This is a genomic window from Candidatus Nitrosopumilus sediminis (assembly GCF_000299395.1).
In the GTDB taxonomy this organism is placed as follows: Archaea; Thermoproteota; Nitrososphaeria; order Nitrososphaerales; family Nitrosopumilaceae; genus Nitrosopumilus; species Nitrosopumilus sediminis.
Genome location: NC_018656.1, coordinates 724,932 through 838,579 on the forward strand (window position 1 = coordinate 724,932; position 113,648 = coordinate 838,579).

Annotated in this window: 141 protein-coding genes and 1 tRNA gene (2 of these 142 cut by a window edge); 58 read left to right on the plus strand and 84 right to left on the minus strand. The window is 33.7% G+C overall.

The genetic code is table 11. The features are described 5' to 3' along the window. The 8 genes from NSED_RS04520 to psmA all read right to left on the minus strand — a co-directional run. Positions 1-674 carry the 5' portion of a 30S ribosomal protein S3 gene (locus NSED_RS04520; RefSeq protein ID WP_014965069.1) on the minus strand. The gene continues 115 nt to the left of window position 1, outside the view, so 674 of the gene's 789 nt are visible here — the first part of the coding sequence; the start codon lies at positions 672-674; its stop codon lies beyond the left edge, outside the window. Positions 675-676: 2 nt separating this feature from the next. Beyond that, on the minus strand, positions 677-1,135 hold the full coding sequence (locus NSED_RS04525) for a 50S ribosomal protein L22 (protein WP_026090131.1): 459 nt from the start codon (positions 1,133-1,135) through the stop codon (positions 677-679). A gap of 5 nt (positions 1,136-1,140) precedes the next feature. Beyond that, positions 1,141-1,536: a 30S ribosomal protein S19 gene (locus tag NSED_RS04530; protein WP_014965071.1), complete on the minus strand. Its 396-nt coding sequence runs from the start codon at positions 1,534-1,536 to the stop codon at positions 1,141-1,143. Positions 1,537-1,577: 41 nt separating this feature from the next. After that, positions 1,578-1,844: a 50S ribosomal protein L23 gene (locus NSED_RS04535; protein WP_014965072.1), complete on the minus strand. Its 267-nt coding sequence runs from the start codon at positions 1,842-1,844 to the stop codon at positions 1,578-1,580. After that, positions 1,841-2,653 carry a 50S ribosomal protein L4 gene (gene rplD, locus NSED_RS04540; protein ID WP_014965073.1) on the minus strand — a complete coding sequence of 271 codons (813 nt, stop codon included), beginning with the start codon at positions 2,651-2,653 and terminating at the stop codon, positions 1,841-1,843. Before rplD ends, NSED_RS04535 begins: the two co-directional genes overlap by 4 nt. Further along, entirely contained in the window at positions 2,653-3,648 is a 996-nt protein-coding gene (locus NSED_RS04545; RefSeq protein ID WP_014965074.1) for a 50S ribosomal protein L3, read from the minus strand. The genes rplD and NSED_RS04545 overlap by 1 nt, the downstream gene beginning before the upstream one ends. Positions 3,649-3,859: 211 nt before the next feature. Next, entirely contained in the window at positions 3,860-4,666 is an 807-nt protein-coding gene (locus NSED_RS04550) for a putative RNA uridine N3 methyltransferase (RefSeq protein WP_014965075.1), read from the minus strand. A gap of 33 nt (positions 4,667-4,699) precedes the next feature. After that, on the minus strand, positions 4,700-5,437 hold the full coding sequence (gene psmA / locus NSED_RS04555) for an archaeal proteasome endopeptidase complex subunit alpha (protein WP_014965076.1): 738 nt from the start codon (positions 5,435-5,437) through the stop codon (positions 4,700-4,702). A gap of 134 nt (positions 5,438-5,571) precedes the next feature. On the opposite strand from psmA, the gene NSED_RS04560 reads away from it, so the two are divergent. Continuing rightward, positions 5,572-5,988 (plus strand): DUF371 domain-containing protein, encoded by a 417-nt coding sequence (locus NSED_RS04560; RefSeq protein WP_014965077.1) that lies wholly within the window; start codon positions 5,572-5,574, stop codon positions 5,986-5,988. Between the two features lie 173 nt (positions 5,989-6,161). On the opposite strand, the gene NSED_RS04565 is transcribed toward NSED_RS04560, so the two are convergent. Then, positions 6,162-7,418, minus strand: coding sequence for a PQQ-dependent sugar dehydrogenase (locus tag NSED_RS04565; protein WP_014965078.1), 1,257 nt, complete (start codon positions 7,416-7,418; stop codon positions 6,162-6,164). A gap of 120 nt (positions 7,419-7,538) precedes the next feature. Here NSED_RS04565 and NSED_RS04570 point away from each other — a divergent pair, with 120 nt between their 5' ends. Beyond that, entirely contained in the window at positions 7,539-7,880 is a 342-nt protein-coding gene (locus NSED_RS04570) for a hypothetical protein (protein WP_014965079.1), read from the plus strand. 3 nt (positions 7,881-7,883) lie between these two features. Here the strand turns inward: NSED_RS04570 and NSED_RS04575 are convergent, their stop codons facing one another. From NSED_RS04575 to bioA, 6 genes are all read right to left on the minus strand, one after another. Then, the gene (locus NSED_RS04575; protein ID WP_014965080.1) at positions 7,884-8,534 is read right to left on the minus strand and encodes a Snf7 family protein; all 651 of its coding nucleotides are present in this window, start codon (positions 8,532-8,534) and stop codon (positions 7,884-7,886) included. A gap of 91 nt (positions 8,535-8,625) precedes the next feature. After that, positions 8,626-9,735 (minus strand): redoxin family protein, encoded by a 1,110-nt coding sequence (locus NSED_RS04580; RefSeq protein WP_014965081.1) that lies wholly within the window; start codon positions 9,733-9,735, stop codon positions 8,626-8,628. A 4-nt stretch (positions 9,736-9,739) separates the two neighbouring features. Continuing rightward, positions 9,740-10,471, minus strand: coding sequence for a cytochrome c biogenesis CcdA family protein (locus tag NSED_RS04585; protein WP_014965082.1), 732 nt, complete (start codon positions 10,469-10,471; stop codon positions 9,740-9,742). 197 nt (positions 10,472-10,668) lie between these two features. Then, on the minus strand, positions 10,669-11,811 hold the full coding sequence (locus NSED_RS04590; protein ID WP_014965083.1) for an aminotransferase class I/II-fold pyridoxal phosphate-dependent enzyme: 1,143 nt from the start codon (positions 11,809-11,811) through the stop codon (positions 10,669-10,671). After that, the gene (gene bioB / locus NSED_RS04595) at positions 11,786-12,763 is read right to left on the minus strand and encodes a biotin synthase BioB (protein ID WP_014965084.1); all 978 of its coding nucleotides are present in this window, start codon (positions 12,761-12,763) and stop codon (positions 11,786-11,788) included. Before bioB ends, NSED_RS04590 begins: the two co-directional genes overlap by 26 nt. Before the next feature lie 73 nt (positions 12,764-12,836). Then, positions 12,837-14,153, minus strand: a complete 1,317-nt coding sequence (gene bioA, locus NSED_RS04600) for an adenosylmethionine--8-amino-7-oxononanoate transaminase (RefSeq protein ID WP_026090130.1) — start codon at positions 14,151-14,153, stop codon at positions 12,837-12,839. 73 nt (positions 14,154-14,226) lie between these two features. On the opposite strand from bioA, the gene bioD reads away from it, so the two are divergent. Beyond that, the gene (gene bioD, locus NSED_RS04605) at positions 14,227-14,910 is read left to right on the plus strand and encodes a dethiobiotin synthase (protein WP_014965086.1); all 684 of its coding nucleotides are present in this window, start codon (positions 14,227-14,229) and stop codon (positions 14,908-14,910) included. Between the two features lie 283 nt (positions 14,911-15,193). Here the strand turns inward: bioD and NSED_RS04610 are convergent, their stop codons facing one another. The 8 genes from NSED_RS04610 to NSED_RS04635 form a co-directional block, all read right to left on the minus strand. Further along, the gene (locus NSED_RS04610) at positions 15,194-15,742 is read right to left on the minus strand and encodes a hypothetical protein (protein WP_014965087.1); all 549 of its coding nucleotides are present in this window, start codon (positions 15,740-15,742) and stop codon (positions 15,194-15,196) included. Further along, positions 15,742-17,136 (minus strand): hydroxymethylglutaryl-CoA synthase family protein, encoded by a 1,395-nt coding sequence (locus NSED_RS04615; protein WP_014965088.1) that lies wholly within the window; start codon positions 17,134-17,136, stop codon positions 15,742-15,744. The genes NSED_RS04610 and NSED_RS04615 overlap by 1 nt, the downstream gene beginning before the upstream one ends. A gap of 111 nt (positions 17,137-17,247) precedes the next feature. Then, positions 17,248-17,952, minus strand: coding sequence for a DsbA family protein (locus NSED_RS04620; protein WP_014965089.1), 705 nt, complete (start codon positions 17,950-17,952; stop codon positions 17,248-17,250). Positions 17,953-18,121: 169 nt separating this feature from the next. Further along, entirely contained in the window at positions 18,122-18,262 is a 141-nt protein-coding gene (locus NSED_RS10270; RefSeq protein ID WP_202802528.1) for a hypothetical protein, read from the minus strand. Next, positions 18,216-19,322: a hypothetical protein gene (locus NSED_RS04625; RefSeq protein WP_014965090.1), complete on the minus strand. Its 1,107-nt coding sequence runs from the start codon at positions 19,320-19,322 to the stop codon at positions 18,216-18,218. Before NSED_RS04625 ends, NSED_RS10270 begins: the two co-directional genes overlap by 47 nt. Before the next feature lie 364 nt (positions 19,323-19,686). After that, positions 19,687-19,812, minus strand: a complete 126-nt coding sequence (locus NSED_RS10955; RefSeq protein WP_016940358.1) for a hypothetical protein — start codon at positions 19,810-19,812, stop codon at positions 19,687-19,689. A 52-nt stretch (positions 19,813-19,864) separates the two neighbouring features. After that, a complete protein-coding gene (locus NSED_RS04630) occupies positions 19,865-20,176 on the minus strand; it encodes a hypothetical protein (RefSeq protein WP_014965091.1) in 312 nt (103 codons plus the stop codon). Between the two features lie 50 nt (positions 20,177-20,226). Then, positions 20,227-20,415: a hypothetical protein gene (locus NSED_RS04635; RefSeq protein WP_014965092.1), complete on the minus strand. Its 189-nt coding sequence runs from the start codon at positions 20,413-20,415 to the stop codon at positions 20,227-20,229. A gap of 79 nt (positions 20,416-20,494) precedes the next feature. On the opposite strand from NSED_RS04635, the gene NSED_RS10735 reads away from it, so the two are divergent. Together NSED_RS10735 and NSED_RS10740 are read left to right on the plus strand one after the other, a co-directional pair. Beyond that, positions 20,495-21,043: a type II glyceraldehyde-3-phosphate dehydrogenase gene (locus NSED_RS10735; protein ID WP_232212414.1), complete on the plus strand. Its 549-nt coding sequence runs from the start codon at positions 20,495-20,497 to the stop codon at positions 21,041-21,043. 14 nt (positions 21,044-21,057) lie between these two features. Then, on the plus strand, positions 21,058-21,540 hold the full coding sequence (locus tag NSED_RS10740) for a hypothetical protein (protein WP_232212413.1): 483 nt from the start codon (positions 21,058-21,060) through the stop codon (positions 21,538-21,540). A 1-nt stretch (position 21,541) separates the two neighbouring features. On the opposite strand, the gene NSED_RS04645 is transcribed toward NSED_RS10740, so the two are convergent. Together NSED_RS04645 and thrC are read right to left on the minus strand one after the other, a co-directional pair. Continuing rightward, positions 21,542-22,795: a hemolysin family protein gene (locus tag NSED_RS04645; RefSeq protein WP_014965093.1), complete on the minus strand. Its 1,254-nt coding sequence runs from the start codon at positions 22,793-22,795 to the stop codon at positions 21,542-21,544. 135 nt (positions 22,796-22,930) lie between these two features. Beyond that, a complete protein-coding gene (gene thrC, locus NSED_RS04650; RefSeq protein WP_014965094.1) occupies positions 22,931-24,268 on the minus strand; it encodes a threonine synthase in 1,338 nt (445 codons plus the stop codon). Positions 24,269-24,373: 105 nt separating this feature from the next. Between thrC and NSED_RS04655 the strand changes: the two genes are divergently transcribed. Next, a complete protein-coding gene (locus NSED_RS04655; RefSeq protein ID WP_014965095.1) occupies positions 24,374-24,748 on the plus strand; it encodes a hypothetical protein in 375 nt (124 codons plus the stop codon). Positions 24,749-25,047: 299 nt separating this feature from the next. Here NSED_RS04655 and NSED_RS04660 read toward each other — a convergent pair whose 3' ends face one another. The 3 genes from NSED_RS04660 to NSED_RS04670 form a co-directional block, all read right to left on the minus strand. Beyond that, positions 25,048-25,359, minus strand: a complete 312-nt coding sequence (locus tag NSED_RS04660; RefSeq protein WP_014965096.1) for a hypothetical protein — start codon at positions 25,357-25,359, stop codon at positions 25,048-25,050. A 71-nt stretch (positions 25,360-25,430) separates the two neighbouring features. Continuing rightward, complete coding sequence (locus NSED_RS04665; protein WP_016940357.1) at positions 25,431-25,880, minus strand: hypothetical protein; 450 nt, start codon at positions 25,878-25,880, stop codon at positions 25,431-25,433. Between the two features lie 50 nt (positions 25,881-25,930). Further along, a complete protein-coding gene (locus tag NSED_RS04670) occupies positions 25,931-26,500 on the minus strand; it encodes a PDDEXK family nuclease (RefSeq protein ID WP_014965098.1) in 570 nt (189 codons plus the stop codon). Between the two features lie 358 nt (positions 26,501-26,858). Between NSED_RS04670 and NSED_RS04675 the strand changes: the two genes are divergently transcribed. Beyond that, positions 26,859-27,686 carry a hypothetical protein gene (locus NSED_RS04675; RefSeq protein ID WP_026090128.1) on the plus strand — a complete coding sequence of 276 codons (828 nt, stop codon included), beginning with the start codon at positions 26,859-26,861 and terminating at the stop codon, positions 27,684-27,686. Here the strand turns inward: NSED_RS04675 and NSED_RS04680 are convergent. The 3 genes from NSED_RS04680 to NSED_RS04690 are packed head-to-tail and all read right to left on the minus strand — an operon-like array spanning position 27,679 to position 30,060. Next, the gene (locus NSED_RS04680; protein WP_014965100.1) at positions 27,679-27,987 is read right to left on the minus strand and encodes a PhlB family protein; all 309 of its coding nucleotides are present in this window, start codon (positions 27,985-27,987) and stop codon (positions 27,679-27,681) included. The two genes, NSED_RS04675 and NSED_RS04680, sit on opposite strands and share 8 nt — an antisense overlap. Then, entirely contained in the window at positions 27,984-29,093 is a 1,110-nt protein-coding gene (locus NSED_RS04685) for a thiolase family protein (protein ID WP_016940355.1), read from the minus strand. The genes NSED_RS04680 and NSED_RS04685 overlap by 4 nt, the downstream gene beginning before the upstream one ends. A 1-nt stretch (position 29,094) precedes the next feature. Then, positions 29,095-30,060, minus strand: coding sequence for an LLM class flavin-dependent oxidoreductase (locus NSED_RS04690; protein ID WP_014965102.1), 966 nt, complete (start codon positions 30,058-30,060; stop codon positions 29,095-29,097). Between the two features lie 333 nt (positions 30,061-30,393). On the opposite strand from NSED_RS04690, the gene NSED_RS04695 reads away from it, so the two are divergent. Both NSED_RS04695 and NSED_RS10275 read left to right on the plus strand, forming a co-directional pair. Next, positions 30,394-30,612, plus strand: a complete 219-nt coding sequence (locus NSED_RS04695; protein ID WP_014965103.1) for a hypothetical protein — start codon at positions 30,394-30,396, stop codon at positions 30,610-30,612. A gap of 130 nt (positions 30,613-30,742) precedes the next feature. Next, positions 30,743-30,910, plus strand: coding sequence for a hypothetical protein (locus NSED_RS10275; protein ID WP_016940353.1), 168 nt, complete (start codon positions 30,743-30,745; stop codon positions 30,908-30,910). Positions 30,911-30,921: 11 nt separating this feature from the next. On the opposite strand, the gene NSED_RS04700 is transcribed toward NSED_RS10275, so the two are convergent. From NSED_RS04700 to NSED_RS04715, 4 genes are all read right to left on the minus strand, one after another. After that, the gene (locus NSED_RS04700) at positions 30,922-31,590 is read right to left on the minus strand and encodes a nucleotidyltransferase family protein (RefSeq protein WP_014965105.1); all 669 of its coding nucleotides are present in this window, start codon (positions 31,588-31,590) and stop codon (positions 30,922-30,924) included. Beyond that, positions 31,591-31,839, minus strand: coding sequence for a hypothetical protein (locus NSED_RS04705; RefSeq protein ID WP_014965106.1), 249 nt, complete (start codon positions 31,837-31,839; stop codon positions 31,591-31,593). Between the two features lie 140 nt (positions 31,840-31,979). Next, positions 31,980-32,369 carry a hypothetical protein gene (locus NSED_RS04710; RefSeq protein WP_014965107.1) on the minus strand — a complete coding sequence of 130 codons (390 nt, stop codon included), beginning with the start codon at positions 32,367-32,369 and terminating at the stop codon, positions 31,980-31,982. A 30-nt stretch (positions 32,370-32,399) separates the two neighbouring features. Further along, positions 32,400-33,545 carry a 5-(carboxyamino)imidazole ribonucleotide synthase gene (locus NSED_RS04715; protein ID WP_014965108.1) on the minus strand — a complete coding sequence of 382 codons (1,146 nt, stop codon included), beginning with the start codon at positions 33,543-33,545 and terminating at the stop codon, positions 32,400-32,402. A gap of 106 nt (positions 33,546-33,651) precedes the next feature. Here NSED_RS04715 and purE point away from each other — a divergent pair, with 106 nt between their 5' ends. After that, positions 33,652-34,224: a 5-(carboxyamino)imidazole ribonucleotide mutase gene (gene purE, locus NSED_RS04720; protein ID WP_014965109.1), complete on the plus strand. Its 573-nt coding sequence runs from the start codon at positions 33,652-33,654 to the stop codon at positions 34,222-34,224. Position 34,225: 1 nt separating this feature from the next. Here the strand turns inward: purE and ilvA are convergent, their stop codons facing one another. Both ilvA and NSED_RS04730 read right to left on the minus strand, forming a co-directional pair. After that, positions 34,226-35,557, minus strand: a complete 1,332-nt coding sequence (gene ilvA, locus NSED_RS04725; RefSeq protein ID WP_014965110.1) for a threonine ammonia-lyase — start codon at positions 35,555-35,557, stop codon at positions 34,226-34,228. Positions 35,558-35,618: 61 nt separating this feature from the next. Beyond that, entirely contained in the window at positions 35,619-36,458 is an 840-nt protein-coding gene (locus tag NSED_RS04730; RefSeq protein ID WP_014965111.1) for a hypothetical protein, read from the minus strand. Positions 36,459-36,663: 205 nt separating this feature from the next. Here NSED_RS04730 and NSED_RS04735 point away from each other — a divergent pair, with 205 nt between their 5' ends. After that, positions 36,664-37,461, plus strand: a complete 798-nt coding sequence (locus NSED_RS04735; protein ID WP_014965112.1) for an adenylate/guanylate cyclase domain-containing protein — start codon at positions 36,664-36,666, stop codon at positions 37,459-37,461. A 13-nt stretch (positions 37,462-37,474) separates the two neighbouring features. On the opposite strand, the gene NSED_RS10475 is transcribed toward NSED_RS04735, so the two are convergent. Continuing rightward, positions 37,475-37,621, minus strand: a complete 147-nt coding sequence (locus NSED_RS10475) for a hypothetical protein (protein WP_016940350.1) — start codon at positions 37,619-37,621, stop codon at positions 37,475-37,477. A 135-nt stretch (positions 37,622-37,756) separates the two neighbouring features. On the opposite strand from NSED_RS10475, the gene NSED_RS04740 reads away from it, so the two are divergent. Continuing rightward, positions 37,757-38,128 (plus strand): hypothetical protein, encoded by a 372-nt coding sequence (locus NSED_RS04740; RefSeq protein WP_014965113.1) that lies wholly within the window; start codon positions 37,757-37,759, stop codon positions 38,126-38,128. Between the two features lie 62 nt (positions 38,129-38,190). Continuing rightward, on the plus strand, positions 38,191-38,577 hold the full coding sequence (locus NSED_RS04745) for a hypothetical protein (protein WP_014965114.1): 387 nt from the start codon (positions 38,191-38,193) through the stop codon (positions 38,575-38,577). Here NSED_RS04745 and NSED_RS04750 read toward each other — a convergent pair. Genes NSED_RS04750 through NSED_RS04765 form a run of 4 tightly spaced genes read right to left on the minus strand, consistent with a single transcriptional unit; the run spans position 38,574 to position 39,779 of the window. Further along, entirely contained in the window at positions 38,574-38,987 is a 414-nt protein-coding gene (locus tag NSED_RS04750) for a VOC family protein (protein ID WP_014965115.1), read from the minus strand. The genes NSED_RS04745 and NSED_RS04750 overlap by 4 nt on opposite strands. 36 nt (positions 38,988-39,023) lie before the next feature. Beyond that, positions 39,024-39,242 (minus strand): Lrp/AsnC ligand binding domain-containing protein, encoded by a 219-nt coding sequence (locus tag NSED_RS04755; RefSeq protein WP_014965116.1) that lies wholly within the window; start codon positions 39,240-39,242, stop codon positions 39,024-39,026. Then, positions 39,236-39,475: a hypothetical protein gene (locus tag NSED_RS04760; RefSeq protein ID WP_014965117.1), complete on the minus strand. Its 240-nt coding sequence runs from the start codon at positions 39,473-39,475 to the stop codon at positions 39,236-39,238. The genes NSED_RS04755 and NSED_RS04760 overlap by 7 nt, the downstream gene beginning before the upstream one ends. Before the next feature lie 34 nt (positions 39,476-39,509). Then, on the minus strand, positions 39,510-39,779 hold the full coding sequence (locus NSED_RS04765; protein WP_014965118.1) for a hypothetical protein: 270 nt from the start codon (positions 39,777-39,779) through the stop codon (positions 39,510-39,512). 214 nt (positions 39,780-39,993) lie between these two features. On the opposite strand from NSED_RS04765, the gene NSED_RS04770 reads away from it, so the two are divergent. After that, complete coding sequence (locus NSED_RS04770; RefSeq protein ID WP_014965119.1) at positions 39,994-40,284, plus strand: hypothetical protein; 291 nt, start codon at positions 39,994-39,996, stop codon at positions 40,282-40,284. Positions 40,285-40,511: 227 nt separating this feature from the next. Here NSED_RS04770 and NSED_RS04775 read toward each other — a convergent pair. Together NSED_RS04775 and NSED_RS04780 are read right to left on the minus strand one after the other, a co-directional pair. Further along, a tRNA-Phe gene (locus tag NSED_RS04775) sits at positions 40,512-40,585 on the minus strand. Between the two features lie 44 nt (positions 40,586-40,629). Then, a complete protein-coding gene (locus tag NSED_RS04780; protein ID WP_014965120.1) occupies positions 40,630-41,166 on the minus strand; it encodes a cob(I)yrinic acid a,c-diamide adenosyltransferase in 537 nt (178 codons plus the stop codon). Between the two features lie 91 nt (positions 41,167-41,257). On the opposite strand from NSED_RS04780, the gene NSED_RS04785 reads away from it, so the two are divergent. Next, positions 41,258-41,791: an HD domain-containing protein gene (locus NSED_RS04785; RefSeq protein WP_014965121.1), complete on the plus strand. Its 534-nt coding sequence runs from the start codon at positions 41,258-41,260 to the stop codon at positions 41,789-41,791. Further along, on the plus strand, positions 41,784-42,014 hold the full coding sequence (locus tag NSED_RS04790; protein ID WP_014965122.1) for a hypothetical protein: 231 nt from the start codon (positions 41,784-41,786) through the stop codon (positions 42,012-42,014). The genes NSED_RS04785 and NSED_RS04790 overlap by 8 nt, the downstream gene beginning before the upstream one ends. Here NSED_RS04790 and NSED_RS04795 read toward each other — a convergent pair. Beyond that, positions 42,011-42,310 (minus strand): hypothetical protein, encoded by a 300-nt coding sequence (locus NSED_RS04795; RefSeq protein ID WP_237737712.1) that lies wholly within the window; start codon positions 42,308-42,310, stop codon positions 42,011-42,013. The two genes, NSED_RS04790 and NSED_RS04795, sit on opposite strands and share 4 nt — an antisense overlap. Positions 42,311-42,384: 74 nt before the next feature. Here NSED_RS04795 and NSED_RS04800 point away from each other — a divergent pair, with 74 nt between their 5' ends. After that, complete coding sequence (locus tag NSED_RS04800; RefSeq protein ID WP_026090126.1) at positions 42,385-42,732, plus strand: hypothetical protein; 348 nt, start codon at positions 42,385-42,387, stop codon at positions 42,730-42,732. A gap of 51 nt (positions 42,733-42,783) precedes the next feature. Beyond that, entirely contained in the window at positions 42,784-44,007 is a 1,224-nt protein-coding gene (locus NSED_RS04805) for an ornithine cyclodeaminase, nickel-pincer nucleotide-dependent (RefSeq protein WP_014965125.1), read from the plus strand. Here the strand turns inward: NSED_RS04805 and NSED_RS04810 are convergent, their stop codons facing one another. From NSED_RS04810 to NSED_RS04825, 4 genes are all read right to left on the minus strand, one after another. Beyond that, a complete protein-coding gene (locus tag NSED_RS04810) occupies positions 44,008-44,745 on the minus strand; it encodes an RAD55 family ATPase (protein WP_014965126.1) in 738 nt (245 codons plus the stop codon). It abuts the gene before it with no gap. Positions 44,746-44,817: 72 nt separating this feature from the next. Further along, positions 44,818-45,669, minus strand: coding sequence for a TrmB family transcriptional regulator (locus NSED_RS04815; RefSeq protein ID WP_014965127.1), 852 nt, complete (start codon positions 45,667-45,669; stop codon positions 44,818-44,820). A 129-nt stretch (positions 45,670-45,798) separates the two neighbouring features. Then, positions 45,799-46,449 carry a hypothetical protein gene (locus NSED_RS04820; RefSeq protein WP_014965128.1) on the minus strand — a complete coding sequence of 217 codons (651 nt, stop codon included), beginning with the start codon at positions 46,447-46,449 and terminating at the stop codon, positions 45,799-45,801. 5 nt (positions 46,450-46,454) lie between these two features. After that, positions 46,455-47,000, minus strand: a complete 546-nt coding sequence (locus tag NSED_RS04825) for a hypothetical protein (protein WP_014965129.1) — start codon at positions 46,998-47,000, stop codon at positions 46,455-46,457. A gap of 274 nt (positions 47,001-47,274) precedes the next feature. Between NSED_RS04825 and NSED_RS04830 the strand changes: the two genes are divergently transcribed. From NSED_RS04830 to NSED_RS04840, 3 genes are all read left to right on the plus strand, one after another. Then, a complete protein-coding gene (locus NSED_RS04830) occupies positions 47,275-47,730 on the plus strand; it encodes a hypothetical protein (protein ID WP_014965130.1) in 456 nt (151 codons plus the stop codon). Beyond that, positions 47,727-49,382 carry a hypothetical protein gene (locus NSED_RS04835; protein WP_014965131.1) on the plus strand — a complete coding sequence of 552 codons (1,656 nt, stop codon included), beginning with the start codon at positions 47,727-47,729 and terminating at the stop codon, positions 49,380-49,382. The genes NSED_RS04830 and NSED_RS04835 overlap by 4 nt, the downstream gene beginning before the upstream one ends. 116 nt (positions 49,383-49,498) lie before the next feature. Continuing rightward, positions 49,499-49,945: a hypothetical protein gene (locus NSED_RS04840; protein WP_014965132.1), complete on the plus strand. Its 447-nt coding sequence runs from the start codon at positions 49,499-49,501 to the stop codon at positions 49,943-49,945. Positions 49,946-50,037: 92 nt separating this feature from the next. Here the strand turns inward: NSED_RS04840 and NSED_RS04845 are convergent, their stop codons facing one another. Then, a complete protein-coding gene (locus NSED_RS04845; RefSeq protein WP_232212411.1) occupies positions 50,038-50,520 on the minus strand; it encodes a hypothetical protein in 483 nt (160 codons plus the stop codon). 99 nt (positions 50,521-50,619) lie between these two features. On the opposite strand from NSED_RS04845, the gene NSED_RS04850 reads away from it, so the two are divergent. The 7 genes from NSED_RS04850 (at position 50,620) to NSED_RS04880 (ending at position 58,300) form a co-directional block, all read left to right on the plus strand. Continuing rightward, entirely contained in the window at positions 50,620-51,642 is a 1,023-nt protein-coding gene (locus NSED_RS04850; protein WP_014965134.1) for an AAA family ATPase, read from the plus strand. 25 nt (positions 51,643-51,667) lie between these two features. Beyond that, positions 51,668-53,218, plus strand: a complete 1,551-nt coding sequence (locus NSED_RS04855) for a vWA domain-containing protein (RefSeq protein ID WP_014965135.1) — start codon at positions 51,668-51,670, stop codon at positions 53,216-53,218. Positions 53,219-53,367: 149 nt separating this feature from the next. Further along, entirely contained in the window at positions 53,368-54,045 is a 678-nt protein-coding gene (locus tag NSED_RS04860) for a hypothetical protein (RefSeq protein WP_014965136.1), read from the plus strand. A 130-nt stretch (positions 54,046-54,175) separates the two neighbouring features. Further along, entirely contained in the window at positions 54,176-55,711 is a 1,536-nt protein-coding gene (locus tag NSED_RS04865; protein ID WP_014965137.1) for a type II/IV secretion system ATPase subunit, read from the plus strand. A gap of 57 nt (positions 55,712-55,768) precedes the next feature. Then, positions 55,769-56,125 carry a response regulator gene (locus NSED_RS04870; protein ID WP_014965138.1) on the plus strand — a complete coding sequence of 119 codons (357 nt, stop codon included), beginning with the start codon at positions 55,769-55,771 and terminating at the stop codon, positions 56,123-56,125. Between the two features lie 106 nt (positions 56,126-56,231). Further along, entirely contained in the window at positions 56,232-57,254 is a 1,023-nt protein-coding gene (locus tag NSED_RS04875; protein WP_232212415.1) for a sensor histidine kinase, read from the plus strand. A gap of 29 nt (positions 57,255-57,283) precedes the next feature. Continuing rightward, positions 57,284-58,300, plus strand: coding sequence for an SHOCT domain-containing protein (locus tag NSED_RS04880; protein ID WP_014965140.1), 1,017 nt, complete (start codon positions 57,284-57,286; stop codon positions 58,298-58,300). Here NSED_RS04880 and NSED_RS04885 read toward each other — a convergent pair whose 3' ends face one another. The 11 genes from NSED_RS04885 to aspS all read right to left on the minus strand — a co-directional run bounded on the left by NSED_RS04885 (position 58,301) and on the right by aspS (position 68,515). Then, positions 58,301-59,653: a pyridoxal phosphate-dependent aminotransferase gene (locus NSED_RS04885; protein ID WP_014965141.1), complete on the minus strand. Its 1,353-nt coding sequence runs from the start codon at positions 59,651-59,653 to the stop codon at positions 58,301-58,303. It lies immediately after the preceding gene. A gap of 70 nt (positions 59,654-59,723) precedes the next feature. Next, positions 59,724-60,047 carry an AMP-binding enzyme gene (locus NSED_RS10745; RefSeq protein ID WP_014965142.1) on the minus strand — a complete coding sequence of 108 codons (324 nt, stop codon included), beginning with the start codon at positions 60,045-60,047 and terminating at the stop codon, positions 59,724-59,726. Beyond that, positions 60,028-61,647, minus strand: coding sequence for an AMP-binding protein (locus NSED_RS04890; protein ID WP_014965143.1), 1,620 nt, complete (start codon positions 61,645-61,647; stop codon positions 60,028-60,030). Before NSED_RS04890 ends, NSED_RS10745 begins: the two co-directional genes overlap by 20 nt. A gap of 43 nt (positions 61,648-61,690) precedes the next feature. Beyond that, on the minus strand, positions 61,691-61,954 hold the full coding sequence (locus NSED_RS04895; protein WP_014965144.1) for a hypothetical protein: 264 nt from the start codon (positions 61,952-61,954) through the stop codon (positions 61,691-61,693). Continuing rightward, positions 61,954-63,174: an Asp-tRNA(Asn)/Glu-tRNA(Gln) amidotransferase subunit GatB gene (gatB, locus tag NSED_RS04900; RefSeq protein ID WP_014965145.1), complete on the minus strand. Its 1,221-nt coding sequence runs from the start codon at positions 63,172-63,174 to the stop codon at positions 61,954-61,956. The genes NSED_RS04895 and gatB overlap by 1 nt, the downstream gene beginning before the upstream one ends. Beyond that, entirely contained in the window at positions 63,131-63,361 is a 231-nt protein-coding gene (locus tag NSED_RS10135) for a hypothetical protein (protein ID WP_081580606.1), read from the minus strand. The genes gatB and NSED_RS10135 overlap by 44 nt, the downstream gene beginning before the upstream one ends. Beyond that, positions 63,358-64,803, minus strand: a complete 1,446-nt coding sequence (gene gatA, locus NSED_RS04905; RefSeq protein ID WP_014965146.1) for an Asp-tRNA(Asn)/Glu-tRNA(Gln) amidotransferase subunit GatA — start codon at positions 64,801-64,803, stop codon at positions 63,358-63,360. The genes NSED_RS10135 and gatA overlap by 4 nt, the downstream gene beginning before the upstream one ends. Continuing rightward, positions 64,800-65,069: a hypothetical protein gene (locus NSED_RS04910; protein WP_014965147.1), complete on the minus strand. Its 270-nt coding sequence runs from the start codon at positions 65,067-65,069 to the stop codon at positions 64,800-64,802. The genes gatA and NSED_RS04910 overlap by 4 nt, the downstream gene beginning before the upstream one ends. 29 nt (positions 65,070-65,098) lie before the next feature. Next, positions 65,099-66,391 carry a hypothetical protein gene (locus NSED_RS04915; protein ID WP_014965148.1) on the minus strand — a complete coding sequence of 431 codons (1,293 nt, stop codon included), beginning with the start codon at positions 66,389-66,391 and terminating at the stop codon, positions 65,099-65,101. Between the two features lie 36 nt (positions 66,392-66,427). Next, a complete protein-coding gene (locus tag NSED_RS04920; RefSeq protein WP_014965149.1) occupies positions 66,428-66,889 on the minus strand; it encodes a hypothetical protein in 462 nt (153 codons plus the stop codon). A gap of 315 nt (positions 66,890-67,204) precedes the next feature. Continuing rightward, on the minus strand, positions 67,205-68,515 hold the full coding sequence (aspS, locus tag NSED_RS04925; RefSeq protein WP_014965150.1) for an aspartate--tRNA(Asn) ligase: 1,311 nt from the start codon (positions 68,513-68,515) through the stop codon (positions 67,205-67,207). Between the two features lie 124 nt (positions 68,516-68,639). Here aspS and NSED_RS04930 point away from each other — a divergent pair, with 124 nt between their 5' ends. From NSED_RS04930 to NSED_RS04940, 3 genes are read left to right on the plus strand one after another with little or no spacing between them, the layout of a single operon-like run. Then, a complete protein-coding gene (locus tag NSED_RS04930) occupies positions 68,640-68,816 on the plus strand; it encodes a hypothetical protein (protein ID WP_016940346.1) in 177 nt (58 codons plus the stop codon). A 48-nt stretch (positions 68,817-68,864) separates the two neighbouring features. After that, complete coding sequence (locus NSED_RS04935) at positions 68,865-69,077, plus strand: hypothetical protein (RefSeq protein ID WP_014965152.1); 213 nt, start codon at positions 68,865-68,867, stop codon at positions 69,075-69,077. Positions 69,078-69,100: 23 nt separating this feature from the next. Next, the gene (locus NSED_RS04940; protein WP_014965153.1) at positions 69,101-70,126 is read left to right on the plus strand and encodes a formate--phosphoribosylaminoimidazolecarboxamide ligase; all 1,026 of its coding nucleotides are present in this window, start codon (positions 69,101-69,103) and stop codon (positions 70,124-70,126) included. A 16-nt stretch (positions 70,127-70,142) separates the two neighbouring features. Here the strand turns inward: NSED_RS04940 and phnE are convergent, their stop codons facing one another. The 7 genes from phnE to NSED_RS04975 all read right to left on the minus strand — a co-directional run bounded on the left by phnE (position 70,143) and on the right by NSED_RS04975 (position 74,676). Continuing rightward, a complete protein-coding gene (phnE, locus tag NSED_RS04945) occupies positions 70,143-70,928 on the minus strand; it encodes a phosphonate ABC transporter, permease protein PhnE (RefSeq protein WP_014965154.1) in 786 nt (261 codons plus the stop codon). Further along, entirely contained in the window at positions 70,912-71,742 is an 831-nt protein-coding gene (locus NSED_RS04950) for a phosphonate ABC transporter ATP-binding protein (RefSeq protein WP_014965155.1), read from the minus strand. The genes phnE and NSED_RS04950 overlap by 17 nt, the downstream gene beginning before the upstream one ends. 17 nt (positions 71,743-71,759) lie before the next feature. After that, entirely contained in the window at positions 71,760-72,854 is a 1,095-nt protein-coding gene (locus NSED_RS04955) for a phosphate/phosphite/phosphonate ABC transporter substrate-binding protein (protein ID WP_193353274.1), read from the minus strand. A gap of 110 nt (positions 72,855-72,964) precedes the next feature. Beyond that, positions 72,965-73,312 (minus strand): helix-turn-helix domain-containing protein, encoded by a 348-nt coding sequence (locus tag NSED_RS04960; protein WP_026090125.1) that lies wholly within the window; start codon positions 73,310-73,312, stop codon positions 72,965-72,967. A 9-nt stretch (positions 73,313-73,321) separates the two neighbouring features. Beyond that, positions 73,322-73,651, minus strand: a complete 330-nt coding sequence (locus tag NSED_RS04965; protein ID WP_026090124.1) for an ArsR/SmtB family transcription factor — start codon at positions 73,649-73,651, stop codon at positions 73,322-73,324. Positions 73,652-73,722: 71 nt separating this feature from the next. Then, entirely contained in the window at positions 73,723-74,451 is a 729-nt protein-coding gene (locus NSED_RS04970) for a CbtA family protein (RefSeq protein ID WP_014965159.1), read from the minus strand. 9 nt (positions 74,452-74,460) lie between these two features. Further along, positions 74,461-74,676: a CbtB domain-containing protein gene (locus NSED_RS04975; protein WP_014965160.1), complete on the minus strand. Its 216-nt coding sequence runs from the start codon at positions 74,674-74,676 to the stop codon at positions 74,461-74,463. Positions 74,677-74,754: 78 nt separating this feature from the next. Between NSED_RS04975 and NSED_RS04980 the strand changes: the two genes are divergently transcribed. Further along, the gene (locus NSED_RS04980) at positions 74,755-75,390 is read left to right on the plus strand and encodes a DUF4443 domain-containing protein (protein WP_026090123.1); all 636 of its coding nucleotides are present in this window, start codon (positions 74,755-74,757) and stop codon (positions 75,388-75,390) included. A 5-nt stretch (positions 75,391-75,395) separates the two neighbouring features. Here NSED_RS04980 and NSED_RS04985 read toward each other — a convergent pair whose 3' ends face one another. Next, complete coding sequence (locus NSED_RS04985) at positions 75,396-75,611, minus strand: CbtB domain-containing protein (protein ID WP_014965162.1); 216 nt, start codon at positions 75,609-75,611, stop codon at positions 75,396-75,398. A 144-nt stretch (positions 75,612-75,755) separates the two neighbouring features. Here NSED_RS04985 and NSED_RS04990 point away from each other — a divergent pair, with 144 nt between their 5' ends. The 3 genes from NSED_RS04990 to prf1 are packed head-to-tail and all read left to right on the plus strand — an operon-like array spanning position 75,756 to position 78,567. Then, entirely contained in the window at positions 75,756-76,529 is a 774-nt protein-coding gene (locus NSED_RS04990) for a response regulator (RefSeq protein ID WP_014965163.1), read from the plus strand. Between the two features lie 60 nt (positions 76,530-76,589). After that, positions 76,590-77,234 carry a DsbA family protein gene (locus NSED_RS04995; protein ID WP_014965164.1) on the plus strand — a complete coding sequence of 215 codons (645 nt, stop codon included), beginning with the start codon at positions 76,590-76,592 and terminating at the stop codon, positions 77,232-77,234. 52 nt (positions 77,235-77,286) lie between these two features. Next, a complete protein-coding gene (gene prf1 / locus NSED_RS05000; RefSeq protein ID WP_014965165.1) occupies positions 77,287-78,567 on the plus strand; it encodes a peptide chain release factor aRF-1 in 1,281 nt (426 codons plus the stop codon). Here prf1 and NSED_RS05005 read toward each other — a convergent pair. After that, the gene (locus NSED_RS05005; protein WP_014965166.1) at positions 78,560-78,964 is read right to left on the minus strand and encodes an HIT domain-containing protein; all 405 of its coding nucleotides are present in this window, start codon (positions 78,962-78,964) and stop codon (positions 78,560-78,562) included. The two genes, prf1 and NSED_RS05005, sit on opposite strands and share 8 nt — an antisense overlap. A 101-nt stretch (positions 78,965-79,065) precedes the next feature. Next, on the minus strand, positions 79,066-79,218 hold the full coding sequence (locus NSED_RS10280) for a hypothetical protein (protein ID WP_016940344.1): 153 nt from the start codon (positions 79,216-79,218) through the stop codon (positions 79,066-79,068). Between the two features lie 119 nt (positions 79,219-79,337). On the opposite strand from NSED_RS10280, the gene NSED_RS05010 reads away from it, so the two are divergent. Beyond that, positions 79,338-79,934: a hypothetical protein gene (locus tag NSED_RS05010; RefSeq protein ID WP_014965167.1), complete on the plus strand. Its 597-nt coding sequence runs from the start codon at positions 79,338-79,340 to the stop codon at positions 79,932-79,934. A 2-nt stretch (positions 79,935-79,936) separates the two neighbouring features. Here the strand turns inward: NSED_RS05010 and NSED_RS05015 are convergent, their stop codons facing one another. Beyond that, a complete protein-coding gene (locus NSED_RS05015) occupies positions 79,937-80,137 on the minus strand; it encodes a hypothetical protein (RefSeq protein ID WP_016940343.1) in 201 nt (66 codons plus the stop codon). Positions 80,138-80,235: 98 nt separating this feature from the next. On the opposite strand from NSED_RS05015, the gene ilvD reads away from it, so the two are divergent. Next, a complete protein-coding gene (gene ilvD / locus NSED_RS05020) occupies positions 80,236-81,909 on the plus strand; it encodes a dihydroxy-acid dehydratase (protein ID WP_014965169.1) in 1,674 nt (557 codons plus the stop codon). Positions 81,910-82,176: 267 nt separating this feature from the next. Here ilvD and NSED_RS05025 read toward each other — a convergent pair whose 3' ends face one another. Both NSED_RS05025 and NSED_RS05030 read right to left on the minus strand, forming a co-directional pair. Continuing rightward, on the minus strand, positions 82,177-83,139 hold the full coding sequence (locus tag NSED_RS05025; RefSeq protein WP_016940341.1) for a ligand-gated ion channel: 963 nt from the start codon (positions 83,137-83,139) through the stop codon (positions 82,177-82,179). A gap of 7 nt (positions 83,140-83,146) precedes the next feature. After that, positions 83,147-91,045: a DUF8189 domain-containing protein gene (locus tag NSED_RS05030; RefSeq protein ID WP_162129647.1), complete on the minus strand. Its 7,899-nt coding sequence runs from the start codon at positions 91,043-91,045 to the stop codon at positions 83,147-83,149. Positions 91,046-91,599: 554 nt separating this feature from the next. On the opposite strand from NSED_RS05030, the gene NSED_RS05035 reads away from it, so the two are divergent. Both NSED_RS05035 and NSED_RS05040 read left to right on the plus strand, forming a co-directional pair. After that, positions 91,600-91,812 carry a hypothetical protein gene (locus NSED_RS05035; protein WP_014965171.1) on the plus strand — a complete coding sequence of 71 codons (213 nt, stop codon included), beginning with the start codon at positions 91,600-91,602 and terminating at the stop codon, positions 91,810-91,812. Between the two features lie 33 nt (positions 91,813-91,845). Next, positions 91,846-92,043 (plus strand): hypothetical protein, encoded by a 198-nt coding sequence (locus NSED_RS05040; RefSeq protein WP_014965172.1) that lies wholly within the window; start codon positions 91,846-91,848, stop codon positions 92,041-92,043. An 11-nt stretch (positions 92,044-92,054) separates the two neighbouring features. On the opposite strand, the gene NSED_RS05045 is transcribed toward NSED_RS05040, so the two are convergent. Then, positions 92,055-93,737 carry a helicase C-terminal domain-containing protein gene (locus NSED_RS05045; RefSeq protein ID WP_076797506.1) on the minus strand — a complete coding sequence of 561 codons (1,683 nt, stop codon included), beginning with the start codon at positions 93,735-93,737 and terminating at the stop codon, positions 92,055-92,057. A 280-nt stretch (positions 93,738-94,017) separates the two neighbouring features. Between NSED_RS05045 and NSED_RS05050 the strand changes: the two genes are divergently transcribed. The 3 genes from NSED_RS05050 to NSED_RS05065 all read left to right on the plus strand — a co-directional run bounded on the left by NSED_RS05050 (position 94,018) and on the right by NSED_RS05065 (position 95,243). After that, on the plus strand, positions 94,018-94,335 hold the full coding sequence (locus NSED_RS05050; protein WP_014965174.1) for a GIY-YIG nuclease family protein: 318 nt from the start codon (positions 94,018-94,020) through the stop codon (positions 94,333-94,335). A 63-nt stretch (positions 94,336-94,398) separates the two neighbouring features. Beyond that, a complete protein-coding gene (locus NSED_RS05055; protein ID WP_014965175.1) occupies positions 94,399-94,638 on the plus strand; it encodes a hypothetical protein in 240 nt (79 codons plus the stop codon). A gap of 338 nt (positions 94,639-94,976) precedes the next feature. Next, positions 94,977-95,243, plus strand: a complete 267-nt coding sequence (locus NSED_RS05065; protein WP_014965176.1) for a hypothetical protein — start codon at positions 94,977-94,979, stop codon at positions 95,241-95,243. Here the strand turns inward: NSED_RS05065 and NSED_RS10480 are convergent. From NSED_RS10480 to NSED_RS05075, 3 genes are all read right to left on the minus strand, one after another. Further along, positions 95,240-95,380: a hypothetical protein gene (locus NSED_RS10480; RefSeq protein ID WP_016940338.1), complete on the minus strand. Its 141-nt coding sequence runs from the start codon at positions 95,378-95,380 to the stop codon at positions 95,240-95,242. The two genes, NSED_RS05065 and NSED_RS10480, sit on opposite strands and share 4 nt — an antisense overlap. A gap of 55 nt (positions 95,381-95,435) precedes the next feature. After that, entirely contained in the window at positions 95,436-95,972 is a 537-nt protein-coding gene (locus tag NSED_RS05070) for a hypothetical protein (RefSeq protein WP_014965177.1), read from the minus strand. A 423-nt stretch (positions 95,973-96,395) separates the two neighbouring features. Continuing rightward, a complete protein-coding gene (locus tag NSED_RS05075) occupies positions 96,396-97,298 on the minus strand; it encodes a matrixin family metalloprotease (protein ID WP_014965178.1) in 903 nt (300 codons plus the stop codon). A gap of 533 nt (positions 97,299-97,831) precedes the next feature. Between NSED_RS05075 and NSED_RS05085 the strand changes: the two genes are divergently transcribed. From NSED_RS05085 to NSED_RS05115, 9 genes are all read left to right on the plus strand, one after another. Next, a complete protein-coding gene (locus NSED_RS05085) occupies positions 97,832-98,038 on the plus strand; it encodes a hypothetical protein (RefSeq protein ID WP_014965180.1) in 207 nt (68 codons plus the stop codon). Between the two features lie 41 nt (positions 98,039-98,079). Then, positions 98,080-98,667: a hypothetical protein gene (locus NSED_RS05090; protein ID WP_014965181.1), complete on the plus strand. Its 588-nt coding sequence runs from the start codon at positions 98,080-98,082 to the stop codon at positions 98,665-98,667. Positions 98,668-98,689: 22 nt separating this feature from the next. After that, positions 98,690-99,046 (plus strand): hypothetical protein, encoded by a 357-nt coding sequence (locus NSED_RS05095; RefSeq protein ID WP_232212408.1) that lies wholly within the window; start codon positions 98,690-98,692, stop codon positions 99,044-99,046. 442 nt (positions 99,047-99,488) lie between these two features. Then, a complete protein-coding gene (locus tag NSED_RS10960) occupies positions 99,489-99,623 on the plus strand; it encodes a hypothetical protein (RefSeq protein WP_272942438.1) in 135 nt (44 codons plus the stop codon). A 128-nt stretch (positions 99,624-99,751) separates the two neighbouring features. Next, positions 99,752-99,985: a hypothetical protein gene (locus NSED_RS05100; RefSeq protein ID WP_026090122.1), complete on the plus strand. Its 234-nt coding sequence runs from the start codon at positions 99,752-99,754 to the stop codon at positions 99,983-99,985. Positions 99,986-100,157: 172 nt separating this feature from the next. Beyond that, positions 100,158-100,625: a hypothetical protein gene (locus NSED_RS05105; RefSeq protein WP_014965184.1), complete on the plus strand. Its 468-nt coding sequence runs from the start codon at positions 100,158-100,160 to the stop codon at positions 100,623-100,625. A gap of 378 nt (positions 100,626-101,003) precedes the next feature. Then, positions 101,004-102,050, plus strand: a complete 1,047-nt coding sequence (locus tag NSED_RS05110; RefSeq protein ID WP_014965185.1) for a hypothetical protein — start codon at positions 101,004-101,006, stop codon at positions 102,048-102,050. Between the two features lie 38 nt (positions 102,051-102,088). Then, positions 102,089-102,247 carry a hypothetical protein gene (locus NSED_RS10485; RefSeq protein WP_016940335.1) on the plus strand — a complete coding sequence of 53 codons (159 nt, stop codon included), beginning with the start codon at positions 102,089-102,091 and terminating at the stop codon, positions 102,245-102,247. A 56-nt stretch (positions 102,248-102,303) separates the two neighbouring features. Beyond that, entirely contained in the window at positions 102,304-102,696 is a 393-nt protein-coding gene (locus tag NSED_RS05115) for a hypothetical protein (protein WP_232212407.1), read from the plus strand. Positions 102,697-102,874: 178 nt separating this feature from the next. Here NSED_RS05115 and NSED_RS05120 read toward each other — a convergent pair whose 3' ends face one another. Next, positions 102,875-103,096 carry a hypothetical protein gene (locus tag NSED_RS05120; protein ID WP_014965187.1) on the minus strand — a complete coding sequence of 74 codons (222 nt, stop codon included), beginning with the start codon at positions 103,094-103,096 and terminating at the stop codon, positions 102,875-102,877. A 70-nt stretch (positions 103,097-103,166) separates the two neighbouring features. Here NSED_RS05120 and NSED_RS05125 point away from each other — a divergent pair, with 70 nt between their 5' ends. Further along, entirely contained in the window at positions 103,167-103,517 is a 351-nt protein-coding gene (locus NSED_RS05125) for a hypothetical protein (protein WP_014965188.1), read from the plus strand. A 10-nt stretch (positions 103,518-103,527) separates the two neighbouring features. Here NSED_RS05125 and NSED_RS05130 read toward each other — a convergent pair whose 3' ends face one another. After that, positions 103,528-103,818, minus strand: a complete 291-nt coding sequence (locus NSED_RS05130; protein WP_016940334.1) for a rhodanese-like domain-containing protein — start codon at positions 103,816-103,818, stop codon at positions 103,528-103,530. A gap of 1,072 nt (positions 103,819-104,890) precedes the next feature. On the opposite strand from NSED_RS05130, the gene NSED_RS05135 reads away from it, so the two are divergent. Together NSED_RS05135 and NSED_RS05145 are read left to right on the plus strand one after the other, a co-directional pair. Next, on the plus strand, positions 104,891-105,124 hold the full coding sequence (locus NSED_RS05135) for a hypothetical protein (protein WP_014965190.1): 234 nt from the start codon (positions 104,891-104,893) through the stop codon (positions 105,122-105,124). A gap of 281 nt (positions 105,125-105,405) precedes the next feature. Continuing rightward, entirely contained in the window at positions 105,406-106,086 is a 681-nt protein-coding gene (locus NSED_RS05145) for a V-type ATP synthase subunit I domain-containing protein (RefSeq protein WP_014965191.1), read from the plus strand. A gap of 2 nt (positions 106,087-106,088) precedes the next feature. Here the strand turns inward: NSED_RS05145 and NSED_RS05150 are convergent, their stop codons facing one another. Together NSED_RS05150 and NSED_RS05155 are read right to left on the minus strand one after the other, a co-directional pair. Further along, a complete protein-coding gene (locus NSED_RS05150; protein ID WP_232212405.1) occupies positions 106,089-106,736 on the minus strand; it encodes a PD-(D/E)XK nuclease family protein in 648 nt (215 codons plus the stop codon). A gap of 72 nt (positions 106,737-106,808) precedes the next feature. Next, on the minus strand, positions 106,809-107,225 hold the full coding sequence (locus NSED_RS05155; RefSeq protein WP_014965193.1) for a hypothetical protein: 417 nt from the start codon (positions 107,223-107,225) through the stop codon (positions 106,809-106,811). Positions 107,226-107,496: 271 nt separating this feature from the next. On the opposite strand from NSED_RS05155, the gene NSED_RS05160 reads away from it, so the two are divergent. Next, on the plus strand, positions 107,497-110,100 hold the full coding sequence (locus NSED_RS05160) for a DEAD/DEAH box helicase (protein ID WP_016940329.1): 2,604 nt from the start codon (positions 107,497-107,499) through the stop codon (positions 110,098-110,100). Between the two features lie 7 nt (positions 110,101-110,107). Here the strand turns inward: NSED_RS05160 and NSED_RS05165 are convergent, their stop codons facing one another. Next, positions 110,108-110,464, minus strand: a complete 357-nt coding sequence (locus tag NSED_RS05165) for a TrmB family transcriptional regulator (RefSeq protein WP_014965195.1) — start codon at positions 110,462-110,464, stop codon at positions 110,108-110,110. 62 nt (positions 110,465-110,526) lie between these two features. Next, positions 110,527-110,757 (minus strand): hypothetical protein, encoded by a 231-nt coding sequence (locus NSED_RS10295; protein WP_232212404.1) that lies wholly within the window; start codon positions 110,755-110,757, stop codon positions 110,527-110,529. A 106-nt stretch (positions 110,758-110,863) separates the two neighbouring features. Here NSED_RS10295 and NSED_RS05170 point away from each other — a divergent pair, with 106 nt between their 5' ends. The 3 genes in view from NSED_RS05170 to trpD are tightly spaced (each overlapping or abutting the next) and all read left to right on the plus strand, a layout consistent with a single transcriptional unit that may run on beyond the window. Continuing rightward, positions 110,864-112,213: an anthranilate synthase component I family protein gene (locus NSED_RS05170; RefSeq protein WP_014965196.1), complete on the plus strand. Its 1,350-nt coding sequence runs from the start codon at positions 110,864-110,866 to the stop codon at positions 112,211-112,213. Further along, entirely contained in the window at positions 112,210-112,806 is a 597-nt protein-coding gene (locus NSED_RS05175) for an anthranilate synthase component II (RefSeq protein ID WP_014965197.1), read from the plus strand. The genes NSED_RS05170 and NSED_RS05175 overlap by 4 nt, the downstream gene beginning before the upstream one ends. Continuing rightward, positions 112,803-113,648 carry the 5' portion of an anthranilate phosphoribosyltransferase gene (gene trpD, locus NSED_RS05180; RefSeq protein WP_014965198.1) on the plus strand. 201 nt of this gene lie beyond the right edge of the window, so only the first 846 of its 1,047 coding nucleotides appear in the window; it begins with the start codon at positions 112,803-112,805; the stop codon falls past the right edge of the window. The genes NSED_RS05175 and trpD overlap by 4 nt, the downstream gene beginning before the upstream one ends.

Sequence of the window (113,648 nt, forward strand, 5' to 3'; positions counted from 1 at the left end):
ATAACTTCAATTTTTGCTCCCTCTACTTCAATTTCTTCAACTTTTATTTTACCAGCTGCTGCTTCTCTTTCTTTTCTGGATTTCTCTGTTCTCATCTCAAATTCTGGAATGAGTCTTTCTTTTCTTGCAATTCTAATTCTAATTCCGATTAACCCCATTGCTGTCTGTACATGTGCAATATCTTCATCCACAACAATTTCTGCATGATGACCTGCTCTTGGTAAAATTCCCTGAGTGTGCTTTTCAAATGCTGAACGGTCACCTCTAAGTTTTCCTGAAATTGTGATTTGAACTCCCATTGCACCCCCTTCCATTATTTGTTTCAAAGTCCACATAGTTGCTCTTCTAAATGCAGTCCCTCTTTCAAGATGTGATGCCATTCTATTACACATTACACTTGGTGCAAGTTCTGGTTTTTCAATTTCAACTACTGAAATTTGTGGGTTCTTTAATCCAAAGTCTGATGCAAGTTTATCCGTTAATGCTCTGATACCTGAACCTTTTCTACCGATTACAATTCCCGGTCTTGTTACATGTAATGCAACTCTAGTTCCTACTGGTGTTTTTGAAATTTCTGCGTGTGAGAAACCTGCATCTTTAATTGCCTCTCTCAGATAGTCTTTGAGTAGCATCATGTTGTAGTTATCTTTGATTACGTTTTTTACTGCTGACATTTCTAAATCTCCTTTGCCACCAATTCTACGTGAGTTAAAACATTGTTCTTTGGAGTTGCTCTTCCCATTGCTCTTGGTATGAATCTTTTTACAATCACTCCTTTGTGAACAGTAGCATTTACAATTCTTAATCTATCTAAATCCATTCCTTTGTATTCTGCGTTGGATTCCAAATTATCTAAAACTTTGATAAACTCTTTTGCTGTTTTTTGTGGATAACGTCCGGACATTACACCAGGGTCTGGTCTATGCCCGACTTGATTTTTATATCTTCTAAATGGAACTGCTCTTTTCTCATCTATTACTGCAATAAGATAATCACGTGCTTTTTCAATTGATAGACCTTTAATTGACACTGCAACTTCACGTGCATGTTTGTGTGAGATGTCTTTCTCTCTCAATGAAGAACGTACATGTCTAGTTGGGTCATAATTTTGGAAAGCGTAATCGAATCTACCCATAATGATCACTTTAGTGGCACGTAGAGACTGGATCTTGATGCGCCAACACCTGGGGCACCGTGTGAAACTCTCTTGTTTGTTATTACATATTCTCCCAAATAATGTCCAATCATTTCTGTTGTCAATGCAACAGGTTGGAATTCCTTTCCTGAAAATACGTTTACTGTAACACCAACCATGTATGGTAGAACAATTAAATCTCTGACATGAGTTTTAATTGGGTTTTTTAATTTTCCTGCTTTTGCAGACTTTATCTCTTCAATTAATTTTCTTTTACCGTCTGTAATTCCTCTAGTAAGTGATCGCCTTTGTCTTGAATTGAATAATAGGAATAATTTTTCTAATGATAGATTCTCTAATTCCTCTTTTGGAATGCCTCTGTATAAAAATTCTTTAACCATTTCTTATCTCCTCTGTTAGTCTTCGAGTTTTATGGTCCATATTATAGCATTCCTATCTTTGTTGCCAGGTCTCTGGCTTTTTCGGTGTTTTCAAACTGAACAAAAGCTTTTTTGCCGTAAATTGTTCTTGCAGTGTTTACTTTTTTGACATTTTCTTTGTAAAGTGTTTTTACTGCTTCTGAAATTTCTGATTTGTTAGCTGAAATCTCTACTATGAAACAAATTTTGCTCTCATTTTCAACCATTGCAAAGGTTTTCTCTGTAATGTATGGTTTGATGATTATTTTCATTGCTTGATCTACATTCATTGTGTTTTCACCATTACTTCTAGATGTGTTGATTTGATTTTCCCAATCTCTTCTATTGCAGATTTGGAATATACTGTTAATCTGATAGGATCAGAGCCTGGTGCTAAATCTAGTACACTTAATTCTTTAACATTTCTTACTTCTACACCTGGTATTGATCCTGTTGCTTTTGACAAATTGGAAGAATCTCCAGTTACAAATAAAACACTTTTTCCTATTTTTTTGGTTCTTCCCCTAAGTCTTGATTGACCAGAACGTGGTTTTCTTGAGTTCAATCTTTTAACATCCTGTGATAATTTCAACGAATCCATAACTTTGATAATTTCACTTGTTTTGGAAATAGATTCTATGTCATCTGAAACTATGATTGGGAATGATTCTATACCTTCAATTTTGTGACCTCTTGATTCTACAAGATTTTTTGATGCAGTAGCTGCAATTGCAGAGCATAGTGCCAGTTTGTTTTCTTTTTTGTTTAATTTTTTGTAAATTGCCTTCTCTACAATTGGTGGATGTGCTTGTCTTCCACCTCTAGTGGATGCTACTTCTGCTCCTTGCCCCTGTCTTCCACCTCCACCACCTTGCATTCTTGCTACACGAGATACGCCTTGTCCTGTAGGAGGATCGTTAGAGTCTGCAACCACATCCATACCTGCCATTGGCTTTCTTCCCTGTCTTTGGAATTTGTGTGATGTTAAGTTGGTGAAAGCTTTGTGAATTAACTCTCTTCTAAATGGAGTTGAGAAAATTATTGGAAGTTCTACTTCGGTGTCTTTTGTTCCAGTAGTTGTATATGCTGTTGTTTTCATTATACTACTACCTCCAAAATGTTTGGTTTGGCCACTTTGACTGGCGCATTTCTAATCTGTGTTCTTAGTTTAATCAATCTCTTGTAAGTTCCTGGAACTGAGCCTTTCAGAATAATGAAATCTCCTTTGACTAGACCAAAGTGTTTGTATCCTCCATCTGGATTAATTTTAATTTTGTCTGATTCTGTATTACCCATTATCATAATTCTTTTATCATATTCTACTCTTTGATGGAATCCTGTTTGACCTGCTCTTGGAACTGTATACATGACACTCTGTGGTGAGATTGGACCTAATGAACCCACTTCTCTGACAGTTTTTCTTGATTTGTGCTGCTTCTTCTTGACATTCCATCTTCGCATAACTCCTTGCCATCCGTGACCTTTTGTAATTGCTGCAACATCTACTGTTGCACCAGTTTCAAAAATTTGTTCAATTTTAATTTCTTTTCCTAGTAATTCTTTAACATGAGCAAATTGTTTTTCAATATCTCCGCCACTTACCATTGCTTCAAAAATATATGGTTTCTTCATTTCTAATCCTGCAGCTCTTGGTGATACTGCAACAATTGCATAAATCTCTTTAATTTTTCTTAATCTTGATTCTGCGTTCTCCACTGATCCTGCGGTATTTTTAATTGTAATTTCTTTTGCAATGCTTTTTGGAATATCTTCTGCATAAACATCAAATTCTGCATGTTTGCCATCATGATCTTTAGAATAACCTCTGATCCCTAAAATTAGAACTGGTGGTGTTACTAACACTGTTCCTAAACTGACTAGTTGTTTTCCTGCATTAGGAACTTTGTCACGATCATCAATGCTGACAATCTGTACACATCCTGCTTTGAATCCACAATGTGCTAAAATTTTTGGTTCATCTGTAGCAGAAAGTCTTGGCCAAGCCCGAATCCTTGCCTCCATGCTTCTTGCACGAACTCTAGGTGAGTATGCAAGACTTCCTCTACGTGGTTGATGTCTTTTTCGAGCTCCCATGATTAAATCGAATCATCGAATTCCCTCTATTAAACCATGTGAGATATCGTTAACCACTAAAAAAAATCTGGTTAACCAACTGTGCCTATTTTGTTAAGGGGAAAATAATTCTGAGACTGAATTCCAAATTGTATATCCTCCAATGATGATCCCTATAACTCCAAACCCAATTGCCAATAATAAGAAATTTTTTCTTTCAGCCATATTATCACTAACTTTGAGCATTAATTATTGCTAAAGTACCGAGAAGTGCTTCTTCTAGACGTACTGTTTCAGTAGCTTGGTTTGGAAAAAAGTTTAATGATTTAGCGTTTTGCACTTTGTTCATTCTCCCTCCTATGATTTCGTGAATGCCTTTTTCAGGAGAACCAAACACGACAAGGGTTGGCTCATCTGATTTTGCATATTTTATTAGTTGTTCAGTTGATATTGGTTTTCCTTTTCTTGATGTCAAAATAATATTTCCTTTCCATTCTGATAACACTGAAAACAAATTTGCTCTTTCTTTTACTGAATATCCCCAATATGTTGGAACTTCACTTTTGTCAATATCCTTGATCGATAGTTTGGGGTATCCTTCTTTGAATCTGACAGTAACTCTTTTCCCAGTAGAAGTGCTTCCATAGTACTGAACTAATTGATTAATTCCAACATCTACAAACTTTTTCCCCTTTATGCTAACTACGATTCCTTCTCTAATGTCGCCAGTCTTGATTTTTTTAGAGTTCACCGGTGTGATGTGGCTAGGAATTTTTAATGGATGTAACACTCCTGCAAATTTTAAATCATTCATCTTAGGGAATAACCTTCTTCTCAAAAACTGTGGTGTTTCTAAATATTTTAGAATCATTGCCATTAATCCTCCATCTGATTTGTTACTTCCTTCTTGATAGATGTAGATTGTATCGACTTTAAAAATTGCACATGCTCTTGCTAGAACTGAAATCTTTCTTGTCTTGTCGATTTTTAATGATTCATCTGATAATGCAGACTGAGGAATTGCAACAGATAATTTCAACGTAATTTAATCTCACAGCTATGTTCGGAATAATTATTTTTGTTCGTGAGGGTATTTCTCTTTTGCATCATTAGCATATTTTGTAATTTGTTCTTCTGGAACCAATTCATACAATCCAGTTTCTTTTTTGATATGTGCCATTCTGATATGGCTTGTTCCCTCTTTGTCTTCACTTGAAAGATAAATTCCTGCAGAAGCTAATACTGCAGCATCATCAAGTGAAAGATCTTCTTTGTATGTTTTTTCTAAAAAGTCTGTTACTTGATCAGAACCGGAACCAATTGCAATTGCATCATAAGAAATGTATGTCCCACTAGGATCAGTTAGATACAATTGTGGTGTGTTGTTGACAACTCCTCCAAGAATTAGTGCAACACCATAAGGTCTTACCCCTGCATATTGTGTATATTGTTGACATTGATCAGCTAAATGCTTAGCAATGGTTTCAACTTCTACTGGTTCATCATAAATCATTTTGTTACTTTGAGAAAAGAATCTTGCATTGTCTACTTGACTTCTTGCATCTGGAATATATCCTGCCGCGGCTACTCCTACATGATCATCTATTTGGAAAATCTTTTGAGCAGTATCTGAAATTTGTAATTTTCTTGGCTTCTCTTCAACTGCAATAATAATTCCATCTTTACATTTTATGCCGACAGCTATTGTTCCTCTTCTTACCGTTTCAATAGCATATTCAACTTGGTATAGTCGACCGTCTGGTGAGAATACTGTAATTGCTCTATCATAACCTTGTTGTGCAGGAAGCATTTGATTGCAATGCTTTGATTATTCAATTTAAACCATGCCCATTATTGAGAGTAATTGTTACTTTGATCGGAGCCTATGTACTTTGAAATTTTATTAATCAAACCTTAATTTGAAACTGAATTTATGATGGATTTATGAAATTTGAAATTGAATTTTCAGGTCATGAAAATATTCGTTCTAATCATCAAAAAACAATAGAGATTACCAAAGAATCTCACTTGACCCCTCAGGGAGATTGTATTGTAGGTGTTAATGCAAAATATAGTTGTGCTGACTTGCCTGAAGAATTAAAAAACAAACTCAAAAACATCGAGTCTAAAGTGACTTTTTCAATCAAAGTAGGTGATAATGACTTTGTTATTGAGGGACAAGGTCATCCTGATCTTATCTTAACCCATACTGAAGATATTGTTATTAGAAAAAGTGATTTTATCTGTCCTAGAACATTGGCAGTAAAATGTGACAAGGCCTCTGATTTGTTACCTAGAAGTATGGTAACACAGTTGCAAGATCCAAAAACTGTTGGAATATTTACTATCACAGTTGAGTAACACTCACAATTTTATAGTTAATGTATTGAACGTTGTTATGGGTCGTAAAACCAATTTTTTTCTCCTAGTTCCATTGGCCGCTTTTGCTGCAATTATAATCGGATTCGGAATGTATATGACAATCTGTAAAAATTCAAACATTCCAATAAACTGCTAATGTTCTCTATTGAAACCTATTTCTTTTCTCTACTCTTTATTTTTTTAATTACGATAAAACCAATTATAATTCCAACCATCCCTACTCCTACAAACGCATAAAGTTCCATCACGTATCCTCTAGGTTCCCCAGAATCAATTGAGTTTGATTCATTCAATGTATAATTTATTGATGGTATCTTGTAATCAATTGGTGTTATTCTTAGAATTTTATCATCGTTTATTTTTGGTGTTCCTCTCCCGTCTTGATTGCTAGTAAGAATATACAAAAATCCATCAGGACCTGTCTGCACATCTCTTATCCGTCCAAATTCATCTTGAAATAATTTTTCATGAGATATAACTGAATTATTTTGTAAATCAAACTCAATCATATGAAGATGACTTCCACGCAATGCTGCAAAAAAATATTTTCCTTCCCATTGTGGAATTTTATTGCTATTGTAGAATTCAGCTCCTGATGGTGCCCATGTATCTTTCCCTGAATGCAAAATTGGATTTAATAGATTTTCTTTTTTTTCATCTCCTATAATATCTGGCCAACCGTAATTCCCTCCTGCAATTATTTTATTAATTTCGTCATGAGCCACACCTCTCCACCCTGATGGACCATGCTCTGTAGCAACCAAATTTCCTGATTTGTCCCAATCAATTCCTTGCGGATTCCTATGTCCCATAGAATAAACAGGAGAATTTTTCCATGGGTTATCATGTGGAATTGTACCATCTGAATTGATTCTTAGAATTTTTCCTCCCAACGAATTCAAATCTTGTGATAAATCCGGAAGTCCTGCTTCTCCTGTTGTAACATATAGTTTTCCATCTGGGCCAAATTGTATTCTTCCTCCGTCATGAAACGGTCCTCCTGGAATCCCATCAATCAATATTTTGTCTTCAATTAAAGATCCGTCTAAAAATTGATAGCGAACTAGTTTATTTTTTGTTGTTAAAAGTTCATTGTAAGTGTAATACAAGTAGATGTAATTGTTTTCTGAATAATCAGGATCAACTGTCATTCCCAACATTCCTCCCTCGACCCCCCCGACATTTAATGATAAAAGTGGTTCTTGCAACAATATTCCATTCTGAATTATTCTAAGATTTCCATTTCTTTCTGTAAATAAGATGGTTCCATCAGGTAACCAGTCTATGCTCCACGGGATGGTTAGGTTATCAGCTATAGTCTCAACTTTTACCTGTAGTTCCGGATATTCTTGAGCAAATGAAATAGGAATCAATGATAAAAATATTAGACTCAAGACTAGTTCTTTCATCGCTATATTAGTTGTAATTTTACATTAAATGTTTGCTACAATAACATTATCAAAAATGATCATGTTTTGTTAAATCTCCTTTAGCAAGATTCTCTTAAAGTATGGTGTAACTAATTCATCATGGTAAAACCTACAATAGAATTATCCATTTCAAAAAAACCTACAGATGTTGAATTAAAAAAACTCAAAGAATATTTCAAAGAAATGCCCATAAAGGAGATTCTATCTGGTCTGAAATTTGCAAAAAATAGATGGTCTGCAAAAGATGCTGGTACACTCAAGGTTGGAAGAAAAAGCATCATTCAGAAAGAGGTTCATTCAGTTACTACCGAACAAGCTCAATGGAGATTAAAAAATTGGAAAATGATGATTGCAAATTACCGTAGACGTGGATACAGTTATCCGACAATATCTCGTATAAAGAAAATTTTAATTCAAAAAAGTAAAAAGAAATCTAAATAATTTCTAGATGAAGACATCTGTTTTTTTCTCAACAATTTGTCGTTTGAGTGAATCTGGAACATCTGGAATCGAGGATTTCGTTTGTCCTGCAATCACACTGTGTGCTTCTTCTAGAATTGCTAATGTATCCGCATTTGATTCAGGTACCGTGCTCATACTGTCTCCTATTCCTACTGATGAACCTGACATTACATCACCGAGAATTTGTGACAAGTCTTGCATTGAAGCATTTGCTTCTGGCATAATTCCGCTCAATGATGGACTCAATCCTTTAATGATTGCCATGCATGGACTGAGTGTAACTACTACATCTCCTAATTCTGAAACTGTGTCTAGTCTAAGTTTAACTTGCTCCATGGATAGTTTTGCTCCGCTTACCATGTTCTTCATTTTTCTAACTTGAGTTAATTCTCCTGCATATGCTTGAGCATAACTTGGTTTGTTGTTTCTTTGTGCATTTACTATTTTTTCAAAAATCATATCATGTTTTTTCTTTAATTTTTCGTTAATTCCTTCCAATTTAGAAATTTGAAATTGTAATTTTTTTTGAGCAAAATCGATCTTGTTTTTTAATGGTTCATCAGGCTTTACTCTGCCCATTACTTTTTGAGATATACTAACCCCGTCAGTTTTATTCCAAGAATTGCTGATCATACTTTAGTTCATAATCTCATTGAATTTTTTGTTTTAAACAGATTTGTCACTCTAGGTGGTGTAACTGGAGTTACAATACTATACAGTTACACTATCCAAAGGTAAATGTGAAAATCTGAAATCCTTTGCCCTTCACATTAATCTCCATTAAATGTGATGCACTGGCATTACTAGAAATAATATTGTACAATCCAGCTTCTGCGACTCTAAGGATATTGTCGTCTGTGATGTCCTTTCCTGAATATTCTATTGATAATGGTTTTCCGTCTAGAAGTATTTCTAGATCTGCATTGTTCTCAGTTACTATGTTCACTTCTTTTGCATTATATAGTAATTTAATAGAACCTGTATCTGAGACTAATTCCATACTGTCCTCATAATTTTTCCAATCTCCAATTGGATAGAACTTGTGTAAATCTATGTTGTTTGGTTCAGAATACGAAACAATTCTTCCCGGTTGAAATCCTTCATCACTTCCTAATTGATTTCTATTTTGTGCAAACTTGTAACCAAAATACAATTCAGGTGTTCTAAACATTGAATGCTGAAATTCTTCAATATCTACAAGTGATGATGTTGAATCTACTGTTATTCCTATCGCTGCAGCTCTTTCTTTTAGTAATTGCTGAATAATCTTTTCAGTTTCTTGATATCCTCCTTCCCCTATGTGATCATATCTTAGAAATCCTTCATGGTCTGCAATGTATTTTCTTGGCCAATATCTGTTTTCAAAAGCTTTCCAAGTTTTCATATCATTGTCCATCACAACAGGATAATCAATTCCATATTTTTCAACAGCCATTCTTACATTGTCGGGGTTTTTTTCAAATTCAAATTCTGGTGAATGAATTCCAACAATTAATAATCCTTGATCAGAATATTTGTCATTCCATGCTGTAATGTATGGTAGTGTTCTAACGCAGTTAATACAACTATATGTCCAAATATCATACAAAACAACTTTTCCTTTTATCTCTTCACTTAATTTTTCTGGTGTTGTGTTTAGATAATTTGCAATTCCAACTAATTTTGGTGCCTTTTTGAATTTTGATTTATCAATATTCGAAAGAGAGCTTACATCTTCAAAGACTGTATTAGACTCTACTTTTTGATCAAGGGATGAAAAAATCATTCCTACCACAACTAATCCTACTACAATAATGACTCCAAAAATTAATCCTGCCTTTATCTCTGAATTCATTGAATCACCCTACTAACACCAATTCGTTAAGAAGTGGAAAATTTGCAATATATGCAAGTTGATTCGTAAACACTAAAACCCCTAAAATAATTATGAATGATCCTAAAACTATGTTGTAATATTTTAGATGTTTGGACATTGAACGAATTACTCTTGTTGCTCTTGAGAAAAAAATACCCATTAGAAGAAATGGGATACCTAATCCCAATGAATATGATAGTAGCAAGCTAAATGAAACAGAAGGAGTTGTTGCCGCCAAAGTCAGAATTGTACCCAATATTGGACCTACACATGGTGTCCATCCTACTGCAAACGCTAAACCAAATACAAACGACATTGGATAACTTGACTTTGAATTTTTTGGAAAGAATTTTTTTTCTACATTTAATGAACGAATTTTTGTAGACAACAACAAAAATACTCCAAATGCTACAATGATGACTCCACCTATCATGTTAAGGGATTCAACAAATTCGCCGGCAGTGTTTGAAAGAACACTGTTGATTATTACACCTAATATTGAAAATATGATTGAAAATCCTAAAACAAAAAATATTGTATTTAGAATTATGTTTGCTCTTTTAATCGAAAGAACTGTGCCGTTTTTTGAACCCAATTCCGTTACAGTTGTTCCGGATATGTATGCAAGAAATGCTGGAATCATTGGTAAAATACATGGAGCAATAAAAGAACTAAGACCTGCAAGTAATGCAATCAAAATTGTGACTTCTGCCATACTGTAGCATTTCTATTTTTCCTTTAAAGGATTCTTCCAAATCTTTTCCTTATGCTAATTCAATCCCTTTTTAACTGGGATATCTCTATTTTGAACATGAATAAGAGATTCATCATTGTTGGAATTGTTTTAGGTGTTATAGTAGCACTTGCTGTGATAATTGGCTCTCCCGCAATTGGTGGCTTTGATGCTATGCGTTAGCTGTGGAATTTACTATATGCCTTTTCAAAAATATTTAGAGTTTTTTCAATTTCCCTGCCTGACAACCATGCAGTAACTGAAATTCTTAATCTGGCCTTGTTCTTTGGAACTGTGGGGAATCGGATTGGCTGTGCATATACCCCATTATCGAACAAAAATTTACCAAAGTCCATAGCTGTTTTTTCGTTTCCAATTATGATGGGAATTATTTGTGAATGAGAGTTTATTTCATATCCTATTTCTTTAAGACCTTTTATGATCTGCTTTGTATTTTTTTCTAGTTTTTTCTTTTGTCTTTCTCTGTCAGATTCAAATCTTTTAAATGAATACTCTACCAAAAAGGAAGGCAATGCTGATGTGTAGATAAACGATTTTGATTTATTGATACACAAATCAACAACATTACTCTGAGATGCAATGTATCCTCCAAATGATCCTAGCCCTTTACTCAAACTGCTAACGTACAAATCTACTTTTTTTGATACATTGAAGTATTCTGGAGTTCCTTTTCCGTCATTACCGATGACAAAATCCCCATGAGCATCATCAACAATTGTTATTGCATCTGATTTCTCTGAAATTTCAGTGATTTGTTTTAATGATGATAAATCTCCATCCATACTGAAAATCCCTTCAGTAATAATGAACTTGTTTCTTCCTTTTTGTTTTAATTTTTTATTCATATCTGTCATATCATTATGTTTGTAAATTGACACTTTGGCATCTGATAATTTACATGACTCAATTATGCTTGCATGATTTAGTTCATCACTGAGAATTAAATCCCCCTTCTTTGCAATAGCTGAAATTGCTCCTAAATTTGCCATGTACCCTGTTGGATAAATTAGACTACTTTGCTGTGATTTGTGCTTTGCAAGTACATCTTCTAATTTCTTATAGGATTCATCGTTTCCTGATACTAATCTTGAACTTGATTGAAGTTGCTTGATTTGAATTTTTGTGACAGGAATCCCTAGATAATCGTTTGAACATAAGTTAAGAAGTTGGCTGTTGTTGATAGTTATTTTTGAGCCTTTGGAAATTCCATATCTCATTTCTCGATAAAGGTTTTTTTCTTTTAGAATTTCTAATTCAGAATCTACAAAATTTAGTTTATGCTTGGAGGCCAATTTTTTCAATCATTTCTCGGTCTTTTGCAGCCTCATTTCCTCCCATGGTCAAGTACCCTGCAGTAATAATTCCGTTTGCCCCACTCTGAAGCAATTCTTCTCCAGAATCATCAAGATTTGTTTCACGACCGCCAGAAATTTTGATAACTGATTCAGGTAATAGGAATCTAATTACCGAAAACATTCTGACGATTTCGGAATTTGGCAAGTCTGCTTGCAATTCCAACGGAGTTCCTGGAACTGGTACTAGAATGTTAATTGTCACTTCCTCTGGATACAGTCTTGCCAGCTCCAATGTTAGCTCTAGTCTCTGTTCTCTTGTTTCCCCAAGACCTATGATTCCGCCAGTACATAACTCCAGGCCTGCATCACGTGCAATTCCTAGAGTCTTTAATCTATCTTCATATGTGTGAGTAGTGCATATTTCAGAAAACTTTGATTTTGCTGTCTCTAAATTATGGTTGTATCTTTTTACTTTGAGTTCTTTTAGTTTTTTTGCTTGATCTTTGGTTAAAAATCCTAAACTGCACTCTACACTAATACCAACTTTGTCATTAATCTCTGTGATAATTTTACAAACCTTTTGAAAATCTCTAGTAGATGGCTCTCTCCATGCTGCTACAAGACAGTATGATTCTGCACCTTCTTCTTTAGCTTTTTTTGCCTTGCTTACTACCTCTTCTGGTGTTGGTAATTGATATGACTCAATTCCTGTATCAAAAAATGCTGACTGTCCACAAAATGTACAATCCTCGCTGCATGCATTTTTTTTAATATTGTTTAATTGTTCAACATCCACTTTGTCCCCATTGAAATCTCTAGTAATCTCATTAGCACATCTTGCCAAATCTTTAAGATTTTCTTCAGGTATGTTTAGTAATTTTTTTGCCTCCTCAGATGATATGTGATTTCCTGAAAATACTTTCTCTTGACATTCTTTAATGAATTCTAAAGCACTCATAATTTTATTGAAATAATTCTATTTTATAACATTAGTGGAATGGTTAACCCTAAACCTGTATGGGGGTTAACAGTCAAGATACCTTTGATTTAGCAGATTTGATGGTAAGAATCGTCCTTTTTAGGAGTAATTCTAACTCAGATTCTGATATTGCCAGCGGAGGAACAAGCATTACTATGTTCCCTAATGTTCTAAGATAGATTCCGTTCTTTTTTCCTTCATCAAAAAATATTTTGTTAATTGATTTTTTTGGTGAAATTGGAGTTTTTCTTTTTTTATCCTTGACTAGTTCAATTCCCATCAGCATTCCTTTGTGTCTGATATCTCCTACGATATCTATTTCTGAAATTTCATCATAGAATTTTTCAAACACTTTAGATATCTTTTGAATTTTTTTAATCAAGTTATTTTTCTTGTACATTTTGAGATTCTCATTTGCTACTGCCGCCGCAATTGGATTTCCAGTGTACGTATGTCCGTGGAATAGATGCTTCCAATCATTAAATTCTCCCAAAAATGAATCATAAATTTTCTTATTTGTTAAAGTTGCAGCCATTGTCAGATATCCGCCAGTTAACATTTTTCCATATGCAACAATATCTGGAATGCTTTTTTGTTCTTCATATTGTACCATTGATCCTAGTCTGCCAAATCCAGTTGCTATCTCGTCCAATACAAATAACACATCATGTTTTTTACATAGTTGACTTATCTTTTTCTGAAATCCTTTAGGATAAATTATGACTCCCCCTGCAACTTGTGCACCACTCTCCATTACAAATGCTGCAATGTTGTCTTTTTTAGAAAACCCTTTTTCAATTTTATCTAAACATTGATTTTGGTAGTCTGCTAAGGTAAATCCATTTGGCATTTTGTATTTGTTTGGAACTGTAAATTGTATCGTTGAAAATAATTGTTTTTTAAATTTACCAAAAAATTCTGGAACATATCCTACAGACATTGCTCCAAATGTATCTCCATGATATCCATTTTCAATTGTAGCAATTTCTGTTTTCTTTTTGTTACCAATATTTTTCCAATACTGTAATGCTATTTTGATTGCAATTTCCATTGCAGATGAACCATTATCTGAATAAAACACCTTGTGCATTCCTGGTGAAATCTTTACAAGACTATCTGCAAGTTCTTCTGCAGGCTCAGTTGTTAGGTTAAACTGTGATGAATGTTGGAGTTTTTTGCTTTGTTGATTAATGGCTTTGATTAGTTGTGGGTTTGAATGTCCCCATACGTTACACCACATGGATGCAACGGCATCCATCATTTTATGACCTTTTGAATCTGTTAACCACACTCCTTTGGCTTTTACAATTTTATCAAAAGAATCCCATTCTTTCATCTGAGTATTTGGATGCCAGACGGAACTTTTCAACGGATTTTGTATAGTTTCAGATCTTAATAATTAACCGATGAATTAATCAATGAATAATTATGAATAGTCTTTGTTGAAATCTCTCTTTATAGCAGGAACGGATACTGATGTTGGAAAAACATACATCACTGCAGGACTTGCAGTTGTACTTCGAAAAATGGATATAGATGTTGGCATAATGAAGCCATTTGCAGCAGGTTCTGCACAAAAAAAAGGCTACAAATCCGAAGACGTTGAAATTCTATCCCGTGCTGCACATGCATGTGATCCTGAAAATTTAGTAAATCCTCAATTCTTTCCAATTCCGGCATCTCCATACACAGCATGGAAAAAACTGAAAACAAAACCCAAAGTTTCTACCATTCTGTCTAGTTTTGAAAAATTAACAAAACTTCATGACATAATTCTAGTGGAGGGAATGGGTGGAATCATGACTCCTATTCTCAAAGACTATTACATTACGAATTTAATTAAAGAAATGAAAATTCCAACAATAATTGTAACTAGAAGTAAAGTTGGAACAGTCAATCATACTATAATGACAGTAAAGATGTGTGAAAAATACAAAATTCCAATCAAAGGAATTATCATTAATGATTTTGATAGTGGTTATCCTATCAAAGACTTGACTAAAGACTTGCAAAATCTTACTGGAGTTAAGGTGTTGGGTTCAATCCCATTTATCAAAGATATGAGTGATCAATCTCTAAATAGAATTTTCAAAAAGAATATTGATTTTAAGACTGTGTTAAAATAATTTTCTACCTTTGGAATCGATACAATCTACTGATATATTCAATATTTTTCTATACTAATATGCCTTTTTCATTTATGATAATACCTAGTTATGAAAATTCGAAGTTGTTAAATATTTAACACACATTATAAAGTCATGTCTCAAGAAAGTAAATGCCCATATTGTGAGTCTGTCTTTGAAGACAAAGAAAAAATGTCTCAACATATTGATAAAATTCACAATAATAATTTGACATAAATTGTCTAATTACTATTGAATGTCCATAGTGCCCTAATCTGGTACTTTATACTCGTAAAATTTTGAATTTATTTGAACCCCCGACATTGCTAAATTTTGCAATCTCAAAGATTATTTTGGAAAATGAATTATTTTCTTTTTTCAGTACAAATGATTTTTTTTGTGTTTGAATATTTTCTGATAACACTAGCCAAATGTTGTCTGTTTCTGGTTGGATTTTTTCCAAATCTATGATTTTTTTATTAATTATTGTAGCATCTGATGATTTCGGTATGCAAATTAACAATGTTTTTTTTGGATCTTTTTCCAATGTTTTGATATCTGGAATTACAATGTCTATCTCATTTTCATTATATTCTATCTTTCTTTGACTATTGATCAAGGCGTTTGTAAGTAGATAATGTAATAGTCCTGTAGCTAAAACTCCTACTGCTTCGTCTTTTTCTCCTATGGAGATTACTTTATCATAACAGTTTGTTGTGATCTCTTGAATGATCTCATCGAATTTTTTTTCAATAATTAATTTGGGAATTGTTTCTGAATTTTCGATATATTCAAACAAATAATCTTTGATTGGGTTTGACTCTTCGTCCATTATTCATTGTAAATGTAACGTCTTTCGCCTCTGGACTCTTTTTCAGTATCTATATGTACTAAAACAAATTCCTTCTTTGAATGAACCATTGATTCTTCTGGGGTTAGTTTGTTTTCGTGTAATTCTTCATATTCGTCCCATGTCAATCGCTTTCTTTCACCTATCTCTGCTTCTAAATTCATATCCTTTACCATTTCTTTGTAAGATGGTTGGATAACACCGCTGAACACCATCGCACTACTACCACTCCCATAAGATCCAAATCCTACTCTTTTTCCTTCCAAATCAATTCCTTTTTGATATTCAAATTCCAAACTGCTTCTAAATCCTAAGTAAAGTGATGCCGTGTACAAATTACCAATCATACTTGATGCAATAAGTGAACTAGATAGTTTGGATTCATAAACTTCTTGGTATGCCTGAGTCTTTGTAAACAATTTTGTAAATTCATGATCTTTTGCCATAAATTCTTCATCTCCTAACACAGATTCAATTGTACCACGTGGATCTTTTGGTCTAGGTTCTTCAATCCCTATTTCTTGTAATATTTTCTTCCAACGTGGAAGCTGTCTCCATTCATGTCTGACTAAATATGCTAAAGCTTTCTTACCCATGTTGCTGTATGGCAAGTGCATGTTGATGTAATCCATATGATCGAGAATTGTTTCACCAGGTTCAATTTTGATTAATCCTGACGAAATTACTTTTTTCTTGTATGCTTCCAGTGCTTTCCTGACTTGAATCATGTATAGTAAATTAGAATATTGCCCATGAACAATGGGTGTTTCTTTTCCAAAAGGTCTGTAAAAGTCATATTCGTCTTTAATTGATGTGGATGTTACTTTAGGATCAAATGCTAATAATCTTGGGTCATCATTCAATAACATGACTACTGCGCCTGCACCTTGAGTCATTTCTCCACTAGACCCCATGTCGTATTTTGCAATATCTGAAACTACCACAAGTGCATGTTTTCCTTCTGCTTCCCCTGCCCTAATCCAATTTGTATTATCATAAAGTGCATAAGAACCACTTACGCAAGCAAATTTAGTTTCCACTCCCCCACAATGTTCAAATGCTCCCTGACCGTAAACTTGTTCTAACATGCCAATAACATATGAGTTCATTGCCTTTGATTCATCAAATGCTGATTCTGTTGAAACATACAACCTGCCGATATCTTCTGGTGAAAGTTTATTTTTTTGCATAATTCGCAAACATGCATTTGCTGCAAGACATGCAGGGTCTTGATTTGCATCTACGATTGCCATTTGAGAAACTCCTAGACCCTTTTGCAATTTTACTGGGTCTAATCCTCTGTTTTTTGCAAAATCAGCTGCATCGATATACAATCTGGGAATGTATATTGCAATATCGTCTATACCTGCTGCCATAAGCTTGGCTCCGAGTTTGTACATTTAAGGATATTGGGTAAATTCTAAATAACTAGGAAGGAAATTTCCATACTTTTTTTGACAATTCATGAATAAATTGATCGCAACAGACTATTTTTTCAATTCGTTTTCAAAAACTTTTTCAAATGTTTCAAAAGGTTGAGCTCCAAACAATCTTGTAGTTTTTCCATCTGGCCCAATCACAAAAAATGCGGGGGTTCCAGTCAATTCTAAACTCCTTGCATCTTCATTACTTGCAAGTATTATCTGGGAATGTGTTCCATTTATCATACATTCAGACCACACATTCATGTCCAACCCTATATCCTGTGCAAATCTTCCAAGATTCTCAGATGATGCCCATCCGTTATTTTCACCAGTCCAATTTGAATACAAAATATCATGGTATTCCCAAAACAACCCTTGATCATTGGCACAATGAGCTCCATGAGATGCATTTACCGAATCTGGACCAATAATGTTGTAATCTTTGAATATCATTTTGACTTTTCCTGTTTCAACATAATTTTTCAAAATATTCTCTTCAGTTGAATGAAAGAAAACATTACAAAAATGGCATTGATAATCACCAAATTCAATTAATGTAACTGGGGCATTTGGATTTCCAAGTATTGGTGAGCCATTGTCTATGAATGTGTTAATTGTAATTTTTGCAGGTCCTGCTTGCTGAATAATAGGTGTGGGTTCTATTACAAGTTCCTTTTGATTAGATATGCTATCAAATCCTAGAAATGCAATGATTATTGCTATGGATGCAATTATAGCTCCTATGGCAAGAGAGGGTCCATGAATCAATATTTCTAAAAGTTTTTTTGATACATTTAGTCTTTTGTTCTAAGGTCCATGATGATCAATTTGTCCACCTGTTTGTATCGTCAGGTTTCCACAAATAAATAAAATAAAAAATATGTTATCGAAATATGGAGATTGGTACCGTGTATTTCAGACGGTTATTAGGGATAAACTAGTTTTTTCCTTTTTTGTCATTACTTGGTTTGTCATTACTTGGTTTGTCATTACTTGGTTTGTCATTACTTGGTTTGTCATTACTTGGTTTGTCATTCGGATTTAGATTTGTCTGAATTATGATTGCTTTTCTTTTCACGAGCATCTTTTCTTTGCTTCTCTCTTTCTTTTTCAAGATCATCATCGTCTTCTTCTGAAATTTCTTCTACGTCTTCAAGAGATTCTGTCAATATTATATCGAATATTGGCTCAATAACATTAATCGGATCTAATTTTTCTATAAACTCTGAACTCTGCTTTGATTCAAATTCCGAAATAACCTCTTCTGTATCCCTTAATGATGAGATGATGTCTTCTTCGCTAATCTGATCAGTAATTTCTCCAAATCCTATTTCATTTGAACTAAATTGAATTGATTCTATATTGACTATATTCCCATTATTTTTCAGTGAAAATATTTGCTCTTGTTTGTTCTGTTTTTCTCTTTTCTCTAGAATTTGTTCTATCTTTGTCTTAATTATTTTTAATTTTTCTTTAGTTCCATCATCATGTGTTTGGGTTATCACTCTGTCAATTGCAGGCATTGCAATTTCCCATTTTTTCGAATCAATAATTTCTTTGATTGCTAACTTATGGTGCATTTTTTCAACTTTATTTCCATTTGCATTTGTTGCAAGTTTTATGCCGATTTTGTTTACTAGTGTTTGATAATCTTTCTTGGCTTTTGTTTCTTTAACTGCGGTTTCAATTAATTTACTTTCTGTCTTTTTGGCATTTTGTTGTGATTCAATAACTTCAAAAATTGATTTATTTTTAAATACTTCTGAAACAAGTTTCTTTTCTTGTATTGTTAACCCATTCTCTTTTTGATATTCTTTAATGTTATTTTGGTATTTTTCAAATACTTTTGCATAGTTTTTTGAAAGATAGACGTACATTTCATTATTAACATCATTTTCATTGTTAATGTCTAATAGTGTATTTTTTACTTCATTAATTTTAAATGAAATTTTACTCATCATTAATTCATTAAATTCTGCATCGATGTTGTTCAAATCAGATAGTTTTTTGTCCACTTGAATCATCTTTTCTATGATTGCACTGTGTTCCATTGCGGATGCATTTTGGGTACCATATGTTGATGCTGCCATAATGGAACCTAATATCAGGGCAAATGCTATAGCTTGTAAATATTTCATTTTACAATACTATTACACACCTGTTTCCCATATTCAAGATGGAAAAACTATGTTTTACCTAGATCCATTCAGGTATAATTTTCCATGTGTTGTTGTTTTTTTGGAATCGAAAATTGGCTAATTTTTTATCCGTAATGGAACCTATCATAATGAAAAAAATTCCAAATAGGATCAATCAAATTTCTCAGCCTGGACTCGCATTGTTTTAAAATTAAGGAAAAGCCTAGCCACAATTACCAAAATTCAATGTTTAAAGGGTGACAAACACTATGATGAATGCGATTGTTACAATAGCAATAGATATTTTCATGAATGAAGACATGTTAATGCACTAACTGTTACAATTATAATGATTTTTGTATGTCTATATCTTTGGCAAGTTACCTGTTTTATCTAAATTAGATTTGCATACTTTACAATAAAGTCTAACTTCTTTTGATGGAAACTCTGAACCACAATTTTTACAAATAAAGAATTTTTCATCATCCATAAATAATTTGAAATTGTGATGAACTTAAGAGTATTGTTTAATTTTAGTATTATTATCTGCCAGGCCTTTTAAATTCTGGTTTTATTATGCAGTTTGAAACAGAGGATTTTTGAAATTTTTTACCAGATGATCTATTTTTTGATTTTTCTGAATCCTGTTTTTTATCAACTTTAAAAATTCTTTTATCTATTTGCTCATCAGTTATTTTATCTGAATATATGATGTTTGTTGGAGAAATCTTTTTTGATTTCTTTTTGTTTTTTGATTTTTCAGGTTCATTAGGGTTTTTTTGTGTCCATTTGATGTTTTTTGTATCTGCTGAGGATGACTTTTCTTTATTATAGTCTCCTAATGATTTTACCATGACTGATTACAGTAGATAATCAACTTAAGGGTGTTGACCAAATTTTGAATTTATTTCCTCTTTTCATCAACTTTGTTTTTGATTGATTGCATACAGTCATGACAAATTATGGATTTGTTGGACATTTTTTGTATTTGTTCATCATTTTGAAATTCTGAATCGTATGTAGCTGCTATTACTGTTTTGTTATGCCATACTTCAAAATCTTTTTTCTTCTTTGAACATACAAAACAATTCATATTTTTTTCTGAAATTGTGCAAAAATAAGCGTGTTTATTCTAAACTAATCTAAATAAATGGGTTCATAATATCAATTTTATGAAGCGTGTATTTGTTAATGGATATGGCTCCATTGGCAGTAGAATAGTTTCTTTTCTAAAAGATGATCCAGAAATCACAGTTGTTGGAGTTGGAAAGTATTCTCCAGATGAAAAAGTTGAAGAGGCAATATCTAAAGGACTTGATGTTTATGTTCCAGAATCAAAATTCGATGCTTTCTCAAATTATAAAATTTCAGGTTCTATTGAATCTGCATTAGATAAATCAGATTTAGTAATAGATGCTGCTCCTGGAGGACAAGGTTATAAAAATAAAAAAAATCTCTATGAACCAAAAAACATACCTGCAATTTATCAAGGAGGTGAGTCCACCATGGGTTCAGAAGCAGTATCAGATTTGTTGTTTAATTCTAGAGCAAATTATGATCAAGCTTTAGGAAAATATCATGTAATGCAGGGAAGTTGTAATGTTACAGGTATGGGAAGAATTCTTGAACCACTTCGTGACAAATTCGATGATCAATTAGTTAGATTTGATGTAACACTTGTCAGACGATGGGCAGATATTGAACAAACAGAAAAAAAATAACTGATACAATTGAGATGACTGAGAAACCTCATCATGGTGATGATGTTAAACTGTATTTTGGAAAAGATGCTCCCCTATACGTCCGTGCAATCAAAGTTCCAACTAGACAAATGCATTTGCATATTATGGACATTAGATTCAATGATGTTGCCCCCAAACCCTCTGAAATTCATGACATATTTACAAATGAATTTGGAGTTGCAACTTTGTGGACTGCAAAGGGAACAAAGGATATCCGAGATTTTGCTCAGAACATGGGCTTCAATTTTACTGATACTAACATGATACACATTCATGCAAACATGACCGCATCTATTGGAGATACTGTACAAATGATGTATTCTGATGACCAAACAGGTATCGTGATTCCTGAAAATCATATGTTAATGCAAGCAATGCTGTTTGGAAAATCCTATTCTGAAGCATTTGCACATACGGAATCTATTTTTCACATGAAAGAGAAAAAAGAAAAATTACAAAAGCATTTTGCAAAATAATTTACTTTTTAATTCGTTCAATTCTTATTTTCACTGGTAGGTTCTTTACGACTTTCTCAACAACTATTCTTAGTTTTTCTAATTCTAATTTATCTCCTTCTTGAGGGATGTCTTGTAATTTTTCATGTAACAACCCATTTAGCGTACTATAATCATCCCCTTCTGGTAATTCTGATTTAAAAATTTCATTAATTTCTTCAATTTCAATATCGCCTGTTGTAATAATCGTATCTTTATCTATTGAATGATACTTGATGGATTGAGGAGAGTCTGTTTCGTCTTCAATGTCTCCAAGAATCTCTTCGATAAGATCTTCTAATGTTACTAATCCCTCAACTCCTCCATGCTCATCTATCACGATTGCCATGTGTGTTTTTCTACCTTTCATTTCTCTTAGTAATGAAGTAACCCTTTTTTCTTGAGATACAAAAACAGGGGTTCTCGAAATTTGCTCTAATGTCTTCATCCGGTTATCTGATTCAAGCTCTCTGAGCACATCTCTTACATGAATAAATCCTACTATGTCGTCATGTGTTTCATCATAAATTGGAATTCTAGAATGTGAGTTTTGATTAATTATTGGAAGTGCCTCAAACAACAACATCTTAGCCGGAAGTGTTTGCATTTTTATTCTTGGAGTCATTACTGCACGAATTACGGTATCATCAAATTCTAATGCTCTGTGTAATAGATCTCGTTCTTGGCTTTCTAATGCTTCATCTCTATGTCCTTGATCAATAATCCCCCTGATTTCATTTTCAGTTAATGCTGGTGGATAATAATCACTTCCAGTTATTTTGATCATTACACGGGTGATCCTCTCCAATATCCACACTATCGGGTAAGTAGCATAACTGAACATTAGTAGAATACCACTTGAACGAAGTGCAACTTTAGTTGCATTAGCATTACAATATGTTTTGGGAGTTACTTCTCCAAAAATTATTATCAAAAAGGTCATAATTCCAATGGCAATTCCAAGCCCATTATCACCAAATAGTTTAATTGCAACTACCGTAGCTAACGCAGATGAACCAATATTCACTAGGTTGTTGCCCAGGTTTACTGCTGACATCATCCAACCTGGATTTGATTTGAGTTTTTGAAGTGCTTTAGCTCCACGTCTTTTCTCTTTTACTAGTTGTTCTACAGTGGCTTGACTTGTACCAACCAATGAAACTTCTAATCCACTAAAAAAACCAGATAGCCCAATTAACGATGCTAATGCAGTAAGCTCTAACCACAATTCTACCAAGCTACTACCCTCACAAACCTCTTAGAAACACATCTACTCATTTAGTTATTTTGCACCATCTTTTGGTTGTATTTGTTTTATAAAACATGGATTTAACTCTTAAGATGTAAAAATTTCCCGAGCTCAAAAACAAGGCTAATTTTTAGGTGGAATTGCAAATCTGTTCTCAGGATTCCTATGATAGTCTACTGGGATCATGGCGTCTTTTTGTCTACCTGTCAGAATCCCTACGACTACATCGTCTTTTTTAATGACGTCTGCTTCGATTAATTTCTTAATTCCTACTACTGATGCTCCTGATGCCATCTCACAATCAAATCCATTTAGACCTACTACTGACATACCGTCTAACATTTCAGAATCTGAAACTGTAGTTACAACACCATTTGTAAATTCCAATGCCCGTAAACCTTTCAAAATATTTGCAGGCCTTCCAATTTGTATTGCGGTTGCCTTAGTTTTTGGTTTTAGTCCTTCTTTATCCAAATGATCATAGTATCTAGTAATTAGTTCAGTATTTGGGTTTCCTTTATTCCATCTTAGTTCTTCCCCTTCAAATTTACCATTATACAAATCAGATAACGTACTTGCACCTTCTGAATTAACTACTGCAATTCTTGGAATTTTTTTAATCCATCCCCATTCATATAATTCCATTAATGCTTTACCGCAACTGGATGTGTTTCCTAATGCCCCTCCTGGATAAACGATCCAATCAGGAACTTCCCAATGTAAATATTCTAATGCTCTAAACGGTATTGTTTTTTGTCCTTCAATTCTAAATGGGTTAATAGAGTTTACAGTATATCCATCATGATTTTGTGCATCCTCTAGAGATTGTTTTAATGCATCATCAAAATTTCCATCAACTTCTACGATTTGTGCTCCAAATTGATATGCTTGACTAAGTTTTCCTGGAGCTATTTGCCCTGCAGGAATATACACATCACAATTCATTCCCTCATTTGCCGCAAACATTCCTGCTGATGCAGATGTATTTCCTGTAGATGCACAAACAATTTTCTTTGCACCAATCATTTTTGCATGAGTTACAGCTGTTGCCATACCATTATCTTTGAACGAACCACTTGGATTGTATCCTTCAGGTTGTAACCATAAATTATTATTTGAAATCCCCACAAATTCTGCAGCTTTTGACATGTGATATGGTTTTGATTGTCTGCCTTCTGCTCCATCAAGAGATACAAGATATTTTGAACATTCTTCCATATCTTCTGTATTTATTTGACAAAAATTTAGCAAGTCTCTAAATCTCCAAACCCCACTTTCATTGAAAATACTACCTTCATAATCCCTTCTTTTGTAAAAAACTTCTTTGAGTGATGATGGGGGTTTGTTTTTGTATTTTACATCTAACATGTGCCCTTTCTCACATTGAACATTTGCGTTTTCAATTGGATACTCTAAACCACACTGTGGATCAATACATTTGAGATAAGCATCACCTTGCATCGTAATTACAGATTATCAGTGATAATTTAAAGGAAATCCTGTAAAAATTGTTCTAGTTAAGCTATTTTTGCTAAACTTTAGATTGGATATATCTTAACTGAAATTATGGTCTCTTATAGTGAACATTTGAAGAAAATCCTTTCACAAACGGTAGAATCATACTATTTTCTCAAGGAACTTCAAGACAAACCCGGGGATCTTGAAAATATCAAGAAAGAAATGCTAAAAATTAATGGATTCATAAAAGTAGCCACAAATAATATTGATGAATACAAGATCCCATTATCTGATTTCAAAAAATTAAAATCCAAATTAAATCACTATTTGGAAAATTATTTCTTTGAAAAAGAGATTGAAACTATGGCTCCTTTATACTCTGATGATGTTTATCGAATAAAAAATATGAGATTTATAATAATTGAAGCACTAGAAGACAACAAGATGATTGAAAGCATGGAGGCTTTAATAGAGCAATTATGACTGATGGAAAAAAATGTATTATTTGTGGATGTCGTGATCATAAAATTTTTGGATGTAATAGACATATGACAAAAAAATGCAGTTGTTATGATGATAATTAGGTTTTAAAATAATTATTTTCGTTTAGGACCAGATCTTTCATGAAAATTTAAACAGCATTTGCATTCTTTTTGCAAGCATTCTGATTCATTATGATGGCCACAAATTCCACATTCACAGCTTTTTGACATGATATGGGTTGTTTGATTTAGAATATAATTTATCCACCAATTTTTTATGAGTTTAAGGTCAAAATGAGATTATTTTTTAGATTTTGACTTTTTTGCAGGTTTACCCTCTAGTTCTTTTTTGATTTCTTCTGCTTTATTATCCACTGCTTTAATTATTTCTTGGATGAGTCCATCCAAATCGCTGTCTTCAGGCTCTGGTTCAACAGTACTTGCAATTTCATTAATTGTGGTTGAAATTTCAGAACTAACATCTTCAAAACTTTCAGGATCTTCGTATGCTGCATTGTATAGATTTTTCAAGTTGTTTACGTGGCCAATTACCTGTTCAGTTATTACAATTTTGTAATCCGTTCCGTTGACATCAAATTCTTTTGAACTCATGATATTTTTCAATATCTTTTGTTTATAATGTTTTCAGGTAAAAATTAATCATGTTGGATGTAATTTATGATCTAAAATACGATATAGTCAAGTGCTGAAGCGTCACTGATTAATCTGGTATGTTTTGAACCTACCACATAACCATTTTTGATATCATCTGCTGGGATCCACCTGTTGGTGGAGGAGTAATGACGCTTTTCAGCTAATTCTCTTTCAATGGATTCAATATCAAATTCTGCTTCTTCCACCTGTTGAGTTGTAAGGTGTTTTATTGTAACCAAAATTTTTGTTACTTTAACACGATCTCCGAACTTCCATTTTAATACTGGATTTTCATCAGAAACTTCTAAGACTTTGATCTTCATTTGTTTTTTCCCAAATGCATCATGACTGATCAAAATTCTCTCATCTGTAAACTCTTCAAAACTTATTCTTGAATTTACTTCCGCATCAGAGACTGTCTCTAACAGAGATTCTGTAATTTTTTCAGTAGATTCAATATTAGTTCTGTCTTCAGACATACTGTTACATGACATCTTATCCTTAAAAACGATTTGAAGATGCTTTCAAGTTAGGCACTAGTTCGTTGTTTTGTTTTAAATGGCATTTTGCATTCTTTGAGGAAAATTTCCTTTCGAACCCCTTCAATTTTTGTAAAAAATTTGCCTTCATATGTACAAACACAGTCTGTTATGGCTAGGGATTCATCCCATATTTTGAAATATTCTCGTAATTCCCTATTTTCATATTCTCCAACACCAATTCGTTTTTTTGATAAAAATTTGAATGCCAACAGAACTTTTCTTTTTTTGTAAATGTCAAAAGTCTTAATCCATTCTAAGCAACGCTCAATTTGATCTGCAGGCACAGGCAATGATGTACTAGTTCCAGATTTTGCCTCAATTGTAAATATGGTGCTATTTTCTGTATTTACAGCTAGAACATCAGGTAAGGCAATACTGGGTGAACCTAATCTGAATGCTTTCCAATTTTCTGCACTGTTGAATCTTTTCACTATTGTGTCCTCCCATTGATACCCTCTCTGTCTACGTGTTCTCGCTACTTTTTGATTTAGTATTGATTTTTCATAATTCTTTTGTTTTGTAAGGGTTAATGATTGTAATTTCCTTCTCAATGGCATTTTGTTCTTCTATTACATATAGTAAAGTAGGTAATTATACAATAACTCAACAAAATAACATGTACAAGTCATTTTCATCTTAACATTTTAAAATCTAAAAACGATGTATTTTTTGATGTCTTCAAATGAATTAATCCTTGAAAATCTTCTGGAACGACGAGATTTGAATTTGACTATGTTGAAACATTTGGATTTTGAATTGATGATGGATCCTACTGAAAAAGAAATACTGGATATCAAAATCCTTCAAACTGACACAGTTAACCAATTAAAAAAAATAGAGCAAGAAATTGCTTTTTTGACCTCAAAAAAATCCCAAAATAAACGAGTTTATCAAACCCCATTCATAGAAAATACCATGCAAGATGAACTTGGAAAGAATTTAATTCATGTTAAACAGATATTTGCAAAATCATATGAGGGAAATTCCCATATTCAAGAGGTAATACCAACAGAAATTTCAAAAAAATTTCAAATTGATCTTAAAGATTTAAAACATCTTCATGATTTTGCACTTAAAAATCCAATTTATCATAACCATTACGAGCAAGAAATTGATGGAATTTTATGCACAGTCTATGAGGGGGACATTAATGATTACTGGTTAAACAGCATAAAACACGGTTCAAGCTGTCAACCATTTTACCCAACATGGATTATGTCTGCATTTATCATGACTTTGTTAGCTAAAAAATTAGGTTATTCTGAATTAGTTGATATTGGCTCAGGAGATGGACGTATAGCATATTGTGGAAATATTGTTGGACTAAACTCCCACAGTATTGAAATTGATGATGTGTTAGTTGAATTACAAAATATTATTTGCACGTCTACAAAACAAAATTTTAATCCTATATGTTATGATGCCCTGGAATTTGATTACTCTTCTTTGAATCTCAAAAACCCAATATTTTTTATCGGAGGACTAGCACAAATGGGGGGAGATGTTTTAGCTACAAGCATTATTGATAAGATTAATTCAATTGAAAATCTGAAAAAAGATACGGGAATTGTATTTGCAGGAACCAATACAAAACGTCAGCTATCTGAGAATTTAGAAAATGGTGGATGGAGTTCATTAATTGAAAAACATGATCTAAAAGTAATTGACACTGTATCATTACCTACAATCTGGACATTTGATCAAGATGTTGAAACACCCTACATCTATACAGAATTCAAATAACATGAAAAAAGTAATTTCCATTACTAATGCCGCATTTTGATATTTCCACTGATTGTCCTATGTTGGGAATTTTAGGGATTTTTGCCATGATCCTAATTGCATCTTCAAATTCCACCAAACAGAAGTACTCTTCATTTTGTCGTGAAAATTCTATAATTTTACCCACAAAAGGTCCTTTTTTTAACAAAACTTTTCCAAAACAATGGTTACAAAGTTCTGATGGAGGCCATACAATTTTTTTACATTCTGCACATTCTGGAATGCAAAATAGTCCTTCATTTAATTTTGATTCAAAATTCATGTCTCTAAAACCAATACTGTCGAAGATGTCGCCGCAGCAGACATGTTGTGAACTAATCCTGTTTTAGGCTTATCAACTTGTCTTTTACCTGCATTTCCTTGGAGTTGTTGTGTGATTTCTATTGTTTGTGCTATTCCAGTTGCTCCTAATGGATGACCTGAACCAATCAATCCTCCTCGGGGATTTATTTTAAAATTATTTGTATTGTGTAATTCTTCAATCATTTTCATCCCATATCCTTCTGCTGAAAATCCTAATGACTCTAATGCCATAGGTTCGCAAACAGAAAATGCGTCATGAATTTCTGCAACATCTACATCTATGGGGTTTTTATTTGACATTTTCAGTGCTGTTTGACCTGCAAGTTTAGTTGACTCCATTGAACTAAATGAACTATTCTTAGTAAAACCTGCAGAAGTAGTTTTTTGACCAATCCCCGTAATCCATATTGGTTTGTCTGTTACTTGTATTGCTTTTTCTTCTGATGCTAAAATTATGGATGCACTTCCCGTACAGGGTCTTGAACAATCTAATAATCTGAGATCTTCTGTAAGTTTTCTGGAATTTACTACCTCTTCAATTGTGTATGTCTTTTTTGATAAAGCATTTGGATTTTCTTTTGCTTGTTTGTGATTTTTTACAGAAACAATTGCTAACTGTTCATCAGAAATTGAAAATTTTCGCTTGTATGATTTTGAAAATATTGATGCCCAAAAAACAGGATGCTTGTATTCTCCACGAGAATTATCCCATTCTAATATCTGTCCAGGACTGTCGTACCTTTCAGCCCCTGTAACGAGTATCATGTCTGCCAAACCTGACGCAATGTAAGAATATGCTGATACTATGGAATTTGTGCCTGAATTACATAGACTCTCAATTGTATGGGCTATTTTGGGTTGAATGCCTGCCATTTCAGAGAGAATAGGGGACAGGTATTTTGAATTGTTATTTGTTGATACTAATACTGCATCTATCTCATCCCGATTAATTTCAGAATTGTTTCTAAAAAGTTCTTTTGCAGAATCTAACAAAACTGACTCAATTTTTTGATCTTCTTTAGAAAAAGGTGTAATGCCATGTCCTACTATTCCTACTTTGTTCATATTACTCATCCAAAAATGTTTTTTTAAATAATTTGAAAGAATCCATTGTATCTCCTATGGGATTAAATTGCAAGATGGGCTGGTTAATTCCGGCATTTACAAAATCTGTCAATTGATTTTTGCATTCATCAGATGTTCCAGATATTGCCAGAGATCGAAGCATAGAATCTGTCACTAATTCATGGTTTGATTTGAATCCTGACTTTTTGAATTCACCATAAATATCAGACGTTTCATTTTGAAATCCATTTTTTGCTAAAAATTCTCTATAGATGTCTCCTACTGAAATATAAAATGCAATTGTCTTTTTAGCACGTTCAATTGCTTTTTCTGAATCTTCAGAAACGCAAGTGATCAATTGGCATGTGACATCAATTTTTTTCTTTGATTGCATTTTGGAAATTGTTTGTTTCATTTCATTTAATGGTCTTAGATAAAAAATCACACCATCTCCAACACCCCATGCCAAATCTACCATTTTTTGATTTATTGCAGCAAGATAAATTGGGATTTTATCTCTTTGTGGTTTTATCAGTAATGTAAAATTATTTAACTTGAAAATTTTTCCATCATAATTTACTTGTTTTCCAGACAGTATTAGCCGAATTATTTCCACATATTCTTTCATTCTCTGTAAAGGTCTTTCAAATTTGTAACCATGAAAGAATTCTACAATAGGTATGCTGCTAGTTCCGAGTCCTATGATCAATCTTCCATTAGATAATGAATCCACAGTTGCTGCACCCATGGCAATAGTGGATGGACTTCTGGAAAAGATGTTGATGATTGATGAGCCTATTTTTTGTTTGGTCGTCTTTGCCGAAACTGCTCCTAATATTGAAAAATTCTCCATCCCCCAGGTTTCAGGTACCCAAATGGTGTCTGTATTTGTTTTTGAGATAATTTCTGAGCATTGTAATACCTCATTTATTGAAAGTAAAGAGCCTAAACTACATGCTATACGCATGAAAATAGTATGTCTTTTGGATATTCTAGTGTATCTGTTTGATATATCATGGCAATATGCTTAAGTTAACACAGAATTTAGAAAGACATGATTCCAAAAGGAGACATACCTGGCGTGTGTATAGATTGTGGAGAACATATCACGTATTCTAAAAAATCTATTCAAACTCATACGGAATTATTAAAAAAACATAGATGTCCAAAGTGTGGAAATTTTGCATTGAAAACATTAAGTACAGATTTATAATTGTAAGTAGAAATTCTAAACTTTTTGGAGAATAAACAATACTCTTAAGTTCAATATTCTAATTTAAACAACAGTAGTTGAATATCTATGAATTTTATCACAAAAAAGGTCTTGGAATTTCAATACAAAAAATTAGATGATTCTAAAAAGAGATTAAATCAACATTTAGAAAAAAGAGAGTCTTTGATTAACACTAATTCTGATTCTAAAGAGCTTGAAAAAATAGAAAAATATATTGGAATTTGGAACAAGAATATCCAAAAAATAGAAAAAGAAATCAAAAAAATTGAAGAAAAGGAATCTTAGATTCTAAAATCAAATATCATGCCAAAAACTATAACATGAATGAGCCTAGGAATGGGCATTTAGCGACTAGTATTGTTGGTATAACTGTTTTAGTAATAGGTTAATTTTGATTGAGGCGGAAGATTATCAGATGATATGGGAATCAAAATCATTGAGCCAACATACATTCTCAGAAAAACAAGAGGAAAAGACAACCTTTTGGAATGATGCAACAAAATATGCTTCTATCAGCAAGGATGAATCTTTTGTAGAAGAATTGGCGTATTGTATGGTCACCTTACATAGAACTGGTGCATAAAAATCTAAACTTCATTTGATTATTTTATCTACTTCTAAAGCACATTCTTCCATATCTTTAAAAGAATCCACAGAATACCATTTTACATCTTTAAATTTTACAATGTGTAGTTTTCCTTTTTTTGCATAATCTGGGAAAACAGTTTTTTCAATATCTCCTTTAGCAGGTAAATCCAAAAGTATGTTTTTTTGTAGATGGTAAATTCCGGCATTCATCCATAGATTAGAAATTTCTTTTTTCTCTTTAAATTTTATAATTTTATCGTCTTTTGTTTCTAAAACACCAAAGTTTGTTCTTAATTCTACTGATGCAATTGAATTCAATTGAGTAGATAATTTTCTCAAATCAATGTTAGTTATTGTATCTCCATTAATCACAAAAAATGATTTGTCTTTGATCAGTTTACCAGCTTTTTTGATTGCACCTCCTGTCCCCAATGGCGTATTTTCAATGGAATATTTTATTTTGATTCCAATTTTTTTTGCATTCAAATGACTTTCAATCATTTCTTGTTTGTATCCTGTGCAGATAATTACTTCATCAATTCCAAATTTTTTAAGATATTTTAATTGCCATTCAATTATAGGTATATTTTTTATTGGAATAAGGGGTTTTGGAACATAATCTGTAATTGGTCTTAATCTTTTACCTCGTCCTCCTGCTAAAATAATTGCTTTCATCTAACTTGTTGAAGGTTTTTCAGGTTTTATGTTTTCAGAATTTACGAGATCTTCCATCTTTTTTGCAAATTCATTATAGATCTTTTCTAGCTCTTTTAATGGCATCTCAATGCCTAATAGTTTCATTGTTTTGTTCCAGGATTCAATATATTTTTCGTCATCTAGCCCCTTTCCCAGCGTTTCAGCTATGGAATGAACCCCTTCAGTTTTTCCTAAAGCGTAAATTGCAATATCTTTATCAGTCAACATGAGATTATTCACTCTCCGTCAAGTAATAATGTAATTCTGTATAACATTCTACACAGTATTCTTCAAAATCTGTGTGATCACAATCATAAACTTTGTTCACATCATTTTCACATTTTGCACAAGTTGGCATGTTTAATCTTTTAGGATTTTTTGATTTTAAGTATGCCTAATCCAATTTGAACTAGACCTGCTATGATTAATGGTATTGTTTCAGAGAGTATGCTTCGACCAGATGTTTCTTCCATTGCGTCTGCGTTTCCAATTACAACTGCCCCTCCTATTAGTATCAAAATACCTGCAATAATTATCATAATTCCAAGAGATTTTGATGATTCCTTTCTTGAAATGAAATATGCAATAATTGGTAAAATTAATGCAGGAAGCCCAAGTCCCATGCCTCTTACTTTATGATCAAATGGAATGAATCCTTCACCGGTATCTGTACTATATCCTACAATGACATCCATTCCATAGATTACCAGTAATGCAATAGCAATTCCTGTAATTATCAATGCAGGTGTTAAAGCCATAAACAGTTTCTTTCTCCTCAATTAATAAATCTAATTGGATGGCTTAACAATCATTTTGGGTTTTAGCGATTGTAATTTCTCTAATAACTCGTCAATAGTTTCACCATTAATCCCTACAATATTGACATGCCCCAATTTGCGCAAAGGTTTTGAGATCTTTTTACCATACATTTTCAAATATACTCCTGAATCAGTAATGTTTGGAGGCAAATATTCTCCCGTAAAACTTTCATCACCCAAAATATTGTACATCACTGAATTATGAATTAGTTTTGTACTTCCTAATTCTAATCCTAAAATTGCTCTTAAATGCTGTTCAAATTGAGATGTGTCACTAGATTGTAAGGTATGATGGCCCGAATTATGAACTCTTGGGGCTATTTCATTAATTACAACATCCTCATTTTTAGTAACAAACATCTCTATTCCAAAAATCCCTGCACCTTTTAGTACAGACATTGTCTTTTCTGCTATCTGTTCAGCTTTGTTTGATATATTTTTAGAAACTCTAGCCGGGGCAATTGTTTCTCTCAAAATACTTTCATGATGAATATTTTCTACTAGGGGATATGTTTTGATTTGACCCTTTGTGTTCCTTGAAGCAATCACTGAGACTTCCTTGATGAATGGAACAAATTTTTCTAAAAGAAGCGGTTGCCCTTTGAAATATTCATATGCTATATTGACTTCCTCTTCAGAATTAATTTTAAAATTTCCTCTACCGTCATATGCATCACGACGTGCTTTTAGCATTGCAGGGATGCCAAATTTTCCTAACCCCTTTCTAACATCCTCAATATTTTGTATTTCAATAAATTCTGGAACAGGGATATTATGTTTTGACAAGAATGATTTTTGTAATAATTTATCTTGAATAATTTTTAATGTCTCAGGTGAAGGATTAATTTCAGCTTTATCTTCAACAGATTTTAAAACATCACTATCTCCTGATTCGATTTCATATGTTATGATATCAGATTTGTTTGCGAGTTCGATTATTGCATTCTTGTCCTTAAAATCTGCAAGAATTTGTGTTGCCCCAACCTGTGCTGCAGGACAATTTTCAGTAGGATCTAATACAATTATTTCAGATATATCATTTGGCATATTTTTTGCAGCTTCGGCAATCATCATTCCTAACTGACCGCCGCCAATAATTCCAAGAATCCTTGACATTACAAGAACGCTAATTTTTGGATTAAAAATATCTAATGATAATCCAAATTACTTATCTGATTTTTGTAATAGAATTGTTAATTACTCGCTAGTTTTTTCTAATATCATGGCATATTCCAAAAAACCTCTGGTTGGGATCATCATGGGATCTAGTTCAGATAGCAGGATTATGCAAGGTGCAGCTGAAATTTTAGATGAGTATAAAATTAAACATGAAGATCAAATTGTCTCTGCACATAGAACTCCTGCAAGATTGGCAGAATATGCAAAACATGCAGAAAAAATGGGATTTAAAATAATTATAGCCGGCGCAGGAGGAGCTGCACATCTACCCGGAATGATTGCATCTCATACAACAATACCTGTAATTGGAGTTCCGATACTTGTTTACAATGATAAACATCCAAAAAAATCTGATACAAAATTTTCTGCATTTGGAGGATTAGATTCGTTACTATCCATTACTGAAATGCCATCTGGTTCACCTGTTGTGGCTGTTGGCATAAACAAGGCAGGTAATGCAGGAATTTATGCAATGAAGATGCTTGCAAATGAATTCCCTGATTTAAAAAATAAACTTCAACAACACAAATCTAATCAACATGATTCAGTAGTGAAAGAATCTGATCAGTTGAAAAAACAAGGTCTTTCAAAATTTACAAAAAACAAATTCAAGTAATTTAAGTTAGTAAAGTAAACTGGATGTTTTTTTCCTTTAAAGCATCAATCAATGATTGAGCTTGCTCCCTTCCTTGTGTTTCTAAACTTAATGTTACTCCTGCAGAACCTGCATTAATTGCAGAACTCAGTCTGTCATGAACCACTTCTACGATATTTGCATTAGCCAAAGTAATTTCATCAACTATTTCTTTAAATGCCCCTGGTCTATCAGGCAGCATAATTGATAATTTGAGCAAGCGACCCATGGCTGCAAGACCCTTGTCTACAATTTGTCCTAATAGATACATGTCTACATTTCCTCCTGCCAATACTGCAACAACTTTTTTTCCGATAGATGGTTTTTTAGAAATCAGATATGCCAAGCTTGCAGCCCCTGCTGGCTCTACTACAAATTTCATTCGTTCCATCAACAGAAACATTGCTTTTGTTATTTCTACATCATCAACTAGGACTATTTCATCAATGAGTTCTTTGATAATTGAAAATGTCAATTGCCCTGGCACTTTCACTGAAATGCCGTCTGCTATTGTTCTCTCTCCACCACTGGCAGTAATTGATCCTTGTTTTACTGAATCATACATTGCTGGAAATGACTTTGACTGAACCCCTATTACTTTGATTTGGGGATTTTTTTCTTTAATTGCAATTAACGCTCCGGCTGCCAACCCTCCTCCCCCTATAGGTAGATAAATTTCATCTACATCTTTCAAATCTTCTAAAATCTCAAGACCAATAACACCCTGTGCTGCTATAACTTGAGGATCATCAAATGCATGTATCATAGTAGCACCAGTTTCTTTTGCAATTTCTTTTGCTTTGGATGAGGACTCGTCATAATTCACCCCTTCAAGTATTACTTTGGCACCATATCCTCGTGTTGCAGCCACTTTAGCTGGTGAAGCGTTTTTTGGCATTACAATGGTACACGGAATTTTCTCTAATGCAGAAGCAAATGCAACTCCTTGTGCATGATTACCTGCAGATGCTGCAACAACCCCGTGTTTTTTTTCTTCATTAGATAACGATTTAATTTTAAAATATGCTCCTCGAATTTTAAATGAACCTGTTTTTTGTTGAAATTCTGCTTTTAGATAAATGTCAGAACCTGTCATCTCGCTGAATGTTGGAGAATGTATGAGAGGTGTTTTTCTTATTTCATGCCCTCGTAATGAATTTGCTGCAAGTATATCATCATATGATGGGTCCATTGGAAATGATGCTATTGATTTACTGTATTTGACTTCTTCTATACAAAATTTGCATCTTTGGTCAAATTTTATGCGTAAATTATCAGGAATGGCTAAATAGTCAAATATTATCGTTAAAAACATATCCAGGAACCGGATCTCCCCTTTGAGATAATATCTCATTATCCGGTTTCTTGGTTTATCATTAAGATTGAATAACGGTTTCTAATTCGGATAATCGTTTCAAAATATTTTCTTTTACAGAATCAGACATCTTTCTTGGATCAAACACCCCCTCACGGTTACCGTTTTTGATAAATTCTAAATCGAGTGTCAGCAAACATCCTTCTTCCCCTGCAACTAATCTAGGATCATCTATTAACACATTTGATGTTTGATATGTTTCAACTAACAGTGAATCTAGTTCAGAAAAAAGTTTGGATTTTTTTTCTGACATTTCTTGAAAATCAACACCTGCATCTTTTTGAATTTCTTCAAAAACTTTTTCTCTAAATTCATCATTTTCATAGAACACCTCAAATAATTTCTGGTGATCAAAATCTTTGTAACCCATCTCTTTTAATTTGTCTAAAACAATTTGATCACTATTATCTGAAAATTGTTCTTGTTTATTTTTTGCCACATCTACAATTTCAGACAGTTCTTTTTGACAATCAATTACTCTCTGAACTGGTTTGTAGTATAATAAAACATGGAACTGTAATGACAAATGCCCTGACAGCAAGTAACTTCCTTCTTTAATCTCAAATTTTGTGAAAATTCTTCGGACATCTTGATTGTTGGTAATTGATACATCTTGTACAGACCATTCTTTAAGAGAATCATTAATTTTTTGAAAATAATTTGAAACCAATTTTGGATCAAATGTTTTCTGCTCAATGATCGTAGAATCCCCCATCATGACTTTGACATTGATCATTTTTGTAAAATCAATCATTTTTGGAAGGTATGCTTTTTGAATTGATTCATTTTTTTTATTTAATAGTTGAATGAATTCATTAGATGATCTTGAACCTAATCTCACAATGAATAGAAAATAATCACACTCCTTAAACCTTCATCATTATATCTAAATAGATTGGATGGGAATCATAGGTATGAATACATCAGATATTGTCTGTGATAATTGTGATGAGATCATCATAGAATATTATCATGATGGCTACAGAGGAAGAAGGGGCAAATGTTCTAAATGTAATACAGATTTTCCCCTAGAATGAGATGAAAATATGACTGAAAAAGAGATTGAAGGTAAACAAGAATCAAAAAATGCAGATCCAGGAATTAATGTTGTAGATATGCTACTTAGCAAAAATCAGACTCAAACATTGGATTCTGAAACTATGATTTTAGAAACTCAGAAACGGGTTTGGGCTGCTCTCAAAAAAGGCTATGAGTATAGTGGATTAATTGATGAGTCTGATGCATTTTTGAGAAAGAATGTTTTTTCAAAATTAGATATGGTGGTACTCTATGTGGATTTGGTAGGTTCCACCACCATGACATTAGAAATGCCTGCCGAAAAAATTGCAATTATTGTAAGTTCATTTTCTCAAGAAATGGCAGCAGTTATCCGACAGCATCACGGCTATGTTTTAAAATTTGTAGGTGATGCAGTAATTGGGTATTTTGTTGGGGAGGGAATGCTTGCATCAGACAATGCTGTAAACTGTGCAAAGTCCATGATATCTGTCATTCAAAAAGGAATCAATCCTATTTTAGATCAATATGATTATCCTGATTTGATGGTGAAAATAGGAATGGATTTTGGCAAAAACATTGTTGTACGATATGGTTCTGATGTGGAAAATTCTCATGTTGATTTGATGGGACCAGCTATGAACATTGCAGCAAAAATTCAAAACATGGCAAGACCCAACCAAATCTTAATTGGAAATGATGTTTATCAAAGGTTACATCCAAAAACACAAAAAAAATTTTCATTAATAGTGTGGAAAAAAGAAGAATGGAAATATCGTTCTAGAATAACGGGTGAAATTTACAACGTCTATGAATTTAAAGGATGATTTAATTTTTTAATTATACTGTGAATTTGTCAGGGCATTCTACATGTTCATAATGATGTTCAGTGAATTTTTCTTGAACTACGTAAATTACAATTTTATGCAAATCTTGTTCTTTGATATCTTTTTTACATTTTAGACATGCTTTCTTTGATTTATCCATTTATCAGCGATCCAAACTGGGAATCTATAAGGATCTGCGATCAACTCAATTTGAGCTAAAACGCCTGAAGTTTAACTAAAGAGTATATCAAATGACTAAAGTAAGCCACAAATATAGCAAATATTGATGTTCATTATGGATAGTTTGGCAATTAATCACCTTCGTGACCTTTATGGATTAAATCCAAACATTCCTCATTTAGCATTTCAATTTCCAAGATTGCCACCAGGTCTATCAAATCCTATCTTCAAAATTCATGGGAATCCTATGAAAGAACAATTTTTACAAAATGCTGATACGATGGCTCAAAAACTACAAGGATTCCAGCATATGTATCAACAATATGCATCAGGGTTGCTTAGTATGAATTCAACAGTGATTCCACCAGGACATCCAGCATATACTAGACAGAATTCTATTGAAACACTCCAAACTGAAAACGACAAACTCTTAAAAGAAAATTTGGAATTAAAGAAAAAGCTAGAAAAAGAGACTAATTCAAAATAAATCCTAGTTCCAAAATTTGTAACTAGTCAATAGGCTTATTAATTTCAAAAATTAGTTTGATCATGGTTAAAACCCCTGCAGAAAAATGGAAAGATGCAGTTGTAAAATACAGAAAACAATGTCAAAAAATTTTAGAAATATCAGATAGTGTAAGATATGCAGGTATTGTCAATACATATGGTAGAACTTTAACTGGTATGATAAAACCAAATCTTAAACCTCTTTTACAGTCAGAAGATTTCAAAAATGAATTATTTGTTATATCCACATTGATTTCATTGAGAAAAAATTCTGTCAGTTCTATTGGAAAATTAGAATATGTTGTGTTACAACATCAAAAAATTACGATTTTGGTTTTACAAAAAAATGATGTTACATTCTATGTCTCAATTAATAGAAAAGAAAAAGGCTTAGAGAAGATTATCTCTTCAATTAAAAAGACAATCTAAGCTGGTGTAAATCCTCGATATCCGCCTGTTTGTTGATCTTTATCCTCAAAGCTAGGTTCGAATAATGAAATAAGATACTCATCAGGATCTAAAATTACTGCATTTTTTCCTGCATCTTTTTCAACAATATCACGATGAATTGTGACGCCCTTTGCTTTTAATTCATCAACAGCAGATTGTACATCGCCAACAAGAAAGCCGATGGTAATCCCATTTTCAATTGAACTTCCAATATGTTTTTCTGTCAATGATGCTGGATGTAAACTCAATAAAGCACCAGATGTGCCCAAATCAACCCAAGATCTTCTTTGATTTCTAATAGGAAGACCTATGATTTCATGGTAAAATTGTAGGGATTTGTCAATGTCTTTAACAGCTAAAATGACATTACCTACTTTTTTGATGTTCACAGATATACTAACTAGAAGTTCTTTAAATCCATTGCGTCATTGGACTTCAACCATGGTTTCAGTTCTATCTACGCCACTAATTTTCTGTATTTGATTTGCAACTTCTTTAATCTGAATTAACTGTTTTACATCAATTATGGCAACTGCATCAAATTGTCCGCTTGTTGGAAATGAATCTGCAACTGAGGGGATTTTTTTCAATCTTGCAGCAATCAATTTTTTTGGAGATTTAACTAAAATTATTGCTCTTACCATCCCATGTTAACCTCCACTTCAATTAGTGTTTCAGTTGTAACAATATCTTTGATTTTTTTAAAATCAATAACCATATTGTTAATTTCATCAATATTTCCTTGTAAAAGAACACTGATGTCTGCTCTTCCTGCAACGACCATGATTTGTTTGATGATCTTTCTTTTTTTCTTTAGAATTGCAACAACTGCATCTACTTTTCCAGGTTTTACTGTGATTAAGCAAAGAGCGCGCATAACTAGTGTATGTCACCGGATCGGATAAAGATTCCTAGTCAAATGCCTCTTGAGAGCGAGCTTCTTCAAGATAAGCTCTTCTTTCCTCATTGACTTTTTCTTGATCAATTTCAATATCATCATCAACTATGACAATACCTAGATCTTCGGATGGTTCATCAACAATTTTCTTAGTTTTAGCTTTGGTTGCTTTAGCTTTGGTTGCTTTAGCTTTGGTTGCTTTAGCTTTGGTTGCTTTAGCTTTGGTTGCTTTTTTTTCTGGTGTTTTTTTAGTTGTTTTCTTTACTGTCTTTTTTTCAGCCATGAATGTCGAAAATCAAGAGGTGGGGTGGCTTTTAAAGATTATGCAAAATAAAGATGCCTTAAAAATAATCAAAATCAATCGATCAAGTAGTACATCGAGGTCAATAATTAACTCATGATTGACTTTATCATTAATTGATCTGTGTAATTTCTATTGGAGGTGAATAGATATAGCAACATTAGCAGATTACCAAACAATTGGAGATAGTGCATCATTGGCAAAAATAGGTGATCAATCATTTACAATTACATTTGTAGAAGATTCAGATTATACTCAGGGTGAAATCGTTACTAAAGGTGTAAAAATAACAACTAAAGAAATGTTTGAAATAGATGGAAATCATTTTAATAAATTCCACACTACACGTGTAGCAATAGTTAACAGATTCAAAAATGAGAAATTACGTGAAGACATCAACATCAAACAAATTCCACTGGGTCCAGTAAAATGCATCTCTGAAAAATCAGCATCAGGAAAAAGTTTCTTTAACTTAGTAGATGCATAATGAAAAATCATGAAAAGGTATTCCACCTTTTCTTTATTTCTAAAGAAAAGGGAATAAAATGAAAACCAATAACAGTACAACAAATATCTACTTAATACTATTGTAATTTTCAAAAAATACTAACAATTTAGGGAAATCTAATCCCCCCACATTCTAAATCGTCGATCAAAACTCTAATCAAATTATATAGAAATTTTCATCCAAAAATAATTCTATGATTGAAACAGTGCCGCGGGCGGGATTTGAACGCGCGACAGCCCGGTCTTCAGCCGAGTGCTCTCCCAGGCTGAGCTACCACGGCACTTAGAAAAAAAGGATTATGTTGAGGAATTAAAGTTTGTCTTTTTAGATCTTCCAGGGTATATCTTCCCTGTTTTTTCTTTTATTGATTAAACGACCCATTACAAAAAATAAATCAGATAGTCGATTTAGGTATTTGATACAATTGGAGTTTATTTCATCTTTTTCACTCAGCTGAACAGTTTGAGATTCTGCTCGTCTAACGACTGTTCTTACATAATGCAATTGTGCTGCCGCTGTGTCTCCGCCAGGTAAAATAAAATTTTTCAGTGGAGGTAATTCTAATTCGAATTTATCAACATATTGTTCCAATTTTTTAATCATGTCTAAGGATACTCTATTTTTGACATCATTGAGGTTGGGGTTTGAAAGATCTGCCCCAACCAAGAAAAGGTCATTTTGAATTTCAGTCAAAATCTGACGTACATCATCATCTAATGAATTTGTTAAAACAACTCCAAGAGAAGCATTTGCTTCATCAACAGTACCATAGGAAATTATTCTTGGGTGGGATTTTGATATTCGGTAGTTTCCCTGCAATCCGGTATTTCCATCATCTCCTGTTTTGGTGTATATTTTCATAATTTACTATTTTAGAAATAACTATTATGTGATTCGAAATTGAAGAATATGAAAATTCATTAGTAGAAAATATCTTCCAAATAACAATATAATGATAATTAATTTTTTTAAGACTGCTGCTAACCTAAAGAAAATACAAAGACAGGGATGGATAGACAAATTATCAATTGACAACCCTGAATCCGTAGCTGATCATTCATACTCTATGGCAGTAATGGGTATGGTATTATCAGATTTGGAAAACTATGATTCTGAGAAAATACTGAAAATGATTCTGCTTCATGATTTGGCAGAATCAGAAATAGGAGACTATGTTCCAGGGCAAATCACACATGAAAAGAAACTAGAATTGGAGAATGACACATTTTACAAAATTTTAGAAAATTTGCCTTCTGAAATAAAATCACAATACATGAAAATCTGGCAAGAATATCAAGACAGCAACTCCCCAGAATCCAGACTAGTCCATCAAATTGATAGATTGGAGATGGTCCTACAAGCAAAAGTGTACGAAAAAGAAGGACATTCTAAAGAGAGCTTGTCTTCTTTTATTGAATCAGCTAAAAAGGATATCGTTCATCCAAGATTAAAAGAATTATTTAGAATAATCATAGAAGATGATTAAAGAAATGTCAGACAAAGATGAACTAATTGATGCACAAAAACAAGTGATTGGAATATTGTTTGAAGTAATCAAAAGACTACAGGCAAATAATGATCTTGATGAAGAATATTTTCAAATTATATCAAAAGAACAGAAAGATGAGATCAGAATTAAAGAGATTCAAAACGAAAGAAAAGAGAATGCAAAAATTGTTGGCAGATTATTAGAGCAATTAGAGACCTAGTTTCCACAACCACAATCATCATCAGATATGATTCTTAAATGAGCTGTTTGTTGATATTTGTCTTGAATGTAATTTGCAAGATTCACTATTCGTATTCTTGGCTCTCGTGTTGTCCAATTGCCTTCATTTTCAAACCAAAATTCAATTTCGTCAAGATCATATCTTTCATTTTGCTCAACAAGACCTTTGAAGATTAGCTTAATCTCCTCTATTTCAGATTCAGTTAATTTTGATTTATCCTCAACCAAGGTAGTAATTTCGTTTAATTTTATTATTACATTGTTTGTTAGTGGCATGTATTTTCTGATTTGAATTTCTATAACAATCTTTAGAAGAAAAATTGTTATAGCAACCAGATCCATTGGAATTTATGCAATATTTTCAGGCTTTAAAACTAGGCCAAAAAAGAGTTGCAGAGGCAAGAGAGTACCTCAACACTTTGACTAACGGTAAAGCAATGCCTGCATTAGCTCTTACAGATACTAAATCTAATGTATGGTCTCCAGTTGGAGAAGAAAACCTGTATGCATTTGTAGATGAATCTGCAGGTTTTGTATTGACTGACAATAGTGGCTACATTCTGGCTCTTGTTGACAAGACGGGAGCATCTAAAACAATAGTTCAGGGTATAACAAAACAACAAAAAGAGATTTTGGAAAAAGCATTTGAAAACGACAATATTCCAAAATTTGAGGGCAAAGTTATCTTACCAGTATAGCCTCAAGAAAAAAACGTAAGCTTTAGTTATGATATAATATCCAATAATAAAATGGGCAAATTTTCTCAAGAAATCGAAGTTGGGGGTCATTTGATTGACTCTTCAATATTGACTAAGATTTTTGACAAGATCATGGATCTTCATGGAGAATTTCAAGTTGAAGAAATCGATATTGGAAAAAAGAAAGGAGATCACTCTTTTGCACGATTGTTAGTTACAGGAAAGAATCAAAAACACTTAGACGAAATTTTAGAAACCGTTTATCGACTAGGTGCTGTATCTAAAATTCAAAAACAAATCAAACTAAAAAAATCACCAAAAAATTATGTGATGCCAGATGACTTTTACAGTACAACAAATAATCATACAAGTGTTTTCCATAAAGGCAAATGGATTCAAGTGGAAAATATGATGATGGATAAATGCATAGTTGTAAAAGGAAACAGGGCATTTTGTGTTCCAGTAAGAGATGTAAAAAAAGGGGATGCCATAATTGTTGGAGAAGACGGAATTAAAATTACACCACCAGAACGTCCAAGAGAAGGAGTTAATGTTTTTGAATTTATGGGAAGTTCCAGTTCTAGTGAAAGACCAACCCAACACATAGCAAAAAAAGTTGCAGATGATATTTACAATACAAAAAAGAAAGGGGGAAAGATTGTGATTGTAGGCGGTCCTGCAATTGTTCACACTGGTGCAGATGATGCAGTATCTTATTTGATCAAATCAGGATACATTGATGGAGTATTGGCAGGCAATGCCTTGGCAGTTCACGATATAGAATATGCTACTTTGGGAACATCGCTTGGGATGAATGTTCATGATGCCACACTAGCTTACCATGGACATAGAAATCACATGGATACCATTAATGCAGTTTTCAAAGCAGGCTCTATTGCAAACATGGTAAAAAGTAAGAAATTAACCAAAGGAATTATGTATGAATGTGTAAAAAACAATGTCCCATTTGTTTTGGCAGGATCAATCAGGGATGACGGGCCTTTACCAGATGTAATTACAGATGTAGCACAAGCGCAGCGAGAGTATAAAAAAATCCTAAAGGATGCTAGCATGGTAATTATGATTTCAACAATGTTGCATTCCATTGCAACAGGGAATATGCTTCCTGCAAATGTCAAAGTAATTGTAGTTGATATCAGTCAACCAACAGTTACAAAACTAATGGATAGGGGAACATGGCAAGCATTGGGAATTGTATCTGATGTTGGAGCATTTTTGCCAATGGTTGCAGAACAAATTAAGAAAAAGAAATAATCAAGGAGACAATCTTGGATGGCGTAAAATTAAACCATCTGGGCCAAGCTCGATTGGATGTATTTGCTCACTGTGTTTTATTCCACGCATTTTTGTTACCTGAATTGTTCTCTCCATGGTATCCTCTACTCTCATATGATGTAGTTGAATAATTCCAGATGTGACAAACCATTCTAATGGTATTTCATCATTTTCAGAATATTCTGATAAAATCAAAGTTGTAACTCCAAAGTTCTCCAAAGCCTGAACCATTCCCTGAAGTCCCTGTCTCATGTAAAATTTATCAGAATATTGCATGGCAAGAATTGTCACAGAATCAATGACTACTCTCTTTGCCTCTATTCTTTTTACACTACTTAGAATCAGTTTTGTTAAATGCTCAAACGGTAATTGTTCTCCTCTGTATAAAGAATCATCTTTTCCTATCAGACCATCTTCGATTTTGAAAGGTCTTGCATCAATCATCAAAATTTTATCTTGAGATATCAGATCATCAAAATCCCATCCAAATGACTTGCAGTCATTTCTTACTTCGTCTAGATTCTGAGAAAGTGTGATGTATACCCCCGGTTCATCAAAGTCTTTAGCACCTGAATAGAGGTATTGCAGACCAAATGTAGTCTTTCCACTACCTGGAGGCCCAGATATTGTCACTGTACGATTTTTCTTCAATCCCCCAGATATTACAGAATCTAATCCAGGAATTCCTGTCTTTACTTTGGAATATGTAGAATCCATTTCTAAAAGAATTTACTGGAATTTTCTATATAAATACGGAGACTGTTTTGATTCTAACAAAAATACATTTGATTACAAATGAGTATTTTTGGAATTTTTCCAAAGTGATTCAAAAAGCAATTTCATTGAGTATACCATGGATTTTGAGTTGGTCCACATGGCAAACATCTCTTCAGTAGAATTTGCGTTTTTAGTAAAGAAGAGCATCTCTCCTCCGTCTTTGATTATAAAACATAGATGATTCTCAATATCTTTGCCTAATTTTTTGACATTCTTTCTATCCAGATCATCAAAGATGTATGTTGTTTTGTCAGTACATGCACTGAGCAATCTAAAGTCTTGCTTTGATTTGACAAAGGATTCTAGAAAATCTCCGTGATATAATTTTAGGTAATCTTTTTCGGATCCTAAAATTAAAAATTCATCATTGTAACTGTCAGTCATTTCTGTGATTTTTGAATGGATTTGGTTTGATCCTTGAAGCATCTGGAATTTTTCTTCAGCCTCTTCTTGTACTGCATCAAAGGCAGGGATGTCATCCCATAGTTCAGACAATCCTTTCTCCATCTGCTCTAGAGATTTCACGCGTTCTTTTTCAGAATTTACCAATATCCAAATTGCTTTGCTTAATGGTAATGCAGTAAACTGTATAGGATGCTGAAATGTTGCAGAAACAATTCCCTTGTTTTGTAAAGCAGATAACAGATGATATGTTTCAGTTCTTGGTAATTTTAATGCCTTGCAAACTTCTGGAGCAGTCTTTGCACCATACTTTCCAAGATAAATAAACACCTTACTTTGGTTAGATGTCAAACCATATTGAGATAATTCTGTCTGAACTTTTTCAACAGATAGTTTGTATTCATACATTTGTGAATCGGGTGTAGAGTCAAATACGGATGTTTGTGTTGTTTCTTTTGCCATGTTTTTTCAGGATCATCCAATAGAAAACAGTAGATAATATTGTGATATAGCTAATTTTGTTAGATCGATTTGATCGTTTTCGTCAATTTTTTGATATTCATTAATGGTAAAACCAGGCATGGAAAATTACTATACGCCTATTTTTATGATGTTTTCAACAGGTTCTGCTTTTCCTGTGTAGATCGATTTATGGCTGAATTTTTTGCGAACCCCTGCAGATTTCAAAAATGCCAGCTCCAAAATACCTTCAGCCCCTCTAAACACAATACAACCCATATCTTCTTTGAGCCCCTTCTCAATGACATTGTTGAGAGTAGCAAGTGTCCTTTTCAGATTCTCTAATCTTGCTTTTAGCTCCTCAATTGCTTTAAAATACAATTCAAGCTCACCTTTCAGACCAATTCCGTTATACACAAGAATCATCTCATCAAGATTGTACCATTTATCGCTAGTTTTTCGTTTTGATTTCTTTTTCTTTTCACGGGGTTTCTTTTCATCAGTCTTTTTTCCATCCATAGTTTCATCCGATTCTTCATCAATGGTTTCATCCGATTTTACATCTGTTTTCTTTTTTGATGGTTTTTCATTTAGTTCTACTCCGAGTTTTTCTTTAAGAGCCAAAAATTCAGGATCATCTGCTGATTCTTCTTCATTAATTCTTATTTTTTCTCCAAGTAGATTAGAGTATTCTGCAATAGTGTTTTCTGTTTCTTCAATCTCTTTCTCTAAATTTCTTTTAACAGCATTGACAGAATTGAATCTCTCAACTAAATTTTTCATAATAGCTATTCCTCTTTAGAGTCAGATATTGTTGGAATGTTTTCTTTTAATTGGCTGATTGTACTGAGTTGTTTTGTGGCAGTACGCAAGAAGGTGATCTTTTCTGCAAGGTATGCTTTTTGTGCAGATATTAACTCTAAGAGTTGCGGAGTAACATATTCGACAATTTGTGTGATAATTTCAGGAGAATAATCTGTGAATTTTTTGATTTCAGTTTTTCCATTTGATAGTTTGATTATTAGTTTTAAATCTGGAAGCATTGTTACTGTAGAGTCTGATGGTAGATTGAAAATTCCCGGATGTACTGGAGTTGAAAAAGACAAGAAACTAGTTATTACTTTTAGTGCATTATGCAAATCTCCAATTACAGTATCTTTTTGGTCTTCGAGTTCGTAAATTTGCAGGGATTCCTCCATCAGAGTGTTAAGCTGTGTGAGAGTTTTTGCATTGATATCAGCAGGATCTACTGGAACTTGTGGTTCAGAAACTGTGGTTGTTTCTGGAGCCTGTGCATCAGATGGTGTAGTGTCTGAAGATTCCGCCGATTGCATGATAAAATGAGATCAAAAAATTACATTAAAAGTTGTATGTACCTTAATGTTACAGATCTTGAAATCATATCAAATGGAATTTTTTATGCCTAAATTTGACTTGTTTTAACGGATTAAGGTTACAATGAAGGAAAAATATGACAGTTTATTCGGTATGAGTAACAAATTTGAGATCGAATAAAATTATACATTATTTGTTTTTGTTAGGCGTTAATGTAAGTAATTTACACATACATACGGGTTGATAATAGCAAATTTGATTAGATTTAGAGGTATGTTCAAGGCTAAAAAGAGACGTGCGTTAAGTGCTGTTGTTACGGGTGCAATATTACTCTCTGCCGTATCAGTTATGGGAATTACAATCGTTGCGTGGGCAAATTCCAATTTACAAACACATCAAGCAGAATTAGATCAGATATTTGCAGATAATCACAATAAAATTAATGAAAGAATCACTATAGAACATATATGGTTTGGAACGGATGGTACAAAATTCTATAATGTCACATTAGGAAATACAGGAACGTTGGGTCTTAATGTAACTGAAATCAAAATCCATGATATAGATTTTGGACAAATACAACCCACACCTTATTCTAATGCAGGAATTCTTAAAGATGAGAGTATGTCATTTCAAGAATATTTTCCATGGGTTTCAGATCGTCTATATGAAATTTCAATCACTACTAACAGAGAAAATATTTTCCAAACAGAGGTTCTAGCACCATGAAAAGTAGAAGAGGTCTAAGTACAGTAGTAGGTGCAGTATTTTTTGTGATTGCTGCAACAACTGTAATTACATACATTTCATACAGTATGAATTCTATTGATGAATTTGCACAATCTGTGATTGTTTCAGAAGCCGAAAACATTAATCGAGGAATGGAAGAAATTTCAATTTCTCAAGCTAGAATAGTCGACAGTAAATTTAATGCAACGGTGATCAATACAGGTTCTTTACCAGTCAAACTTACTCGCTTGTGGGTTGTCGATGAAGATTCAGGATTAAACAGCAAAGAGGATCTTGATATTACCATCAACCCGGGAAATTTGGATTATATTGATGAATCCAGCATTCCCGCTGATTCTACTAAAAGTTATACGCTCAAAGCAGTTACAAGTAGAGGGAATATTGCAACATTTTCAGTATCTCCAGACGTTTCAACTCAAATACAATTAATTGTCCCTGCTGAAATTCAGCCATTAGAAAATTTTAGAGTAGTGTCCATGATTACTAATAATAGCACATTACCAAATAACATTGCAAATCTAGTCCCCACAATTGCAAGTAATGTAACATTGACAGAAATTGATGGTCCATTACCTCCAGCTATCCAAAGTTTACCACAAGGAAATACAGCAACGTTTACCTACACATATACTGCACCTGAAACAACTCAAGGATTATTATTTAACGCATCATATACAGGAGCTCCCACAGGATCTTTTGTAATATCCAATACTACGGTTGCTCTAAGTGGTGAAGCAGAAGCCGCAACTTCATCCCAATGGTCTCAAGCTGCAAGCCGTGTAGGTATTTTGATCAGTGGAATTCCAAATCCCATGAGTTCTGCTACGAATACAGATAATTTTGGGAAATGGGGAATTGGAATAATCAATCCCCTTGACCGAAATGTAGAGGTGTATTCCGTAGGAATTTTAATTCCAGATACTTCTTTGATGGATGGTTTTAACCCGATAGAGCCAAGTACAGGATGGTCATCTAGGGTTTCTGGTGACTATGAATTGTTAATATGGGAGGGCGGAACATCGCCTGTAACTATTGGTCAAAAAAGTGTAGGTCAATTTAGAGTGGAAACTACTTTTTCTCAAAATGCTTTACAAACATATCCTTACATAATTCAAGCTTTAACAAGTGAAGGGAAGCTTAGTGTTGAGTATACAGTTACATCCAATTCAAATTTTCCGCTAGTTAATACATTTTACACAGGAACACCATCGGATCCTCTAAATAATTGGACATACATAATCAGTAATATTCCATCAGGCAAGAATGAGCAAATCTTTAATGCAACAATCCATAATGGTGGAAGTACAATGGCCTCTAAAGTGATATTATTGATTTTGGTACCGGCAGATTTTAAAGATGTAGTAGATGAAAGTGCTGGTACTGGGGGATGGAATGAAGCGGAGATAGTCAAAAATCCGGATGGTAGCCATATAATTAAGGTTGAAACATCTAACATATCATTTGCATCGGATGATGTTTGGACATATCAATTTAATGCAACCAACCCAACGGTATCTGATGATAAATTATTTGTATTTCAGACAACCACAATATATCCTAGTTTCACAGGAGTTGGAAAATCTCAACTCATATCAGCACTCTCCGAAGCAGGCGTAGAAGTTGTCCCCTGATCGGGTATTTGAAAATTTATTTTATAGATAAACCTAATTTTATACGATCATGTCAAAAATTAGTGTATTATACCAAAATTACAAGCAGTTATCTATATAGCTGTTCTATATGTAGTATGTCTAAAACACATTTGGTATTGTTTGCTATTATTGCAATTACTTCATTGATGATGGTATCTGTGCAATATTCAGATGCTGCAAAAAATAGTAAAGTAGTTGTAGATATTATTGATGAAAGAATATGGGACAACACTGAAACTGGTGCTAGTAAGATATGTGAAGAAAAAAGTGTATCCACCAAAAAAACAGGATATCTAACCATCACACTATATGCTGATGGACATTTATCGTTAGAAGAAGAAAGTGTAAAAGATCATTATGATGCAGAGGGGAATTTAATTGGCAGTCTTCAAACATCTATCCGTGGCGACATAACGATTGATGAAGATGGAAAACAAAAAGCTCACGGCAAATTCAAGGTCAATTGCTTTAACGGTGAAAAAGGTCTAACTGGAAATACAGTGTTCATCATTCATAAAAATGGCAAAATAACACAAAATTAAAACTATTTTTATTTATTTTAAATATTTTTTGAGAACGTGCTCAAGAATTTATTTAATATAATAATAACGAAATGAGTTTTAAATCTTTAAGATTATACATTTGGTTGAGTCATATCCGGATTTTCAACTGAATCAGTTTCAGACTCTGCTTCAACTGGAACATCTATGGATTCATTTTCAACCGCCACTTCCTCAGATAATTCATTATCCACTCCTGCACCCATTTGACCTATTTTGTGAGGGGGACAAGAAACATTCAGAGTCTTTGACAACAAAAAGAATGTAGGAAATAACTCTTGATAAATTACAGTTAAAATTTTTGGAATGCCTTCATCGTCATTTTCTAAAATCTCATCTCGTTCCATAGTGTCACCAGAAATTTTAGCAGTTCCAGCAATTGACAATCTTACATTTTTAGGATTCGATAATGCAGTAAATTTGTAGGTAAATACAGATATCTCGTCATCACTTTGAACCTCGTCAATATTGGCATCAACATCATACTTTTCTAATTGAGTAAGTTTTGGATCATTTTTACTCATAGATATCGAATTCAAGTCGATCTGGGCTTTCATTGTAACCAATTTAGTCTGAAATATTCATTAAACGATGTGTATGTAACATTCCTACACATATAACAGCATTAAGTATCCGATACAGCATAATTATTCATCTTGGAGCAGAAAAACGAGTTCATAAAGGGCACAAATCGTTCTAAAATTAAATCAGATAAAGTAAATCTTTCAGTTTCTATTTCAAAGCTCAAAAAAGATACTCACAAATTATCCAAAATGTATGATTTTAAAAAATACATGGATTCGGGCGATATGGTATTCCCTGAAGACATGCAGGAGATGATTCCAAAAGACACACCACCATACCTTGACAACGGGGAGCATTATGTGGAGAGAATTGGAAGGGCACTCAAATTCTTCAAACAATGCGCATTGATTGGTCCGAGTGGAACAGGAAAGACACACATTGTATATCTTGTTGCAGAATTGGCAGGACTTCCAATGTGGGAAATCAACTGTGGTTTGGCAACATCTGTCTTTGATTTGTTTGGCAGATATGTTGGATTGGGAAAGGAAAATTGGATTGACGGATTAATTACTGGATGGTGTAGAAAAGGCGGAATATTATACCTGGATGAGGCAAACATGATGAAACAAGATGTTGCAACAAAACTCAACCCACTACTTGACCAGAGAGGTCACATGGTACTAACAGAAAAAGACAGTGAGATTATTCATAGACATAAACATGCATACATGATAATTAGTATGAACCCAGTATCTTCAGAATTTGCAGGTACAAAACCAATCAACGCTGCTATGAGAAGAAGAATGAGTGTTTGGCTTAATTTCGATTACATGAGTGTTGGAGACAATGTTGATGACAAAGAAATCCAGATGGTAAAAGAGAAAGGAGGAGTCTCCGCAATAGATGCTGAAAGCATAGTTAGAGTTGGTGCCAAACTAAGACAAGAATACAAAATGGGAGATATCCCATATGGACCTTCGGTCGGAGATTTGGTTAACTGGGCAAAGATATGTGCAGATGGAGCATCAGTTCCAGAAGGAGCAGACGAGACCCTTGTACCAATGACAAGCGATGATCCAGAAGTTCAAGACGAAGTAAGGCACATTATCAAAAAAGTTCTAGAGAGTCAAGCAGCATCAAGAAAGAAGGTGTAAGAAACTGAAAGACACCATACAGGTTATGGCATCACAGATATTTTTTGATATCTGCGAAAAAAAACCAATTGATGTAGATTTGTTTTTCTCAAATGAAATCCATTTTCCTAAAATAGAATATGAGCCAAGAATTACAGCCCATTTTCCAATACCTAGAGAGTATAAAGGAATGCAGATAATTCAAAACAGCATATTTTCAAATCTTGAGCAGTATCAGAATACAATTTTTACATTGTTTTTTGCATCTGTTTGTCATCTAGCAGGGCATGCAAAAGTGACTGATTTTAAAAAATACAAAGAGTGGATAAAAGGCAAAAACAAAAGCAGAGCATATGAGACCATAGAGTTCATCGAAGACATCAGGGTAGATAATTTTTTAAAAAATAACTTTCCAGAATATTATTCAGAGATTGCAAAGATTGAAAAATTTTTTGATATTATTAATGAAAAAAATGAATTAGAAGATTTTAGAAAGGTTGCAAAAAAGACATTTGTGAATAAATTCCTTCAAAACATTGCAAAAGAGAAAAAAGAGATTACTGAAAAAATAATCAATTTAGAGCCGGAAGATGACGAGAAATTCCTTGAAATTGCAGAAACAATTTATGAGTCATTGAATATTCTATCTGATCAAACATATCCTTTTACTGACAAGCATTCCCATCCAGAAAAGATTACAAATTGGAATCAAAACATATCACTAAAAACTGAAGGAAGATTTCAGGATGTTGTAGAAAGGTTTGGAGACATTTGGTATGGACAAATAAAACGTAGAGCTAAGGTAAGCAAAAAATATGATAAAATGGTAGAAGGGTTAGAGTTTGATAAAATAGATTTTGCACCTGAAAATATTGGCGAATACCTAAGATTGAAAAATGTAACTCATTTGTTTTTGAAAAAAATGTCTAACCAAATGAAGATGATGGCAAATGTTCAAGATGAAGGGGTTGCAGATGACATGGGTATGTTGGAGATGCAAGCTGCAATTCAATCTGTTGCAGCAGAAAATCCAAGAATACAGATTTTTGAGCAAGATGATATAAGAAGAGTTGAAGAAGCATGGTCAATCATTGTAGATACCAGTAGCAGTATGAAATTAAAATTTGAAGAGATGAAAAAATTTACAATGTGTCTTGGTGAAGCAGCTGATGCAGTAAACGCAAAAAATGGCAGGTGGGGATTTTTTACATTTAACAATAATTTCAGCATTATCAAAGACCATGATCAAAACTTTGATCAGAGTGCCAAGGCACGTGTTGGTGGAATTGAAATCAAAGGATTATCGTTTATTGCAGATGCAATAAAATTATCCATGAGAGTTTTAGAAAAAGAAATTATTGAAAGAAAATACATTTTTCTAATAACAGATGGACAAGCATTAGGAACAATTGACGCAGATACAAAAATGATGAGTGCCGTAGAAGAAGCAAGAAAAAAAGGCATCAATATTGTTGCAATTGGAATACAAGATGGCAACACAAAGATCTTCTCAAGATGCATTCCATATGAGGGATTGAGGAAAACAATAGCAAAGTTCCTTAACGCATATCAAATGCTTGCTCAAGATGAAATGTAGAGTGTGAAACATCATATTTTACTCATATTATAAAAATTAGCCATAATAAAATAATCCTAGGCGTAATAGTGTAAAAATTACTTATCTGTAATTCAAAAAAATTACATACGCGACTAGATAACATATGAAGTAAAAACACGATTAATAAAATGAAAACCACGCTAACCAAAAAACGTGCAATCAGTACTATCCTAACTACAGTCATCATCTTGGTGGCATCAGTGGTACTTGGTTCTGGTGTTGTTCTGTATGGTACTAGTCTTTTCCAAGGCAGTACATTGACTGAACAACTAACAGTATCTGGAGCTAAAGTTTGGGTAGATCCTACTGACACAAATGGTCTTGCATGGGGTGCAGCAGGTCTAAGAAACAGTGGAGATAAAGCAATTTCTGTAGACAAAATATCTGTAAGAGGAATAGACGTACCATTTACTAGTTGGTACGCAACTACTGATCAAACAGAAGCATCTGTAGCAAATACACAAGCATCTTTCCCACATACCGGTTCATATGAAGCCGGTACTGGTGGTGAAATGGCAGATAGTGCCACATTTACTTCCAATACTGGAGGTTCTGCACTTTGTACAAATGCAGCAACTGCAGATGAAATACGAATCGATGTAGATGGCAGTGCAGGTTCTCAAGAGACAATGTGTCTTCAGAAACTCACCGGTCCAATTTCACTAGATCCAGGTGTAAGAGCAGTAGTATACTTCCAAGTAATCAATGGAACATTAAATCCAATTGATTCTGGTGCAAGTACCTCAGTTAACATCTTTGCAGGTAAAACTGGAGCCCCATTAAGCTTGACAGTGCAAAACCCATAGGCAAGTATTTTTTTTATTATCTTGCATCTTTTTATCTTATTTTAAAACCCAGACCAGGTGTGAATTGTATGTATTGTGATGTTTCATACTGTTCAATATATCCAAAAAATCAAGATAATTATCGTATATCATGGGTAAAAAAGACAAAGAACAAGGATTGGAGACATTTCTTAAAAGTGAATTTTTAGGAGAATTAAAGAATGAAACACCTATTGGTTCAATCCTGGTAGAGAAATACCCACTAAAAGCACCATTTAGTTATGCAAATATCATTCAAAATCAAGAGACAGGCAGTCTATCATATCAAATAGATGAAACCAAACTATCTCAATCAGAACAAGTAATTTACAATCAGCTCTATCAATTAATTGAGGAAAATATTGACTCTCCAGAAAACATTGAACAGAATTTTGGGTTCATGTCGTTTGTAAACAAAATACTAAAAGAAAATGAAAAATTATTCCTAGACCAACCAAAAGGAAGCATTGAGAAAGTAAAGTATTATCTTGAAAGGGATATTGACGGATTTGGCGAGATTGATCCAATCATGCAAGACCCAAACATAGAGGACGTCAGTTGTAGTGGAATTAACTCTCCAATCTATGTCTGGCACAGAAAATACGACAGTATTCCATGTAATGTATCATATCAGGATGAAAAATTAAACTCATTTGTGTCAAGAATTGTTTTCAGAGCAGGAAAACACATCAGTTCTGCTTACCCAATTTCAGATTTAGCATTACAAGGCAATCACAGAATTTCAGTCCTATATCAAAAAGAAGTGACTCCTAAAGGAACCAGTTTTACAATCAGGAAATTCAAGCAAGACCCATACTCTATTGTAGATTTGATAACATTTGGTACAATTAGTGTGGAGATTGCAGCATACATGTGGCTACTCATGGAATCAAAAATGTCAATAATGGTTATTGGTTCTACAGGTAGTGGTAAAACAACAATTCTTAATGCAATTACTGGATTGATCAATCCAGATTACAAAATTTTTTCAGTAGAAGACGTTTCAGAAATTAACATTAAACATGAAAACTGGTTTAGCCTTATCTCCAGAACGGGATTTGGTAGCGAGGGAGAAGGCGAAATTGGATTATATGATTTGATTAAATCAGGTGTAAGACATAGACCTGACTATATCATCGTAGGGGAAATCAGAGGCTCTGAAGCATATGTAATGTTTCAGGCCATGGCCACAGGCCACGGAGGACTGTGTACCATGCACGCAGATAGTTTGGAATCTGCAAGTAAAAGATTGCAACAAAAACCAATGGACATACCTGCATCATATATGGCATTGATGAATTGTGCAATAGTAATTAGAAGAGTAAAGGGTCCAGATGGAAAAGGAGTTAGAAAAGCAATTTCCATTCAAGAGATCAAAGACGCCAACACATACTATGATGCTTTCAAATGGAATCCAAAATCAGACTATTTCAATCCTGCATTAGAAGATAGTGAAATGCTACATAGAATATCTGAACAATCTGGAAGAGACATGGAAGAGATTTTTGCAGAATTAAAACGAAGGGAAACCGTTTTGAAATGGCTTGTACAAAGAGGAATTAGAAGATATGATAAAGTGGCAGAGACTGTAGGAAAATATTACAGAGATCCCGATGCATTGATGAAAGAGATAGAGTTCGGGGTATAGTATGTCATTTATCAAAAAACACGAAGAAGAAGACAAGAAGAAGAAAAATTAAAAATTTTGATTATAGATGATAATGAACAGATAACAAAAATGTTAACCACGTTTTTAGAATTAAATGAACACGATTGTACAGTTGCAAACGATGGTAGTGAAGGATTAAAAAGAATCAAAGAAAATAACTATGATGTAATACTGTTAGATTTGGCAATGCCTGAATTTGATGGGTATTCCGTAATCAAAGATTTAGAAGATAACAATATGCTAAAAGATCAGAAAATCATAGTCTTTACCGCATCAACTATTACACAAGATGAATTGGATGGTCTTGTGAAAAGAGGTGTTTCAGCATATATTCTAAAACCAATAGACATCGATATCCTACATTCAAAATTAAAAGAAATTGCACAATTGTGATAGGAAACGCAATTAAATGCTATCAATCAAAATAACATTATTTTTGGTTTCAGGTGTATCAAGTTTTATTATATTTTACATGGGGATAGTAAATTTTTTGACATCTGTGGAAGAAACAACAGGACTAATTATGTTAATATTTTCAATTTTTGTGGCAACAGGGACATTACTTGCAACAGTAAACATTTCTAGAAACATCACGCAACCCATAGAAAAATTAACACAAGACATGAAGCAATTTTCAGCAACCAACAAAGCATCAAAAAGAACACCGCTTAAAACAAACGTATCAGAAATATTTCAATTAAACGAGGACTTTAAAATCATGGAGCAGAGAGTCGAAAAAACAATTGAACTTACAAATGATTATGTCGAGAAATTAAAAGAGATGGACAGGAAAAAAATTGAATTTTCTTCAATGGTTTCACATGAACTAAAAACACCACTAGTTCCAATATTGGGCTATGTTCAAATGCTTCAGAAAAAGAATTTTCTCGGAGAATTAAATGAAAAACAATCAGATGCAGTAAATGAAATCCATGCAGCAACAATAAGACTGCAAAGACTAGTAGGAGACATACTTACAACTCAAAAATTAGATTTAGGAAAACTAGATTTCAATAAAGAAGAAACAAATGTTTTAGAATTACTAAATTCAGTCATCAAAGAATTTCAGCCAATTGCAGAAGAAAAAAAGGTCATTTTAGAGATGAATTTTAATGAAGATATATGCATTTTTACAGATAAAGATAGAATCAGTCAAGTGTTTTCGAATTTGATTAAAAATTCGATTGATTTTGTACCGAAAAGTAGAGGGATCATTACAATTGGGGCAAAAGATTGTGGGGATTTTGTGGAATTTTTAGTTCGAGATAACGGTTCAGGCATGTCCATTGAAAATCAAAAAGATATTTTCAAAAAATTCTACCAGATCGATACGTCTACCAGCAGAAAACGTAGTGGTAGCGGGTTGGGATTGGCAATATGTAAAGGAATTGTGGAAGGATTGGGTGGAAAAATATGGGTTGAAAGTAAAGTTAATGAGCAAACAACATTCTATTTCACCATTCCAAAAAAACCAATAGACTCATCAGCAAAAAATGAATTAAATAATAAGATTTCAAATTAGAATTTAACAATTACTCATTACTAATCTGGATGAATTCTACGCTTATCTTAAATCAAAAAAAATCAAAAATGACATTATTGGATAAAAAGTACTGGGCATATTCTCTATTAGTATTATTTTCAGGATTACTAGTAAATCCAGCATTTGGAGAATTGACTAGTTTTCATACAAATAATAATTCATTTATGATGGGGGATGAAATTGAATTTTCAGGCACGGTAGAAAAAGAATCCAGAGGACTAGTGACAATTGTAATTCGAGATCAAAATAATGAATTTGTATTATTAACACAAGCAACAATAAACCCCGATGATACTTTTGAAAAGAGTATTGTTATAGAAAATAAATTCACAGAAAGCGGGATTTACAATGCAACAGGTTTTATTCTTAACATGACACGGGGGATTACATCAGAATTTGATGTATCATTAAATGAAAGCAAAATGATTGTTGAGCCTATCGTTGAAACAGCAGAGAGTGAAATTAACAATACTCAACAAAATAATCATTTAGAAACTGAAAAAAATAATGAATCAATAGAAAAACCTAAGATCATCAATAGGGATTTTGTAGATCCAAATAAAGTTCCATCTTATTATATTCAAAGATATTATTCTGAACCTGCATACAAGAGTTGGTTTGATAGTAATTATCCGAGTCAGACAATTGAAGAGACAGTAGGATATACAGATAATGTTGAAAAAACAAAATCCACAGTTCAAGACATCATGGATAAAGAAATTCTTCCTCAAGCACAAGCATCATCCATTGCCGAATCTACTCAAAACGAGGTTAACAATTCAGAAATTGCACAAACATCATTAGTTTTAGCAGCAATAGGAATATTGTTTGGAGCAGTATACGGAGTCAAAAGACAAGCAGATAGTAATTCAAGACAAATTTTAATTAACAGAAATAGCATTAGAATTCCAAAAATTAGCAACCCAATAACAGGTTCAAACCCTAACGAAATTCTCCAGAAAAGACTGGCCAAGGGAGAAATTACTTTGGGAGAATATGAAAGACTAAAGTCAAAAATAGACTAATCAGGGAACTACGACAGAACTGGAGGATTCTGTATCATACAAGGCATCTTTTCTGAGTTTTCCAAAGAAATCTGCAATCATATCAAGACCTGCAACTACTTTGGGAGCATTCTTTTTTACAAATTCAATTTTTTCAGCATTTGATTTTGGCTTATTTTCCAAATAATTTTGATAAACCATTGCCCCATCATAATCCACATATGCAATCCTTGCACTAAAATCAGTTCTTTCTAAAACCAGACTATCTCCACCGACTATAGCAGTATGAAAAGGATGAACAATTAATGCTTCAGACAATTTTTGAGATGTTAAAATGTGTGCTTTTTGTAAGTCAGGAGCAAATGAATTAAAATCAGCTAGAAGATAAAAAGTAGCGTCAGGCTTTGTGGCCTTTACGCCTTCAATTGAAGAAAGGGCATGAAAAGTATATTCGCCCATTATTTGATGTATATTTCTTGTAACTTCAAAATATTCATTCATCTCGTTACTTATTTCAAATCCCGCAACCGCGGCATGCTGTATTGGAGTTGAAACCGCAGTATACTCTGTAGCAAGGATTTTTTTGAACTGAGTCTTTAGATCTACTGCATGCTGTGGAAAAATCACATAGCCCAATCTATAACCTCCAGCTGCATGAGACTTTGACAAACCATTTGTGACAAATGTCCCTTCAGGGTAGATTTTTGCCATACTAACAAATTTTGAAAAATCATATGTTGTAAGTGCATAAATTTCATCAGAGATTACTGTAATGTTTTGTTCTTTACAAACATCAGCAATTTCCTCTAGCTCTAATCTGTCGTATAACAGTCCTGTAGGATTATTGGGATTATTTAATATCAATATCTTTTGTCTGTCTTGTAATCTAAGTGCTAACTTTCTAAGATCACTGGGGGATATTTTTTTGTTAGCACGAGTAGGCAACATGTGATAATTTTTTTTAAGAAATCTGATTTGTGGAAGATAGCCAAGCCATGCAGGGGTTGGCAAGATGACTGTTCCATGTAATATCTCCAAAAGATTAAAGATCAGCTCCTTTGTTCCAGGGCCGACATAGATTCTATTAGGAGCAATATCCATATCAAAATAATGTTTATTATATTTGGAAATTGCATTTCGCAATTCAGGGATTCCAGGAACCGCGGCATATGCTCCCTTATCTGCATTTTTGATTAAAGCATTCTGGATTAATTTAGGTACAGGAAATGGGGATTGGCCAAATGCAAATCCATAAAATCCAAAATTACATTCAGGATGAGGGCAATCTGAATGAAATTCTTGCAAAAATGTGTTTAATTTGAGGTTTTCAGGCATCTCAATATCTTCTACCTGCTGATCAACTACGAATTTCAATGATGTAACTTATTGCAGTTGAAATTATAAATTAATCGTAAAATAGTCAATATCAAAGAGTTAGATTTTATCAACTCAATTTTTCAATTTCATCTAAAACATCAGGATTCTCCAAGGAAGACAAGTCCCCAAGATCATCGCCGAGTAATTTTGATTTCAACAGTCGACGCATGATTTTTCCTGTTCTAGTTTTTGGAAGATCAGATAGTTGGAAAAGAAGTTTGGGTCTTGCCAATTTGCCAATTTTTTCAGCCACATAATCAGAAATTTCAGATACAGGTAATTTTTCAGATACATCAGATACAAAAAACACTACAATTGCTTCACCAGTTATATCATCAGGGATTGCGATTGATGCAGCATCTGATATTTTTTTATTGAGATATGACAGCATGTTCAATTTCAGCAGTAGACATTCGATGACCAGATACGTTAATCACATCATCTGTTCGTCCACGCATATACCAAAGATTGTCATCATCCACATACACATAATCTCCATGAAACCAAACATCTTTGAATCTAGACCAGTATGTTTGCAAATATCTTTCATCATCATTTAACAAACCACGTGTCATTGCAGGCCAAGGAGACTTTATTATCAAAAAACCATTTTTCCCTCTAACAGGACTTTGATTCTCATCAACTACATCCAAATTCATTCCCGGTACAGGAATTCCTACAGTCGATGGTTTTAATTTCATTCCAGGGAAAACAGATAACATTGCACCTCCAATTTCAGTACCTCCAGAAAGATTCATGATTGGGATTTTTTTATTTCCGACTTTTTCATATAGCCACCACCATGAATCCTCATCAAGGGGTTCACCGGTGGTAGGAATGTTTTTTATTTTTTCCAATGAAAATAATTTTGCAGGTTCAACATTATTTTTCTTAAACAATCTTACGGCAGTTGGAGATATTCCAAAAATTGTTGCATCGTATTCTGATAACATCCTCCAAACTCTATCAGATGAGGGAAAGTCCAACCCTCCATCATAAATCACAGCAGATGCACCCATCATCAAAAGACCATAAACATTCCACACCAGACCTGTAATCCACCCAATATCTGCAGGCCAAAATAGTGTGTCTTGTGCCTGCATATCAATAAGATATGCCGCCTGATGCCCTGCAAACACTGAAAATCCCCCATGAGTGTGAATCACACCTTTTGGCTTGCCAGTGGTTCCCGAAGTGTATAAAATAAACAAAGGATCCTCAGAATCCAAAATTTCAGTGTCACAGAAATCATTTTGAACAGAAACAAGTTTATCATAAAAAATAATTTTTTTAGATTCAGTGTATTGATCAATTTTTTTGTAAGGAACCAATATTGTTTTTTCTACAAATGTGTCATTAACTGCAATCTCTATAGATTTTTTTTGAGAAACAGGTTTTCCTTTGCGATAAAACCCATCAGAAATTATTAGAAACTTAGCATTACAATCTTTTAATCGTATGTGTAATGATTCTGCACTATATCCAGAAAAAATCACTGTTTGTATCGCACCTATTTTTGCTGCTGCAAGTATTGACAAAATTGCCTCTTCAATCATAGGCAGATAAATTGCAACTACGTCACCTTTTTTGACTCCGAGAGATTTTAACCCATTTGCAAGTTTAGATACTTTTGAATTTAATTCTGAATATGAAATCTTTGATTGTTTTCCATCTTCTGATTCAAAATAATATGCAATTTTTTCAGGGGATGTTTTATTGAATTTCTCAACTGAGGATTTGTAAATATTTGTTTTACCGTTAACAAACCATTTAGACCATGCAATTCCTTTAGAGTCATCTAATACTTTTGTATACGGCTCATCCCAAACAACTCCGATATCTTCGTCTACTGATTTCCAGTACCACTCCAAATCATTCTTAGCTTTTTCAGACAATTCATCTATTGTTAAGACATTGTGTTTTTTCATAAATTTGTAAATATTGGATTCTTGAATTTGTTTGTCTGTTGGAATAAATTCAAAATTAGACAAGATTTGATTTTTTTAGATTCGGACGTCGTAAAAAGATTTTTTCTTATGAAATATCTATTCCAAGACGTCGGGCACATGCAATTGCAGATTTGCCTGCATCTTCGTCAATTCCAAATTGTAGTAATTTCTCAGTCCACCCAGTTTGGATCCCCATTGTATTTTCACGGTAATATTCTCTTAAAATTACGCCTATTTCATCATCTAATTTCTGTCTAGTAGCCTCATTCATGCCTGCTTGAAGGATTGTCGCATCAGATACAGCCAAGATTTTGATAAATTCTATATTTTCAAGAGACAGATCCGGCATCATACACCAATCTGTTTTTTTAGCAAGTTCAAAGTTAATGCAGGATCTGCTTTTCCCTTTGTTTTTTGCATAACTTTGCCTACCAAATAATTTATTGTTTGAGGGTTTGATTTTGCTTGCTCAACAGCTTGTGCTTCTTCAGAGACTACTTGTGTTATAATTCCAGATAATTCAGATTCGTCAGACACATTTCCAAGATCTAGTTCTTTGATAACAGTTGACAAATCTTTTCCAGTTTTTAAAATTTCATGCAATGCATTTTTAGAAGAATTCCTAGATATTTTACCTGATTGTATAGAGTCTGCTAATTCTTTTAGATGGACAGATGTCAGTTTTGAGGCTTCACGTTTTTCTCTTGTATCTACTAGCCCCATCAAATCAGTTGTAATTATATTTGCAATTTCTTTTGCATTTGATTCAGTGTGAGACTCCTCAAATAAATCAGAATAATATTTGTCTGATGATAGCACATCAGCTACTTGTGCAGGTATGTTATATTTTGAAATATATCTTTCTTTTTTAGAACTGATGCTTTCAGGCATTTCAGAAATTAATTTAATTTTGATTTCAGGATCAATCTTAACCCATGGAATGTCACCTTCCAAGAAATAACGATAATCCAATTCCTCTTCTTTAGAACGAGATGATATCGTAATCTTTCTTCTGTCATCCCAATGTCGTGTTTCTTGAATAATTTCAATTTCACGAGAATGCAGACTTTCTTGTCGTGTGATCTCAAAATGAACTGCTTTTTCTAAATCATGAAATGAACCGATATTTTTTATTTCGACTTTTTTTCCACCTTCAATTGAAACGTTGGCGTCAGCTCTCATTGCACCCTCTAAACTAGGATCTGCAACTCCTAGATTTTCAAGAATATCTGATAGAATGTTTAGAAAGTCGCGTACTTCCTTAGGGGTCTCAAAATCAGGCTCTGTAACAATTTCTACCAGAGGAGTACCTGCACGATTATAATCTACAAGAGTTATCTGATTTTTAGAAGAACTTCCTTCGTAAATCAATCTCCCAGGATCTTCTTCTAGCTGTATCCTAGTGATATTGATTTTTTTATCACCTATCATTACTGAGCCCTTTCCCCCCACACTAGTATCACCGTAGATGTTGAGTTGAGTGATTTGAAAATTTTTTGGAGAATCAGGATAAAAATAATTTTTCCTAAAGAACGCAATTTTTTCCGGAGTTGAACAATTTAGTGCCATTGCAATTATTGTTGCTTTTTTTAACAGCTTCTTGATTTAATCGAGGCAAGCTTCCAGGTAACCCCATACAGATTGGGCAGATATTTTCATTGATTTTAAAACCACGATAATTTGCTTTGCATGGACAAAATAATTTGCTGTTAAGGTTTGTTAGCTGACAGTGAATCTCCAAACCAATCATAGTCATAGTGGAACCTCCGGCAAACTGACAGTTTGCTCTAATGCATATGCTGCTTGAAGTAGTTGTCTATCCTGTGATGAATTTGCCATCAATTGAATTCCAATTGGCAGACCATTTGAAATAGCAAATGGAATAGAGATTGCAGGTTTTCCTGTAAGATTTGCAGTTACTGTATTTATGTCAACTAAAAACAGAGAAATAGGATCATTAATTTTTTCACCTAATCTGAAAGGAGGTACAGGGACGGTAGGAGAGAGCAATAGGTCAAATTTTTTGAATGCATCATTGATTTCATTTGTGAGTTTACTTTTTACTTTTAATGCCTTTAAGAAATATTTTCCAGCATGACCTGCAGAGGGAACAAATCCTCCAAGGATCATTCTTCTAGTTACCTCCGGACCAAAATTACGTCTAGCCTTTGAAATATAGGAATTAAACTCGTAACCTTCCAGTGGAAAATCATAACCATATCTTAGATTGTCATATCTTGCAAGATTACTGCCAGCCTCTGTTGCAGTAATTGTATAATAAGCAGCAACAGAATATTTTACCATATCCAGAGATATTTCTTCGCATATTGCACCCAAACTTTCAAGTTTAGAAATGGCATCTTTTGTTGCAGATAATACTACAGGATCTATGCCTTCTCCAATCATTTCTTTTATTATTCCAATTTTTTTGCCTGCAATGCCAGAATCTATTCCTGTTAGATAATCTTCATTTTTGTTATCAATCGTAGTGTTGTCATTAGGATCAATTCCCGAAATCATATTTAGCATAAAGGCTGTGTCTTTTACTGTTCTAGTCAAAGGACCAATCTGTTCAATGCTGTTAGCATAAGAAATTAAACCAAATCTGCTAATCAACCCATAAGTTGGCTTGTACCCAACTGTAGAGCAAAAACTAGCAGGATTTCTTACAGAACCACCAGTGTCAGAACCAAGTGATGCAACGCACTCAAATGCGCTGACTGATACAGCACTCCCACCAGATGAACCTCCAGGGACACAATCAGTATTCCAAGGATTTTTGCTCGGACCAAATGCACTAAACTCAGTAGTCAAACCCATTGCAAATTCATCCATATTTACTTTGCCGATAAATATTGCATCTTGTTGTTTTAGTTTTGTAATTACTGTTGCATCATATGGGGCAACAAAATTTTCAAGCATTTTTGATGCACATGTAGTTTTAGAATCTTTGATGCATATGTTATCCTTAATGGAAATTGGCATTCCAAAACAGTCACCAACTTTTTGACCTGACTTTATTTTTTTATCAATATCTCTGGCCTGATCAACTGCATTTTTATTTACAGACAAAAATGCGTGGAGGTTGTCATCCACGCTGTGAATTTGCTCCAAAGTTTTTGCAACAAAATCTTCTGCAGATATATTTCCAGATTTTACTTCTTGAATGTAATCAAGGGCAGATATTTTTAGGTTCATGAAGACATCTTTGGTGCACGAACATATGTTCCCTTGTAGTGGTTTAGTTTTTCAATCAATTTATCATCAAATGGAATGTACTCATCTTTTCGCAAATTTGAAATGGAAATTTCAGGCATAGAGATTTCTTCTGATTCGACTCCTGCAGAATCCAAAATATCAAAATAATCAATCATTGCATGTACTTTTTCAACATGTTCTTTATGATTATCAATGTCTATTCTCATTAATTTTGAGACTAGTTCAATTTCTTCTTCGGATACCATAATGCTTCAAAATATCAATCCATATTATATTATTCTAATAGTATTCCCAGAAATGGAATAGTTTGACCATACTTCGTACCAGACCCAGGACAACTTCCCCCAGAACACATCTCTCCAAACATTAGGATTGGAGATTCATTAATCCCTTTATTTGCTGGAGTCTTAGCTTCACTTATGCCTCCAGGTGTTGTTGCACCAAAATAAACACGTAATTCATCGCCAGGAGATATACTGTAAGCAAGATCCGTATATGCAGTAATAGTTGGGGGATTTGTAGTAGCACTATCCACAACGTAGAATGTATTTGCAGATCCACCTACTGGTGTTAGTAATAATGCAGAATCTTCTCCAATATAGAATGTGTTAGACAGATCATTATTTGTGATATTTATTCTCCATACAGTGTCTGAATTAGTATTTAAATTCCATCCAGAGGTCCAATCACTTGTACCTTGTATCCATTCAAGGGATGCATAGTCAACTTGAAGTACACCTGCATTTTGGGCAGATACAGAATCTGCATCGATGTTAAAAAATTCAACACTCTCTTGCACATAGTTTCCTTGTTTTGCATTGTTAATAGTGGCATTGAATATTATTGAATCATTAGAATTACCTGTAACTGTGTAAATCCATTTGAAGAATGCAGTATCACCAGGTGACAAACTTTCTTTTGATGATGGGATTGGTCCTTCTTTGTATGTTGCAGTCGCACCGCCAGTTGTATCTGGAGGATCTTCTATTTGAGGAGTAAGTAACTGTAATACACTGCCATCAGTAACATTGTTAGTAACACCAAACCAGAGTGTCACATTTTGTCCTGTGAGAACAGATTTTGAAGTGGAAAATAAATTCATTTCAAGACTTTCATCTTGAGGTGATGTTATTTGTACATCAAAGAGATTCCCTCTCTCAGTTACTAATCTCAAGTCATACGACTGAGATTCTAGTGCATAAAGATTTAGGTTTTGACCCACATTGTAAATAGTCTGACCAGGCGAAGAGATTTCATTTAGAGTAAAATTCTGTAGAGGCCATGAAGAATCAGTAACGTTATTGACCCATAATCGTGTAAAGTGAATAGGAAGTTGGCCTGTGTTTTTGATTGCAAGATCAAATTTCCCATCAGTAATACCGACATTAATAATTTCAAAAGTTTCTTTAGATTTGTCTATACTTTCAATACCCTTTACAATTACCTCATCGTTTACTCGTTCAATCAGATTAATTCCATATGTGAAATAACCAATTACTGAGCTAAGAACAATCACAAGAAAGATCATTCCAATAACATTGCTGAGTCCTCGTCGTTTTTTTATCAAAGTATACCCAACAAAATTCTAATGAGGTAAAAAGTATTATGTGTGAATTTGTGTTTGTATGATATTTCCTCTAGTAGTAGAAGCAGAGACATCTAATACATCATAGAATTGAAATGATGTATCATCAACAACTACAGAGATGCTACCATCAGGCATTATCTGTCCCTTGGATAGTGATTGAACTTTACTGAAACCCGATACCTTGTCATAGAATTTAATTTCAGATATATCCACGCCAAGATTACCAACATTTGTTATTACAACTATTATTGTTTCACAGGGATCAGAATTACAATAAACGTATTCAAACATCATTGATTCGTTAATTTTGTTAAGATAATCATCTACAGTGTCATTCATTTCAATTTGCTGAGAATTCAAAGAAGTTTGGCTCCAAACAACTCCGGCACCACCCATTACAGTAACTGCAGTCATCATAATTGCAGAAGTAATTACTGTGGCCAAAGCTCGTCTTTTCCTTGCTTGTTTTAAATTCATACCTTATTCCCACAATTGGGAAATATATCAAATAGTTTGTATTCCAAATAACATACAATTCAGATTTTGGAAATAACATACTGAGCCTAATTATTGAGGCTATAGTTGAGTAATTACAAAACTGTTTGAAATGGTGAAAAAAGTGTATCTTTGAAAACAAACATGTGGTTATTTATTTCTCTGTAGAACAATAAACATGTCTAAAGAAATGACCAATCATAGCATCAAAGATTTGGAAAATATGACTGAAGAAATAATATCAAAAATTAAACAAATTTCTCAAACATTATAGAAGAAAATGAATTTTGGTGTAGATTAAGGAGTGAGTCTATCTACATCTCTTGGATAAAATGTAGTATCACGGATATTTTCAGTTCCAGTTAAAACCATGATCAATCTTTCTAGTCCAATTCCACAACCAGCATGAGGAGGTACGCCGTAATCAAAAGATCCAAGATGATATTCAAATGCATCTGTTTTCATCCCTTTGTTTTTCATTCGCTCAGCTAGCTCATCACGTTTTTCAATTCTTGTACTGCCAGATGATAATTCCAAATCTCCATACATTAAATCAAAAGATTCAGAAACCTTTGGATTTGATTTACTGTCCTTTACATAGAATGGTTTTGGTGCAAGAGGCCAATCAGTGATAAAGTAAAATCCATTAAGACCTATTTTCTTAAGATTTGAAGGATACAAGTCATCACCCCATTCAGTTTTTGCACCAGCCTTTTGCATCCTATCAACTAGTTCATCGTAAGTATATCTTGGAATATTATCAGGAACTTTAATTTCAGGAAATCCAGAATCAGCGTGGTCTTTTGTGTAATAATTCACAGTTTGAATTGATATTTTGACAATCTCCTCAATTCTATTCATCACATCATTGTAATCTACAAATGCCTCTTCCAGATCAATTGAAATTGCTTCTGCCAAGTGACGATTTGTTCTTGATGGCTCTGCTCTAAAGATAGGAGCTATCTCAAAAACTTTTTCAAAACTCATTGTTAATTGTTCTTTGTACAATTGCGGACTCTGAGCTAAGAATGCTTCTTTGTTATAGTAAAATATTGGAAATAAAGCTGCTCCACCTTCAGTGGCAGTTGCAATCATTTTTGGAGTATTGATTTCAACAAAATTTTGACTACTAAAATAATCCCTAATTGATTTTAGAACCAAACTTCTTGTTTTGAAAATATGCTGTAATGTGTCACGTCTCAGATCAATTGGCCTCACTTCTAGTCGAGTATCTATATTTTTGACAGTTTTTACAGTAGGCTCAAAAGGAGGAATTTTTTGAACATCTGAGAAAACTCGTAATTCTGTAGGTATAATTTCAAAACCACTTGGCGCTTTTTCTGATGCTTTCACATTACCTGTAACAGCAATAGAAGAATGGGCTTTCAATGAAGAAATTTTTTCACGTATTTCATCAGGACAGTCTCCTTTTTTTGCCACAATAGATAGATCGCCATTTTTGTCACGGATTGTAGCAAAACTGATGTTTCCATGTCCACGGACGGTCAATACCCATCCCATTACAGTAACCTGACTCCCATCCATAGAGGAGTTTATTTCATTTGAATAGTGAGATCTTCGTAAAGTTCCCAATTCTGTTTCAATCATAATTTACATTATTGCTGATTTCATGGTGTAATTAATTTTTATACAAAATAGTGAACAATTACATTAATTTTCATAATGCTTATAGCCAGTAAAAATTCCACAACAAAATAAGATGAATATCCTAATGGCTCTAGTAATTGCAATGTTTATCATTGTAGGAGTATACGTTGGGTATCATGCATCACAACAAGTTCCTGAAGCAGAGGAACACAATATCAGCATAGAATTAGAAATGCTAAATGAAAGTTCAGGATTTGTCCAAATTTTACAAAACCCAGAACTTAGAAAAACAATCCTGTAGAAACTCCAAAGTCGGATTTATATTAAATTGTATCAATTATTGAAAAACATGGTACTTTCAGACAAAGAAAAAATGATTGCAATTATTTCAAATGGAATAGCGGTATTTTCATTATTACAGGAACGAGAAGAATTACCAAAAAATACAACAATGTATGATTTTGTGCTAAAGGTAATTCCAGAAAATATCAAGTCAGAATTGAATGTAGAGTTAATTGACGAAGTATTTCAATATGTCACATCTGCACATAATAGTTCATAAAGTACAAAATACTCACAATAATAGTGACATCCATAGCAACACTAGGTTCCCATTGTTCTTTACAAGTACTAAAAGGGGCAAAAGATGAAGGTCTCAAAACTATCCTAATATGCGAAAAAAAACGTGAAAAATTATACAGACGATTTCCATTTATTGATGAATTGATCATGGTAGATTCTTTCAAAGAAGTACTCGATCAAAAATGTCAATCAATTCTTGAAGAAAACAAATCTGTTCTAATCCCACATGGAACACTAATCGCACAAATGAATTCTGAAGAAATAGAATCAATCAAAACGCCAGTATTTGGAAACAAGTGGATTCTAAGGTGGGAGTCAGACAGAGAAATGAAAGAAAAGCTAATGAGAGAGGCAAAACTCCCAATGCCAAAACCAGTGACAGAACCCAAAGATATTGAAAAATTAGTAATTGTGAAAAGACAGGGTGCTGCAGGAGGTAAAGGATATTTCATGGCCGCAAATGAAGACGATTACAATAAAAAAAGAAATCAATTGATTTCAGAAGGTACAATTTCCAAAGATGAAACATTGTACATTCAAGAGTATGCAGCAGGGGTTTTAGCTTATTTGACATTTTTCTATTCTCCATTAAGAGATGAATTGGAATTCTTTGGGGTTGATCAAAGACATGAATCAGATATTGAAGGATTGGGAAGAATACCTGCAGAACAGCAACTAAAATCAAACAAAGTTCCATCATTCAATGTTATTGGTAATAGTCCTCTGGTTTTACGAGAGTCATTATTAGAGGAGGTGTATGCAATGGGGGAAAATTTTGTCGAGGCATCTAAAAGAGTAGTACCACCTGGAATGAATGGACCATTTTGTATTGAAGGAGTTTATGATGAAAATGCCAAATTCACATCTTTTGAATTTTCAGCAAGAATTGTTGCAGGCTCAAACATATACATGGACGGCTCACCTTACTATTCTCTATTATTCAATGAAACAATGAGCATGGGAAAAAGAATTGCCCGAGAAGTAAAAACTGCAACTGAATCCAATCAATTAGACAAAATTACAACCTAAAATTTTAATCGATAATTTACTTTATGGTTACTTCCATTCCGTGTTGTGATTTTATGATGTACTTGTCTCGGATTTTTACACTAGCCCAATCAATGAACAATACTGTTACTAATACCACCAACATGAAGATTGCTGCTTTTCCATACTCAAAGAATTTAATGTAATTGATTATGTAAAATCCAATTCCTCCTGCACCTACTAATCCAAGTATGCTAGTCTGACGAACGTTGTAATCAAACATGTACAATATTTGACTCAGCAGGTGTGATGCAGATTCAGGGATTACAACATAACGAATGAGTTGCCATTTTGAAACACCAATAGAGCTTACAGCATCCATAGGATCAGAATCAATTGTCTCAATTGCTTCATATTGTAATTTTGCAACAAATCCAACGGTATACATGACAATTGCTAAAACTCCGGCAAATGTTCCCAGCCCAACCATAATTACAAATAAGATTGCCCATAGAATGGAAGGGAAGGTTCGAATTGCAGCCAACAATGCACGTACTGGGGCATAAACATACTTGCTGTTTAGATTTCGTGCTGCAAACATACTAAGAGGTAATGCTATTGCAGTTCCCACCACAGTTCCAATGAAAGCCATTTGGATTGTTTCAAACATTGCCCAAAGTGCTGTTGGAATATACTTGGGTTCTACAAGAAGCATCTCTTCTACTACAATTGCAAGATTAGGCAACCCTTCAACAAATTCTATAGGACTTGCATCTACATTGTATGATGCAACTACAACTAATGCCACAATAATTCCAATCACGATGTTATTTTTTGGCGTCATCAGAATACATCTCCATAATTTCTTCAGTGTTCAAATCACCTGTTTGAAAATCAACTATAGTGTCACCTTCAACACCAATTTCTAGAATTTTCCTACCTTCTTTGATAACTGCCACCCTATTTGCATATTCTAATGCCAATTGCATATCATGGTGAACCATGATGGCAGTCAAATTCATTCGCTTTTGAGCATCAGCAATCAAATTCATTATTTCACGAGCAGTCACATGATCTAGTTCTGAAACAATCTCATCAGCTAGTAGTATGGTTGGTTTTTGCATTAATGCTCGAGCAATAGCTACTCGACGTTTTTCACCACCACTTAACATGTAGGCTTTTCTATCTTCTTTTCCAGACAAACCAACAAGAGACATTATTCTCTTGGCTTCTTGGATTTCAGATTCGGGAAATTTTTTAAGTAGTGATTGAATTGCATTCAATCTTGGCAATGCACCAATCAGTATATTTTCAAGTACAGTGATATTTTTTACCAATCCAAGACTTTGAGGAATATAGCCTATAGTATGCATCATTTTTTTAAATTTTTTATCATTCATGTTAGGTGTGACATAATCAATTTTGATTGTACCCTTACTTGGAATCATCATACCATTCATCAGTTTCAGCAGAGTGGATTTTCCAGAACCTGATTGTCCAACAATAGCATAGTTCGTTCCTCTATCTATAGAGAGATTAATGCCCTCTAATGCAAAATTTTTGGAATCATACGAAGTCCATACATCATTCATTTGGATAATTTTATTTGTTGAAATTAATGAAAAAGAAGGGTTTTGGGTCATCTGAATTTGTTTCATTTCAAGAATCCCGGGTTTTATTTGCTCTTGTCATAGTTTGACTTGTCAAGAATCAACTGATCAAGGCCTGTCAAAGCATCAATAAAATCACCAAATTCACCAATATGCATAGAGGTGGTAGTTGGAACTAGGGCTTCTGCACCGTACAAATCTTTCAAAATATGATTATTTTGATCATAATTGAGCTCAATCATTGCATCAACTAGTGCGTTTTTGGTGGAATCTGATATGTCAGAACTTACCATAAACACATGAGATGGTACAGGTCCAATTGTAGTAACTGGTCTTAATTTTACTTGATCTTCCAAGTCAAGATATTTTTGCGGAGCAATATCTGAACCAAATGCAACATCTACATTACCATTAAGAAGTAATTGTAATGCAGCTTTGTATCCACCTGCAAAAGTATAACTTTCAAAGTTATTTGCCAATGCAGATTCTAAAGCTACTATATCATCACCTTCTATGGTAACATAACCATCAGTAACTAAAGTTCCCATAGGTCTGACAAAACCAGATGAACCAGTAATGCTAGTAAATGCTACTTTTTTGCCAACTGTATCTTCCAATGAATTAATTGAGTCATTTTCAGCAAGGGTCCAAACTGTTGCTTGATAGTTTACCTTTCCTGCAACAAGTTCAGCCATTACTGCCTCAGCACCAGTTCTTTGATGGGTAATCCATGCAGGACCAGTATCCATAAAGGCAGCATCAATATGACCGAATCTCATTCCTTCAATGATTGTCTCATAATTTGTTGGGATTACGAACTCGACATCTACACCAAGTTCAGCCTCAAGAAATTTTTCTAATTCTTGAGCCTTCGGAGTTAATTCATCAGCTTTTTCAACCGGAATAAATCCAATGGTAAGAGTGTCAACATCTACAGTGTCAGATTCAGATGAAACATTGATGATGTTATTTTCTAACAGAAAGGTAATTCCATTTAGAAAAGTTTCATCATCTAAAGTACCATCAGCCCACCAACCAGCATTTGTTTTAATCCATTCAGGGACTAAACTTTCTGCTTGAGCAGGTTGAGTTAATGATACAGACAATACACCAACCACTGCAAAAACAGCAATCAATGCCAATGTAATTTGTCGTTTCATGATTAACAAATTAGGATAAGCTAAATTATTTAAAGCAAAACATCATTCCAAATAATCATTCCAAGTCTATAGAATGAGAATAAGATAAACAATGATTTGAAAATATTCGATTATGAAGATTTAGGGTTTACAGTGTTTGAATACAGATTAAGGCTAGGTTCCAAATCATCCAAAGTTATTTCGACTTTTCCTATTCTACTTCTGTACAATTTTATTTTTTTACCTTCTGGAGATATAACAAATTTATCAACTTCAGCCAAGGCAAGATCTTCTAATGTGGACAATGTTTTGTATACTGTGGAAAGTGAAATTTTCAATTCATCTGCAATTTGAGTTGCATCTTTTGATTGTGTTTTCACTGAAAACAAGACAGATCTAGTACAAACATTGCTTAATGATTCAATGATTTTTTGCGTAATATCAAATTCAGACAATTGAATTATGGTAGGTTTTTGCAATTTTATCACTCAGTTTGGGATCAGCGTAAGAACAGGTTCAGGTTTTCTGATAGAAATATCTGCTTTGCTGATTCGGCTTCTATACACCTTGTACTTTCTACCCTTATCAGATAGCATCCATTTTTCAACTTCAATTAATGTCAGTTCTTCAAGATCAGTTAATTTTTTGTATACAGAGCTGAGAGGAATTTTTAGTTTATCTGAGAGCTCTGCAGCAGTGTTTCCTTTTTTAATTATTGAAAACAAAATTGCTCGAGATTCAGAATCAGCTAAAGCTTCTATTACTTTTTGGGTAATGTCATATTTTTTTAATTGTGGTAAAGTTAATTTCCGCGACATGCAAATAACAAAAATATCAGTCATATATTTAAACGAGATGTTACAATTCTCATTCTATAGAGTCAGAATGATTATGAATATTGTTCAGTTTTCTGATCAGATTTAAAGCGATTCCAAAATAATCCCAAAATTATGCCTACAGATATCCAAAATGAACTTACCCCAAGCATAGACATTAATCGGAATTCATTTACTAGACTCATTGGCGCAGTTATCTCATCAGGGTTTTCAGGCATGATAAAGAAAACTGCAGATATGAAAACACCATAGCCAACTAGCGAGAGGAGTTTTTTATTATTTTCAAATTTCTTCGATAATTTGTAAAAAGCAAGTGCGCCAATTCCCGAGATTGCAATAAATGACAGATATAGAATTGCCCTTAATACAACAGTTTCACCATCACCCACAGTTGGAGGATTTGCAGGATATTTGAGAAAAGGTATCAAGTACAAAGTAAACCACATTATGGCTGCCAATAATAGAGATTTTTTTACATCATGATTGCCTGGAAGCGAATTTCTAGATAAAGCAAATACAACACCAAACAATGAACCGATAGAAACCCCTAAAATTATACCAGCTAAAATTTGACCACTTTTTTGCCAGATTCGATATCCTTCATATTCTACCCAAAACTCTGGTGAATTTTCTGCTTCACCAGATGCAAAGAGATTTTGATTTTCAATTCCAATTGCCTGATCAAGATATGGTTCTACAATGGCAAAATTAACAGTTCCATGAATTAACCCTGCAAAAGCACCAGAGATCAACACAATTACAATAAATTGAATGGTTTTCATTTACATCACTCAATGGCAAGGAAAGCCTGCTGCATGTCTCATGTCATGAGTTAGTTCATGAATATAGAGGTCAGTAAATGCCTGCTCGCCATAAACTAGACTAAAGATATGACCTTGATCAAATCCAACAACAAACAATCCTGCTGCAAATACGATAGCCAATGCAAGAATTGCTAGTTTTGAAACACTTGTTTTTGAGACAGTAATTTGTCTTGGTTCAGTCAATGTTTTTTTCGAATTTAAAGATTATTTAAAGCGTTGGATGTTTTATCCAATTTATATATTAAAAAAACAATGCTAAACATGCAACAAGAAATCAAAACATTGCAAAACATCGTCACAAGAAAGGGGTCTAGCAAAGTATTGACATTTAGTGCACCACATGTTTTAAAATCCATTTTTTGTTTTGCAAATCAAAAATATGTTAGCAGAGCCACGTTTTGTAAAGAAATCCATTTGGGAGAAGGAGCAGTCAAGACATTGATTTCACATTTAAAAGAATATGGGATTGCATCATCCATAAAATCAGGAACATTTCTTACAAAAAAAGGAATAAAATTTGCAACAGAATTTTACAATGCTTTACCATCTCAAGGGTTCTTAAAAAAATGCAACATTACTAATGGCAAATATAATTATGCAATTTTGTTAAAGAAAAACTATATTTCAAAGATAGGGAATGGGATGCAACAAAGAGATTATGCGATTCTGTATGGAGCAAGTGATTCATTGACATTGATTTTTAAAAACAATGAATTTATTTTTCCAGTAGATGGTAGGATTTGTTTTGCAGATGAGCATAAAACAAAAAATGCTCTGATAGACATATTGAAACCTGAAAATGAAGACATAGTAATTATTACATCATCTGATGATAAATTTGTGGCAGAAATATCAGCCATCAATACGGCATTATGGACACTAAGAAATGAAAAATAAGACTACTAATGGCAAGGAAAGCCTGCTGCATGTCTCATGTCATGAGTTAGTTCATGAATATAGAGGTCAGTAAATGCCTGCTCGCCATAAACTAGACTAAAGATATGACCTTGATCAAATCCAACAACAAACAATCCTGCTGCAAATACGATAGCCAATGCAAGAATTGCTAGTTTTGAAACACTTGTTTTTGAGACAGTAATTTGTCTTGGTTCAGACATAAAAAACATGATTCTCTGTTTATATTAAAACTCTTGGGTGCTGTAAAAAATATAAAAAAGCTAGAATTTAGTCACGAAAATCTGTTATTATAAGATCTTACATACTGTTGTTTTTGATAGATTTTTTCGAAGAAAATTTGTAAAATGAATAATTTAGGAATAAGAACAGAGGATAAAGAATACAAAAATAAGATTTCAGATATCATACAAGGCGAATTAATTGATCTGTACGGGACAAGTGGATACAAGTCAATCATGCAAACAATGACAAAAGTTTCTGGAAAAACAGAAAAAGAGATAATTACGAATTTTGAATTGTTTTCAGGATTATCAGAAGGGGTTTTTGGAAAATCATCAGAATCAAAAATTTTAGATCCAATTAAAATGAAAATAGATGTTATCGGAATGGAAAACATACACCAAGAGAAAAAAATAGAGAAAAAATCTATGAGAATATTAATTGCAGACGATGAAATAGAAATTCTAGAACTATACAAAGCATTTTTGGAAGGAAAGGGAAAAGAAGTCACCACCGCAACTGATGGTCGTAAATGTATTGACGCATACAAGAGATTTAATCAAAATAAATCAAGAGATTATTTTGATGTTGTAATACTTGATCAAAAAATGCCATTTATGACAGGACTGCAAGCTGCTGTCGAAATATTAGAAATAAATCCGCATCAAAGAATTATTTTCGCTTCAGGATATCTTGAAAAGACATTACTCGAAGTATTGACAAAACTAGATAAGGCAATTGCTGTAATCGAAAAACCATTTTCACTTGACGTGCTAGACTATATGATAAACAATTCAGAAATATTTGAAAGATTAGATAAAATCAACATCAATCAACAAGAAAGAGACATCAATGAAAAAATGACAGAAATCATGACAGTATTACAAAACCCCATCTAGAGAATCAAGATACAGCAGAAACTAGAGAAGGTATTTACTTAAAACAAAAAATGTTTCATCATGACAAAATTGTACTTGTTTATACTCCCTATATTGATTGGAATTATTACAGGAATGTTTTTGGCATATTATCCAGAATCTGAATCAGAATCAAGTCTATTAACAATAACAAAATTAATTGATGGGGGTTCTCCAATAATGGGAAATCCAAATGCACCTATCACAATATTGGAGTGGGGAGATTATCAATGCACATTTTGTTATAAATTTCATCAGGATACTTTAGATATCATTAATGAAGATTTCATCAAAACTGGAAAAGTAAAACTAGTCTTCAAAGATTTTCCATTAAATGGCCCGGATTCACTTTTAGCTGCTGAAGCAGCATATTGTGCAGAAGATCAAAAAAAATATTGGCAATATCACGACGAACTATACAAGAATTGGGGAGGAGAAAGGACAGGTTGGATTACTAGAGAAAGCTTGGATAGATTTGGAATTACAGTAAATTTGAATTTGGTTGAATTTAACAAATGTCTTGATGAAAAAAAATATCATGAAAAAGTAACCTCACTTCATGATTTTGGAAAAGAAATAGGAATTGATGCAACACCATCATTTTTGGTCTTCAATAGTGAAAAAATAATCAAAATTAGAGGAAACCAACCACTAGAAGTATTTCTTAAAACATTTGATGAATTATGATTTTAAAAAAAATAATCAAAAAGATATATTCGCAAATTAAAGACTAGATACAATGCCTAAGATTGACGTTGAAAAACAAGATTCAGTAAAAATCTACAAAATTCGAAAAACACTAGAAGAGTTATCTAAAAAATCAGGCAGAGGTACTGAATTGATTACCGTGTATATTCCAAAAGGAAAACAATTACACGAAATTATCAGTTCCCTACAGCAAGAACAGGGAACTGCTGATAACATAAAATCAGATTTAACAAGATCACACGTAGTTGATTCTTTGGGAAAAGTTATCCAGAGATTAAAGCTCTACAAAAAAACCCCACCAAAAGGACTAGTAATGTTTTGTGGAGCATTGCCTCCAGATGAGGGAGGACCTCTAGGAAGTGAAGTTGTCAAGGTTTGGGAAATAGATCCACCAAAAGATTTGAATCAGTACCTGTATCGATGTGATGATCATTTCCACGTAGACATTCTAAAAGACATGTTGAAGGACGATAATCTCATAGGATTTTTAGCAATTGATGCAAAAGATGCAGGTTGGGGATTACTGCATGGAGATAAAATTGAGGTGCTATCACAAACTGGTTCAGGTGTTGCAGGAAAACACAGACAAGGAGGGCAATCTGCAAAGAGATTTCAGAAACTACGAGAAATGGAATTGAGTTATTTCTATAACAGAGTTGCACAGACTACACGTGAATATTTTATCGATATTTATCCAGTCAAAGGATTAATCATATCGGGGCCAGGACCTACAAAAGAAGATTTCATCAACGGTAATTATCTAGAATACAGATTACAAAATAATATTATCAGCACAATTGATTCATCGTATTCGGGAGCTGAAGGTATTCGGGAAGCTTTTGCAAAATCATCAGATATCCTAGGCAACTTCAGAATGGTTGAGGAGAAAAAAATGGTAGAAGATTTGTTCAGAGAGATCAATTCCAATACAGGAAAAGGATCATATGGTTTACAGGAAGTAATTGAATATTTGAAAAATAATGTTGTTCAAACTTTGCTGATCACGGACAACACCAATCTCCACAGAGTTGAAGGAAAATGCAAAAGATGCAAACACACCCAAGAAGAAATTGTTGAAAGACCTTTAGTAATTCCTAAAAAAACAGAATTTGCCAACAATCCATGTCCAGGATGTAAATCAATGGAGGTAGAAGTTAATGAACAAGACATCGTAGACTATTTGGAGATATTAGCATCAAAAACAGGAACTCAATTGGAAGTCATTTCAGGAAGCGCAGAACATGGAAACATGCTTTCTAGTTTAGGAAAAGTGGGAGCAATATTGAGATATAATCCAGGGCATGCTAAATAAGACTGCGAATCTTTTTTGCTAATTCTAAAAGTTCATCACCACTAGAAATTTGTCGTTTAGTCCACACAGTTCCCTTGCTATTGTATCTTGGAATAATGTGTATGTGTACATGAGGAATAATTTGTTTTGCAGCTCTTCCATTGTTTTGTCCCAAACTAAATGCATCTGCACCTGTGGCATTAAGAATCGCCTTGGCGATTCTTGGCACAATTGAAAAAACATTTCCAACATCCTCAGAAGTCATATCAGTAATTCTTTCATGATGTTTTCTTGGAATAACTAGACTATGTCCAACATCTATAGGATATTTGTCTAAAAATGCGACATGGTGTTCATCTTCATAGAAAAAATAACCATCTTTCTTTCCATCTAAAATATCACAAAAAATACAGCCCATGAGATACAGCCTATTCCGATTTTATTTATTGTTTTTATTGGATTAAACTATATTTCATTCAGGCATGCTTTCATTAATTATAGAAAGTAAATCCCAAGGTTCTAGTTTTCTTCTTTTCCACAATGCATGCATCTTTTTGAGGATAGTATCTCAAACCACACAAAATCATGAATAAACCCTTCTTTGCAAGTCACATGAACTTTAGATAGAGCAGCATTACAAAGAGTCTTGTCAAAAACAGTCTCGATCAACATAAGCTCTTCAGAACAATTTATCAAAAAAATAATACCATCAAAAACAAGACATCGATGTTAAATGACATCATTTAGTGACGAATGGTTAATTAGGGCAAATTTTAGAGTGGAATTATCTAATGGGCCGAAAAGAAAGACGAGAACGTGAAGTAAAACGTGAAAATTATGCTACAAAGCATTCTGCTGAAAAAAAGAAACAGACTCTAATTGCAATCGGAGTTTTATCTATAATTGCAGTAATCGTCGGATATGCAGGCTATATGTTTTTGACCATGACTGAAACTGCACCAGGAGGACCAGAAAATGCCGGAGCCTTAGGAAGTGAACACTCACACGCAGCAATTTTAGTAAAGATTTTTGGCGATACTTTTGAATTTTCAAGTCCAGCATTCCAAATTAAATCAAGTTGGATTCATTTTGAAGGAAGAGATGGCTCAACAATTCATAAACACGCCACAGGAGTTAATTTGGGATATCTATTTGAAACGCTTGGAATAGGACTAGATGACCAATGTTATGTATTTCCAGATGGAAAGCAATTCTGTACGAATGAAGATTATACGCTAAAGTTCTTCATCAACAGAGAACAAGTATCAGACATTAGAGATTATGAAATCCAAGAAGATGACAGAATATTGATTGTGTTTGGTGCTGAAACTCCTGAAGAAATTGAAGCATATTTGCTACAACTAGACAATCAAGAATTAATCAAATAAGATCAAGATTCATCTTTTGTTGTAAATGATGATGCACTTTTGTCAAACATCATGTAATAACCGCACATACTACATCGTAAAACTGTCAGTTCAGTTGTAAGAAATTCCTTGTCTTCAAATCGCCCGCTAAGCTTTACATTGTCACCTGCGATTTCGGCTTTGTTGCTCTTGCATACAGGGCATTCAAGGGCTTTTTGTTCCATAAAATCATCCAAAATAATTACAATTTAAACTCAATGAAAGTTTACAATTAGAAAATTTCAACAAAGTCTAAATTATACCAATCTAAAATTGACATGTTATGGAAATATCCAGCAAGAATGTTGTAGATGGAACATCACGTTCTCCACAAAGAGCAATGTACAAAGCTATGGGGCTAGATGACGATGATCTTAGTAAACCATTCATCGGAGTTTGTCATACAGGTAATGAAGCAACTCCTTGTAACATTTTATTGCCAAAATTAGCAGAAGAGGCAAAAAGAGGAGTGTCAGAAAACGGGGCAACCCCAAGGATGTTTTCAACAATAGCAGTAAGTGATGGAATTGCAATGGGTCATGAAGGGATGAAATCTTCTCTAATTTCTCGTGAAGTTATTGCAGATTCTATTGAATTAATGGTAAGAGCCCATCAGTATGATGGAATTGTAGGAATTGCAGGTTGTGACAAAAGCTTACCTGGCACAATGATGGCAATGGCCAGATTGAATTTACCTTCAGTTTTCGTATATGGTGGAACAATCATGCCAGGAATTCTTGACGGTAAAGAGCTAACAGTAGTTGATGTCTATGAAGCAGTTGGAGCATATGATTCAGGACAGATATCTTTAGAGATGTTAAAAAATATTGAAAACACAGCATGCCCAAATTCTGGTTCATGTGGAGGAATGTTTACTGCAAACACAATGGCATCAATTTCAGAAGCTATTGGTTTAGCATTGCCAGGAAGTGCAAGTCCTCCAGCTGAAGACGAACGTAGAAACAAGATGGTGTATGATACAGGTGCAGCATGTGCAAAATTATTAGAATTAAACATTAAACCAAGAGACATTATGACGTATGAAGCATTTGAGAATTCAATTGTGATGTTAAATGCAGTGGGAGGATCAACTAATGGAATCTTACATTTATTATCAATGGCAAATGAAGCAGGAGTAAAATTAACTTATGATGATTTTGAGAGGATAAGAAAAAAGACACCTCACATTGCAGATATGAAACCAGGCGGAAGCTATGTCATGAACAGTCTAGACAAAATTGGCGGAATCCCATTTGTTCTAAAAAAGCTAGCTGCTAAAGGATTGCTAAATGGAGATTGTATTACAGTTACAGGTAAAACCATACAACAAAATCTTGATGCCATGACAATTCCAGAACCAGAACAATCAATCATCAGACCAATTGAGAATCCATTGCACTCAGTAGGAACAGCAGTTGTTCTCAAAGGAACTCTTGCACCAGAAGGTGCAGTGATTAAAACAGCAGGTGTTGAAATGACAAAATTTACTGGTAAAGCCAAAGTGTATGACAGGGAAGAATTTGCATTTGATGCAGTTGCTAAAGGAGATGTGGAAGAAGGTGAAGTCGTAGTTATTAGATATGAAGGTCCAAAAGGAGGACCAGGTATGAGAGAAATGCTTGCAACTACGGCAGCACTTGTAGGTCAAGGGTTGGGCAAAAAAGTAGCAATGGTAACTGATGGAAGATTCTCAGGAGGTACTAGAGGATTCATGGTAGGACATGTTGCACCTGAAGCATATGTTGGAGGCCCAATTGCACTAGTCAAAGATGGAGATGAGATTACCATCGATACTGAAACTACAATAATTGATCTTCATGTTTCAGAAGAAGAATTAGCAAAAAGAAAACAAGAATGGCGAAAACCTGAACCAAATTACACCTCAGGAGCTCTTGCAAAATATGCAACACTGGTAGGATCTGCAGCACAAGGTGCAATTACTACTGCAAATCCATAGATGAACAATTCCAATAGAGATTAAGACACCACTAAATAATACAACAATAATAGGTTCTGCACCCTCCAAAACTGACGTTCCCATTGATGCAGATGAGATAACACCTAAAAATACACCAAACAAAATTGCCAATATTCCAGATATGATTTCTAGAACGGCAAGAACTGTTACTCCTACTGGCCTTACTTGTGCAGACATTAAATTAAATTCAAATCTGTTATCTAAAAATGAATTGTTTTTCATAGTTTTATAATTTATCTTAGAATCTCAAACAAAATAAAGTACAAAAAATATTACAACTGCAACAACAGGTGTAACTATCATCATCTTTCTATCTGTTGCCAACTGTTCCTTTAATTCATATTCTTTATGTTCAATACCTACAATGGTATTCATATGACGTTGATGCAACAACAAAGCCAAAAGAGCATTGCCAAAAACAGAATATATTGAAATCATAATTTTATCTGCAAGTGTAAGATATCCTAATGGCGGAAGCTCACCTAGCAAAAATACTGCGTGGAAAAATATTGATGCAGTCATTCCAGTTCCAACAATTGTAATTCTATTTTGTAGAGTAGTTGAAGACATGAAAAGTGTTGCAAAGCCAAAACTAGCAAGCACTAGAGGAGGCAATAGTTTCTTTACAAATATTGAAAACGGTTCTGTATCAATTGGAAAAGTTGCCTTGTAGTGTGGAAAGTCTGCCCAAGGGTATGAATCAATACGTGTTTCAAATGTTGGCACATCAATTTCCCAACCAGGAACAGTAATGGTACTAAAATTTATACCACTGTTTTCTTCGTTTATTTCAAATACAATATCTTCTGCAGTAAGTGGGAAAAATGGTTCAATGTGTACAGTTAACACCATGTTCTCAAAGGGATAATCTTTGTAGTCATTGTCTTCAAAAAATATTCCGTGAATTTGTGTTTTGTGAAAATGCTCAGTAGTGCTAGTACCATAGGTGTTAATCACATACCCATTTGTAAAATCCCACTCTTTTGGGGGAGGGCATTCAAGGAAATTAATTTCATCAGATGTTAAAGAAAGCCAGAAAATTAATTCATAAGAGCCAGTTGACTTTTTAATCTCTCCAATCGTTTCTAGCTTTAACCCCATCTCGTAAGTGAATGGTTTTTCTGGACAGCCATTAGATTGTGCAAAACTTTCAGAATTAAGATACACCCCTGAGAGAAGAATTAGTACTATTAGCAAGTATCGCATCATTTTAGAATCATCCTACAATGAATACTAAGCGGTCTTTTTCACTAGCTGTTCTGCCATCACTTCTTTCTCCATCAATTGAGAGAATCAGAGTGTTTCTGCCTTCTTCTAGCATCAACACAACAGCATCAGGAGAGTTTTGTATAGGAGTAAATTGAGATGTAATATCAACTCCGTTTAGTTCAGCTGAAAATGTTTCAGGAAGGATAGTTTGTCCATATCGCAATAGCAAGTCAAATGATTGAGTTCCAGAGTCTAGCTTTACTGTTGTATCAGTAATTACTCCATAAACTAAAAAGTCATTTACATCAGAGCGCTGTCCCTTACCAGATATTGTGTTAATTACATCCAATGTAACTAGTTGAGTCGATGTAGTGAAAGAGTTGCCGTTGTTGTCAGTTGCAGTCCAGTGAACCAGAGTATCGCCAAGTGGGAAACCGTCTGCTGGTGCATCATGTGTAATTGATGCGATACCAAAGATGTCATCAGCTGTTGCTTGTTCAGTTAGTACTTGGTCAACAGGAGTTAGAAATGCTGTTGCCTCTGCTGTGATATCTGCTGGATCAGTTACAGTTGGAGGAGTTGTATCTTGTACAATAACATCAAAGAAAGAATCAGGAGAAATGTTTGATGAGGAATCATTTGCATTACATGTTACAGTTGTAGTTCCAAGTGGGAATGTATCTCCAGATGCAGCAGTACAGTCAGGAGTTATACCTGCATCAACTAGGTCAGTTGCAGTTACCTCAAAGAATACAACAGCACCATCAGATGTAATAATTTGATCAGCTAATACTTGGTTTCCTGAAGCATCAGTTGCAGCCCAGGTTCTTGTAACTACTTTGAGTTTTTGTGGGTCAGGATCATCAGCTTCTACATCAGTATGAGTAACTAGTGGTGAAGGGTCTATATCAGTTGCAGTAGCTTGTCCTGTAACGCTAGGATCATTTTCTCCATTAGTTAGAAAGTCTGGGGATTGTACTTCTACAGTGATGTCAGCTGGAATTGTAAGTGTTGGTGCAGTAGTATCAACTACATTGACAGTTCTTGTAACATGTATTGCTGCATTTCCAGAAGAGTCAGAGACATCATATGTAACAGCATAGCTTCCAAGTGTTGCAGTGTCAACTGATGAAGAACCAGTAGTTATTGAAGCAGTGATGTCTCCATCTACATTGTCAGTTGCAGTTGCACCTAGTTCAGTGTAAGAATCTCCTGCCTCTATTGTTTGTGGATTGTCTCCAACTAGTGTGATGATTGGTGGAACATTATCAACTACGTTGACAGTTCTAGTGACTTGAATTGCAGAGTTTCCTGCAGCATCATCTACGTCATATGTTACAGAGTAAGATCCAACTGCTGCAATATTAACTGCTGTAGCATCAATTGTTATTGAAGCAGGATTAATGTCTCCATCTACATTGTCAGTTGCAGTTGCACCTAGTTCAGTGTAAGAATCACCGATGTTGATTGTCTGTGGATTGTCTCCAACTAGTAGGATAACTGGTGGAGTGATATCTAAAATTATTTCCTCATTAGGAGATAGCTGGGCAACTAGAGTGTTAGTATTATCAAAAATCTGAATATCATCAAACCCTTCTCCTGTAACAAATTTTCCTTCAATTTCATCAAAGTTCAATGTAGACTGTGTTGGAATCTCAGTTCTGAGAACTCTACTATCATTTACATGAAATGCAACTTTAGCAGTTCCGGCCTTTGCACTAATCGTAACACTTCCACAAGAAACGGACATGTCATCACCAGGAAACACATCAATTGTAGCCAAACCGTCACAGACACTAATTTTTGTGGGAGAAGATACCTCAAAGTCTGACGTGGATACAGTTTGAGCATCTATTGGTTTTGAAAATAAAGTACGAATAGTATTATCACCTAAAATATCTGCAAAGATAATCCTAGGGTCCAAGGAATCAGCAGTAGCTACAACGGATTGTTGTGAAGTAGATTCTCCTGAAATATCACGTATTGGAACATCAAAAAATACTACGGGTTCTTGTTGTTGGGGGATTGCTGGCGACACTGTCAAAGTAATTATTTTACCATCAACTAGAGCATCATCAATTGTATAGTAAGTATCAGGTTCAGGAGAGGAGACACTAAAAGTTCCCAACAGGCGATTATCGTCATCATAATTATTTCCACTTAATTCAAATCCAAATGTCTGACCTGCCTGTACATCCAACTCAACATTGCCTGAATAATTAAATCCACCAGAAGGCAAAACGCAACAATCTACAGGGCCTTCATTTACTAGAGTAGTGCGCGACCCATCAGGATTAATTAAATCTAAACCAGTCTCCACACCAGAATCTGCATGAAATCCATTCCAATTGTAAAATAATGTTATAATTCCAGATTCAGCTGCAACTGTAGAGAATGTCCAAGTTCTTTTATCAAAATCGCCATCAGGAATAGTACCATCGCGTTCTAGATTATATTCAAATTGAGCAGAAAGGTCTGAAAAATCACCATCAGTAACAACAGCAGAATCTCCTATAGCTGACCAAAGTTCTGTGTCGACTCCTAAATTAATGTCTGAACTAGAGATAACTAGGAAGTTTTGTACATCTACTGATTCAGGATCAACATGATTAGAAAGTGCTATTTTAATAGAGTTGTCTCCAGTAACATATGCAGAAACAATCTTGGGTTCCAAAGTTTCAGCAGTAGTAGTTTTTGATTGAGGTATTAGTGATGTATTTGCAAATGTATCATCAACTAAATCTACTAAATATATGGTTGGAGTTTGGTTTGGCATGATTTGTGGAGATACTGTAAGTGTAATAGTTTCACCATCAACTAAAACATCATCTACTGAAAATGTTGCAGATACACCAGATTCAGGGATTTTTGGATCACCAGAAATTTCTATACCAGCTCGTGAGTCTTCAGAATCCACAACAAGTATTGGAACATCTCCAGAAACAATGTATCCGTTTGTGCCATCAGCATCTGCAAATAGTGATGAAGCAGAGGCAGGTTCAGAGTCTATTGAATCAGAGATTCCATCTCCGTCTTGGTCATCAAACTGCAAATCTACTTTTTGTATCAAAGTAGTAATATTTTCAGAGTCATCAACTGCACGCCAGACAACCTCGTTTTGTCCGACTCTAAACATTCCAGTATAAGACTCGATACAAGCAGGATCTGGAGGAGTAATTCCGTCAGGACAAACTGGATTCAATACACTTCCTAGATTGCTGTTTGTTACTGTAACATCATCGTCTACTAAATCCTCAGCAATAGCATTTCCAAAGTCAAGTTGTGTGATAAAAGAGTATGCAGGTAAATCAATGTCTTGTGGAAGACTAGTGAATTGAGGATTAGTTGTATCTACAATGGATATAGTTGAGCTTGCCATCGATAAATTAAATGACTTGTCTTGAGACTCCCAGACAACTTGATTCTCACCCAAATCAAATGTATACGAGTTTATGTCATGGATTGGTTGGGCCTCACATTTCATATAATCTGGAATCTGATATGCAGAAAATTGTTTAGATGCAGGCAAGGTTTGGTCGTATAATGACCAAGAGCCACCGTATGCATGTCCAACTAGGTATTGGGTGTCAATTCCATTAGCGCGATTCAGATTTCCTAATAGGAACCATGGTCCCCAATCAGAGTTGGGTTCTAGCTGCGAGATAGCATAGACTTGGTCATTTGATTGAGTCGCAACCAAGAACAATCTATCATATCTGTTTGCAACCTCAAGATGAGTTCCTTCACCACCAATTACTTTGGCCCAGTTTTGCCATCCAGATGGCCCAGAGTTTTCAGGAGTACCATGTTGATTTTTGTGGTGAATTCCGGCATCAGAACCAATAGCAAATACTTCTAAACTGCCATTCTCATTTCGAGATACATCTAGTTCAGACAGAGTTCCTTCAAGTGGTTGAAAATCTGACCAGCCATATGCAGGAGAAGGTCCCCATGTAGATCCCCATTGATAATTATGCCAAAGAGCATTATCATCACGAATAATAAATACTTCAATACGACCGTCTTTGTTTTGAATTGCATCAATCTTTTTTGCAAATACGTTAGTATTCCACTCTGGGTATAATTTTTGTTCTCCATGCCATGAAGAGTTTGGAGCATTTTGATAATTATGATAAATTCTATTATCAGTTCCAATATAGAACATTTCCAACCTGCCATCTTGGTTTGGGATTACTTTGATATCTTTTCCCCAACCTTGGACGTCTCCTCCAGAAAACCAATCAGTCCAAGTGTTGTTATCGCCTGTAATTTGTTGCCATTTATGATAAATTTTATCATCTGAACCTAGATGGAAAATTTCAAGACGACCGTCTTGATTTTTCGCAACTGATATTTTTTTTGCAAAACCTGGAATGTTTACCCAATCAGTCCAAACGCCTCCTTCTCCAAGCTGAGTTTTGTACCAGATGCCTCCATTCTTTCCGATAATGAATACCTGGTTGCTTCCATCACTGTTTTTAATAATATCAATTTCAGTTGCACCAGTTCCTCCAACGTTTGTCCAGCCATTCCATTCTCCTAAAACTGACCTTTCAAAATTATGATAGACTTGGCCATCACGTCCAATAGCAAAGACTTCAGCTCTTCCATGTGAGTCACTGATAGCTACCTTGTTTGCTCCAGAAGTTTGTATGTCATTAATCAAAGTAGAGTTTGCAGGACAAACTAGTTTTACTTTAGAGACGATATTATTCTCAGTAATTTGTTGAGCTGTCGGGGTGCCAATACAGACATCAGACTGTAACGTAAATCCATCTTCACATAACTGTTCAACAAAGTCAGGATCAAGCTCCAAGTCGCCATCAACTATATCAACTGAGCTTAATGAAAGAGAGTTTTTGTGTATTAGAGTCTTAGGACCTGTTGCCTCAAAGACATCATCTTGTGCAGTAATTGTTGGTGGAGTTGTATCAACTATGTTTATTCGCTGTTGGAAATTTAGAATCTTTTTGCTTGTTCCGTAATCTCTTTCAATCTGCCAGTCAAGGATTGTTTGACCCAAATTAAATAGAGTTGGTTCAGTAGGGGGCGTGGGTGGATTTTCAATTCTAACTGATAAGGAACCAGTCATCTGATTATTTTCATCAGAGTTTCCACCAAATACTTCAAATCCATATGTCTGACCAGCCTTTACATCAAATTCCACAGAGCCAGTATATTGAAAACCGCCTGATGGTGACGAGCAACAATTCACAGGCCCAGCACTTTGCAGAGGAGTGACCCCATTTGGAGTAATTTGATTAATGCCTGCTTTGACTTGGTACCAAGAATGAAATCCTTGATAGTCATAGGTGAGTTTTAAGGTTTCATCACTTTGTGCTACAGTTGTAAATGTCCAGCTGCGGTCTACAAAATTATCACGTCTAATGTCATACTCAAATTTTACAAACCCATCAGATGGATCATCATCAGTTAGTCGGGGCGCTGCATCGCCTGAATGTGATGCAACTACATTCCAGTCAGAGGGAGGAGGAAGAAGTGATGGGAACATGTCATTTTTAATAGAAAGCGCAGGAGGATTAACTACCTCAGGGGTTCCTACATGCTCTAATCCTAGTGGAGTTTGAGGACCTGTTGCCTCAAATGTCTTATCAGGAGGAATTGTTATTCCTGCAAAGTAATCAACAGGAATTGCGTGTGCTACAGGACCAGTGTAGGGATGTTGTTCAAGATTAACTGAGCTCCATGGCAAAGTGTTAGAGTTACTAAATACTACAATCTTCCAAGATATTGGGAACTTGAGACCAATTGTAAATGTAATTGCAGGCTTTACAAAAATTTCATAATTAATAGAGTTTAGCAGATACTTGAAGTTATCAAACTTTACAATTACAGAGTCTGTTTCAATATCATATTCACCTGCAACTATTCCACCAATAGTTTTTGTTTGTGGTTGTGTTAATGCACCATTGCCATCACGTGCAAGGAAACTTACATTTTGGGTTCCAGATGCAGAGTCACCATAGTTTGAAAATACAGATTGAATCTCATTTGAGCTAATGTTTAGTGTAGCTCCTGCCCCTAGCTCACCACCAAATGATAAAATTCCAGGATAGCCATACTCAAACCAAACATTAGTACACATCTTTGTCTTTTCAACTGTTGGAAGATGTGGTTGTAATGACCATATGATGTATTCTTCCACACTCATATTGCCTGCAAGAACTCTATGCACAGCAGTTGGAGTGTTCTTTTTTTCACACTTTGCTGGAATTGTCACCTCAACAGCACCAAATGGGAAATTTATTGGGTTGTTATCTTCGTCCAGACCATACGGAGTTCTAAAGCTACCACAGTTTAGTCCTTCATCTTTTAAGAACTGTGCAAAGCTTTCAGGATCTCCACCTAAAATTCCATATTTGTCTTTCATGTGATTAAAGACAGTTATTACAGATTTTGGATTTTGAGGATCAACTTTGAAGACATCATCAAGTCTGTCTGAAGTACATTTGTCAATAAAGTTCATGTTAGGACCCCACCAAAAATTAATGAGTGTAATAGAGCCATTAAGTACAGACGCCTTTATTCCAAAACCAACAATTACACGTCCTGCAACTTCATCACCATCATTTGGAGAAAAGCTAGACTCTAGAGCAAATCTCTCACAGCTTGCAATAACAAGAGTAGGCGCATGCTTTAATGAGTTGTTTGGATTGTTACAGAAATCAATATAGTCTTGTTTTGTAAAATCTTTAGGAATTATTCTGCCACTAATTGAAAATGGTGCACCAGGAAGAACAGATCTTGGAGTCACTAGCTCTAATGTAACTGGCAGTCTAAATGCAGCTGCTGCATCAAACTTGTATCCAACCCAAAAGCTAAACCACTCTACACACGACTGTCTTTCTTCCCAGTTCCAAGTCCACAAATCAATTAAGACCCAGTATGTAATGCATGACTTTGCAGCATATGACCAAGAGTTTTCATACTTTGGCGGAGCCCAAGTAAATCCAAAGAGCACATCAACTTCAGTTGTTACAGTATGGTCTTGTGCAGACGCCTGTGGGATAATTAAATCAGAAATATCATTGAAAATGGGATCATAAATTATTGTTGGATTTGGAGTTGTTTCATCATATGATGTAAGCGTAATTGGCATTTTGTTTTTTGGTTTTTCCTTGTCTTTTTTCTCAAGCATTTTGAGATCCTTTTCTTCAAACTTTATGGTGTATTTTTCAGTGATTTCATGAATCTGCTCAAGGGAATGAAAGTCGACTCCATTAGGATTTTGTTTTGATTTGAAAATTTTTCCTTGTTTGACTTTTAGCTCTTTGTCATTTTTGTCTTTGATCTTTTTTCCTTTTGCATCATTTAGAATTTTGTTGTTAAGCGTATTGATGACAGTATTTTCAATGTCACAGACATCACCTATCTCATCAATAGTACCGTTTGCTTTTTTGCACAATTCTTCAAATGTTTCTGGAGAGTCTTCAGAAATCCAATCACGAGAAAATGCAATCTTGTCCCATTCAGTTTGTTCAGGATCAATTTGTTGTGGATTTTTGAATTTAATTGTAGACTTTGTTGTAATCTCTTTTCCTAAAAGTCTGTCATTTTTTATAATCTCTTTTACTGATAAAAGCTCAGTTGTAAAATCTGGAATGTGTTCAGGATTTCTTTTTCCATTATTTTCTTTTGGTTTTTTTGGGTCACCGTTTTTCATTATATCAAAACTTTTCTTCAGAGTCTCTTGTAACGGAGTTGTGTTTGGGACTGACTCTAAAAATTGCTCGACTTTGGGATTACGTTTTACTGTTGACGGATCAGTTTTGTGGTCACTCTGATTTTTTTCGTTATTTCCTTGTCCTGGATTAGCACCAAGAGCTGCTTGTGTTACAGTACCAGATAAAAGTATAACTGCAAAAAATACTGTCGCGATTCTCAATAAATTAGAATTAGAATGCATCTCCAACATGCATCATATAGTATTCACTAGAATTCTTTATGCCCACATATAATCACAAAATATGAAATTACTTAAAGATGATCTTGTAATAGCAAAATATTACACTTTCAAACGTAAATTATCAATTAATTTCAAAATTCTTGTCTTATTTTAGAAGATCATAATTTCACAAAACTCCCCCCTAGTATCAGACTATCAAAAAGTTTAAGATTTAACATACTGAAATAAAATGGAACTAAAAGAGACGCTATAAGGTCAATTCCCATCCAATTTGAACCATGAGTTATTATTATTAACATTTCACGATAAATGTTAACGAGAGTTTTTGTACTATTTCAGACAACAATATTGGAACTAATAGGACACTACAGAGCCAATACCCATAAGATATAACTAATTTAGGGATAATTTTGAAGTCATCTACAAACAGTCTAGAAGAACTACTTTTTAGACGACTACAATCTACTACAGGTTAATTTCTCAACTTTTTACCCAATGATTAGATTTAAGTTCAAAAATATTATTTCAAACTTATGGATATTTACTCGAGTAAATTTGCAATAATTGTAATAATTGCACTAGTGAGCATTCTTGCATTACAAGTAATGACAAATAGTAATAATTCAGCTCAACTAATTGATTCAGAAACATGTGAGTTATACGTCATGGATTCTCAAATCAATGCAAAAAAATACCTAAATGAATTTGATCAAAAATGTCTAGATTTTAAGAATTTAAATCCATAGAAAATTAATTAATGAAACTGTTTTCATTAAATTATGGAAGGTCCCTCTGAGATAAACTCTGTTTTTTGGAATGAGGAGAAAAAATCTTGGGACTACAAACTAATCAAAGTAGAAGAATATTTTGGATTCACAGAATGCCAGCAGTGTAGAAAACCAATGTCACATAATATAAAAACAGACGGAGAATTCAAAATGGTTTATGTTAAATGTGCTTGTGCAGATAGAAAGTAAACTCCCCACATTCAAGCAGTATCGATTCCTAAAACATCATAGTATGCTTTTGGAATCATTTGCTGCCCTTTGAAAAAGACATTATTTACTGCAGTATCCAAAACGTATGTTTTTGCCCAATCATCTTCACTTCTAATTGAACGCCCAAAACCCTGAAGGATCTTAGTAAGGGTTTGAGAGGTATACCATAGAGGGAATTTGTTCATTTTTGCCCTTGTTCTCTTTTCAGTGTAATTTGGATATGGAACCTTGGCAATTATTTGAAATCTTGACAAATCATCCTTCAAATCAACACCTTCCCATAACGAAGAGGAAAGCAAAACTCCCGTAGGATCAGTAGCATGTTCAGAAATTACCTCGTCTTGAGTTTTTCCATCTTTGTTTTTACTATGACATAGTCTAATTCTTTGAGTATTCTTGGGAGACAAATATCTAAGAATTTTTTGACATCTAGGAATAGATGATGTTAAAATTAATCCACGTTCATCAGAATGCTCATCCATTATTCGATCAATTGTTTTAATCACTTCAAGTTCATCCTTTTCAGTTGAACCATAACTTAACCTCCTGATGTTAAGAAGATCAATACTTCTATTTTCAATAGGGAATGGGGATTTTGGAGTGTCAACAAATGCAACATCGTCTTGTCGCAATCCCATGTTTTCACAAAAACTAGATTTATCAATTGTTGCAGACATGAAAATTTGATACTCAGTTTCAAAAAAAGAATTTGCAAATTTGGAAACGTCGATTGGCTTTACAGAAATGGTTCTAAAATTACCATTCAAATCTTTCATAGGTTCATTAACAACAAAATTGTCTTTATCAGACATGATGTCAATTTTTGCTTGAGCCGACCGGTCATGTCGGCGCTCCAATCCAGTAATCAATTCATAATCTGGATTATTTTGAAACGCTGCACTTTCTTTAATGTCTTTAATTTTTTTGGCATATGAAAAAGCCATATCATCTGTTAGCTGTATCATTGAATCTAAATCAGTAAAATCATATTTTTCAGAATTCAGATTACATTCATCCACTTGTCCACTAAAAATATCAAATCCAACAAACTGAATAATTTGATCCTCTATTTTGTGGGCTTCATCAAAAACGGTTACTTTTCTATCAAGATATTCCTCAAAGAGCTTTTTGTTAAATTTCATAATTGTGAAGAATGCATGATAATTCCAAAGAGAATGTTTTGAAACTAGTGCATCATATTTTTGCATGTAATAGTGGCATGACAGAGAATCTTGAGTATTCTCTTCTACTTGTTTGATTGTAGGCTTGAATTTACAAACTTCAAAAATTTCTTTCCCATTTTTATTCACCCTTTCCTGGCATTCACCTTTATCACAGGTCAACCCCCATCTCATCGCCCTTCTATCATTATTGACTTTTTCTGAATCCATCAATTTAAGACATGGAAAATTTTGCTTTCCTTTTACGGGTTTTAGAAACGGAATATCTTTGATATATTGATCTTGGAGATGTTTTGACGCAGTTACAGTAAAGGAGCTGTCAAAATAGCTGGAAACGGTTGCTCCAACTAGAGACTTTCCTACACCTGTTGGAGCACATAAAATAATTTTCTTAAATCCTGATTTTAATTTCTCTTCAATTTGAGATAAGATCTCTTTTTGAATTTCTCTAGGAGTAAATTGATCTGGGAATTTTTCTAATAAGGACAGGATTTCATTTCTTTATACTCTGTATTAAAATCATGAAGGTTCTTGTGATATCAAAAATTGTCATCTAGTTCAACACATAGATCCTTTTTTCTAGTTTCAAAAAATGTAAGAAAGTTCATTTTATAAAATAGTTGAGAATGTGTATATGGTAATTCCTGCCAACATCAATATACTTACAGTTATTGCTTTTTTGTCATTTTGCGATAGTTTCAATACAATTCAGAATATTCCATGAACTTAAGCGTATTGATGAGTTTAATATCTAGTATCAACATCTTAAATCATGGAATTATTAGATGATAAAATGAGAGTATGGACAGACAGTGCCCAATATGTAAAACCAAACCCAGGAGTATATGTTCTGTATAATAGAAAGAAAGATCCAATATACATAGGCTATACAGATAATCTTGAAAAAACATTTGCAAATTATGTAGATACTGATTTTGACGGAAGCGAATGCATGCAAAAAACTTCATCATATCAAAGAGTGTTTGACGATAATCCAAAAGAAATGCAATTGAGATTGATAGAAGACTTCAAAAATGAAACTGGCAGCATCCCAGTTTGTAATTCAGAGATCAAGATAGAAACTCGCTAAATGATTTCACTGCAATGCATTGAAGTCTTACTAGATTAATACAAAAAATCACTAGCAAATTTCATGTCAAACGCAATAATTTATGCAGGTATTGCAATCGGAGTAGCCGCCTTAGCAGGAATAATGGTTTATGCCCATGATAACCAAGAAAACTATCTTCGAGATGATGCAGTACTGGCACCAGCTGCAGAACAAGGAGTCTTTGAATCAGAAACAGGTATGGTCAAATTAAATAAAGAACAATGGCATGAAGATCCTTTCGGAGACCTTGCAGCAAAAGTTAAAGCAGAAAATGGGAGATAATCTATTCTAGATTATCATCCATATTATTTTCAATATTAAACTCATCAATCATGGTATTAGGAACAAATTTTGAATTTTTCAAGTAAAGCAATTTATCTTAGATAGACGTAATTTAGGAATGCATCAGTGTTACTATTGCGAGCAAATATTTGATTCAAAAGAAAAACTATATGATCATGTTGAAGTTCATTCAGACATTGAACGAAATAAGGAAATCATGAATAGGAAAAAGCAGGCTCAAAAAAAATAGTCGCATAATAATAGACTAAAAAAAATAGAGCAAAGGTAAGACTTTTTCAATTTCAGGAGCGGATATAACAATTATTTTATCATCCAACATGGATTGGGTTGAAAAAATACTACAAAAATCATGTGATAGGACCCTTACCAAAGGAGAAGTATTGCATAGTCTTTTTCACATGATTGAAGTAAATGAAACTACATTAAACCACATTCAAACAAACAATACAGATTTTGGTCCAGAGCTTGAAGAATTAAAACAGACAGAAATTAGAGATTTGGAATTTCATTTAAAATATTATCGGAGTTTAGTAAATTACATTAATTCGATTCCAGAAAACAAAATAATTGAAAATAGGACCTAATCATCCCAAGAAACAGTGTAGGATACAAATGTCATTGTATTAGATTTTTTTTGTGTTCCCCACTCATTTGGAGTGTGACCCGAGTTTTGCTCAGATAATTCAGTCCATTTGAATTTAGGTAACTTTGCAGTTTCCATGAATCAAAATTCATAATACAAACATATAACAAATCAGACTACACTGCAAGACAAATTATTGTTTTAATTTCATGAATAACAAATCATATTTTGATTGCTGCTCAACATTCAGGCCATAATTTGTTTCGTCATGGTATTTCAAAGACTTTTCATCATACAGCTGTTGTAACTTTTCAACCTCAGCATTAATCATCTTTCCAGAATCCTCCTTTGCAAATTGTTTTCGTTGCTCCTCATTTTGACCTCGAGTGGGAAAATGTTTTGAATAAAATTGTTCTTGTAATTTAACGATATTCTCATTTTTGACTAATTCAGCAAGGTCAAAAGTTCCCTGTTCATGTTTTAGTAATGAATCAGTGGCCGCAGTTAATCGCACCCAAGAAAGCAAAGGATGAAACTCTACAAAAATACGAATATCCTCAATAAAGAAAACAATTTGCTCACCTATTTTTTCAGAATTCACAGTCCAAGTAAATCTGTATTTGATGACGCTGTGTGAGTCTTCAAAGACTGCAGGATTAGATTCGGCTTGAAAATCAGACCACCTCAGAGTGAATTCAGGAGCCCATTCCAAAGTGGTATTTTCAGCCATGATAGACTCTATTTCACTGAGAATAAAATTATTCTTGTATATTTTGAGATAAATTCATTTTTTATGAAATAAAGACTTGGAAAATATTATACACATTATTAGAAAATTTTAGGCTCAATTAAACCAAGAATAAAAAATGGATCGCTTTTTCAACCCTTTTTGATCAAAATTCAAGACATGTTTTATTTTAAGAATTTTTAAGAATAGAAATCAATACGAATTTTGAAAGCAAGGTGATTGCGGATTTGACATCCAAACGTAACCCCCAAAGGGCCGATGATAAAGGATGTCAAATTTGCTTGCTTTCTTAATTCCAAACTATTAATTTCAGCAAAATCAAGGGTTTATCATGATGACAAAGTTTTATGCGTGGATGGGTATTTCAGTAGCAGCGTTAATTGTAGGACTATTTCTATTATTTAGTTAAGACGTAATTTCAAAATTAGGATTGCAGCCAAGTTGGTTTAGAATTTCGTTAATATTTTCAATTAGATTATTTTGTTGATCAATCATAGAATTGATTTTTTTGCCTTGTGAATTTAATTTCGATAGAACATTTTGGGCTTTGTCGAATTCATGAGATTCAAGTGTTTTGCCTTCATAATATTGGTATTGTTTGTAATATTCATCATATTGGGATTGTTCTCGGGCAATTTCAACATCAAGGAATTCAATTTCAGATTGCAATTCTTGTTTGTCAATTAACAATTGTTGCTGACCAACAAAAAGTTCTTCAAATCTTTCAGGTACAGTATATCCTTTAGAATTAAATGAGATTTCAGGTGTTTCAGTAGAATACATCAAATGATCTTTTTTGCTTGAATGGCCCAACCCCAATGCATGGCCAATTTCATGCATCAAAATATTTGTAACCATATTCTCATCGTTTTGGACAAAATTAGATGCACAGTCTTCTGCTCCAACAGAAATTTCTAAAACACAATGAGTTAAAATTCCAAACAATACGCTATTACATGTTGCAAGTCCTGTATGAGTAGATGATGCATATTTTTGCCATTTGATTTCAATGTTAGAATTTTCAGATTGTATAAATTCCAAGTTTGGGTTAGATTGCTCCCAAGTATCAATAGCTTTTTTCAATGCGTCAACAGGGATTTGTTTATTTGGAATATCAGGAACATCAGCAAACGAATAGTAGATTATTTGATGATCTTTGGATGTGACAACGTTAGATATTTGCTGAATACTTTCAACAGAGGGGGAAAATCCAATAGACGAAGTATCAAATCCGAATGGAAGTAAATCCTCATACCAGACATATCCAAGAATCATAACAAATGCAACTAATACAAAAATGCCTTTCATATGGATTAGAAGAGGAAATAATACCTAAAACTTTCTATCAAATCAAAAGGATTAGCCTCGATCGAATTTTTTAGTAAATTGAATCAATTTTATCACACTTTTTTTATTTTAAGAGAATTATAAAATAGGAATTATTGCCATGGAGTAGCTGGATATTGGTAATCGCTTAGGCAGTTCGACATTGATTACCAATTTTATCTGTGGCCAAAAATTTCATTTGGGATGAGAGTTTTTCAAATAGTCTGATTTTTCTGTGTTAGAAAATAAAAAAGCGTTATGTTTTAACAATTTCAAAACATTTTGAAACGCGGGGCACTCACAATCAATAGAAAAAAGTTCTTCACATTTAGGACACTGAATTACCTGATGATTTCCCCAATCACATTCTATATCATTAATTATCTCAAAATATACATGTTCATTACAAGTACAAAGTAATTCCTCTTGAAATTTTTCTTTTTTATTCACATTAGAGTTCATATGAAATTAAATATAATTTATTAACAATACAATTACCATCAAACTGTATTGATTTGACTGAATGTCCTACTTGTAAGCTTGCAATGGAATCTCATTCCACAGATGAATTGATGGAATGCTGTATGAAACAAGTGGGTGATGGGTTATCTGAGGAAGAATCAGGAGTTTGCCCAAATTGCAAACATGATATCAAAAATCATACCAGTAAGGGATTAGCAGAATGCACACTTGAATTTTTGAAATCAGGAATAAACAACTGATTCAAGATAAGATTAAACATCGGAGAAAAACAGAAATTTTATTGGATCAAACTACTAGAGAATTGATTGCAGAATTTTCACCAATGTGGACCAATAAAGAAATTTGGGAATTTGAACAAATTAATGAAGATCTAACATTTGACGCCGTATACACAGAACCTGGAAAATTTGAATCATGGAAGTCGAAATTATCTCATCCAGATTCAAATATTCGAGACATGATAGTAAGGACATTTGACAATTTCTTAGATGGAAATGAATTGTGGATTGCAAACAAAAATGAAGGAAAACTAGATAAAAAATATGTAGCATATCTTATGTCAGTCATAGTAGATGTAATGATTGAAGAAGAAATTTGTCTTAATTTTAGAATCGATAATGATTGTCTAGTTACAAGAATTGATGAAAAAGCAGATGTGATTGATTGCAAAGAATTTTTTGAGGAATTCTATCATTTAGCAACGGGGTTTAATTTTGATACAGATACTGGAATTCCAGAGGATGAAACAGAAGCGGAAATCTATCTTACTAGGCTACAAGAAGAGTTTGATGAAAAAATGAAAAATAAACTAGGAGCAAAATATATGCCAGGAAACAATGATCCTGACACATTTAATGCCAAGGATTAAAACAATAAGAGATAGTGAGATAATGTCAGAAAGAAAACCATACAGAAATTTTAAAAAAAGAGAACCTAGTTTGACAACAGAGCAAAAAGTTGAACAATTTATTATAAGAAATTCTAAAAATGGTTATTTCACAAAAGTTTCAACTATTTCGTACAAATTTGATGTGTCTGAAGACATGGCATGGAGTATTGTAGGAGAATTATTATCAAATGGTTTGTTTGATTCAATTCATGATGAATATACTGGAGAGATGAAACTTTGTGAAACTGGAAAGGCATATTCAATATTAGATTTAGAAAGAAAAAGGAAGAGAGATAAATTTAGGGAAGGGAAGAAACATTCTAAAAAGAAACAGTCTACACAAAAAGCAAACTCTTAATTTTAAAGTAATTAATAATTATTTCATGGATGATGAGAATTTGCCTGTACAGTGTCATCCAATTTTAAAATCAAAAAAGAAAAAGCAAGCAGTTACAAAAAATGATACAGTGTAAATTATGCGGCACCCCTTTGGGTAACGAACCAACTACTGAAGAACTAGAAGCCCATTGGAAAAAACATCATAATTGGCATTGGGAATCAAACAAAGAAAAATCTCCAGAAGAAGCATTATTGAAAAAAAGATAATCAACGTCTTGGAATAGTGGTCGTTTATAGCATGCCTAGACCACTAATCGAAGGCGTCATTTACTATTCAGCCTCGAGATATAAAAGAAGAAGTATTCATTATTCAAACATTTGTTTAGAATTAGAGAAAAAATTTGATTGATTTTAATAATTTCTAACGTGAGATTTATCAATTTCAATCACCATTATTTTTTATGCGTGAAGATTTTGCAGAATATACAAAATGCAGCTCATGCAGGCAAGCTCTAATTTTTTGTGATTGCAACTGTCCATACTGTGGAAAAAGAGATGAGTGTGATTGTGAATTGATGCCCATAATTGCACCATGAATTATTTTTTAAGTCATGAAAACATTCTTGGATTTTCAAAGCCAGGCAAGAAATCAAATAATTTTTAAACTAAAAACTGTGAAAAAACTCACTTTAGATTTGTAATAGTTATTTTGTCATTAGGGCACATGTCAAAAATAGAGGCATATGATATCAAAGCACGAAAAAAAGTGTCAATGAAAAACCCACAACCATATCTAATGAAAAATGGATCGTGGGCACTAAAAGGAACTAGCGCGGAGACAGGAATCAATCTGTTCAAAATTGTTGGAAGGAAAAAACCATCAATTGGTCAGTCAAAATTTGAAGCATTCAAGAATTTGTTTATGAGTAGACAATGTGAATGTGAAAAACAGTGCTAGAACAGTTTTTTTATTCAGGCTCAAATTTGAAGAGTTCAGCATAGGCATCATTACATAGAAAAATTGGATTATCATGTTTTCCAAAATCGGACAAAATCCAATTTAACTAAAGATATCTGCGGAGTCTTAGCAATTAGAAAGCATTATTTTGATTACAAATGAATTGTCAAGTATGTCATTGGATATTACATGGAAAAACAACTTTTATGGAATATCTTGGGCCTATGAGAAAGATAGACTAGTGGTATCAACAGTTTTTGAGGACAAAAATGAGGCTCTATCCATCGCAAAAGAGATCGAGGATTGGAGTGACAAATTTACTAGACTGACAATAATTGAGAAAGAGAATGATGAGTTTGCAATTTGTGCATATCAAGATCCTCAAATTTCAAAAAATGATAATAATCTAGGGTTGTTTCGAACTGGAATGAGGCAAAGTGGAGGATATGAGCAAGCAAAACCAATGATTGTAGAAAAGCCACCATTATTACAAATTGCATATGCCGCAGATGTCAGAGACATGAACACGTATGAACAGATTTCACGACTAGTTCCAATGCGAAAATGCAGAATCATTTCTGAGAAAGATTTGAAAAAACAAGAATACTATTACGAGAAAACTGCAAATTCTCAAAATTAAAGAAAAAGGTGAGATTCAAAAATTCTAGGATTGAATCTTCACCAGGTATGGTCGGGTAACAATAATAATTCAATTTGTATATAATGAATTACTACTCTTTTGTACTGAGAAATTATACTGATAAATCGTTCATCTTTGTTAAATAGAAAATTCACATATGGTATAATATGCAAGATGACAATAATCAACAAAGTTGGGAAGAAGTAATCGGCCTTTCCTGGCTAATATCAGACGAATAAAATGTCTGCAAATAGTTGCAGTCCCAATTGTTGGTGTAAACTTAAAAAATCAAGTAGCACTAACCAACCGCTTTAGAACGATCTAAAGCATTATTTTTTAATTCACAATATTGATAAAGAAACTTTTTTGTCTTCAAATATGAAATTGGGGCCAAAAATTGTAGTATTCATTTTACTTGTTTCACTATTTGGTAGTGTTTTGGAGATTTGGGGCGGGAGTTGGGACATTACCAGTCATGCAATAGGTGCACCAGAATCATTTTTCACGCCACCACATGCTGTACTATATTCAGGTGTTGGAATATCTCTTGTTGCTGCAATTGCATTATTGTGGATCATTGGAAAAAATAAAGAAATCCGTCATGAATCATTTTCACTGGGTTTGAAATTAATCATTGTTGGAAGTATGATCCAAATAGTTGCAGGCCCAGGGGATTATTTGTGGCATGAATTATTTGGGACAGATGGACTTTTGAGTCCAACTCACCTGACACTCATTACAGGCATTTTGATTCAGTCAGTGGGGATAATTATAGGATTAACAAGGCTGATTCGATATAATTTCAAAGTGATAAAACCTGGATTAACGGTAGGGTTTTCAGCATTATGGTTTATTGTTATTGCATTTATCTTCCAATTTACTTTACCAATTTCTAAAGGAGAAACAATGAACTTGAATCCGGACCCTTATGTTGCTGCAATTATTCTGTCTGCAACCATGCCATTTTTCTGTACATTGATTTTCTGGGGAGCTGTAAAATCTATGAAAAAATTTGGTTGGTCAAGTGCATCAGTTGCAGGATTAATTATTCTTAATATCACAGCAAATGTCATACCAAACGAGTCATTGTGGGGATTTTTGCCATGGTTTGCAGCACCCATGATTGTCACATTATTGGCAGATGCAGTAATGAATGACAAAATCAGAATTAACAAATTCAGAGAGACTGTTGCAGGAGGACTAGTAGGAGCTGTATTCATAATTAATAGTATGCCACTAGTTGGAATGGCCTACATTCAATTTTATGTATTCAGCGGGGTGTCAGGGTATACTTTATTATCAGAATTTTCACAAACTTTGGCAATAATTCTAGTCTTGATAGGCATTCCAGGTGCAATAATGGGAATGATTGCTGTAAAATTAGCTAGAAAGAAAATTTCTATCCCAGTTGAATCTACGACATAGTTTACAAAGATTAAATTCGGTTTTACTATTAGATAGGTATGCATTGTGACGATAAAAGAACTTTGTATATTTTAAAAGAAGACATAAAAAAATCTTGGAAACTGCTAGAAGAATCTGGTTTTAGTAATCAGCAATTGTTGGAGAAGTTCAATAATGCAGTAAGAGATTATTTTGAATGTAAATCTTCAACGATGTAAAAATCATTGTTGAATATCTAGGCACACTTAAGTATTATTTTGACGTAAATGATTAGATGAATTTCGAGAATCTCTTAAAACGAATAATGGATTCGGATGTAAATATCAGACATAGTGCAATTACAGACAATGATGGAAACATTTTAGCAACCAGCCATAGAGAAGGAATTACAAATTATCTGTCTCCAGAAGAGACTGCGGCCTCATTAAAGAGAGCGTCAGTAGCATGGAAAGGAAGAAAAGAATTAGCTCCAAAAATAGGTCAAGGGCTGTATGCTGTTGCAACATTTGAAAAAATCACAAGAATGACGTTTCCACTAGGGGATGATAATTTGATTTTTGTCAGTATGGGGTCTGATACAGTAAGAACAGATGTTCATGAAGGAGGTCAGAAACAAATTATTGAGCATGTTTTGAATATACTAAGCAAAGATCCTACTAAACAATAAACCGAACAGATTTTTTAAAGAAGTTTTTAAATTTGAAACAAGATAAGTGAACACATCTAATTTGACAATGATAGAGCACACCAAAGAATGCAAGTACAGAATGGATAACGATATGCCACATACCAACTGCTCCTGTCAATGCCATAAAATTATCATGGCAGAATCTTCAAAAATGGAATCAAGGACTTTTTGATTCAGGCTCAAAGTTATCAATTATCTCAGTAACACTAGCAAGTATCGTTTCTTTGATTTGAATTTTAGTCATTCCAGATTTGTGCATTAATTTCATTTGATCCATTAAAGAAAAATGTACCCTGCCTTGAAGATAGTCCACAATTCCAAACCCTTTCTTTGGAAATTCTGTTACAAACATATCGTGTTCAGATTCGTCATTACTCATGATATTATTTCTAAAAAACCAGATATAAAATTTCCAAAATGTTCTTTAAACCAAACGTAAAGGAAACGTCATGACAGAATTTGTACACAAGCCATATGACAAAATATACGTCAGAGATATGATAAAGCTGAATCTTGACGATTTAATCGGGATGATGTCATCATTAGAGGCAGCAAACGCCTACTGGGTTGATGGAGTATTGTTTGCCAGTTTTGCCATGACAGAATCAGAAGAACTGGCAAAAAAAGAGATGCAGAATGAAATGTTTCTAGATAAAATTATTTTTGCAGTTTATGACAAATATACAAAAACTGTAAAATCATCGACTAACCTTGAAATTGGAGTTCTGAATATGCAAAAAAGTAATTTGTACAGAGATTTGATTGCATGGTTAAAGACTCAACCAATTTGGAATGAATAAAAAATTAAGATTAATTCCATGAAGGATAGCCGCCTTCCAAAGTGATTGCATTGAATCCTTCTTTTACTAGTTCATCAGCTGCAATATTTCCTCTATAACCGGTTCCACAATAGGTACAAATTTTCTTATCCTTGAGGTGTTCAATCTGTTTTTTCTTTGCATTTCGGATACTCAATCCCAAAGGCATGTGAATAGAGTCCTCAATTTTTCCACCCTCTAGTTCATCAGCTTCTCTGACATCGATTATCACAAAATCATTTTTTTGAGACATTAACTCTTTTGCAGTAATTTTATCTGCCATGAATAACAAAGGATATGCTGTAATTTATTTCTGCACTTTAATTCCTAAGCAATACACGATCCATACTAACCATCATGCATTGAAAATGAATTTGTTCTTCAGTGAGATACCCACATTTATGACAAAAAAATTGATTTGCTTCGTTACAAACATTGCATTTTTTATTAATCTCTAATTCATGACCACAACGTCTGCATGAGTCTTGTTTCATGAAAAATTTTGGATAAAATAGAATTTAAACGGTATGAAAATTAGATCATCCTAATTAGCTTCTTCTAACTAATCAATTCTTTTACATTGTTCTAGCTCTTTCACGCCTAAAATAATAAAAATTCCCCTCTATTATGAAATTAGTTAATTCTCAAAAAGAGTTTAGAAACTAACCTTGACTATTCAAATAATCTGTGTCAAGAGAAAGAAACTACAAAGGTATACATGAACGATAGGTAAATGATAGATATGACTAAGAAATTACCAAGTGGACATAATATTGGCGGTGGCGCTAAACAGAAAAGACGTAAAGAGCACAAACAAGAATCTAACAAAGACTAAGTTGTGAGTAAACTTTTTGTGATTAAATTTGTTTGATTAATTTAAAAAATCATTTATGGCAATCACATGTACAGCTGTTTGGAACACATCTATGAATAATACAATCTCTACAACCTTTACTCCTACCACTTTTTACCCTTAACCGTTCTTTGTCCATCTGTAGCGCCATTTGGTTTTATATGTACAATGAACTTAAGCATTTGGAGTTTACAATTAAGCAAATTATTAAATAAAATGTGAAAAATAAAATTTGTATACAGGTAATAATTTATCAATTCTATATATCTAAAAAGTCAGAAAAAAGTATGGATTTCTAGTCCAAAGGCAATCTTCTATACTTTTCAGATAAACGTTCAGTATTTGATTGAATGAGTTTTTTTCTAAGACTTGAAAATAGGTTTTTAAAAATTTCTATCTTTTGTTCTTTTGTTATCATACTTTAGTAAGCAATTCATCATACATAAAGAAACCACGTCTGAAACTCCAATACGCTTAAGTTAACTGGTCCTACAGAAACCATATGCCATTATTTTGTAAACAATGCAATAGTAGAAGATTACCAGAACATCATGAAGCAGAAAAACAAACAATGTGGCTATGTAAAAAATGTGAGAATTTTGTAGATATGGAAGATACTATCATACGTGAACAAACAGATGAAGAAAGGCAAGAGGTCAAAAGAAAGCTCAAAGAATTTGAAAAAACCATTAACTTTCAAGATGAAAAAATGATAAGAAGAAAAGGCGTAAATTAGTAAAAATTTAGGAAATCAAGGTTATTTTTAATGGTTTAAAATTAAACTTTCAAGAGACAGCCCATAGTATGTATTATCACTAGATTTCAATGTGTTCATCAATTCCATTTTTAATAATTTAATTTCTTTATTCGTTTTCATGTTACTTGTCAAATTACCTCCAAGATAATCATCTCCTTTTAATTTCTCTAAAGCAATAGCTCGCAATCTATTCATTTTTTAATAATATAGCAATCTAAACCGAACAATATGCTTAAGTTCACAGAAAATTCAAAAAATCATTGAGTTTTGATCCTAACTATAAAGCAACACTGATGATTCTAAATGATATTGAGTCGCAGGGGTTGATTCACTTCAATAAAGAATATCACGATGAAGATTTTTTTAGAAATTTCATACAATTTAGGAAAGCATTTTCACATTCAATGAGCGAGTTAATTAGTAAATTAGAAACATTTCAAACTAAACAAGAAGAGATGAATATGTTTACAACATATTCAGAATTGTCATATATCAATTCACAATTAGATGCAATAAAGAAATTTCTAAAAATTATAATCAATCCAATAAAACTTGAAGATGGTTTTGATAAAGACAGTACATTGGAACACATGGTAAAAAGAATTTGTAAAAAAATGAACTATTCAGAGAAGATGCAAAATGCCATAAATGGATTATTTCTATTAGATTTTAAAAATGCCATTACACAACAGCAATATAGAATTCACGAATCAGGAGAAATGGTAATTTACCCCAACGATAAAAAAATGAAAAAATATCTAAACATTAAAGATTTAGCTGATAATTCCAAACAAGCTGCAGAAATTCTTGATGCCATGTTTGACTGGTCAAATGGAAAAGTGCGTACAGAATATGAAAAACCAGAAATATTAGATGACATAGTCAGTGACTTTACAAAACAGGTTCAAGAATTAGATAAAAAACTCGATAATTTATCCTAAAATTATTCCAAACTGTTAAGATAATATTTTTCAACGCGTTCTAGCATGGGTTGAATATAGTCATCACAGTTTTTGATAAATTCTTGTCTAGTATTCTTCTCGCTACTAACTAAAATCACAACTTGGTTGATTTTCTGACCAGTAACCTCTTGAAACATTTGTGCATAACATGTAGTTTGCAAGTAATATTCGTACATGTATTCATCAACCTGAGGCTTTCTTTTTGTTTTATAGTCAATGATTGAAAGTTCGCCATTATATTCTGCAATCAAATCACTAGTTCCTGCAACTTGCAATTTATCAGAATACATTCTTTGTTCTATGCTGGTCACATCAGAAATATTCTCCAAAAAAGGTTTCAGATTATTAAAATGAGCAATAGGCAACAGATCAAATTCATCTAGAGACAAATTATTACTTAGAAAATCCTCAATAATTTTATGTGATTGTGTGCCTATATCTTGAGCTTGTTTTGTAATGTACTCGTGTGCAGGTTCATTTTCCTTCCATATTGCTAAACCATTTTTTTTATGCTCTGGAGCAGTAGCAGATAAAATCGTGCTAATTGATGGATATATTTTATCAAATTTTGTCTGATACCAATGTCCATCTTCTCTTTCCAAAAGTTCTGGCTCCCTAGCTTTCAACATTTGGGTAAAATTTACCAATAAAAATTTCATAGATTAGTAGTTATTGAATCATTTGGAAAAATAAAATATGCATCATGTCATCATTTGTTTGAACTTTTCAAATTCAGATCTAGTTTTAACAAATTGATCAGTTACAATTCTTCTCAATCTAAAGAGATTATCCATTTTGTCATTGATGATAAAAATAGATTCATCGTAGATTACACAATCTATGAACTCATCAGTAGGATATACTGTATACTCAAAAAATTCAGTATCTGTCTGAATTTTAAGCTTAAACCCCATTAACAGCCCCAAGTCCTCGTGTTTGTTCAAAAAACCTATCAAACTAGCCTTAAGACTAGGGTCATTAGGCAGTGATGTATATCGTGATTCATTATCAATATTCTTGTCAATAATGCAAGCAACGGGCTTGCCCTGAGTGTGTAAAACAACAGAATCGTGTGTTAATGTAAACTCTTCAGGATTAGTGATTTTATCTAGCGGCATAACACCAAGAGCAGGGTATTTTATTAATAATTTTTTAATAAAAATTGAAGACTATTCTTCATCATCAGGCTCATTTGCCTTGTCTCGAACCTTTTTCATAACACAAAATTTACTCAGAGTTTTTTTCCATCCCATAGTTTCCATATACAATACAGAGTCTTAAGTATGTTTGAAAAGATCCCATTGGTAATCATAGAATATCATATGTTCATTAATGGTAAATGAGCTAAAAACTTCATTCATGAAATTTTGCTACAATTGCGACACAAGGATGGTACAAAGCTATGAAGATGTTGGAGGGCCGTGGGTATGCCCTAAATGCAATCCCGAAAAAATTCAGATCAAATCCCCAACGTATGGTGTTAATTATTCAGGAAGAACAAAGCAGTGCTCTAAAGGATGCGGTGCTGAAATTTACTGGGATGAGGGATTCAAATCAGACAGTGGAAAGTTCATCCCAATTGATTCAAGAACAGATGAGCCACATAGATGTGATGGACCAACAAAATCAGGAGAATATTTCCCAGATGAAATAAAAAAATATGCCAGAGTAGAGAAAAAAGATCCAGCACCAAAAATTCCGATACCGCAAAGCATTCTTTTTGACATAAACAAGATTCCAAAATCACTAATTGAGAATGACTATATCATCAGAGAGATCATTCAAGGGCATAAAGAAGAATCACTTGCGCTTATCCACTATGAAAGATTGATTGCGCCAGAGGCTGATAAAATCCCAATTGAATCTCTAAAAGATGTCTTATCAGATAACATCATCAAAGGATTAGAAAAGTATGGATTTTCAGGGCTCTTGCCATTTCAAGAAGAATCCATTCGCGAAATTCTAAAAGGAAACAATTCAATAATTTCAGCACCCACAGGCTCAGGAAAGACAGAAGCTTTTGCCATACCAATTCTTCAAAAAATTTCAGAAAATCCCACACCAGGAGTGTTTACCTTACTGGTGTATCCACTAAATGCGCTAATAGATGATCAAGTATCAAAGATATCTGATTTAATTCAGAAATGCAAACTAGGAAACAAAGTTGGAATATACTCCATTCATGGAGGTCAAAGTACAGAATACAAAGACATGATAATTTCAGATGCAAATGAAAAAGCTCTAATCATTGCAACAAATTTTGATTTTATTAATTACCACCTAATTTTACAAGACAAAAAATGGAATGAGTTATTCAAAAATGCAAAAATAATTGTAATAGATGAGGCCCATTCCTATACAAGTTTTCATGGTTCAAACGTGTACCAAGTTCTTAAGAGGATGAAGCGATACATGGGGAAAGTTCAATTTATCGGATCATCTGCTACGCTAGATAACTCAAAAGAGTTTTTTTCAAACATGTTTGATTTACCTGAAAGTTCATTCTCATATATCAAAAGTGAATTTAGAAGGAAGCAAAACATGCACATGTTTTTCATAATGCCTAGAAAATTCAGACAAAGAACTACAATGGAGATGTTATCATCTATTTGTTACAAAAACAAATCGACTCAGCTGGTTTTTAGTAATTCTCACAACGATGCAGAATTTCTTGCATCAAATGTCGAAAATGCAAATGAGGGAATCAGAATTCAAATTCACAGAGGGGGACTAGATCAAAGAGATAGGAAATTGTACGAGTCCCAAATGAAAGCAGGTGAACTTGATGTCCTTTCTTGCACACCCACACTGGAATTAGGAATCGATATCGGACATGTTGATGTAGTAATATCTGCATTCAAAAACGAGTTTGATTCATTTATTCAAAGAATCGGCAGAGCTGGACGGATGGGTCAAAAATCATATGCAATCTGTGTATTTGATCCAGATGATGCGGCATGTCATTATTTTGCACGGCATATCGATGAATATCTAAAACAAGATCACATCATACCAATTAACAAGAAAAATCCCATAATTTCTGACAAACATATCGAATCAGCAGAGATCGAAGAGATATCTGCAACAGAATCAGATAAATCTCAATTTTTTGATTTTGCAAACAGCATAAACTTACGAGGGACATCAGGAGAAATTGGCATCTATTATAATTCTAGAAAAATCGGGACACGTGGAGTTCCTGTAGGATATTATCAATTACATCAAAAGGCAATCTACCATTTTAACAAGCAAAACTATGAGGTTAATTCACTGATTAAATCTCAAAATGGAGCAAGAGCATACCTCGTAAGATCAAATGAAAAGGGCAAGAGGACAATGCCAATAGTCAAAACAAGTATTATTCAGGCATCAGAAGGGAAAGCAAAGCACAGAGAGGTCATCGTAAAAGACAAAAAAATCTCTTTGAGATATGGAATAATCTCTCTAGACAGAACCATTACAGGATATATGAAAGGAAACTACAATGAATCAGCAGACAAATTCACAATGTATAATGGAAGTAGTATATCAGGGTGGAGAAACTTCCATTGGAAATCAAAACATTCAGCAGTAAGCATTACCATACCTTCAGAGTTTCTATCAAAATCAATCTCAAACTCTAAAAGTCCAATAGTCAATGATTCCAGAGTACATACAATTGCCCACGTACTAGTAAATGCAAGCAAGATTTTAACAAAGTCAGAATCAAGTGACATCGATTCATATTATGACAATGGAATAATCTACATATACGATAATTCTTCTGACGGATTTAACGGATGCAGTAAAATTATTTTTGATGAATTTGAAAAAGTTCTCAATATCGCTTTTTCTTTGATAGAGGATTGTGATTGTCCAACGGAGAAAACTGAAGAGAAGGATTGGGGTGGATGTCCAAAATGTACATTCACAACAGGTTATTGTCAGACGAAAAATAAAGAATTGACAAAGAAGGGGGCAAAAGAATTTCTTTTATCTTTTCAAAAACCTTGAATAGATTTTATTTTAATAATGAATCTCTTACCAGCCTAAGTTCGTTTAATCTACTGATTTGTGTATTAATCAAATGATCAAGCGCTTTAGCATAATCAATTGCAGCAAATTTTGAAGGTTTGTCGAAAATTATGTTAACCATTCCTTTTTGTTGTAATGATTTCAACAATCGATAAGTTTCAGTTCGGTAAATTTTTAATTCTTTTCCAACTTTATTTGCATGCTGAGGACCATTTTTTATTAAGTGACGATACACTTTGAATTCATTCTCAGTCGTTCCAAATTTTTTTAAAATTAATTTTATGGAATTTGAAATTGAGTCATATTCACTACCAATAGTTTCCTGTACACCAACTGATGTCATACATCACATTATCTTAATTTCATCATAAAGATTTGTCTCATTTAGATGTGACACATTGCCATTTATTGTAATGAATAATGAACATCACAGAATAGAACAATGCCATTAGGCAGTGTTTTAGCAGTTATAGAATGTCCATCCTGTAGACCTTTCCCACAAACATAGCACTCTACTCTGCTAACCGATGTGGATGTTTTTTCTCTCTTGAGAATCTGCATATTTTGTCTGATTCTATGATTTACCCCCTGCATGATTATACTACGATCAACTAGACTATAAAGGTACCGTACCATACCGTAACAGTGAGATGCCTGAGAAATCAATAATTTAAGACAAAACTAATCAGATCAGAGTCAGCTCATCACTTTAAATAATAAACCACCAGTTTTTTGTTTATGGGTGGACACCTTTGGAAAAACGCAAGCAAAAGTAGTACCTCTAGATTTATCTGAAAATCAATTTCAAATTTACAATAAAATATCAAGAAACTATTCACATTCATTTCTTTTTGAATCCCTAACAGGTCCTGAAGTATTAGCAGAAACATCTGTGATGGGGTTTGATCCTAAAATAATTCTCAAAGGATATTCAGAAAAGGTAGAAATTATTGAAAACGGGAAAAGAACAACTATCAAAACTACAGAGCCATTTGGAGAATTAAAAAAATTACTTGGAAAATCAAATGATCAAACCTATCGATATCTAGGAGGAGCAGTAGGAGTAGTAAATTACGACGCAGTTAGATTAGTAGAAAACATTGCAGATACACATGGGGCCTCTCAACCATTAATGGAATTTGGAATTTATGATGACGGAATATTATATGACAAAATACATGAGAAACTATTCTATTTTTATCATGACGAGAACAGATTTGATAAATTAGTGATAGGAGATGATTCCTTTGGAGAATTTCACTCAAGTGATGTTACAGCAAACATGGATGAAGTAAAATATTCTGAAATTGTAAACAAGGCAAAAAAATACATTCATGATGGAGATATTTTCCAAGTAGTACTATCTAGAAAATTCGCATTTGACACCGATGGAGACAATTTGACATTATACAAAACACTAAGAAAATTAAATCCATCACCATACATGTATCATTTAAAACAAGACTCAAAAACAATTATCGGTGCATCGCCTGAAATGTTAGTAAGGATTACAGGAGACAAAGTAGAAACATTTCCAATTGCAGGCACTAGGAAAATAACCGACGATGAAGAAAAAAACAAGGCTTTGTCAGAAGAACTAATTCATGATGAAAAGGAATTAGCAGAGCATACAATGTTAGTGGATTTGGGTAGAAATGATATTGGCAGAGTTTGCAGATATGGAACTGTTCATCCAGAATCATTAATGGAAATAAAACGATTCAGTCATGTCCAGCACATTGTCAGTCATGTAGTGGGTAATTTAGCACCTGAAAACGACATGTTTGATGCGTTTCAAGCAGTATTTCCAGCAGGAACTGTATCAGGAGCCCCAAAGGTGAGAGCCATGGAAATAATTGACGAACTGGAAACAGAGGCCAGAGGGCCATATGCGGGGGCAGTAGGTTATTTTTCTTACAACGGATGTTGTGATTTTGCAATTGCCATTAGAAGCATATTCATTGAAAATGGTAAAGGATTTGTCCAATCAGGTGCAGGTATAGTTTCAGACTCGGTAGCTGAAAACGAATTCAAAGAAACAGAACACAAGGCAGGAGCTATGCTTCAAGCATTAAAGGAGGCAGCCAGTTGAAATTTTTGATCATAGACAATTATGATTCGTTTGTATACAACATTGCTCAATACCTTGGAGAACTTGGAGTAGAGTGTGATGTAATTAGAAATGACAAGATTACATTATCTCAGATCAAAGAGAGAAAGTATGATGCAATAATTATCTCCCCAGGTCCAGGAACACCTGAAGATAAAAAATACTTTGGAGTATGCTCAGATGTAATCAAAGACATGGGATCCCATACCCCAATTCTAGGAGTTTGTCTAGGACATCAAGGAATTATTGATGCATTTGGAGGCAAAGTAACTAATGCAGGATGTATAAGACATGGAAAGACCAGTCCTGTGAACCATACAAATTCAAAATTATTTACAGATGTAAAAAACCCATTTAGAGCAACAAGGTACCATAGTTTAGTCGGAGATAAAACAGTAATTCCAGATATTTTAGAAGTAACAGCAACCGCATCAGATGATGGGGAAGTTATGGCAATTCAACATAAAGAATACCTGATTCAAGGAGTGCAATTTCATCCAGAATCAATAATGACAGAAGACGGGAAAAAAATTCTGTACAATTTCATAAAGCAAGTAAAGGAGAGAAAGAATTGATTTCAGAACTAATTACAAAGTTACAAGAAAAAACAGACCTGACATATGACGAAATGACTCAGTTGATGACAGAGGTTCTTTCAGGAAAAACAGACGACACCCAAAATGCCAATTTTTTATCTAGCCTTGCAGAAAAAGGAGAAACAGACGATGAATTATTAGGAATGCTTGACAAAATGCAAGAATTTTCACTCAAAATTGAGCCTAAAAATCAAGGGACAGTAATAGACATGTGTGGTACAGGAGGGGACAAATTGCAGACATTCAACATCTCAACCACAGCGTCATTTGTAGTAGCAGCATCTGGAGGAATTGTGGCCAAACACGGCAATCGCTCCAGTTCAGGAGTTTCTGGAAGTGCAGATATTTTCGAATATTTCGGCTATGACTTGGATTTAGAACCACCAAAAATTGCAGATATTTTAGAAAAGCACAACATCTGTTTCATGTTTGCACAAAAATTTCATCCTGCAATGAAACATGTGTCAGCAGCTAGAAAACAATTAGGAAAAAGAACGGCATTTAATTTACTTGGCCCACTATCAAATCCTGCAGGAGTAAAAAATCAGCTAGTAGGAGTATTCTCTATAGAATATTTGGATAGATTACCATTAATTCTCAAAAGAAAAGGAGCAGAGAATGTTATGACAGTTAGGTCAGATGATGGAATGGATGAATTTTCAACTAGTACTACAAATCGTGTATGTGTATTGAAAAATGATAAAGTGTTAATGAATGCAATTGATCCTGAAGTGGTAGGCTTACACAAATCATCTCTTCGTGATATTCAAATAAAGACAAAAGAAGAAGCTATAAAGTCATTTGTTGGAGTATTAAATAAT

Excerpts from the sequence above, each read along its gene's own strand:
- NSED_RS04525 (WP_026090131.1), bottom strand. The coding sequence starts at position 1,135 with ATGGGTAGATTCGATTACGCTTTCCAAAATTATGACCCAACTAGACAT.
- NSED_RS04530 (WP_014965071.1), bottom strand. The coding sequence starts at position 1,536 with ATGGTTAAAGAATTTTTATACAGAGGCATTCCAAAAGAGGAATTAGAG.
- NSED_RS04535 (WP_014965072.1), bottom strand. The coding sequence starts at position 1,844 with ATGAATGTAGATCAAGCAATGAAAATAATCATCAAACCATACATTACA.
- rplD (WP_014965073.1), bottom strand. The coding sequence starts at position 2,653 with ATGAAAACAACAGCATATACAACTACTGGAACAAAAGACACCGAAGTA.
- NSED_RS04545 (WP_014965074.1), bottom strand. The coding sequence starts at position 3,648 with ATGGGAGCTCGAAAAAGACATCAACCACGTAGAGGAAGTCTTGCATAC.
- psmA (WP_014965076.1), bottom strand. The coding sequence starts at position 5,437 with ATGCTTCCTGCACAACAAGGTTATGATAGAGCAATTACAGTATTCTCA.
- NSED_RS04560 (WP_014965077.1), top strand. The coding sequence starts at position 5,572 with ATGAAATTTGAAATTGAATTTTCAGGTCATGAAAATATTCGTTCTAAT.
- NSED_RS04565 (WP_014965078.1), bottom strand. The coding sequence starts at position 7,418 with ATGAAAGAACTAGTCTTGAGTCTAATATTTTTATCATTGATTCCTATT.
- NSED_RS04570 (WP_014965079.1), top strand. The coding sequence starts at position 7,539 with ATGGTAAAACCTACAATAGAATTATCCATTTCAAAAAAACCTACAGAT.
- NSED_RS04575 (WP_014965080.1), bottom strand. The coding sequence starts at position 8,534 with ATGATCAGCAATTCTTGGAATAAAACTGACGGGGTTAGTATATCTCAA.
- NSED_RS04580 (WP_014965081.1), bottom strand. The coding sequence starts at position 9,735 with ATGAATTCAGAGATAAAGGCAGGATTAATTTTTGGAGTCATTATTGTA.
- NSED_RS04585 (WP_014965082.1), bottom strand. The coding sequence starts at position 10,471 with ATGGCAGAAGTCACAATTTTGATTGCATTACTTGCAGGTCTTAGTTCT.
- bioB (WP_014965084.1), bottom strand. The coding sequence starts at position 12,763 with ATGAGTGCTTTAGAATTCATTAAAGAATGTCAAGAGAAAGTATTTTCA.
- NSED_RS04610 (WP_014965087.1), bottom strand. The coding sequence starts at position 15,742 with ATGGACGAAGAGTCAAACCCAATCAAAGATTATTTGTTTGAATATATC.
- NSED_RS04615 (WP_014965088.1), bottom strand. The coding sequence starts at position 17,136 with ATGGCAGCAGGTATAGACGATATTGCAATATACATTCCCAGATTGTAT.
- NSED_RS04625 (WP_014965090.1), bottom strand. The coding sequence starts at position 19,322 with ATGAAATATTTACAAGCTATAGCATTTGCCCTGATATTAGGTTCCATT.
- NSED_RS10955 (WP_016940358.1), bottom strand. The coding sequence starts at position 19,812 with ATGGATGATGAAAAATTCTTTATTTGTAAAAATTGTGGTTCAGAGTTT.
- NSED_RS04630 (WP_014965091.1), bottom strand. The coding sequence starts at position 20,176 with ATGGTAAAATCATTAGGAGACTATAATAAAGAAAAGTCATCCTCAGCA.
- NSED_RS04635 (WP_014965092.1), bottom strand. The coding sequence starts at position 20,415 with ATGAATTGTTTTGTATGTTCAAAGAAGAAAAAAGATTTTGAAGTATGG.
- NSED_RS10735 (WP_232212414.1), top strand. The coding sequence starts at position 20,495 with ATGAAGCGTGTATTTGTTAATGGATATGGCTCCATTGGCAGTAGAATA.
- NSED_RS10740 (WP_232212413.1), top strand. The coding sequence starts at position 21,058 with ATGACTGAGAAACCTCATCATGGTGATGATGTTAAACTGTATTTTGGA.
- thrC (WP_014965094.1), bottom strand. The coding sequence starts at position 24,268 with ATGCAAGGTGATGCTTATCTCAAATGTATTGATCCACAGTGTGGTTTA.
- NSED_RS04655 (WP_014965095.1), top strand. The coding sequence starts at position 24,374 with ATGGTCTCTTATAGTGAACATTTGAAGAAAATCCTTTCACAAACGGTA.
- NSED_RS04660 (WP_014965096.1), bottom strand. The coding sequence starts at position 25,359 with ATGAGTTCAAAAGAATTTGATGTCAACGGAACGGATTACAAAATTGTA.
- NSED_RS04665 (WP_016940357.1), bottom strand. The coding sequence starts at position 25,880 with ATGTCTGAAGACAGAACTAATATTGAATCTACTGAAAAAATTACAGAA.
- NSED_RS04670 (WP_014965098.1), bottom strand. The coding sequence starts at position 26,500 with ATGCCATTGAGAAGGAAATTACAATCATTAACCCTTACAAAACAAAAG.
- NSED_RS04675 (WP_026090128.1), top strand. The coding sequence starts at position 26,859 with ATGCAAGATGAACTTGGAAAGAATTTAATTCATGTTAAACAGATATTT.
- NSED_RS04680 (WP_014965100.1), bottom strand. The coding sequence starts at position 27,987 with ATGAATTTTGAATCAAAATTAAATGAAGGACTATTTTGCATTCCAGAA.
- NSED_RS04685 (WP_016940355.1), bottom strand. The coding sequence starts at position 29,093 with ATGAACAAAGTAGGAATAGTAGGACATGGCATTACACCTTTTTCTAAA.
- NSED_RS04690 (WP_014965102.1), bottom strand. The coding sequence starts at position 30,060 with ATGCGTATAGCATGTAGTTTAGGCTCTTTACTTTCAATAAATGAGGTA.
- NSED_RS04695 (WP_014965103.1), top strand. The coding sequence starts at position 30,394 with ATGAATTTTATCACAAAAAAGGTCTTGGAATTTCAATACAAAAAATTA.
- NSED_RS10275 (WP_016940353.1), top strand. The coding sequence starts at position 30,743 with ATGATATGGGAATCAAAATCATTGAGCCAACATACATTCTCAGAAAAA.
- NSED_RS04700 (WP_014965105.1), bottom strand. The coding sequence starts at position 31,590 with ATGAAAGCAATTATTTTAGCAGGAGGACGAGGTAAAAGATTAAGACCA.
- NSED_RS04705 (WP_014965106.1), bottom strand. The coding sequence starts at position 31,839 with ATGTTGACTGATAAAGATATTGCAATTTACGCTTTAGGAAAAACTGAA.
- NSED_RS04710 (WP_014965107.1), bottom strand. The coding sequence starts at position 32,369 with ATGGCTTTAACACCTGCATTGATAATTACAGGAATTGCTATTGCATTA.
- NSED_RS04715 (WP_014965108.1), bottom strand. The coding sequence starts at position 33,545 with ATGTCAAGGATTCTTGGAATTATTGGCGGCGGTCAGTTAGGAATGATG.
- purE (WP_014965109.1), top strand. The coding sequence starts at position 33,652 with ATGGCATATTCCAAAAAACCTCTGGTTGGGATCATCATGGGATCTAGT.
- ilvA (WP_014965110.1), bottom strand. The coding sequence starts at position 35,557 with ATGTTTTTAACGATAATATTTGACTATTTAGCCATTCCTGATAATTTA.
- NSED_RS04735 (WP_014965112.1), top strand. The coding sequence starts at position 36,664 with ATGACTGAAAAAGAGATTGAAGGTAAACAAGAATCAAAAAATGCAGAT.
- NSED_RS10475 (WP_016940350.1), bottom strand. The coding sequence starts at position 37,621 with ATGGATAAATCAAAGAAAGCATGTCTAAAATGTAAAAAAGATATCAAA.
- NSED_RS04740 (WP_014965113.1), top strand. The coding sequence starts at position 37,757 with ATGGATAGTTTGGCAATTAATCACCTTCGTGACCTTTATGGATTAAAT.
- NSED_RS04745 (WP_014965114.1), top strand. The coding sequence starts at position 38,191 with ATGGTTAAAACCCCTGCAGAAAAATGGAAAGATGCAGTTGTAAAATAC.
- NSED_RS04755 (WP_014965116.1), bottom strand. The coding sequence starts at position 39,242 with ATGGTAAGAGCAATAATTTTAGTTAAATCTCCAAAAAAATTGATTGCT.
- NSED_RS04760 (WP_014965117.1), bottom strand. The coding sequence starts at position 39,475 with ATGCGCGCTCTTTGCTTAATCACAGTAAAACCTGGAAAAGTAGATGCA.
- NSED_RS04765 (WP_014965118.1), bottom strand. The coding sequence starts at position 39,779 with ATGGCTGAAAAAAAGACAGTAAAGAAAACAACTAAAAAAACACCAGAA.
- NSED_RS04780 (WP_014965120.1), bottom strand. The coding sequence starts at position 41,166 with ATGAAAATATACACCAAAACAGGAGATGATGGAAATACCGGATTGCAG.
- NSED_RS04785 (WP_014965121.1), top strand. The coding sequence starts at position 41,258 with ATGATAATTAATTTTTTTAAGACTGCTGCTAACCTAAAGAAAATACAA.
- NSED_RS04790 (WP_014965122.1), top strand. The coding sequence starts at position 41,784 with ATGATTAAAGAAATGTCAGACAAAGATGAACTAATTGATGCACAAAAA.
- NSED_RS04795 (WP_237737712.1), bottom strand. The coding sequence starts at position 42,310 with ATGCCACTAACAAACAATGTAATAATAAAATTAAACGAAATTACTACC.
- NSED_RS04800 (WP_026090126.1), top strand. The coding sequence starts at position 42,385 with ATGCAATATTTTCAGGCTTTAAAACTAGGCCAAAAAAGAGTTGCAGAG.
- NSED_RS04805 (WP_014965125.1), top strand. The coding sequence starts at position 42,784 with ATGGGCAAATTTTCTCAAGAAATCGAAGTTGGGGGTCATTTGATTGAC.
- NSED_RS04810 (WP_014965126.1), bottom strand. The coding sequence starts at position 44,745 with ATGGATTCTACATATTCCAAAGTAAAGACAGGAATTCCTGGATTAGAT.
- NSED_RS04815 (WP_014965127.1), bottom strand. The coding sequence starts at position 45,669 with ATGGCAAAAGAAACAACACAAACATCCGTATTTGACTCTACACCCGAT.
- NSED_RS04820 (WP_014965128.1), bottom strand. The coding sequence starts at position 46,449 with ATGAAAAATTTAGTTGAGAGATTCAATTCTGTCAATGCTGTTAAAAGA.
- NSED_RS04825 (WP_014965129.1), bottom strand. The coding sequence starts at position 47,000 with ATGCAATCGGCGGAATCTTCAGACACTACACCATCTGATGCACAGGCT.
- NSED_RS04830 (WP_014965130.1), top strand. The coding sequence starts at position 47,275 with ATGTTCAAGGCTAAAAAGAGACGTGCGTTAAGTGCTGTTGTTACGGGT.
- NSED_RS04835 (WP_014965131.1), top strand. The coding sequence starts at position 47,727 with ATGAAAAGTAGAAGAGGTCTAAGTACAGTAGTAGGTGCAGTATTTTTT.
- NSED_RS04840 (WP_014965132.1), top strand. The coding sequence starts at position 49,499 with ATGTCTAAAACACATTTGGTATTGTTTGCTATTATTGCAATTACTTCA.
- NSED_RS04845 (WP_232212411.1), bottom strand. The coding sequence starts at position 50,520 with ATGAAAGCCCAGATCGACTTGAATTCGATATCTATGAGTAAAAATGAT.
- NSED_RS04855 (WP_014965135.1), top strand. The coding sequence starts at position 51,668 with ATGGCATCACAGATATTTTTTGATATCTGCGAAAAAAAACCAATTGAT.
- NSED_RS04860 (WP_014965136.1), top strand. The coding sequence starts at position 53,368 with ATGAAAACCACGCTAACCAAAAAACGTGCAATCAGTACTATCCTAACT.
- NSED_RS04865 (WP_014965137.1), top strand. The coding sequence starts at position 54,176 with ATGGGTAAAAAAGACAAAGAACAAGGATTGGAGACATTTCTTAAAAGT.
- NSED_RS04880 (WP_014965140.1), top strand. The coding sequence starts at position 57,284 with ATGAATTCTACGCTTATCTTAAATCAAAAAAAATCAAAAATGACATTA.
- NSED_RS10745 (WP_014965142.1), bottom strand. The coding sequence starts at position 60,047 with ATGCTGTCATATCTCAATAAAAAAATATCAGATGCTGCATCAATCGCA.
- NSED_RS04895 (WP_014965144.1), bottom strand. The coding sequence starts at position 61,954 with ATGCCGGATCTGTCTCTTGAAAATATAGAATTTATCAAAATCTTGGCT.
- gatB (WP_014965145.1), bottom strand. The coding sequence starts at position 63,174 with ATGGCACTAAATTGTTCAACTCCGGAAAAAATTGCGTTCTTTAGGAAA.
- NSED_RS10135 (WP_081580606.1), bottom strand. The coding sequence starts at position 63,361 with ATGACTATGATTGGTTTGGAGATTCACTGTCAGCTAACAAACCTTAAC.
- gatA (WP_014965146.1), bottom strand. The coding sequence starts at position 64,803 with ATGAACCTAAAAATATCTGCCCTTGATTACATTCAAGAAGTAAAATCT.
- NSED_RS04910 (WP_014965147.1), bottom strand. The coding sequence starts at position 65,069 with ATGGTATCCGAAGAAGAAATTGAACTAGTCTCAAAATTAATGAGAATA.
- NSED_RS04920 (WP_014965149.1), bottom strand. The coding sequence starts at position 66,889 with ATGAATTTAAAACAAGCAAGGAAAAGACGAGCTTTGGCCACAGTAATT.
- aspS (WP_014965150.1), bottom strand. The coding sequence starts at position 68,515 with ATGATTGAAACAGAATTGGGAACTTTACGAAGATCTCACTATTCAAAT.
- NSED_RS04930 (WP_016940346.1), top strand. The coding sequence starts at position 68,640 with ATGGCTCTAGTAATTGCAATGTTTATCATTGTAGGAGTATACGTTGGG.
- NSED_RS04935 (WP_014965152.1), top strand. The coding sequence starts at position 68,865 with ATGGTACTTTCAGACAAAGAAAAAATGATTGCAATTATTTCAAATGGA.
- phnE (WP_014965154.1), bottom strand. The coding sequence starts at position 70,928 with ATGACGCCAAAAAATAACATCGTGATTGGAATTATTGTGGCATTAGTT.
- NSED_RS04950 (WP_014965155.1), bottom strand. The coding sequence starts at position 71,742 with ATGAAACAAATTCAGATGACCCAAAACCCTTCTTTTTCATTAATTTCA.
- NSED_RS04955 (WP_193353274.1), bottom strand. The coding sequence starts at position 72,854 with ATGAAACGACAAATTACATTGGCATTGATTGCTGTTTTTGCAGTGGTT.
- NSED_RS04965 (WP_026090124.1), bottom strand. The coding sequence starts at position 73,651 with ATGTCGCGGAAATTAACTTTACCACAATTAAAAAAATATGACATTACC.
- NSED_RS04970 (WP_014965159.1), bottom strand. The coding sequence starts at position 74,451 with ATGAAAACCATTCAATTTATTGTAATTGTGTTGATCTCTGGTGCTTTT.
- NSED_RS04980 (WP_026090123.1), top strand. The coding sequence starts at position 74,755 with ATGCAACAAGAAATCAAAACATTGCAAAACATCGTCACAAGAAAGGGG.
- NSED_RS04985 (WP_014965162.1), bottom strand. The coding sequence starts at position 75,611 with ATGTCTGAACCAAGACAAATTACTGTCTCAAAAACAAGTGTTTCAAAA.
- NSED_RS04990 (WP_014965163.1), top strand. The coding sequence starts at position 75,756 with ATGAATAATTTAGGAATAAGAACAGAGGATAAAGAATACAAAAATAAG.
- NSED_RS04995 (WP_014965164.1), top strand. The coding sequence starts at position 76,590 with ATGACAAAATTGTACTTGTTTATACTCCCTATATTGATTGGAATTATT.
- prf1 (WP_014965165.1), top strand. The coding sequence starts at position 77,287 with ATGCCTAAGATTGACGTTGAAAAACAAGATTCAGTAAAAATCTACAAA.
- NSED_RS05005 (WP_014965166.1), bottom strand. The coding sequence starts at position 78,964 with ATGGGCTGTATTTTTTGTGATATTTTAGATGGAAAGAAAGATGGTTAT.
- NSED_RS10280 (WP_016940344.1), bottom strand. The coding sequence starts at position 79,218 with ATGTTGATCGAGACTGTTTTTGACAAGACTCTTTGTAATGCTGCTCTA.
- NSED_RS05010 (WP_014965167.1), top strand. The coding sequence starts at position 79,338 with ATGGGCCGAAAAGAAAGACGAGAACGTGAAGTAAAACGTGAAAATTAT.
- NSED_RS05015 (WP_016940343.1), bottom strand. The coding sequence starts at position 80,137 with ATGGAACAAAAAGCCCTTGAATGCCCTGTATGCAAGAGCAACAAAGCC.
- ilvD (WP_014965169.1), top strand. The coding sequence starts at position 80,236 with ATGGAAATATCCAGCAAGAATGTTGTAGATGGAACATCACGTTCTCCA.
- NSED_RS05025 (WP_016940341.1), bottom strand. The coding sequence starts at position 83,139 with ATGATGCGATACTTGCTAATAGTACTAATTCTTCTCTCAGGGGTGTAT.
- NSED_RS05035 (WP_014965171.1), top strand. The coding sequence starts at position 91,600 with ATGGATATTTACTCGAGTAAATTTGCAATAATTGTAATAATTGCACTA.
- NSED_RS05040 (WP_014965172.1), top strand. The coding sequence starts at position 91,846 with ATGGAAGGTCCCTCTGAGATAAACTCTGTTTTTTGGAATGAGGAGAAA.
- NSED_RS05050 (WP_014965174.1), top strand. The coding sequence starts at position 94,018 with ATGGAATTATTAGATGATAAAATGAGAGTATGGACAGACAGTGCCCAA.
- NSED_RS05055 (WP_014965175.1), top strand. The coding sequence starts at position 94,399 with ATGTCAAACGCAATAATTTATGCAGGTATTGCAATCGGAGTAGCCGCC.
- NSED_RS05065 (WP_014965176.1), top strand. The coding sequence starts at position 94,977 with ATGGATTGGGTTGAAAAAATACTACAAAAATCATGTGATAGGACCCTT.
- NSED_RS10480 (WP_016940338.1), bottom strand. The coding sequence starts at position 95,380 with ATGGAAACTGCAAAGTTACCTAAATTCAAATGGACTGAATTATCTGAG.
- NSED_RS05070 (WP_014965177.1), bottom strand. The coding sequence starts at position 95,972 with ATGGCTGAAAATACCACTTTGGAATGGGCTCCTGAATTCACTCTGAGG.
- NSED_RS05075 (WP_014965178.1), bottom strand. The coding sequence starts at position 97,298 with ATGAAAGGCATTTTTGTATTAGTTGCATTTGTTATGATTCTTGGATAT.
- NSED_RS05095 (WP_232212408.1), top strand. The coding sequence starts at position 98,690 with ATGTCAGAAAGAAAACCATACAGAAATTTTAAAAAAAGAGAACCTAGT.
- NSED_RS10960 (WP_272942438.1), top strand. The coding sequence starts at position 99,489 with ATGCGTGAAGATTTTGCAGAATATACAAAATGCAGCTCATGCAGGCAA.
- NSED_RS05100 (WP_026090122.1), top strand. The coding sequence starts at position 99,752 with ATGTCAAAAATAGAGGCATATGATATCAAAGCACGAAAAAAAGTGTCA.
- NSED_RS05105 (WP_014965184.1), top strand. The coding sequence starts at position 100,158 with ATGTCATTGGATATTACATGGAAAAACAACTTTTATGGAATATCTTGG.
- NSED_RS05110 (WP_014965185.1), top strand. The coding sequence starts at position 101,004 with ATGAAATTGGGGCCAAAAATTGTAGTATTCATTTTACTTGTTTCACTA.
- NSED_RS10485 (WP_016940335.1), top strand. The coding sequence starts at position 102,089 with ATGCATTGTGACGATAAAAGAACTTTGTATATTTTAAAAGAAGACATA.
- NSED_RS05115 (WP_232212407.1), top strand. The coding sequence starts at position 102,304 with ATGAATTTCGAGAATCTCTTAAAACGAATAATGGATTCGGATGTAAAT.
- NSED_RS05120 (WP_014965187.1), bottom strand. The coding sequence starts at position 103,096 with ATGAGTAATGACGAATCTGAACACGATATGTTTGTAACAGAATTTCCA.
- NSED_RS05125 (WP_014965188.1), top strand. The coding sequence starts at position 103,167 with ATGACAGAATTTGTACACAAGCCATATGACAAAATATACGTCAGAGAT.
- NSED_RS05130 (WP_016940334.1), bottom strand. The coding sequence starts at position 103,818 with ATGGCAGATAAAATTACTGCAAAAGAGTTAATGTCTCAAAAAAATGAT.
- NSED_RS05135 (WP_014965190.1), top strand. The coding sequence starts at position 104,891 with ATGCCATTATTTTGTAAACAATGCAATAGTAGAAGATTACCAGAACAT.
- NSED_RS05150 (WP_232212405.1), bottom strand. The coding sequence starts at position 106,736 with ATGTTGAAAGCTAGGGAGCCAGAACTTTTGGAAAGAGAAGATGGACAT.
- NSED_RS05155 (WP_014965193.1), bottom strand. The coding sequence starts at position 107,225 with ATGCCGCTAGATAAAATCACTAATCCTGAAGAGTTTACATTAACACAC.
- NSED_RS05160 (WP_016940329.1), top strand. The coding sequence starts at position 107,497 with ATGGTACAAAGCTATGAAGATGTTGGAGGGCCGTGGGTATGCCCTAAA.
- NSED_RS05165 (WP_014965195.1), bottom strand. The coding sequence starts at position 110,464 with ATGACATCAGTTGGTGTACAGGAAACTATTGGTAGTGAATATGACTCA.
- NSED_RS10295 (WP_232212404.1), bottom strand. The coding sequence starts at position 110,757 with ATGGTACGGTACCTTTATAGTCTAGTTGATCGTAGTATAATCATGCAG.